Here is a 115343-nt window from a genome sequence, read left to right on the forward strand (position 1 = left end):
CCTGTTCGGGCCTTACATGCCTCCAACTCTTCTCGCCTTTTCTTTGGAGCTCTATCGTCGAGGCAACTCGTCGTTCATTCATGGATGCTTTGCTCGTGGCTGTGGTTTTACCATTAAACTACACCCGTATTTTTATTGTAATTATACTAAATTCTTTCTTCCCCTGTTCGGGCCTTACATGCCTCCAACTCTTCTCGCCTTTTCTTTGGAGCTCTATCGTCGAGGCAACTCGTCGTTCATTCATGGATGCTTTGCTCGTGGCTGTGGTTTTACCATTAAACTACACCCGCATAAAACGACTTAGTAAATTTTATTTCAAAAATAATAACATAGAACAATATATCACTGTTTTTTTTCGACGTCAATAGAGTTTACGGAAGAAATGTCGAAAAATGATGGGTTTCGCGCTTATTTCTGTGATTATTGAAAATATTGTGACAATATTTTAAAATAAGATTTAGTAATATTGACACAGGTCAAACGGAGGATGCGATACATGACTTTGCTAAAAGGATTGCTCATAAATCTTCTTGTGATTCTAGTTTTAGTTTTATTTTATAATATGGTGGTAGTAAATCAACAAAAGAGGATTTCACCGCATTTTCAGAAGTCGGTTCTTGCATTTTTTTCTTCTATATTAATTATTTTAAGCCTGTTATTATCCACTGCTATTGAGGATAACTTTGCTTATGACCTTAGATTTATCCCTTTTCTATTAGGAAGCCTTTACGGCGGTAAAAAAGTAACACTATGGTTAGGAGCACTCCTTATTTCAGCACGAATTCCAATTGGTGGGGATGGAATTTGGTTAACAGTCTTGCTAGTTATTTGCTTTAGTATTATTTTCATCCCCCTCTCTTCTCGGTTCGAAGAAAAATCAATAAAATGGAGATTGTTTTCCACTACTTTTCTGGCATTTCTATATTCCATTTTGGCATTATTAATCCCATCATTCTACTACAGTTTTTATAATGTCGAGACTTTTATTATTTATTCCTTTGTACTCACATCTGCAACTTTTTTTGTAACCTATCTTACTGAACTACTGAGAACAGCATATATATTACAACAAAAGGCTATAAAAAACGAAAAAATGGAAATTGCCAGCCATCTAGCGGCAAGTATAAGTCATGAAGTTCGCAACCCGTTAACATCTATAAAAGGCTTTCTTCAATTAATTTTAGAACAGAGGGATGTTCCAAATAAATGCAGACTCTATGCTTCACTTGCTTTGGACGAAGCATCACGGACGGCGGATATCATTGATGACTACCTTACTTTTGCCAAGCCTCATCCAGAAAAACTTCACGCACTTGAGATTGATAAAGAAATTTTGCAATGCAAAGACTTGATTTCTCCATTAGCAATACAACATTCAGTTGATATAAAAATTGTTTTTTTTCATACTGATAAAATCAAAGGAGATCCTCATAAATTTCGGCAGGTTTTACTGAATATATGTAAAAATTCAATCGAGGCTATGCCCACTGGAGGGACACTTACAATTGTCACTGCTACTAAATACAATGAAACTTTCATTCATATTACCGATACCGGTCTAGGGATGAGCCCCGATCATCTCGCTCGCTTGGGTGAACCCTATTTTTCGTTAAAAGAGCAGAAAGGCACCGGACTCGGGATGATGGTAGTCTTTCGAATTGTTGAAGGAATGGGTGGCAATATTAAAGTAAATAGTGAGGAACAAGTTGGAACCTCTATTACATTAAGCTTTCCATCCTTTGCATAAAATATCGGCAATTGTCTCTACACCGTGCCAAGAGTTTGCGTATTAATTCGATTTTTTTGGAAATTCCTCTTAAAGCCGTTGTGCAAAAAGAGCAGCCTCTGAGATGCTCTTTTTGCACAACGGCAATCTCTCATAGAAGGACCGCATCCGTCTTATTTATTGCCTCGGGGCAAATAATATCACCATCACACCAACGATGCAAATCGCCCCTCCCAGCCAATCGTATAAGTCAGGCGTTTTCCGATCAATTCCCCATCCCCAAAGGATCGAAAGAACAATAAAAACGCCACCATAAGCTGCATATACCCTACCAAAAGTAGGGAAATTCTGAAAAGTAGCTATTACTCCGTATAACGCAAGCGCCAGTCCACCTAAAATACCTAAATAAAAAGATTTGCCTTCACGTAGCCATAACCATATTAAATAGCCTCCTCCAATTTCTGCAAGACCTGCTAAAAGAAATAAAATAAATGCCATTTTCGAACCCTTTCCTTACCATTAAATCGACTTCTCCCTTACTCATTATGACAGATATGTGAAAGATGGAAAACGTATTGATCTTTTCATAAATTGATTATACTCTGTACAATTATCAATAAGAGGAGCGCGAAAGTCATGATCAAAATTGCATTTTCCTTTGCTGGTGGATTTATTCTTGTATTTCTTGAAGCATATATTGTGTTAATATTTAAAGGTTATCATTCTATCGACTTTGGAGGAATGCAACCTTTTTTAAATGTATGGATCATGAATTTTTTCCTTCTCTTCTCCATTTTTACCCATATTGAAATGTGGAGAAATGAACAGGGTAAGACGCACAGAACTACTCGATAAACTTGCTTTAATGAACAAATACTTACCACTAGAAATATTTTCAAAAAAGTATATAGTTAAAGAAAGACGTTTTTTAAAGACCTTAGTTATTTAACTATGTATCTTATTAGAAAAATGTGGTGATAACATGAAACTTGGCAGAGCTGCTAATAAGAAGAAACAAATGGAAGAAAGAATCTATGAAGCGGGAATGACACTTTTTCAAGAAAAAGGCGTGGCAAATACAACACTGCAAGAAATTTGTCAATTAGCAGGTGTATCAAAAGGAACTATTTTCAATTATTTCTCTTCGAAGGAGGACATAGTTGCAAAATTTGGACAAAATCAAATTAAGGTATTACGAGAATTTGCTGAACAACTCCCAGATTCGATGAATACAAAGGAAAAAATTATAGCTGTTCTTATGGAAGATATACGTGGTGTTAAGGAATCTGCTTTTAGTGCCAAAGCTGCCTTAAAGGGGATCTCTGAAGGTGGAGAAAAGGTTTACGAATTAGAATCTAAAAATCGCCGCGACTTAGCAAATATTTATGAAAATATTTTAAAAGAAGGACAAAAAACAAATAGTGACTTAAACACTTCTTTGGTGTCAGACTTAATCGTCAGCATTTACTTTCATGTCCTAAATAAACACTTTTACCACAATGATCAACGTGATAAGCTTGAAACAACGATCATTGCTTCACTTGAAGTTATCTTTGATGGCATTAAATCGCATATAAAAGCATAATGTGATAAACCTCCTCTTTTGTTGACCACTTGCCTTACTCCAAGATTTTGTGCCCTAGAACCACCGAAACGTTCACTTCTATATACGCATTCACTTCAAAATAGAACAACGTCTAGGGCTCTGTATTCGCTTTTTTACGTATCAAATCTTAAATTTGCGTCGCTCCCCTTTTATTTCACTTAAAAGTAGTTGCATGAAATAAATAGCGTTAGGATGATGTTCTCTTGTCCTGTAATATTCTCGCTTACTAACTCTTCATTAGTCCCGTCTATCTCTAACAAAGCTCCGCAATTTATCTGTATAGTTCATCGCCGTTACCATAAAATAACTACATACTGATTAATTAACATTCTATTGGAGGTAAGTGCTTTGGGAACTGCTAAAAGTAAGCAACAGTTAACCACTGCAGAAATATCAGCACTTTGGCTGCAGTATTTAGGCGATAGCATGGCGATTTGTATGTATAAATACTTTTTGAAAATTGTTGAAGATCATGAAATCAAATCGATAATAAAATGGTCATTGCGTTTGGCCGAAAAACATATTGTAAACATTGAGGAATTCCTAAAAAATGCCGACTTCCAAATTCCTGTTGGATTTACTGAAAATGATGTCAATTTAAAAGCTCCACGCCTATTCTCAGATCAATTTCTCTTATTTTATTCTTATATTATGACCATTCACGGATTAACTGCTTACAGTTTAGCTATAACCAATTCGCAAAGAGTGGATATTCAAAATTATTATTTTGACTGTCTAGAATCATCTAAAGAACTATTTCAAAAGATTGTAAAATTAGCTGAACAACAACCAAAATATTCCCCAGTTCCGATTATTCCTTCTCCTAACGGAACTGAATTTACCAGTTCGACCGGTATTTTATCCAATTTAATTGGTGACAAAAGACCGCTCAATATTAACGAAATAAGCAATCTTTTCTTTAATTCAAAAAAGACCGGCTTTGTGAGAACTTTAAGTTTGGCCTTCAGTCAAGTAGCAAAAACAGAAGATGTCCGTGACTTTATGTTAAAAAATGTAAAACTAGCAAATAAGGATGCCGAGACTTTTAATACGATATTAGAGCAGGATCATCTCCCAATTCCTGAAAAATGGGATGCTGAAATTACAAACTCTACTACAAGTCCATTTTCTGATAAATTAATGATGTTCCATGCCGCCTTTCTCGTAAATACTGCCCTCTCCTACTATGGTGCTTCATTAGGAGCTAGCCTTAGAACAGATATTATCTTAAATTATAAAAAAGTTTTTAACCACGCTATGCAGGCTGGAGCTATTTGCTATAACATTATGGTGAAGCACGGCTGGCTTGAAAAACTTCCTGAGGCAATCGATCGTGAATGTTTAGCAAATAACAAAAAATGAAAGATAACCAGTCAATATGAAAAGGCAACCACATTTAATCGAGTGGTTGCCTTTTCATATTATTCATATAATCCATAAGTTTTATTTACATCTTGGATAAAGATAACACCATTTCCAGGCTCATCAATTTTAAGTTTCTTTTGGATGGAAGAAACGATCGCATCTGTACTTTCCTTTTTTGACAAAATTAATACCATTTCTTTTTCTGGTTCAATATTCATTGAAAATAATTTACTCGTTTCATGAATACCAGATCCTCTTGCATTAATAATGGTGCCTCCTTTAGAACCTGCTTCGGTTGCGGCGTCAATAACGTCCCCTGCATTTCCCTTTTCCACTATAACGGTAATAGCATGATACATATTTTCTTCTGCACCTCTACCTTCATTTAATTGAGCACTCTTGCAGCTTCTTGCACCAATAACGCGACCAACAGAGGTTGTAAAGGCAATACCTTGATTCGGCTTTGTGAATTTGAATTTATGCGCCAGTTGTTCAATAACTTGACTCACTGTATCTTTATTAGAAACCATAATTACAATCTCTTTTCTTATATCGTTTATGGCTAACATTTCCAAGAGGCGGTTTTTTATAGTCCCTTTTCCTAGTATAACAGTTCCTCCTGAAATCCCATGCTTCTTTGCTGTTTGCATGATCTTGCTTCCTTTGCCAAAATCAACAATGATACAAACCTGTTCAAAGATGTTCATTTCAGAATTACTGGACATTTTTCACCACTCCTCTCTTCTTTGATTTTAATTTAAAGATAAATCCAACGATTTGTAAAGTAATTAAAGGCGTTAACGCGACCATAGCTATCATTCCAAAACCATCGACAAGAACATTGGCTCCTTCCATCGCTTCCGCTGCACCTTGGACAAACGCTAATATGAAAGTAGCAGTCATTGGTCCTGATGCCACTCCGCCAGAATCAAAAGCAATCCCTACAAATAACTTAGGAACAAAATAGGTCATTCCAATTGCCAAAATATAACCTGGAAGAAGATAATGCCAAAGCTGAAGCTCAGGAATAAGGATTCTTAACATGGATAATGCTACGGCAGCTCCTACGCCAATACAAAGGGAAAATAGTACCACTTTTCTCCTTACATACCCACTCGTTACATCTTCTATTTGATGCGTTAATACATGGACTGCTGGTTCGGCCAAGATTGTCACGAGCCCTAATACAAATGCGACAATAATAAGATATGCTTTATTATCCAAAGAGGCAATAGACTGGCCGATCGCTCTTCCAACGTCCATAAACCCAGCATTCACACCAACTAAAAAGAAAACAAGACCAATAAATGTGAATACTAATCCGGTGACAATTTTCCTTACCTCTTTTTTCGACATTTTAAAGGAAAATTTCTGAAATAAAAGAAAAATAATCAGAATCGGAAGCAAAGCAATAATAATCTCTTGTGCAATGACCGGAAATTCATGTAGAAATGGCCCCAGTATTGAATAAGATTGCTCATCATGTTCTTCCAAGCTGCCTGTAATTTTATCCGACTTTGATATAATATTCATAATCATAACGGAAATGATTGCCCCTGTTGAAGCTATAGCTACAAGGCCAAAGCTATCTTTTTCAGACGCTTTGCTATCCTTTTTCATAGCAGATACCCCTAGGGCAAGGGCTAAAATAAATGGTACGGTTAGCGCGCCAGTTGTTGCACCAGAAGCATCAAAGGAGATCGCTAAAAATTCGGGAGTTGTAAAAAATGACAACATAAGAATGATTATGTATAAAACCGTTAATAGTTTGTATAGGGGGAAGTTGTAAACAATTCTGACTAGTCCTGTAGCGATAAGGGCGCCTATTCCGATCGAAACAATAATGACAATGCTCATTTTTGTAATAAGGCCTGATGTAACAAAATCGACCTGTCCAGCTAAAATATGTAAGTCTGGTTCGGCAATTGAAATAAAGAAACCGAGCAGCAAACCGGCAATCATGATAATCCACACTTTGTTTGTCTTTGCTAATGCTTTCCCCATTAGCTGACCAATTGGAGTTATTCCAATATCAACGCCGAATAAAAAGATGGATAAACCGATAATAATCAACATCGCACCAATTGTAAATCGGATAATTAATGTTGGACTATCAAGAGGAGTTAGTGTAAAGTTCAGGATCAAGACAATTACGGTGATCGGAAGGACGGCATATAAAACTTCCTTAAACTTGGAAATTAGAACATTCAAATAGAGCTCATTCCTTTCATGCATTAATTGAGTGTGCTAAGTGACAAAAATAAGTAATGAAGGTCGATTCACAATATGAAAAGGGTATTCGAACTTACTAAAATAGAAGTCTGCTTAACTGACAGATTTCACAAAAGATTCATTTAACTATGAAGAAAAAAATAATCCATCTTTATTATCGCATAAAGATGGATTATCTTAATAATATTATGTCCCTATTTACATCCATGACACTGAATAAAACGTTCATTTTAATAGGTTTCTGGCAATTGTAAGATCCAGTTAATCCAACCCATAACGGTCGATGCCCTTCTGAAATAAGTACTCTCTTTATGAACATTATACAACTGGGAATTTTTCATTATCTCTACGACTCGGGCCTTTTCTGGTAGGCTTCCCTTTTCAAAATACTCGGCTAATACTTGCTTAAAAGGCTCATGGCTAAGAATAGCTTGGGTCAATCTCAAGAATTTTTCTTTTGTCTTCAGCCCCATACTCTCTCTACCAACCCGAGTCAAGCGAAACATCACCTGCTTATTCTCATCCTTGTACGTTTCGATTAAACCAAGATACATACCAGCTCTTGTATAATAGCTCGTTTGCCTTTCATCAAAAGCATAATTTAAGGTAATTTGCTCCTTACTTAGATCATTCTCCACCAATAACCCTAATAAGTCCACAACTCTCATAAATGAATCTGCCTGAGGAAATGGAATCTCGGGCTCTGGAACGATTTGTGCAGAACGAAATACTCTAATAATATCATCTTGTACAATACCTTCATGAGCGATAATAAAATCCTTCTGCTCGACTAGCTTTAATGAATTATAGCGATTCGGGTCAGTAAATTCATATATAAAAAAACTAAAGATATCATTAGAATAGGTAAAGAACACAGGAGTTACCTTTTTATTCGTCTTCTCTTTCCATAAACGGTAAGGATAATAGAGCTGCCTTACCAAAAAATCATCAACCGTCTCATTTTTCGCTTCCACAATCATGAATTGATGTTCACTCTCATAACCACCATCAATTTCGATTTGCGAGTTTTTTATCTCGATAAAACGGTCCATCCCCTGTTTCGTTTGAATATGAAAGCTAAATTCTTTCGATGACATTCTCCCTGAAATCGTTTGGTAGGATGACTCTCCAAGAATCCTTTCCATCATTCCGGTCACATGGGCGCAATGGAGAGCCGAGCTTTCCGAATAAAGATTTGTAGGGTCAATTGTCGTGATCATACTTGGTAAATCTACCTGAATCGGCTTAAGCCTTGAATTATAGCTCACTTTTTCATAAACATTAAATTCTCCAATAATATAGCTAGAGCGAGAGAGAGGTAAAATCGACAAACCATGTTCTTTAAACAACTTTGGCAAATGGCTAAAGTGGTCAAACTTAGCCATCAGCCTTGGCTCTCGAACCTCTTTGATTTCTTTTGCTTGAATTTCAAAAAAGCCCTCCTGCTGAACTTTTTGGAGAATACGGTGCCGATCAAATAAGATCTCCCAAGCTCTATCTGTTTTCGTTTGGCTCATAATTCATCACCAGCACTTCATCAATTTTTCCCCGTTTCGATGCGACAGAATTAATGCTTCTTGTTGCTGCCACAATTTCAATGTGGAACTCCTGATAGATCTCTTTAATAAAGTCTGTCGCTGAATTACTTAATAAAAACTTGCACCCTTTTTTATTTAAGTGGACACAAAGATCGCGCAATCTTATTTGATCTTCTCTTCTAAAACCATCTAAACTATAGCTAGTAAAAGAAGAAGTATCAGATACTGGATCATACGGCGGATCAAAATAGACAAAATCGCCCTCTTTTGCAGCCTCAACTACCTTCTCAAAATCAGTGTTTAAAATCGTGATTTCACTCGTACTTAAGTAATGATGAACAGCGCGAAGCACCGGTTCATTAACAATTTGCGGGTTTTTATACTTTCCAAAAGGGACGTTAAATTGCCCCTTACTATTTACTCGATATAAACCGTTAAAGCATGTTTTATTTAGATAGATCATTCTCGCTGCTTTTTCCACCGGAGAAAGCTTGCTATAGTCTTCCCCATTCCTATCCAGATTACGTATTTCATAAAAATAGTCGCTATTATTGCCATCGTCATGCTTTTGTAATTCTTCAATTAACTCATCTACATGATTCATCACAACTTGATAGACGTTCACAAGTTCAATATTAATATCATTAAAAACAGCCTTCCTCGGCTGTAAATCTAACAGAACTGCTCCCGCCCCAATAAACGGTTCATAGTAAGTATCGATATCAGTTGGGATATATTTTCTAATCTCAGGAAGTAACTGTCGCTTCCCGCCAGCCCATTTCAAAAAAGGCTGAGGTTGTATCTTTTTCACTGCTTTTTCCATGTTGATTACAACTCCTCAAAATACGAACACAAATTCTACAACTTATCATATCATGAACACTTAAACAAAGAAATTGGAAAAGTAACAAGCCCATAAGAGAATATATCATTTTTATTGTGCGTAACTCCGTTCAATCTATGATTTAATAAAACTATAAACTTTGGGGAGCTGAAAACATGAACACGACTGTAATAAATGAACTGAAAACCGTACAAGATTGGAAACAAGCTTTTCCTGTTATGAAACAGCTTAGAACCCACTTAAATGAAGAAGAATATCTGCAACTCATTGGAGAGGCAGCAGAAAAAGAAAACTATAAAATGTTCGCCCTCCTCGAAAATGAAACGATCGTAGCCGTTGCTGGAATCATGCCGATGATTACTCTTTACAACGGAAAATTCATTTGGGTATGCGATTTGGTAACCGATTGCCATCACCGCTCAAAAGGATATGGCGAGGCTCTTCTTAACCATGTACATCAATGGTCAAAGGACAATGGGTATGATGTCATTTCTCTCTCTTCCGGATTACAAAGACATGATGCCCATCGTTTTTACGAAGAAAAAATGGATTATGCAAAAGTAAGTTATGTTTTTTATAAAAAGCTCCGCAAAAATGAACTATAAGGGAACATTGTGTTTCAAATACTTGTTGTCTGAATTTAAATCTGCTATGCTTTCTATAATTGAATAGGATTTCCTTCGGGGTCGGGTGCAATTCCCAACCGGCGGTGATGAGGGGTACCTCTTAGTCCGTGACCCGGTTTCATTCATTTGAAAACGGTGGATTTGGTGAAATTCCAAAGCCGACAGTAAAAGTCTGGATGGGAGAAGGAATGGATTAATTGTTCAAAAATGCTGTTTTTTGACGTTTATTTGTGATGCCTTTTTCTCCCTTACTAACACTATTTAGTAAGGGAGTTTTTGTTACAATGGAGATTTTTTTATAGAAAGGAGCCATTTTTATTTGTAATGAATGATTGTGAATATATGAACATAGCACTTTCTTTAGCTCACGCTACTTTGGGTCAAACAAGTCCCAATCCGAGTGTCGGCGCTGTGTTGGTGAAGGATGGAAGATTAGTAGGCACCGGTGTCCATCTAAAAGCTGGTACTCCTCATGCAGAAGTTCATGCGATTCAAACAGCTGGCAATGATGCAAAAGGCGCAGTCATGTATGTTACTCTAGAGCCTTGTAGCCACTATGGGAAAACCGCACCTTGTGCTGATCTAATCATTCAATCAGGGATTAAAAAAGTATTTATTGCAGCGCTAGACCCAAATCCACTTGTTTCAGGCAAAGGACTTGAAAAGCTAATTCAGGCTGGAATTGAGGTCGAGGTTGGTTTATGCAAAGAAGAAGCTCTAAAGTTAAACGAAAAGTTTTTTCACTTTATTCAAACGAACACTCCATTTGTAACGATCAAAGCTGGCATTTCATTTGATGGCAAAACAGCAAGTAAAACAGGTGATAGTAAATGGATTACTTCCCCTGAATCACGTCAAGATGTCCATAAACTTCGTCATGAGCATGACGGAATTTTAGTAGGAATCAACACGATCCTACAAGATAACCCTCTTTTAACCACCAGACGACCCCAAGGTGGAAAAAATCCCATTCGAATTGTTTTAGATTCAAAACTAAATATGCCAATATCAGCAAATGTCGTACAAGATCGCTCAACAAAAACGATTATTTTTACAGGCAATCAGCATCATATTGCTCGTAAAAAAGAACTAGAAGACTGCGGCATCACCATTGTCGTTCAAGAAAATCCGCAAATTTCCATTAAGGAGGTTTTGAAAACATTAGGTGAATTAAAGCTCATGTCCGTCTTAATCGAAGGTGGTTCAGAAGTACACGCTTCCTTTATAGCAGAAAAGGCCTTCCAACAAATCATTGCCTATATCGCACCAACAATCATTGCTGGGAAAAATGCGATTCCTTTCATAGGAGGGCTTGGCGCTAATTTTGTAAAAGATGGAACACATCTTCAATTCACTGCGGTCGATCAGCTTGGACCAGATCTGAAAATCACGGCAAAACCTCTTGCTAAGGAGGAAACGTAATTATGTTTACTGGAATCATCGAGGAATTGGGCTCGATCCAAAATATTCATGCGAGCAAAAATACGCTCGTACTGACGTTGCAAGGAAGAAAGGTAATGGAAGATTTAAAAATCGGCGACAGTATCGCAGTCAATGGCGTCTGTCTAACAGTGATCGATTTTACCCATACTTCCTTTTCAGTTGATGTCATGCCAGAAACCTATAAAAGCACGTCTTTATCAACGTTGCATAAAGGCTCGTTAGTAAATCTAGAACGGGCACTCACTGCCAACGGCCGTTTAGGAGGGCATTTTGTAACTGGTCATGTAGATGCCGTTGGACAGATTATAAAGCGTGAACATAAAGAAAACGCCATTTACATTGAGCTTACTTTTCCAATTGAATTTGATCATCTCGTTTTAAACAAGGGCTCGATTGCCCTTGATGGGACATCACTCACCGTCTTCGGGAACAGGCATGGCCACTTAACCGTCGCACTGATTCCCCATACAGCGAAGGAAAGTGTGATTGGTCATAAAAAAATCGGCGATCAAGTCAACATTGAATTCGATATGCTCGGAAAATACTTATTTTCCTTTTGGCAATCAAGAGAGGATAGACAACTTTCAATTAACTTCCTCAAAGAAAATGGTTTTCTGTAGATTCACTATGAAAGGGGCAATTAATAGCATGTTCCATACAATTGAAGAAGCAATAGAGGATTTAAAAGCAGGAAAGATGATAATCGTTTGTGATGATGAAGACCGTGAAAATGAAGGTGACTTACTCGGTTTAGCGGAATATGTATCGCCTGCAATGATCAATTTTATGGCTAAAGAGGGACGAGGGCTTATTTGTATGCCCATTACACAATCGATTGCCAAAAGACTAAAGCTTCCGCCAATGGTTGAGCGAAACACCGACCACCATGAGACAGCCTTCACCATCAGTATTGATTATAACAAAACAACAACGGGAATCAGTGCGTTTGAACGGGCATTAACGATTCAAAAAATACTTGATGAACAAATAGCTGCTTACGATTTTAGAAGACCCGGTCATATTTTCCCTCTCATCGCTAAGGAAGATGGAGTTCTGCGTCGCGCAGGTCACACTGAAGCAGCGATTGATTTTGCTCGATTAGCTGATTCCAAGCCGGCAGGCGTCATTTGTGAAATTATGAAAGATGATGGCACAATGGCAAGGGTCAATGATTTAATCGTGATGGCCTCTAAGTTCAATTTAAAAATCGTAACCATTAAAGATCTGATAGAATATCGACTTAAACACGAATCGTTAATAGAGCGTCATGTTGAAATTCAACTTCCAACCGAGTTTGGCGACTTCAAAGCTATCGGGTTTACGAGTAAAACCGATAACAAAGAACATGTCGCTCTTGTAAAAGGAAATATTGACGGAGACGACCCTATTCTAGTCAGGGTTCATTCAGAATGTTTAACAGGTGATGTATTTCACTCTAAGCGCTGCGATTGCGGTCCCCAACTCCATGCTGCCCTCACACAAATTGAAGCAGAGGGGCGTGGCATTCTCCTTTATATGAGACAAGAAGGGCGTGGCATCGGGTTAATTAATAAATTAAAAGCTTATAAACTTCAAGAGCAAGGCTTTGATACCGTTGAAGCAAATCAAAAATTAGGATTTCAAGCTGATCTACGAGACTATGGAATCGGTGCACAAATATTAAGAAATCTCGGAGTTGAAAAACTGCGCTTACTCACAAACAATCCGCGCAAAATTGCCGGTCTTGCTGGCTATGGTTTAACGATCGTGGAGCGAGTTCCTCTTCAACTACCAAGCAATCAAAACAATATTAATTATTTAAAAACAAAACAGGAGAAGCTTGGACATTTACTCATAATTGACTGAGTTCCAATTAATCATACAAACCTAAGCAAACAACCTGAATAGGAGTGGAAAAAATGGCAAAAATACTTGAAGGCAATTTAGTTGGTACTGGATTAAAAATTGGTATTGTGGTCTCTCGTTTTAATGAATTTATTACAGGTAAATTACTTGCAGGCGCTGAGGATGGGTTGATCCGACATGGGGTTAAAGATGAAGACATGACAGTTATGTGGGTTCCAGGAGCTTTTGAAATCCCTCTTGCGGCAAAGAAGCTGGCTGCTCAAGGTAATTATGATGCCATTATCACCCTCGGAACAGTGATAAGAGGAGCGACACCACATTTTGAGTATGTCAGTAATGAAGTAGCGAAAGGCGTCGCTGCGACCGGGATACAAAGCGGTACACCCATTATTTTTGGCGTTCTGACCACAGATACGATTGAACAAGCGATCGAAAGAGCCGGAACAAAAGCCGGCAATAAAGGTTATGAAGCCGCAGTTAGCGCAATTGAAATGGGGAATCTCTTTAAACATTTTAAGTAAGATGTGTGGGCACTCACTCGTCCACGTTTAATCGATTGCTGTGTTTGCAGTTCCCGCAACGAAAAAACAACAAGTGCAAGTGGGGAACATGAATTAATCATTGCCCACTTGCACTTGTTTTTAGTATATTAGGTCCTTCTTAGTTTTACTTCAGTAGCCATGAAAATGAGTTACTATCATTTAAAAAGTTCAAGCAACCGTGCCCAAAAACCTTTTGGTTCTTCTTTCACTTCTTCATCAGCTTCCGGTTCTTCATATTTTATGCTTTCTGTTTTTAAAACAAATTGTACTGAATTTATTTTCTCATTTTTAGGTGACATGAATGAGATAGGTTCAAAATCTGACTTATCGTATTCAGCCATCATTTGGTCAACCTCTTCCCTCATTTGTTCAGGAATATCATCTGTTGCTTCTTTTAATTCCCCTGTACCATCATGAAGTTCACCAACTCCTGCTTCTAACTCTCCAGTTCCTTTCGATAAATCTGCAATTCCACCGTCAAGCTGATCATAAGAGCTTGATAACTGCCCTACTCCGCTTGCATAACCGACTAATCCAGCATGGAACTTCTTATAATTAGAAGCAAGCTCGCCAACCCCTTTTTGTAATTGGGTCAATGAATTTGCCATGTCTGAACCCTCTAATGAGGAAGAAACTCCTTGCGCCATCGCTTCAAGATGAGCTGCCATCTCTACTAGTCCACTGTTAACCTCAGCAAGTGTTGAATTGACCGCAGTAAAAGCAGCTTTTACTGCTGAATAAGTTCCTTTAGCAGTCTGCGCTGCTGTATACGTATCGATTAATTGCTTCAACAGTGCTGGATCAGCATCGCTTCCGTACAGTTCTTGAATTTGCGCTTCAGATATATCGTGCGTTGGGATCGCAATCATCACACGATCTAATGCGTCATAAGCACCAGCATAATGATCTTTTAATGTAGCCAACCCTTTCGATGTATCCCTCAGACTACCAGCTATTTGCAGAAGTCCTCCTTCCAATTGCTTCAAATCGCCAAGATCGATTTCTTCTGTATTGCCAGTAAGCGAACTGTTTAACATGGCAAGCGCTTGTTCAATTTGTTCGGAAGCACGAACTAACTCGGAGGATGATGCTGCAACAGTCTCCATGCCTTCATGATATGCCGCTGATCCCGTGCGTAAATCTTTCACGCCACTGTTTAATTCCTCAACACCATCATTTAATTCTCCAACCCCATTATGAAGCTCATCAATAGCATCGGTTAAAGACTCCATATCATCGACCATTCCGTCAATATCTGGAGAATCGATTGCCATTGATAATGGCACGGCGGAAATGTCTATCCCCTCTAGTTCAAATTTTACAACATCAGCCTCAACGAGTAGTTCTTCTTCTTTCTCAGGCATTACCGTAAAAGTTATTTGTTTATTTTTTCCTGCATTGGCAAGCATACCGTCAGGAGCTTTAATATTGCTATAAATATCTAAGTCTAAAGATAGAGAGACTTGCAACAAATAATTTTCAAAAAATAGCGGGTCTACTTCATTATTTGCAGAAGTGGCAATCCTAATTTGTACACGCCCAGTTTGCCCTGCCAACTCTTCCGGTGCCATTTCTTTTCCATTCAACAGATACGATACGGAAACATCCCATGGCAAAGAGTGGTCATTGATATTGCCTTGATAATAAAACTTTCCTTCTGGGGCCATGAACTCAACTGCACCATTTGTCTGTTCCAATTTCGTTAAATCCGTTAAATTTTTTAAGTCAGAATAAACACCAAAATCAAAGACTTTACCTGCTTTCTCCACATCTAAAATATTGACAACATATAACTCTTGTCTTTCACCAGTAGCGCTTAACTTTCCATAAACCACTTCATCCTTTGAAGAAACTTTCCCTTCTTCCTGGGAGAGTATTTCATCCGACTTACTTGTATTCGTAGCAGCCGTCACAAGAAAGGAAGGAAGCAACAAAAGAATCGCAACAAAGACAAATAAAAATTTCTTTAATCTCCTCATGATCATTGCTCCTTATAATAATTTGCTTTCCAAGTTGTTTTCGTTATTAATTTGTCAAAAATCAGCAGCATAGCAGGGAGGAAGAACACAACTAAAATAAAGGCAAGCAATGCTCCCCGGCCCAATAATAACCCAATGGAGGCAACAATCGGATTCGTTGAAGTAATCCATAAAATGAATCCCACACTTGATAGAATCGATGCAGAAATTCCAATCGAGAATATCTTTTCATCAACCGTTCTTTTTACCGCTTGGAAAACGGTCATTTCCTTCCTATATTCTTTATAGGCATCCGTCAATAAAATCGCATAATCAACTGTCGCGGCAAGCTGAATAATACTAATAAGTAAATATCCCACATATTGAAGCGGCGAATCAGTAAAGTACGGAACAGATAAATTGATCCATACAGCAGTCTGAATTGTAAGAAGCAATATTACTGGAATTGAAAGCGAGCGGAATGTAACAAAAAGAACAAAAGCAACTGTAGCAATCGTTAAAAGATTAACCAACTTATTGTCTTCTTCCACTGTTTTTTTAATGTCGTACAATGTTACGCTTTCTCCAACAAGATAGACACCGTGCTCATATCGCTCATGTGCAGCCTGTTGAATCTTTTCAATTAATTGAAAGGCCTCATTTCCTTCATTCTTCGTTTCAGTTTGCAAAATAATTCGACTGTAATTCTCTGAGTAAAATTGCTCTGTGATAGATGGCTCTAAATACTCGGGTGGTATCGCTGCACTAACTGTGTTTACATAAGCAAGCACACTGGTTACATGCTTCAATTCTTCCAGTTCATGGACCAATTCTTCCTCTTTCGCAATGTCCCCTTTTGGAACAAGTAAAACAATTGGCGTACTTTCCCCAAACTCTTCTTTAATTTTTACGATGTCAGCTCCCGTTCTTGTTGATTCAGGCTGTTCTCCAATCCCATAAGTGAAGTCCGTTTTACTTTGGGCTAAAAAGGCTGGAACAACTAGTAAAAGAACAACGATAAAACTTAACAGCCTTAGTTTGACAACTGCATTTCCAATCTTTTTAAAACTTGGGAGCAGAGGTTTATGCTGTGTTTTATCAATCCATTTATAAAAAATAAGTGTTAACGCTGGTAAAAATACCATGACACTTATAAAGCTAAGCAAGATTCCTTTGACAAGGTTAATACCTAAATCTGAGCCAATTTCAAATTTCATAAAGGACAACGCAATAAACCCAAAAAAGGTCGTTGAGGCACTTGCCGCAATTGCAGAAAATGATTTTTTCATAGCAAGTTCCATCGCTTCGTGTGGATCCGCTACTTTTTTCCGATAATCTTGAAAGCTATGAAGTAGAAAAATAGCATAATCCAATGACACGGCTAGCTGTAATATCGGCGCGACCGATTGAGTAACAAACGAAACCTCACCGAGAAAAAAGTTTGTTCCCATATTAATTAAGACCGAGACTCCAATCGCCGTTAAAAATAACAGCGGCTCAATCCAAGAAGTTGTTGAAATAACCAAAATAAATATGATAATCGGAACTAATAAAAGAGCCGCGTACAATGACTCCTTCCCCGCCATCGTTTGCTGGGTTGCCGTATTTACTGATTCACCAGCAAGTGCATTATCTTCTCCAATTAACTCGTAGATGGCATTCGTAATTTGCACTTCATCACCTGGACGGATACTGAATAAAAATAATGCCGTACCATCTTTATAATAGGTTTCTACCGTTTCCGCATCCGCCATTTCAAGGGGTGATTTAATATCGATTGCATCATCTAACCATGTAACATCAGATACACCATCAATTGCTGCAAGCTCTTCTTTAAAAGAAAGAGCCTCTTGAAGTGTTACATCCTTTACCATCACGCGATTAGATGGAACGCCACCTGAGAATTCCTGTTCCATAATGTCCAATGCAATCGTTGAGCCAGCTTCTTCCGGCAAATAATCCTTCATATCATAATTAACTGACACCGTAAAAAGTGCAAAGGTACAAATAATAGTCAGGATCATAAATGTAATCGCAACGGATTTTTTCTGTTTGATTATTCGTGCTGCAATATTTATCATCCTTCACCTCTCTTGCCATTTTTTTTTATTCACCATATCATTATAGAAACATGGTGTTGTCTATTCAACAATCAGTTTAATAGCATTTGTAATTTTCCCAACATATTCATCAAATCTGTTGGATAAAATAAAAAATTAGATTCAGACGGTTGACCAACGCTCGCTTTCTTTGTTGCTTCTCCTTCTCCAGTGCTCATTACTTATTTTGGTAACTCCGCTCATTGAAAGCCAAACGTTTTCATTCAGTCTGGAGAGAAACGGCTAACTATCACCTTTGGCTTTACCTACACTCTAGTCATACTTTGTTACTTATCGGTATCGATTTTTCGCTCATTTTCTTTCTCTGGAACTTCAGTAATATTCAAGCTCGTGTGAAGCCAAGGTTTCGCACGAAATGAGTAAAAAAACATTTGAACCATTATCGGGTTTAACTAAACGAAAAATTAAGGGGAATTTCACAATGAATGCAAAATTAGACCGCCGAAAAAAATACACGCGGATGGCTTTAAAAGATGGATTAATCAAATTATTACAAGAAAAGCCGATTTCAGCTATTACCGTTAAGGAGATTTGCGGAATCGCTGATATTAATCGCTCCACTTTTTATTCTCATTACTTAGATCACTATGACCTCCTTAATAAAATAGAAGAGGAAATTATTGAGGATATGGCCGGTTACTTAAATGAATGCACTTATGAAAAGGATGAGGATGATCTTTTACTAATTGAGAGACTGTTAGAATACTTCCATTCAAAACATGAAGTCTGTACAACACTTCTAAATGAAAATATGGACACCACCTTCCAAAAAAAAGTGACCATTTTCGCCCATCAGTCTTTCATGAAAAACTGGAGAGCATCTCACACTCTTGATAAAGAGATTGCTGATTATGTCAGCACTTTTATTATTAGCGGTAGCATTGACGTTATTAGAAAATGGTTGAACAACGGAATGGACAAACCGCCTAAAGAAATGGCCGAAGTGATTAGTACGCTGATTAAAAAAGGATTTTCAGGGTTGTTATAAATAAGCTAACGGAAAATCTTGGTTCATTACGAGTAACACTGAAAAACACGCTCAGATTGGATACTGAGCGTGTCAATTCCAACTCGATAATCACCTTACTAATCTTACTTGCCTAGCTTCCGAAAACGCCAAATTAGCACAGGCGAAATCTTCATCCACTCACAGTCTCCCTTTACTTTATCTGTTTGAATGCTTAGTTTTCAAGGTGCTTTCACACAAAACCTTGCTCAAAAAAGAGTGTCATAAGATAGAGGTCTGTGAAACAGAAAACAAGAAAATTGGTCCATGTAACAAGAAGGTGTCCCAAAGGCTTAATTTTTTGGAAAACGCTTATTTGCTAATCTCTATAAAAATGGTTAATTTTCGCTCCAAAGGATGCTTTCATTAGGCGAATCCTTTTTATCTATCATAAAAAAAGCTGATATCAAAAGTCGGTTTTTCATAACCCTTTTGACACAGCTTCTTTCACAGGCACCATCACCTTAATGCTGCGAATTTGTCCACTTCGAGGTAATGTTTTTGACTTTTAAAGCCGCTTTTGACAAATACTCTTTTCTTTCATTCAACCAAAAAATTAAATCACTTTGTTCCCTTTGTCTCACTTCAATCGTTTTTTCCATCCTTGTTGGGCTTGGTCCACCTTCTAAACTACGTATTTGTACAAAATACTCAGGGCTTAAACATTGTTTTAATTCTTCCTCAGATAAGCTAGAGTGTTTGCCGACTATTTTCATAAATTGATTGTTTAGCAGCTCCATCGTTAAAGAATGCAATGTTCTTTCACCACTTCTCATCAATTCTTTAACAGTGGAACTAACAACATGATGCGCCTGCCTGAAAGACAAACCGTCTTTTCTAACAATCGTGTCAGCTAATTCTGTTACATTTGCAAAGCTCTCTTTCGCCCTCTTTAAAAGGACTTCCTTATTTACTTCCATTGTCAATAATACAGAAGTCAACAAATCATAAATTCCGCCTAATTTCTCAACGGCTTTCCAAATATAGGGCTGCATATCATCTTCCGTATCTACAATATCGCCAAAAGGGGTATTATGAACCATTAATAAGACTGTTTGGCAATCTCCCGCCACGCTTGATAACAATGCTCTCATATGCTCCATCGAAACGGGATTTCTTTTTTGTGGCATAATAGAGCTAATCTGCACATATGGAGCAGAAAGGAGAAATGCACCATACTCTTGCGTTCCCCATAGTAGAAAATCCTGCATTGACCTTCCTAAATTCAATGCAGATAATTGAACAGAAGTTGCAGTTTCAGCAATATAATCGGCTCCAGCTACTGCATCCCATGCATTATCAATCATCTCTTCGAATCCTAACAGCTCTTTCATCCGTTCGCGATTAATGGCAAAGCCTGATGTTGTAAGTGCAGCTGCCCCCATACTGCTGCGATTAACCGTTTTAAAAGCTGCCTGCATTCGATGAATATCTCGTGTCAGAATATCTGTCATAGCATTCAAATAATGACTTAATGTAGTTGGCTGTGCCTGCTGTGTATGGGTATAGCCAATCATCACCGTTTCCTTATGCTCAGCCGTTAATGCAATAAGTGCTTCACGCAGTTTTAGTGCCTTTTCAATTAAAACGAGTAGCTTGGTTCGTAACGTCATTCTATAAATGGCGATTCCCATGTCATTTCGACTTCTAGCAATATGGAGATTTCCTGCAATATCTCCCGCCTCTTCGATTAAAGAATGCTCTACTTCAAAAAATAAATCTTCAAACTCTCCCGTGTAACTGCTCATCTTTATCGTTTCAACATCTAGCTTTTGTACGGCTTTCGCAATCTTTTTCGCTTCTGCTTCTTTAATAAGTCCTTGCTCAACCAACATAATTAAATGCGCATAGTGGATTTCTAACATAGAGTCAATAAATTGTGTCTTCGCCTCATCATAAGCTGGTTCAAGTACCATTGACATATACGTTTTGGAAGGAAAGGCTGTTCCTTCCTTCCTGATGACTTGTTCCCTTAGCACTGATTTCATTTTAGTCAATCCCTTCTTGTCTACTAATAGTAAAGCCAATTTTTAATTAACTCGTTTAAATTAGTGCTAGCTTTATGGACAATTTTTCTTCCCTTGTTTTCACTGATTTGTTGAATTAGACCAGTATAACCATCCCATGAAACTGGAGTTCCCTCAACTAGAATATATGGACGCTCCGAAAGCGGAGCTTGTTCCTTAAACTCCTCATCCCCTTGTTCCACTTCCACTAAATCTGGACGAAAAGCTTTAACTGCTGACATTTCATAAGGCCCCCCATGTCCCCGACCTTTTGTTCCCTCAAATCCAATTTCTTTCGCATCATCAACAGCCACCATCTGCCACCAGTTCACCAATAGTATGCTTGCATCAGTATGTTTCCCAGTCACATATTCTGCTACCGTTCGCGATAAGCCCATATTGCCGTCATGGGCATTTAACAGCATAACCTTTTTGATTCCCTGCTCAATAATTCCTACAACAATATCGATTAAATACTCCTGCATGACACCGGGACGAATCGTAATCGTCCCTTTGTACTTATTCGTTTTTCCAGGACAAGCTGTATAAGGTATTGTTGGATAAATGGCTCCACCTAAGCTAGGATCAATCAAATCTGCAAACCCTTTTGCTAGTATAATATCAGTTCCTAAAGGAGAATGAGGGCCATGGTATTCAAAGCTGCCCAAAGGGACTACAGCAAAGGGAGCTTGCTCAAGCAGATGAAGATCTCTTCCGTGAATATCACTTGCTTTCATCATCTTCCCTCCATTTTATATGGCTGCTCCTGCTTTTCCGTCAGTTAATTTTTGTGAGATAAAAAGAACAAGAATGATTAACACTATTTGTAATACTCCGTATGCACATGCAGTTCCAAATTGAAATGCGTACATTTTTTGGAAAATGGCTACTGATAATGGCATCGTTGAAGTACTATAAATTAAGATAGAAGCAACAAATTCACCAATTCCCTGAACAAGAGCGAGCAATGTTCCCGCTAGAATTCCAGAAAAAGCCATTGGCATGACAACCCTTCTAAAGGTATACCACCAATTTGCTCCTAAGCTACGCGCTGCTTCTTCAACTGATTCATCCATTTGCATTAGTGCAGCAGATGTGGAGCGGAATATTAACGGCAAATGCCGGACAAAGTACGCTAATGGCAAAATCCAAAATGTACCAATTAAAACTTGGTTAAAGCTAAAAACAGTAGGTTCACTAAAAGCAGCGATTAAATTAACAGCAACAACAGTACCCGGAAGGGCCCATGGAACCATAATTAAAATATCAAGAAATACTTTCCCTTTAAATTTCATGCGCACAAGTGCATATGCTGCGGCAACACCGAAAAGAATATTGCCTGCCGTTGCGACAAAGCTCATCTGCAAACTATTCCATATTGGGCGCCAAGTACGCTCATCTGTAAATAGATCAATATAATGCTGTAATGTATAGCTTGTCGGGATAATTTGAACAGTCCATTCTCCATCAACTGAAAAGGAAATCAACACAAGCACTAAAATGGGAAGCATTAAGATTATGACACCGATAAAAGAAAAGGCCATCGATAAATATTTTGCCCACTGTGAACGTAATTCGGTTCGATGAACACCGATGCCTTTACTTTGATTCTGGAAGTTACGTCTACCCTGGTACCATCTCATTAAAATCAAAAAGGAAATTGAAACAATCGAAAGAATGGTAGATTGTGTTGCCGCCATATCAAGATTCCCATTCGTCCTCGACAAATAGATTTGCATCGTCATTGTTCTATCAACACCGAACATTAATGGTGCGGTGTACGAAGCCATGGATATCATAAAGACAAGTAAGGAAGAAGCCACAAGTGATGGTGTCAACATTGGCAATATTACTTTAAGCCAAATACGAATTCTTCCTGAGCCTAGGCTTGTTGCTGCTTCTTCTAAGGAAGGATCCAAGCCTTTAATTGCTGCGGCCGCAGTTAAATAAAAATACGTATACATGGTGAACGTATGGACGACGATAACTCCGACAACACCTTTTAAAGCAAATGGTACACTGTCAAGATTAAACAATGCTTGAAAAAACCTTGGAATAATTCCACTTTCTCCATATAAAAAGGTGAAAGATAAAACGCCCACTAATGGTGGCAATGCCATTGGCACTAATATTAAAACGGATAAAATTTTTCTGCCAGGGAACTCATATCGCTCCATTAAAAAGGCCATCGTTACCCCAACAATGGCACAAGTAATAACACTAATGACCGAAATATATATACTTGTCCAAAGCGCTTCAAGATTGGCAGTACTGGTTAAGCCAAAAAAGCGTTGGTAATTTTCAAAAGTCGCGCCTTCCTCAGTCATAACACTTTGAAGAAAAGTCTGATAAAAAGGATAAATGACATATGCTAAAAGCACCAAAAAAATAGGTGAAATTAACACGTAAACAAAATATTTGGAGCGAGTTAAGCGATTCCACCAATTTTCCTTCATAGCATCCTGATTTCCACTCATTCTTTCACCTCCTATTCACCAATCAAGTAAATTCCGTTTTCCGGAACATGGAGAGTAATCGAATCGCCCCTATTAAGAATTCGATTGCCTTTATTAATAATCATTACTTTCATGATATTGGAGCCGACTTTAACTACATAATTAATACTTACTCCAGTAAATTCAACCAATTGAACTGTACCGCGTAATTCATTCACTCCTGGACCTTCAAACACTGCCTCTGGACGAATTGAACATTTTATCTTCTCTCCAATCTCCAGCTTTTTCCCATTTGCTGTCTGATCGATAGAACCTCGGACAAAAATATGATCTTCAAGCTTTACTTTTACCGAATTTTCAATAATTTCTACCACTTCTCCATCCAGTACATTTGATTCTCCAATGAAAGAAGCAACAAAATGATTGGTTGGTTTATTATAGATCTCTTGCGGAGTTCCTATTTGTTGAACAACTCCTTCTTTCATAACCATAATCCGATCAGACATGGTCATTGCTTCAGTTTGATCATGGGTAACATAGATCGTCGTCACCCCTAACTCAACCTGAAGTCTCTTAATCTCAACTCTCGTTTCCTCGCGCAATTTTGCATCTAAATTGGAAAGTGGTTCATCAAGCAAAAGAATATCTGGCTCGATTACAAGAGCTCGTGCTAACGCAACACGTTGTTGTTGCCCGCCTGAAAGCTCATTTATTTTACGTGCACCATATTTTTCTAAATGAACTAATTTTTGTGCTCGTTCCACTTTCTCCTTAATTACTGCTTTGGACATTTTACGTACTTCAAGACCAAATGCAATATTTTCAAAAACAGTCATATGTGGGAAAAGCGCATAGTTTTGAAAGACCATCCCAATATTTCGTTTATTCGGCTGAAGAGTCGTTACATCACGATTATCAAAGTAAATTTTTCCTTTTGTTGGAAAATAAAAACCAGCAATCATCCGTAATGTAGTTGTTTTTCCACATCCTGATGGACCTAAAAAGGTAAAAAACTCTCCGGGTTTAACATCTATATCTACATTCTCAACGCCAACAGCAGACCCAAACATTTTACTAACAGTTTCTAGTCTTACATTTTTCAATACGAACACCTCGCTGTGATTTAGAAAGAGCAAGCACCTTCAGGAACGATCGAAAGAACACCATTTTTACTAGAACAAGAAAAAGCTTTTATCATAAAAATTTACAACCATCGTTCATAAAAAGGGTAAAGGCCATTGCTTCACCCTTTTTAAAAGAATTGCAGTTCATTTAATTCTTTCCTTTTATATTTTCGTCCCAATATTGCATCCATTCTGCCTCTTTTTCAGCCATAACTTCCCAGTCAAGATCTAAAGATTTCAACTCGAGTTCTTGATACCAATCAGGCATTGCAGATTTATCAATATCAGTACGAGTTGGAATTTGATATAAATCCTCCGCTAACGTTGTCCGTGTTTCTGGCTCAAACAAAAACTCATAAAACAACTTTGCATTTTCAAGATTTTTTGCATCTTTAATTAGACCAACAGCATCAACTAAAATGGGGGCGCCACTTTCAGGATAGATGTAATCAAATGGCTGATTATGCTGGTTCTTTTGAATGAGGATATCTTGAAGATTCCAAAGAGAAATTGAACCTTCTTGACGAGCTAGCTTCAAATATAAATTTGTTGGATCCTGTGCATATTCCTTTGTGTTGGCGTCTAATTTTTTGAGCCATTCATAACCCGCTTCAGGATTATCAGCACCTTGCTCATGAATCATCGCTGAATAAATCGTTCTCATTGTTCCAGACGCTAATACACCGCGAATGATGAGCTCGTCATCCCACTTTGGATCCAATAAATCATCCCAATCTTGTGGAGCTTCCTCTTTGGAAAGCATATCTGAGTTGTACATAATCACTTCCGGGAGAAGCATCTCACCATACCAACGGCCTTCTGCATCCTTATGTTCTGCTAGAATACTAGCATCAAAGCTTGGCTTAAATGGTTCTAATAAGTCTTCATTTGCTGCAGTCATAAAGGCCGATTGAGTACCTCCCCACCAAAAGTCAGCCTGTGGATTTGCCTTTTCACCACGTACACGCTCAAGAATTTCCTGTGCTCCCATCGTTAAGACGTCCACTCTTATATCAGGATATTTCGCATTAAACATCTCAACAACTTGATCAACGATCGTCTGATCCCGCGCCGTATAAATCACAAGATTTCCACTCGCAGATTGTTCTGCATCGCCATCATCATTATTATTCGGTGGAGACTCTTCACCAGAAGAACCACTTGAACATGCAGAAACAAACAACATCATCAACGCCAGTAAAAGAACTAAAAAACTCTTCTTTTTAAACATTTGAATCCCCCTAGCTTCTTTATTTATTCTTGAAGTAGATTAATAATCTACTAAGAACCGTTTTTATAAATGGCTTTGTTATATATCGGTATTGATTTGCGCTCATTTTCCATCTATTTCATGAAATACAACCTTATCATGGGAATCAAAAGAGCTTCTAAAATCGCGTCAAACCAAGATTTCACATAAAATGAGCCGAAAATCGTTTTATTCTATTTAACAAAGCCCCTTCTAAAAAAGAGACATAGCTAGCAAAAGTTAGGAGCATTTAAAATACTGTCATATTCCCTTAAAAACAGGGAGATTGCTCCTAGTACTCCTGCATTTTCACCAAGCTCTGATTGGTGTATTCCCACTGAACTAGGTAAGTATGGCTGAACAATTTTTTGCAATCTTGGAAGAATGAAGTCAGCCGATTTCATTACTCCTCCATCTAAAATCACCACCTCAGGATTTAAAAGAGATGCTGCATTAATAATTCCATAAGCTAAATGTTCTAGCGCATTCTCTACAATTTGTAATGCTATCTTGTCACCTTCTGAAGCTAACAGAAAAGCTTGTTTACCTGTCAATTCAGAGGTAATCGCATCATTATATAAAGGGTGGTTGCGCTCTTCCCTGATTGCCATTGTTAATTTCTCACCGATTGCTTTTCCACCTGCAACACTTTCTAAATAACCATATCGATGAAAAATTGGTTTAAACTCCTTTTTCATATCATTCTTATCTGTTACTAAATAACCTATTTCACCAGCAGCATAAGATGCCCCTCGATACAGTTGATTATGAATAATAATGCCGCTACCTATTCCAGTTCCGACAGCGATGAACAGGACATTATCCTTTTTCTGAGCACTTCCCAACCATTGTTCTCCAAGGACGGCTACGTTAACGTCATTATCAACATAGACTGGGAAGGAAAAATATCTCTCGGACTCTGTCAAAAACGGATAACGAATCCAGTTTAAACTAGGTGCCTCAAGCACTACCCCAGTTTCTGTTTCAACGATCCCTGGTACGCCAACTCCCATTCCTAGCACTGATTCTTCTGCTATTTGGCTTTGCTCCATCATGTCAAAAATTTCCCCATAAAGCATTTTCATTAGTTGCTCTAGATGCTTCTTTGTGTTGAATGCCCTTAAACAGATAATATTCCCGCTTAAATCAGAAATAGCGACTTTTACTTTTGTTCCGCCAATATCTACTCCAATTACATACGCGGCTTTTTCGTTAAAATAAAGCTGTATCGGTCTCCTTCCGCCTTGTGAAGAAGATTCCCCTATCCCTCTTTCATGTATCCAATTCTCTTGAACTAATTCATCCACAAGAATGGAAACTGTTGGCTTGCTAAAATTTAGCTTTCCAGCTATTTCAGCTCTAGAAATAGGTTGATAGGTTCTTATACATTGCAAAACAAGTTTTTTGTTAAAAAGTTTTGATTGTTCATTTGGAGATTTTCTAATCACAATATCACAGCCCTACATTTGTTAGTTAGTTAGCCTAATTAATTTATATAATAAAATGAAAGTGTTTACAATATTTAATTTAAAAAATTTAGATTATTTAGAATTAAAATTTAAAATCACTTATGAATTTAGACCCTTATTCTATCTACCTATTTTTTTATCAAATAGTCATTTAGTAATATTTACAATATTCTGAATAGTTATATAATATGACTTGATAGTAGATTTATTTCTATTAGTTAGTTAATTTTATTAACTAAAATAAAAAAGAAAGGAGTATTAGAAGATTACTTATCCTAATTATGAAAGGGGTTACATGCATTGAGAAGACTTAGCTATTTCATTGTGACCGTTCTATTTTTCGCCTCTCTTTTACCTCCGATTAGTTTGGCACAAACTAAAGATGAGCCCGATGTTGAACTGTGGAATGCTGTCAAACCGCTTGATACGACAGTTTCCTTCTTAAATACGGGAGCACATCCAGATGATGAACGCAGCGATCTACTTGCCTATTTATCACGAGGCTTAGGAGTCAAAACAGCTAGCCTCATTGCCAATCGAGGAGAAGGTGGTCAAAATGCGATCGGCAATGAGCTAGGAAATGCCCTTGGGATCATTCGCTCCAACGAAATGATTGAAGCCGCTAAAGTTAATGGAGTCAAGGCCTACCATCTAAGTGAAACAACATCCGATCCGATCTATGATTTTGGCTTTTCTAAATCACCCGATGAAACACTCGAAAAATGGGGTGAAGAACTAACTTATGAGCGATTAATCAAGTTTATTAGAACTTACCAACCAGATATTGTTATGCCCTCTTTCCAAAATGTCGACAGTCAACACGGGCACCATAGAGCCATAACAGTTTTATCACAAAAAGCATTCGAAGATGCTGCAGATCCAACTGTTTTCCCTGAGCACTTTAGAGAGGGTTTACATCCTTGGCAAATCAAAAAACTTTACTTACCAGTCTCTTCAGCAGACTCTGCCACAACTTCGATCGAAATAGGAGACTATGACCCTATTTATGGAATGAGCTACCCTCAGCTCGGTGAAGCTTCACACTATTTACACAAAAGCCAAGGAATGGGAAATGATATCCCTGTCGCTCCGAGACAAGCGCATTTAGATTTAGTCAAGTCGGCAGTACAATCCTCTTCCAAAGAAATTTTTGCAGGTATTCCATACGATTTCTACGAATGGGCAGAAATAATGCCTGCAAAAAACATTCAAAGTCACCTCCGTACATTACAGAACAAACTGGAAGAAATTATTAGCCTCTACCCTAGCCGCGAAGCAATTTTACCGAAATCTCAAAATGCTTTAAAAGAAGTCAAAAAAATAATGTCTCTTATTAAAGAGAGCAGATTGGATAGCGGTGTTAAAAATGATTTGAGCCATAAACTTGAAGTGAAAGCTGAGCAACTTCAAGAGTTAAGCTATATCTCTTCCAACCTTTCAGTAGAGATTGAAATCGATTCATATGTGTTAACACAAGGAGAAAAAACAAAAGTACAAGTAACCGTTTCAAATAAAGGAAAAACAAAGATTCAACAGATCAAAACAGCTCTGCTTACACCTAAAGGTTGGCGTCAAGAAAGACCTTTAGAACTCAAACATCTAAAGCCTGGTGAGTCAAAAACAGTTACTTTTAATGTGACCGTTCCTAAGAAGGCTGAATATTTTCATCCCTACGACAAGGCCGTGCTACAAGCTAAAATTTCATTTAAAGAGAACGGCGTCGAGTCAAGCAAAATCCTCGACTTAAATAACACAGTCAGTGTACTTCCTGATTTAAGCGTAACAGCCACACCGGCCAATATAACCGTGAACACAGCAGACGTCCAAGATAAAATACCTGTTAATGTAAAAGTCAAAAATTATGCGAAAAAAAGAAAAAGTGCTAAGGTTTCATTAAAACTCCCAGATGGTTGGAAAAGCCAGCCTACAGTAGCAAATGTTTCCCTAACTGAACGGTTTGAGGAAAAAGATGTTGCCTTTACATTAATACCTCCTTCAAACATAGCAGAGGGAAATTTTACAATTGAAACAATTGCTGTCGCAGATAAGAAAATCTACGATACAACTGTTCAGGAGATTAAATATGAGCATATTAAAGATTCCTACTTCCTATATCCAGCAGCAATTAGTGGCGTGGCATTCGAACTGTTAAAACCAGACCATCTAAAAATTGGTTATATTGAAAGCGGATTTGATACGATCGCCGACTCACTACTAAATGCCGGATTTGATATTACTAAACTAACTCCCGATGATTTAGCTACTAGTAATCTTAGTCAATACGATACAATTGTTACTGGAATTCGTGTAACTCTTGCTAGGGAAGATTTTATACAACATAACGAGCGATTGCTGGAATACGTTGAAGATGGTGGTCATTTAGTCGTCCAATACATGACCTCTGGCGATCCTTGGGATTCCGTTTTGACACCTCCATACCCATTAACAATCGGAAGCCCATCAATTCGTTGGCGAGTGACCGATGAAAACGCTGAAGTAACAATGACGCAACCAGAACACCCATCATTTAATTTTCCTAATAAAATTACGAGCAATGACTGGGATAACTGGGTTCAAGAAAGAGGTCTCTACTTTCCAATGGCATGGGATGACCGTTACGAAACCTTTGTTTCGATGGCTGATCCGAATGAAGATCCCTTTATAAGCGGAATTCTCATGGCGAAATACGGTAAAGGAACTTATCTTTATACAAACCTCGTTTTCTACCGACAAATTGATGCCCAAGTTCCTGGAGGGTATCGTATCTTTACCAATTTATTAAGCTATGGTGCTTATAACAACTAAATTTCAGCGCTGATTGGATATGAAAACCGGGCAAAACGCCCGGTCTTTTTTTATTTTGAGAACATCCACGAATACTAAATGAAGCTCTTTTCTGGATATCGGTCTTTAAAAAAATATTTCGGTCCTTATTTCATTTTATCGGTCTAAATCGAAATATTTCGGTCTTTATACAAATATATCGGTCAAAACAGGCCATATATCGGTCTAGGCATGATATTCGTCTACAAGTACAAGTTAGTCACTTTCGCTATTGAAAAGTTTCAGACTCAATAGAGTCTCTTGTTCCTTTACAGAGTTATACTTTGTAGCATTAACTTCCGTATAATTGGAAGAGTTTGTCACAATAATAGGTGTGACTACTTGATAGCCAGCTTTCTTGATTTCTTCGATATCGAACTCAACAAGTAAATCTCCCTTTTTGACTTGATCTCCCTGTTTAACATGAGAAACAAAATGCTTTCCTTCTAACTGAACCGTATCGATGCCAACATGAATTAATATCTCTGCGCCTTTATCTGAAACGAGACCGAGTGCATGCTTCGTTTTAAAAGCAACAGTTACCGTTCCATTCACTGGAGAAACAACTCTTCCTAATGTTGGCTCAATTGCAATCCCTTTGCCCATTGCCTCGGAAGCGAATGCAGAATCCGGAACCTCAGTTAAGTCAACTACCTTCCCCTCAAGAGGACTTGCAATCTCCTCATCACTCTTTGCTTTGTTTACATTTGAATCTTTAGATGCCTCTGTTTCTTCAATTGGGTCTTCAAACCCTAAAATATACGTTAAAGTAGCTGACACTATGAACGCTGCTACGATACCAAGAATGAGCCCTAAAAATCCTTCTCCTCCAGGTCCGTAGAATATTGGTAATGTTAGAAGTCCAGGTGCACCAGATGCGAATGCCTGAGTTCCAGCCTGTCCGATAATTGCTCCTCCGACAGCACCACCAATAATCCCAGCAATAAATGGTTTTTTCAGACGTAACGTTACACCGTAAATAGCTGGTTCTGTGATTCCAAATAAAGCTGTAACAGTTGCAGAACCTGCTAGTGCTTTCAATTTTTTATTCTTAGTTTTTAGAAAAACACCAAACGCTGCTCCTGTCTGGGCAAATACTGAGGCTGCTGTTGATGGTTTAATCCCATCTCTTCCATATACGGCAACATTATTAATGAAGACTGGAACGAGTCCCCAGTGAACACCAAAAATAACCAACAATTGCCAACTTGCACCTAAAATAGCACCAGCTAATAATGGGCTGAATGAAAATACAGCTAATAATCCATCTGCAATTGCATTACCGACATTTACACCAATTGGACCAAATACAATTAACGTTAACGGAACCATTACCACAAGAGAAAGTAATGGAGTAATAAAGTTCTTGACGCTTTCATGGATAAAACGATTACATAATTTTTCAAACTTACTCATCACAAAGACTGCGAGGATAATCGGGATAACTGTGGATGAATAACTCATCATTGTTACCGGAATTCCGAAAAAAGTCGTCGCCACTTCTTCAGTGTTGAGCGCAATTACTGAAGGGTAAAGCAATGCTCCCGCAATTGTAACGGCAGTGAATATATTTCCTTCAAACTTTCTTGCAGTAGTTACTGCGAGTAAAACAGGCAAGAAATAGAACAGACTATCTGCCGTAGCTGCTAGAATGATATACGTCGTTTCCGTTGCTTCTAACCAACCAAAGTTTGAAGCGATTAATAATAATCCCTTAAGAATCCCCGCACCTGCCATTACGCCCAGTAAAGGAGCAAAAATACTTGAAATAATATCGACTGCTCGTCCAAAAATATTTCCTTTGCTCTCACTACTTGAATTTTCTATTTTCTTAGACTCACTAAGAATATTCGATACCTTACCAATGGCATTATATACCTCCGGTACTGTGTTTCCAATAACAACTTGGAACTGCCCACCACTCTGTTTAACGGTAATAACACCCTCTGTATTTTCTAACTTTCCTTTGTTTGCCTTAGAATTATCCTTCAATGTAAATCGCAATCGTGTTGCACAGTGGACAAGTGAGATAATATTCTTTTCTCCTCCGACTAAAGAAATAATCTCCTTTGCTAATTTTTCATAGTTCATACTTCCTACACCCCCAGATGGATTTTTGGCAAACAAAAAACCTAAGCCTATAAAAATGGTAGGTACGTAACAGTCCCATCATTTTTTAGACTTAGGTTTTGCCTGCATAACCAGTAACAATCCTAGTTAATATTCATTTTATCTATGAGTTAAATATAATGAATGATTTCTATTTTGTCAACGTTTTCTTCTTCAAAATTCTTTCTTTTCTTGCAAATTTCTACAAATTTAGACAAATCAACGATTGACCACTCTTGCAATATGAATAGTTAAATACAACATTTCTTCATTCGTCAAATCATGATGATACTCTTTCTTAATATATTCTTGGATTTTCTCGGTACATTTTGAAACTTCTTTATATTTTTGCTTAATCATAATATACAAGTAGTCATCATTGTTTTCATAATGAGCTCCCTTTAAAACACGTTGAGCAAAAAACTTCAAATGGGTTATAAATCGATAATAATTTAATGATTCCTCATCAAACTCAACATTAAAATGATACTTAACAATCGTAATAATCTGCTGAATGAACTTCGTAATATTCATTGTATTCGCCACTTCTTCATTCATTTCAGCGTTAATAATATGAATAGCAATGAAACCTGCTTCGTCCTCTGGAAGGGCAATATCGAACTTTTGCTTGATACTATCCAATGCTTTTAACCCAACAAAAAACTCTTCTTTATATAACTGTTTAATTTCCCATAGAAGGGCATTTTTAATTTCTGCTCCTTTTTGATACCTTTCCAATGCAAAATTGATATGATCAGTTAATGACACATAAATGTTCTCATTTAATTTTTTACCCAATTCAGTCTTTGCATGCTCAATAATGTCCTCGACTACAACCATCAAATCAATGGGAACTTCTCTCAGAAGAGTTTTAAAATTGTCTGTTGTTTGTTTATTTTTAAGTGCAAATACCTTTTGTATTTTATCCTGCTCAACCATTTGACCAGGTTTCTTTCCAAATGCAATTCCTCTTCCCATAATGACAAGTTCAGTTCCGTCCTCTTGAAGTACACTTATTACATTATTATTAATTACTTTATCAATTTTCATGATATACCTCCTCTCTCTTTCATATACTTCAGGAACTAGATAAAGACCAAATATAAAAACCTAAGCCATAACAAAATAAATAAGACTCACATTGAGCTTACATATTTCTCGACTTAGGTTTTGCCTGCATTACCAGTAACAATCCTTTTCAATTTACAATTATTATTTAGTATAGCTTTGCCCTTAGTCCTTGTCAACGCTTTCAAAAATTATGTAAAAATGGGAAACCTCTAAAGATATAGAGGGTACCCACTTTTTCTCGTTATTCTAAATCTTCTCCATTTTTCGCAATTACTTGTTTATACCAACGGAAACTTTTCTTTTTTCTTCTTACCAATGTTCCGTTGCCTTCATTATCTCGATCCACATAAATGTAACCATAACGTTTTTTCATTTCACCTGTTGATGCACTCACAATATCAATTGGACCCCAACTTGTATAACCAATAATCTCTACCCCGTCCTCCAAGGCTTCGCCCAATTCTGTAAGATGTTGCTTTAAATAGTCGATCCGATAATCGTCATAAATCTCTCCCTCAGGAGTTACTTCATCAATTGCGCCAAGTCCATTTTCTACAACGAACAACGGCTTTTGATAACGATCATATAACTGATTCGCGGTAATACGAAAACCTTTTGGATCAATAGTCCAACCCCATTCAGACTTTCCGACATATGGATTGGATATGGAGCCAAATACATTGCCACTTGTCATATTTTTGATAACTTCTGGGTCAGTACTAGTTGTCCGACTAGAGTAATAACTAAATCCAATATAATCAACCGTATGATTTTTCAAAATCTCTTTATCTCCGGGCTCCATCTCTACTGTAATATTATTAGTTTTAAAGAAACGTTTTGAATAAGCAGGATATTCTCCTCGAGATTGCACATCAATAAAGAAAAACGAATCACGATCTTTTTCCATTGCTTGGAATACATCATCCGGATTGCATGTATAAGGGTAAAAAGTACCTGCTGCAAGCATACAGCCAATTTTTGCATCTGGTATCAATTCATGACAGGCTTTAACAGCTAACGCACTTGCGACCAATTGGTGATGCGCCGCTTGATATTGAATTTGCTTTTGATTCTCTCCTTCAGCAAATACAAGGCCTGCTCCTAAAAAAGGTAAATGTAGTAGCATATTTATCTCATTAAATGTCATCCAATACTTCACCTTGTCCTTATATCTTGCAAGAACAGTTTGAGCATATGTTTCAAATAAGGATACAAGTTTGCGACTTCTCCATCCTCCGTATTTCTCTACTAAATTTACAGGGACATCAAAATGGGCAAGTGTAACAACTGGCTGAATATCATATTTTAAAAGTTCATCAAATAGCTGATCGTAAAATTGCAATCCCTCTTCATTAGGGGTTGCCCCTTCTCCAGATGGAAAAATTCGAGCCCATGAGATCGATATACGAAGAGCTTTAAATCCCATTTCCGCAAATAAAGCAATATCCTCTTTATAACGATGATAGAAATCGATCGCTTCATGTGATGGATAAAATTCACCTTCAAGGGGAGTCAATGATGGAACGTATCCTTTCATGATATCTCTTCTTTTTACTCCGGTTGGTAATAGATCGACTGTCGTCAATCCTTTCCCTCCTTCTAAATAGGCTCCTTCGGCTTGATTGGCCGCTAAAGCTCCACCCCATAAAAATCCTTTTGGAAAAATTGAAATTGACATGAGCAAAACTCCCTTCTTAAATTTAAGTCGATTACTACCAAGGCAAAATAAAAACCTGAACCAATTTGAACACACTTGTAGTGTAAGCAAATTAGATCAGGTTATGCCCATACGGTAACATTCCATAACTATTCATTTTAATATTTTTAGTTTAGCAGTGCTTAATTGTGAAGTCAATTTCTCCTCTATAAAAAATTATAGCATTCTCATAAAATCCTCTTCACTAATAATTTTCAAATTTTTACCCTCTTGAATCATTGTTTCTGCTTTTTTTAACTTTGAAGACTTATTTCCCTTTATCATAGCCTCGTTAAAGTCACCAAGTAGAATGTAATTTGTAGTTGAAGTGATATTATTTTGTGGAATTCCTCCACGAGCAGCTAATAACTCTGCGGCCTTCTTTCTCGATAGAAGTTTAAGTTTCCCTGTAAACACCATGTTTTTCCCGAAGAAAGGGTGATTGGGATCAGTGTCTGTTGCTATTTTAATTCTTTTAAAATCCACTCGTTCAGGATATTTATCAACAAAAGAAGAACGATAGTTACTTTGTACGATCTCCCCGGGCCTTATTTTAGTCTTTCCATATAACTCATCTAAATTAGTAATTTGAAAGTCGGTAGTTAATTTCAACATTACATAAGCACATGCTTTAGCATCATCTAGTGCATGATGATGATTGAATAATTCAATTCCTAAATGATTGCATAATGAATTTAACCGATATGACGGTAAACCCGGCATTATCCTTCTCGAAAGCTGATATGTACATAGAAACTGATGATATGCAGACTTTATCTCATATCTAATTAAATTATCACGAAATGCATATCCGTCAAATGAAAGATTATGAGCAACCATTATTTTATTTTCAATCCTATTTTTAATAGAATTGTAAAAATAGTCAAATGTTGGCGCTTCTTGAACCTCTTCTTTATTGATCCCATGGATAGAAATGTTGAAATCGTCAAATTCTTCCTCTGGATTGATGAGCTGATACAGCGAATCTTCTATTTTTCCATTTTTCACGAAAACCATACCTACAGAGCAGATACTATGTCGATTTCTGTTAGCAGTCTCAAAATCAAAAGCCACAAAATCACGAATGATCATGCACCACCTATTTAAGCAAAAGCTTTATTTTCTCAAAACTAGGTTCAAAATAATGCTTAAATCCTGTCTCTTATTTTTGAACGCCTTGTTACTTTTTTAAGTATAAAACAAGTTGAGAATAGAATTCTAATATTTTGTCGTTTGTGAGATATTTTATTGCTTTTTTCTTAGCTGTATGGTGCCCATTTTGTGTGAAATTAAGGTTTAACACGTCTTTTTTGTTATCCTAAAAAGTTCCTGATTCCACGAAGCGATGTGAGAAAATAAGTTTTCTTTATCGTTTGATAGAAACATGGAGGAAAGAGCTCAAAAAATATCACGAACATATAGCAATACCTTCTTAAAAACAATTGGGAAAGTCCTTTGCACATAAATAATTATGGACTTTCCCAATAAATTCTATTTTAAATATTCATTACTTACCAAAACAGATTGTAGTTGCTTGGTTGGAATGATAAATTCCACCGCTCCCATGTACCCCGGTGCCACTTCATATTCATTAAAGGCAATGACAAGCTGATGGTCTTTATTAATGTAAAAATTTTGCTCTTTGTTTATATTGGTGAACGCATCAGGTTCACTTGAGTCTAACCAATATATTTTCGTTGAATCTTTTTTCATCTGTTCGTGCATTTGCTGTCTAATATATTCACTGATTATGTGTATATAGCTATCATCCTTGAATAGACTCGGCAAGGTAATTAGCAGTTGTTTTTCTTTATCAATTGTATCATAGCTTTTTGTTACCATAGAGGAGCCTCTCGTTTCCTCAACATAGCGACCTATTGATAAAAGCTGCTTTGTCTCCGTTATTATCTCAAATCCACTCTCTACTTGAAGATGACCTTCCCTATCAAAAACTTTTTCTGCTACCATTTCAGCCATAAAATTTTCATAAAGCTCGCGACTTTCTGCGATATACTTATCATTTAACCCTTTTTCCAACTGTTTATTGTCCATTTCCACTTCCGGTATATCAATTGTAACTTGATAATTTCCTTCATCTACTTTATATTCCGTTACAGTTAACACCTTGACTATGTTTCCAACGACAGGGATCTCTACTAATGACTTGGCAATAGCCGGATTGATGTTTACGGTTGTTGTAAAAATCATTAACACAACAGCCACTGCCATCGCCAACCGAAAAGAAGTTTTTCTAGCCTTACTTTGCTTCAGCGCTCGTTGAATAGACATATCTAACTCTTCGGGAATAGGAATATGATTATATTGCTCTTTCAAACGTTCCAATTTATGACGACTCATTCTACTCTCTCCTCTTGATTTTCTACTTCCAATTGGATCTTTAAAATTTTTAATGCCTTATATAAGCGAGTTTTGACTGTATTCACATTAAGTCCTAACACATCAGCCACCTCTTCAATCTTTAAATCCTCAAAATAACGAAGGACAATAACACTTCGATAATCTGGTGACAATTTATTCAATGCATGGTGTAGGTCAATATCCTCATAGTGATCTATATGGCTACCGAGGTTCTGTTGCATCGTTAATTCATCAACAACAGTCATTTTTTGGCGGCGCCTGAGAAAATCTAACGATGTATTGACGACAATTTTATAAAACCAACTTTTTATTGCGGTCTCATCTTTTAAAGTTTTAGCTCGAATCGCTTTTTGAATTGAATCCTGTACAATATCTAATGCATCATCCTGATTATGGACATAGCTATAAGCGAGGCGATAAAATTGTTCCTTATGTTTCATGACGTAGTCAGCAATGACTTTTTCCTGCCAAGGCGTCCTCCTTAACACATAACACATCTCCTTGTTTCTTCTCGTTAGCTAACGGAGCTTTCATTTAATAGACGCATTTCCTATAAGAAAAAGTTTTAGCTAATTGAGGCATTTATAAATCTTCTTTCTTACCCATGACAAAAACCAACATTTTTCTCGTAATTCTCATTCTTTTTAATAGTCTAAAAGCACTACCTAAACAATAGTATAATATACCTATTATCCCTCGAAATATTTAAAAACAGGGGCAAAACACTTACAAATATACTCATTTTTGGGCATTAATGCTTATGAAAAATTCACATTTAATATAGAGAGAAAGCATTGGAAATTGTCGAAACATGCTATATCATTTTTAACTAGATTGAATATTGTCAAAAGACCATAGGACCATACACTCATAAAAAGGAAAGTGATCTTAATGAAGATGAACTTTGTTAAAGATTTCTTCACGAAAACGATTAAAAGGAAGTTAATAACCGTCTCCATCCTGTTATTAACGATCCCCTTGATCGTATTAGGCATTATTAGCTATCAAAAAAGTAGCAGTAGCTTAGATGAGATCGGAAAAACAAATTTAAGAAATAGCGTTGAACAAACACTCGAATTGATCGATGCCTTAAACGACCAGGTGAAAAATGGAGGTCTTTCATTAGAGGATGCCCAAGAACGGGTTAAAATAGCGATTTTAGGTGAAAAGCAGGCTGATGGAACGCGACCAATTAATGACAGTATTTATTTAGGTGAAAACGGCTATTTATTTATTGCTGACAGTAAAGGCACAGTCGTTGCCCATCCCTCTGTCGAAGGAAACAATTCTTGGGATAGTGAAGATATACATGGCAATAAATATGCCCAAGAATATATTGAAAAAGGGTTAAATGGTGGAGGATTTACTTATTACTTTTACCCGCTTCCACAAGATGAAGATGCAATTGAAGAAAAAGTAACATACTCAGAGGCATATCCAGAATGGGACTGGATTGTCGTTTCCAGTACATATTTATCTGACTTTAATAAACCTGCAGATGAAATATTAACATTGAATATGATTGTTATTGGAGTTTCTCTCATTGTCGGGATCTTAATCATTTGGCTCTTTACGAATCAATTAACAAACCCGATCAGAAAAGTAACAGACCATATGCTCCATATTGGAGATGGCGATTTAACGCTCGAACAATTGCATATTACTGCAAATGACGAAACAGGAAAGCTTGCCAATGGTATAAATGAGTTACAAAGAAAATTAAAAGAGATTATCCAAAATATCTCTATCGCCTCCCAATCGTTGTCAGGGCACAGCGAAGAGCTAACACAATCCGCCAATGAGGTCCAAGTTGGTACTGACCAAATTGCTAAAGCGATGGAGGAAATTGCCGCTGGAACCGAATCACAAGCACATCATGCAAGCTCGCTTTCCAATACGATGGGAACCTATGTGGATAGTATTGATGAAGCTAACGAAAATGGGTTAAAAATTTACCAATCCTCAAATGAAGTCTTAAAATTGACTGATGATGGCTCGCAATTGATGTCCCAATCTGTTAAACAGATGAGCAATATTGATCAGCTCGTGCAAGACTCCGTATCGAAGGTACAGCAATTAGCAACTCAATCGAATGAAATCTCAAAGCTGGTGACAGTTATCAGCGATGTTGCAGAGCAAACCAATTTATTAGCACTCAATGCAGCAATTGAAGCAGCTCGGGCTGGGGAACAAGGGAAAGGTTTTGCAGTAGTAGCCGATGAGGTGAGAAAATTAGCTGAACAAGCAGCCAATTCTGTTAGTGAAATTACAGAAATCGTTGATAACATTCAAAATGACACATCTGAAGTTGTCCATTCTTTACAAAGTGGGTATATAGAAGTAGAAAAAGGGACGAAACAAATTACGACAACTGGAGAAACATTTGAAAAAATCAATGATGCGGTTAGAACGGTAGTTACAAATGCTCAGACCGTCCGCGATAATTTAACCATGATCAAATCGACAAGTGTTGAGATGAATACTTCGATTGAAGAGATTGCATCTATTTCTCAAGAATCAGCAGCAAGTGTAGAACAAACTTCAGCTTCTGCTCAGCAAACAAGCAGTTCAATGGAAGAAGTTGCATCAAGCTCGGATGAACTTTCAAAACTAGCAGAAGAACTGAATGCATTAATAAGAAGATTTCGAACGTAATTAACTTGAGGGTAGTAAAGATATATAGTTCTTTACTACCCTTTCCGCGGTAATACGGTAATAGAGTATATGAATCTTGAAATTTATACTACAATAAAATGATGATAAAGGGAGTGTAATTATGAACTATTTTCCTTAATCTCCAATAGCTTATTAGGAGTGTGTGGTCATGACCGTAACAATTGTAAAAAAACCTTCTTTAATTACAGATATACTTATTTACATCATTCAGGATCACTTTCCAAACTTTATTTTAAAAATATATGACCCCCATTTTCTAGAGATGCTAATTAAAAATGAAAACATTACCGATATCATTTTAATTGATGTTGATATAGACAAGGATATAACCTTTCTTATCCAGCATTACAAAAACTTGAACCGAAAGGTAATGATATGGACTGGAAGCATCTACAATTATAAATTAATCGATTTTTTTCGGTTAAACCTGGATGCCTATTTATATCACAAAATGGAGGAAGAAGAATTAATTAATGCCATTAAAATGGTATTAAAGGATGAAAAATATGTTCATCCTCAATTAGCATTCATTCTTTTAAATGATTATTATCAATTTGTTAATATTCAATTTAAAAAGCCTGCTAAACTATTAACTACTCGGGAGTGGGAAATCCTTGAACTATTAACTCAAGGGTATAAAAATGATGAAATTGCACAAAAATTATCCTTATCTGTAAAGACTGTTAAAAACCATGTTAATTCTATCTTAAAAAAACTAGGGGTTAAAGATCGAACAAATGCTGTTATTAAGGCTTTTAGACATAGATGGTTTTATTAGGGTAATTTTTTTTCACGGAATTTATCATAAATGATGAGGTGAAAAAAATGAAAAACAGCAATCCGTTATCATTACATAATTTGAAAATCGAGCATTATATCCAACCTATTATCGATCTCTCCAATAATCAAGTTATTGGCTATGAGTTCTTGCTTCGTTCTGAAAACATAAACAATCCAGAATTACTATTTAAAACGGCTTCTCAAACGAATCAACTATTTGAACTGGATATGAAATCGATTTTTCAAGCCATAGAGACAATAAATTCTCATTTTACATACTTTGAAAACATGTTACTATTTATCAATGTTTTTCCAACGACATTAATGGAAAGCAACTTCCTGCAAGGGTTATTAAACATCATCTCCAAAACGGTTCTTAAAGCAAACTCCATCGTTTTGGAAATAAATGAATCAGCAAAAGGGATGAATATCACGAAATTAAAAGAAACCGTATCCATTTATAAAAAGCACGGTTTTACCATCGCTCTTGATGATGTTGGTAAAGGTGATTCAACCGTAATGGCGCTCCTTGAAGTTGAACCGGCAATCGCAAAGATTGATAAATATTTCTCTATTGATTTAGCGACTTCTGTAAAAAAACAAGAGATCATCAAACTTTTGTTACAGTTTCTTAAGCGTGATACCACTGTTATTTTAGAGGGCGTTGAAACGATTGAGGATTTGATGATGGCGAAATCTTTAGGAGTTCCCTATGGCCAAGGGTATTATTTAGGCAAACCGCACCCTTTATCAACACCATCATAAAAAGCCAGGTTCACGATGCAGCTACAAAAATGAAAGCACAAACATTGTAAATACTTATTGTTTCAATACTCTGGAGCAAAGGGAATGATGTTTCCTGCCACTTCCCTATTGCTCCACTTCTTTATAAAAAGAACGCCTTAAAATGTCCTTATAACTATCCCACTCATTCATTAATTCCAATCCGACATTTTCAAAAGTCTCTATTTTCTTTAATTGAACCTCTGCAAAGCCGAGCATCGTCCAATTAAGAATATGTAGTGCTTTTTCAGGATCAATATCGTCCCGAAATTTAGAATAATCTATGTTATCATAAACCCTATCCAATGCATTATCAAGAATATTTCCCAATCTTTGCTCTACATCATTCTTAACCTCTAGAGACTGTTCAAGCCGTGCCGATTTAAGGAAGTCAAACACCAGTGGATATTTTTGCTGTATTTTCAATTTGATTAGGCCTATTTGACTAATGCGCTTAAAAAGATCCCTTTCGTTCACATCGACTTCTGCAAAAATGATATCTATAATTTTTAAAGCATGCTCAAGCAAATATACATATAGTTCCTTCTTATTATAAAAGTAATTGAATAAAGAACCTTTTGATATTTGTGCTTCCTTGACGATTTCATTTGTTGATGCTTTGTCATACCCACTTAATACAAATTGCTTCATCGCAGCATTGATAATTTTTACTTGTTTTTCACTTTTTAAACTGTGGAATATCGAATAACTCATTGCTAACTCCCTTTTCTTCAATAGATACGTTAATATCTTAAACTTAGCATAAATGACCAATGGGGTCTAATGATCAAAAAGGAAGCAACAATAGATAAAAAAGACCTTTGTCCGATGGAAAAAGGCCACAGCTTCTACTATTCTAATTTGTATATTTATCAGGTTGCTGAACAAAAATATATTTCCTTCAATATCCCTATACTATTCCTGCCATGCCCCATGGGAAAGTTACTTCGGTTATGCTCCATTGCCACCGTGCTTTAAAAAATTGTGCATAAGTTCGTCTGCGGTAAAACCTTTTAAGGGCTGATTAAGCTCAGGCAGCGGGCTTTGACGTTTCATTAAAGCTGCTATTTTCTAAGTTCATGAAAGGAAACGTTAGCATCACCTTCATACTTGTTTTTAGGTCCTCGTAAAGTTTTTGTTCCTCGTCTTCTCAAAAACCTGTCAATTGTCTCCTTGCTTATATTAGCACATCTTTTCATGTGTCGAATCAATGTCCCATTTCTACCATTCCATGTATATCTGCGAAGAGTTTAATCATTTTAATTAATGAAATATGGAAAAGTAGTATTTTGTTACCTTTCAATCAGAACTATAATCTATTTCTTCTTTTGCCGATATAAATCAAAAGATTTATATCCCTGTGATAATATCTCGACCATTTGCTCCTGACGTTTTTCCCGCGTCTTTTGTTGTTTGGCAGAGAAAATATAACGAGCCCAATCTCTTTGATAACCAGCTGTTAAACTCCGATAGAAATCAAGTTCAACAGGATAGTCCCTTAATAGCTTCTCAACATCTTCAATTTTGTTCTCATAATCAGCAACAGACTGACTCGAAGCTGGAGATTTTTTAGCTTTCTTTTTCTCACGCTTTAATCCAACAACTGTAAAGACCTCATCCATGCTCACCATTCTAGAAAACTTCAAATCACTTCCATTTACATAGCCATCTTCCCCAACTTTCATTGCTGGAAAGATCTCATCTCTGTGTACAAATGTTTCATACTTCTTATTCCCTTTTTTCGGATAGGCAAAAAATAAATATCCTTTTTCTAGCAACTGCTGCTCATCCATTATTTTCTGCGTATACTCAACCATTTCCTCAAGTAATTCCACAAAAATAAAAATAGCGTCATGCTCTCCAGAAAGCGCCGTCTTATTGTCAGTAAAAATATCATAGTCACTTGGTTGATTTAAAACAGCCAAATTTTTATACTTATGCAAATTCAATTTATCAATAATCATTATTTCTACTCCCTCTTATTCTTATATACTCACCCGCATAATCTTAAAAAGGTGTCCACAAACATTTTATCAAATCCTTATATAAAATCATAAGATTCCATGATTTCAACAGGCAATATAGGCAGAATCGAGCTTAACCACACTAACACTTTAATCCTTCCTATTGTCACTCTTATCTACCTGAATGGAAAGCTTGAACACCTACTTCCAAAAGCACGTAAACCTAAAAATTTGCTATATGAATTGACCATACCTAAACTTTCATTCATTTTAATGATGAAGGTATGGGGCAACAAAATGAGTTCAGAACAAAAGAAACTAGAATGCTCTTACAAAGAAATGGCAGTATTTTTTTTACAATTAGTTGCTAGTGAAACAGTTCAAACGGCGTTCGAGCAATATATAAGCGCAAATTTCACTCACCACAATCCATATTTTCGCGGCAATGCTCAATCACTTATGCGTGTAATGGAAGAGAAATTCGAGGTAAAACGGGTGAGCGCAGAGAGAGAGCGTCGCTGTCCATTCAGATTCAGAGGATATCGTAGGAGCTGTGGTACATATCTTTCGTTTTGACCGCAAGCAAATTGTTGATTTATAGAAGATAGGACAAGCAATTCCAACAGATTCACCTAATGAGAACGGATTGTTCTAGAAGACTGGTGGTGCTGATCGCACCAAAGGGCAATCAGCACCATCGATAATCATCCTTTTTTCTTAGACATTTTCCATAAAGTTAATAAAAAGAAAACAATCCCGATAATCAATAAATATAAAATGCTATGCCACCATTGGACAGTAATGCCACCAATTTCAAATACAGAGCCCATTAATAACCGGAATTCCTCCATTGCCGCTGCTGGAGCACTCTCAAAGACGAGTTGTTCAGCCGGGCCCATCATGATCTCGCGAAGCATCATAGCTGCATGGGAAGGTGGAAATATTTTCACAAGCCATTGTACTGCCTCAGGTAAATTTCCAATCGGAATATAAATTCCTGTTAAAAAACCGATTAACGTTCCAATAATGGTTGCTGCAGCAGAAAAAGCATTGCTGCTTTTGAAAAAAGAGACAAAATAGTAAAGCATGAAGACAGAGAAGAAATCATATAAAATAATAATAGCTAAGACTTTTGCTAAAGCAGACCAAGTGAGGAAATCTCCCCCATTTATGACAATATAAAATTGTGCAAAAATCAAGGTGAGCATTGTTAGAAGCAAGCTAATCACAAAACAGCTTAAAATATAGCTACCAGCTAAACTACTTCTTTTTATAGGCGAAGCGAAGAAATCTTTATCAATCTTCAGCTTCCGATCCTCTACCATATTACTCAATGCACTTATTCCAGTCGTAATCGGTGCAATTGCGATGATACCTGCCATCAGCCAAGAATCAATTAATGTTCCAGCTCCTTCTACACCATCGAAATTACTTTTCATGACATCTCCCAAAAATAATAAATACAATCCTATTACAATCAGAACACTTAAAAGGGAAAAAAATACACCGGCCTTATCGCGAAAAAACACCAACAAATTCCGTTTCACTAAATATCTCATTCTCTTAATCCTTTTCCTGTAATCGTGATAAACACATCATCCATTGTTCCTTTTACTACTTGAAAACCAATGATGTCCTCTTTACATTGTTCTAAAATTGGCAATGCTTCTATCGTTGCATTCAGTCTTACGGTTAGCGTATCTACTTTTCGCTCAAATTCATATCCTTCTTCTTTCAAAAGAGCCATTAATTTCTCAATGTCAGCCCCATGAATTTCCAAGTAGTCTGAGCTATACTTTTCCTTCAGTTCTGATGGTGTTCCCTTTGCCACAACCTCACCATTATCAATCACAACAACATAATCAGCTTTCGCGGCCTCCTCCATATAGTGGGTGGTAAGAAAAACCGTCATCCCTGTTTCTCGTTGAATTTGACGAATCGTTTCCCACACCCGCTGTCTCGTTTGTGGATCAAGTCCTGTCGTCGGTTCATCTAAAATCAGGATTTTCGGTTTGTTAATCAGCGCCCTTGCAATATCTGCCCTTCTTCTTTGTCCACCGGATAATTTTCCATAGGGTTGATTTAAAAAACTTCGGACCTCTGTATAATCAATGGCATACTCCATTCTTTCTTTCAATTCCTGGCCCGACAATCCATATAAACTGCCACGGCATATAAGATTTTCTTTCACTGTCAATAAATCATCTAAAAGACTTGTTTGAAAAACAATTCCCAATTCAGAGCGAATATTGCTATCATCCAAACCAAGTTGATGTTGATTAATGGTGACATGACCACCATCCGGCTTTAATAAAGTGCAAAGAATATCAATCGTCGTAGATTTCCCAGCTCCATTCGGACCTAAAAAGGCAAAAAGCGCCCCTTCTTCTACATAAAAATCAATTCCTTTTACTGCCTCAATGCTTCCATATGATTTCTTTAAGGCAGAAACTTCAATTATTTTCCCCATTCGCAACATACCTCCTCGCTCGTTAAAATAATGGTTAGCTGAGTAAACCCGGATAACTCTTTTTAATATAGCATAGGATTAAGCTTGTAAATATAAATTTTATGTTAATTGGGAATTTTTAGACGTAAAAATAAAGGCGGGTTAGCATATAGCTACCCGCCCTATTCCATCTGCTCTTATTCAACTATTTAAAATAATGTTGACGCTTGGCGCAAATGATCATCTTTTCGTGCTCTATTAACTTACTGTTCGCTTGTTTTTCCCCATTAATAAAGACCGTTTTCCCTTCCTCTAACCCATGAATAATGAACTCCATATCCTCCCATACTGGCTCATATTGGCTATGGCTTGTTTTACATGTTATGTCTAACTTTCCAAGCTCCATTTCAGCAGTGATGATCGCCTTGAAAAACTCCCCGTGCTCATATGCAAATGATTTCCCATCGTCCTCATAATAAGTAAAGCTAGCTTTCCCCTCTTTACTTGGATAAAGATGAATCTTTAAAAGAGTTTCATCTTGTTTAGTTGAACCTTTTACCGTACCATGCGTAATAATGGAGCCTTCCTTTACAAACAGCGGCAAAGTTTCTAAATCAGCTTCAACTAAATAGTGGTTACCACCAGATAACCTTTCGTCAGTCCAATAATTGACCCACGTTCCTTCTGGTAAATAAACAACGCGATGAAACGTATCCGGCGTTAAAATAGGGGCAACGATCAGATTCGAACCGATCATAAATTGATCAGATAAGTTAACGGTATGTTGATCATTTGGATATTCAAGCATTAAAGCTCGCATAACAGGAAGCCCTGTTGTACTTGCTTCCTGAAACAATGTATATAAATATGGCAACCACCGATAACGTTCTTGAATATATCTTTTAATGATTTGTTCATATTTCTCTCCAAAAGACCAAGGCTCCTGATGAATTGACTTTAATTCACAATGATTGCGAAAATATGGAGTAAATGTACCAAATTGTGTCCAGCGGGCTAATAATTGCCCATTCGAGTCATGTGCAAATCCACCGACATCTGGCCCGCAAAAAGGAACACCTGAAATACCTAAATTCATACACATCGGCAAAGCCATCTGCAAATGTTCCCAGAAGCTGCGGTTATCTCCTGTCCAAACAGTCGCATAGCGTTGAATTCCTGCATAACCAGCACGAGTTAATAAAAAAGGGCGTTTGCCATCGATCTGCTTTTTTAACCCATCATATGTTGCCTCTCCCATAAGCAAACCATAAAGATTATGAAGCTCACGATGTGTTTTTGGGTCACCATCATTATCATGGACAACATTTAAATCCATTGTTTTCGACTCATTAAAAACAGAGGGTTCATTCATATCATTCCATACACCTTCGATCCCTAATTTGGTGTAAAATTGATGGCTCTCTCCCCACCATCGACGTACATCTTTTTTGGTGAAATCAGGAAAGGCACTTTTCCCTGGCCATACATCACCGTGGAAGATTTCTCCATCTAAATATTTGCAAAGCATATCACCTCTAATTCCTTCTTGATAAAGATAGTATTCGGGATCAGCTTTAACTCCGGGATCAACGATTGGGACAATATGCACCCCTTCTACCCTTAATTCCTCGATTAATTTTTCCGGATTTGAAAAGCGCTCTTGATCAAATGTAAACACACGATAGCCATCCATATGATGAATATCTAAGTAAACAGCATCTAATGGAATAGATTTTTCTTTAAAAGTTTGCACTAATTCCCTCACTTCTTGCTCTGTTTTATAACTGTATCTTGATTGGTGATAACCTAATGCCCATTTTGGTGGAAGCGGCATTTTCCCAGTAATAGCCGTGTACTGTTCGATTACATGTTTAGGAGTAGGACCTCCGAATATATAATAATCTAACTGGCCTCTCTCCGCTAAAAAAGAATAGGTCTCTGTTGATGATTTCAGATCGAAAATGCTTTTAGATGGATTATCTAAAAAGATTCCATACGCTTTCCCTTGACGGACTGCCATAAAATAAGGAATAGATTGATAAATAGGATCTGTTTCGGGATTGTGAGGGGCATATACATCCGTATTCCACATCGTCAGCTTTTCACCGCGTTTATCTAAGTAGCCCGTTTTTTCTCCAAATCCGTAAAAATGTTGATCCTCCACCATTTGTTTATAACAGATCACCCCTTTAGTCTCGTTAAAAGCCATTCCCTGATCTGCCTCTTCAAGAAGCAATGAGCCATTTTGATCAAAAACAGATATTAAGAGCGGAGTTTTATTTATATGAAGCGAGAGCTTCTTACTTTTTAAATAGAGTTCTTCCTGATTCTCTTGCAACGACAAGTTCAATTGCACAGGTTTCTTTATCACTGCTCTTGTCGTTTGCTTTGAAGGTTTCTTCTTCGGATTCATCATAATACGGACAATATCATCTCGATAAAATATAATCGTAACATAGCCATTTTCAGCTTCCATTTCTAAAATATGCTTGCTCTCAAACGCATGAGATACAAGCGCCCCTACACTTCTATAACGAGTATGTTGCTCGTATTCTTTATCTGGTAGGATTGCAAAACTGGTATCATTCATATTCTTGTCCCCTCCAAAAGTTGTTCATCTATAAAATGCTAACTATTAAATAAGCTTTTATTATCCCTTTGTGGCGCCAGAGGTTAAACCGCTAATTAAATAGCGCTGCAGCATTAAAAAAACGATAGCTATCGGAACTGCAATTAAAATGGAGCCAGCAGCAAACCTGGTAAAGTTGTTAGCAAATTGAGCATTAACAAAATTATAAAGCCCTAATGCCAGCGTATAATTCTCTGGACTTCGTAAAATAATTCTCGGCAGAATAAAGTCCATGAATGGAGCCATAAAATTGAATAAGGCAACAACAGCAAGAATTGGCTTCGCAAGCGGCAGCATGATCGTAAATAACACGCGAAAATGTCCCGCCCCATCCATTCTCGCTGATTCATCTAATTCCCTCGGAATTGTATCGAAGTAACCTTTCACAAGAAATGCGTTCATAGGAATCGAACCACCGATGTAAATAATGATTAAGCCTAAAAGTGAATCCAGCAATCCAACTAAGTTTAATAAGATATAGATCGCTACCATCGCCATTAGCACAGGAAACATTTGCAATAAAAGAAATGTGTATAAGCCGTATTTACGACCAACAAAGCGATATCTTGAAAAGGCATAGGCGACAAGTGAAACGCAAATCGTCGAACCAATTGATGCAGCAAATGCAACGATCAATGTGTTCTTATACCAAAGCAAATAATCGCTGTCTGGATCAGTAAACAACCAAATATAATGTTTAAACGACCAATTTTCGGGGATCATTTTTGCACCAAAAAGGCTGGAGCCTGGATTTAATGAAAGTCCAAACGTCCAAAGAAGAGGGTACAAAATAATGACAAACATGATGAAAATACTTCCATAGATCCCGATTAATTGTAATATGTTTTTCGTTTTACTATTCATTACAGTTCTCCCCCCTCTTTAAATGAGGACGTTCTTCTAAATTGGAAAAAAGCGAAAATGGCAACAATGAATCCTAAAATAAGTGAAATTGCCGCCGCGATACTGAACTGACTTGATTCGAAAGTCAAATCGTATACCCAAGAAATCAAAATATCAGTACCTCCGGCATTTTGATTTTTAACAGCAGGCCCGCCCTGATTAAACAAATAAATGATATTAAAATTATTGAAATTTTGCGCATACTGCATGATTAATAATGGGGCAGTGGCAAACATAAGATGCGGGAACGTAATATATTTAAATTTCTGAAATGAAGATGCACCATCGATATCTGCCGCTTCATACCACTCTTGGGAAATACTTTGTAGCACCCCAGTAAATAAAGCGAAAACAAACGGAAAGCCAAGCCAAATCTGAATGCTTATAAGAGCGATTCTTGCCCAAAACGGATCACTTAGCCAAGGTATTTGTGTATCAAAAAACGGCATTAAAATATCTCGATTGATAGCACCAAAATTATCATTAAATAAAGCCGAGAATATAAGAATCGTGACAAAGCCTGGAACTGCCCATGGCAAAATCAGAACCGTTCTTATCAATTTTTTAAATTTCACCCTTGCATCGTTTACGATAACAGCCAAATACATTGCAAGTCCTATTTGCAGAGTCGTGGCAACAAATGTCCATATTAACGTCCATGAAAGGACAGACAAGAAGGTGTTTCTCCAAATTGGGATCGTTAATAGTGATTTAAAGTTTTCAAAGCCAACCCAATCAAGTAGGTTTTTTGGCGGTGAGTTCATAAGTGTGTAGTTGGTAAATGCAAGGAACGCCATAAATAATAATGGAAAAATAACAACGAACACTAACAAGAATAATCCTGGCCCAGTTAAAATATAAGGAAAAGCATAATCCCAAGAATCTTTCACTGTTTCTTTTAAACTCTTTCTTTCAAAACCATCTTGTATTTTCCGCGCATCCTTTTTCGCATCGACAATATTAATGGCATAAAAGAGCAGAGCGAACACTGTTACTATTAAGGCAATAATTCCTTGACTTAACAATACCCTCGAATCATCTATTGCTGGTATTTCTCCCAGTGTCCACAATCCCCAGTATCCAATATTCAATAAATCATAAAAGACAATGATAAATGAAATTGACAAAATAAGAAAAAAGGAGCCCTTTATATAACGTTTGTTATAAAACTGACCAAGACCCGGTATAACTGACAAAATTGCCGCTAATCGAGGGCTATGTTTTTTATTGTGAATCGATGCCAAAGCGAAATACCCCCTTTACATAATCAAAAACTGATTATCTAATAAACTACGAGATTCGCCGCTTAGATGCATCCATACAAATGGAGAACAGCTAAGCAGCGACAGCGAAAACTTATTTATAGTTTAGTTCTATATCTTGCTGTATCGCTTCAACTGCTTCATCCAAGGACTCTTTCACATCTTCTCCTTGAGTGATAAAGGTTAATGCATCTGCCATTGGATCCCAAACCGCGGAAAGCGCTGGTACAGGCGGGAATGGTCTAGCATGTTCCAATTGTGTGGCAAAGCCTCTAATTAATGGATCATTTTGAAATTGATCGCTGCTTAAAATGGAGGATTTTGCTGGCATCTCTCCAGTTTTTTCATAATATGTTTTTAATGACTCCTCATTCGTTAAATAAATAGAAAGCTCTGTTGCTGCCTCTGGATACTTTGTGTATGCAGATAACATCCATCCTTTCGTTCCTAAAAAGGTAATTGGATACTCACCATTTTCAAGCTTTGGAAGCGGGGCAGTACCTAATTTATCTCCCAACGCTTCTTTAAATTCAGCAAGAGCCCACGGACCGTTCACGACAGCACCAACTTTTCCCTCATTAAACAAGCCACCTGCTACATCCTGTGTAACCCCGGTTGGTAAGTAACTGTTTTCAAACCAACCCTGAATCATCTTCGCTCCAGCAACAGCTTCGTCACTGTTCAAACCCATTTGCTCAACTTGAAATACATCATTTTCTTCAGCAAAAATATATGCTCCTTGTCCTGCCATGAATGGAAATGAGAAATAAAAATCTGCAGCTGGATATAAGAAACCATATCGATCAATTGCTACATCTGTCAGTTCTTTCGCAATTGCTTCCAGTTCAGCAATCGTTTCAGGAGCCTCTGGAATTAGGTCTTTATTGTAATAAAGGGCAAGGGATTCAACGACTGCCGGCAAACCATAAACTTCTCCCTCATAACTTAATGCATCAACCGAACCTTCTGAATATGTTTCAAGTACTTTATCCTCCACATTCATTGGCTGGACAAGACCTTTTATAGACAAACTGCCAATACCCGGTTGAAAAAATAAATCTGGCCCATTTCCAGAAGGACCATCTAATGACATAGCTTCTTCCTGCTCATCCATAGCAAACGGCAGTACTTCTACTTCAATACCTGTCTCATTCGTAAATTCTTGTGAAATTTCTTGTACGGCACTAGCTTGATCGTTAGGTGCCCATACTAGTAATTTTTCTGGCTTTTCTCCTCCCTCTTCAGAATCCGCATCTGAAGATACATCACGATCTGGACCACAAGCAGTTAAGGACAATGTAAATAATAAGGCAATCAAGATAAACAGCTTTTTCTTCATTCAATATCTCCCCCTAAACGAGTATAAATAGAGCAAATCTTTATATTTCTCGTGCATCACCTCCTTTTAGTTAACCGGTTAACTGAAACACAAAAAAATATATGTTTAGTTAATCGGTTAACTAGATTGGTGAAAATAAAGTGCTACTTTGTAAATAGCACATTTATTCTCAAATTCTCCTTGTTGATCCTCTCACTACAAGTTGCACCGGAAGCTCGATCGTATGCTGTTCTGCATCCGGAGCTTCAAAGGAATGAATCAACAATTCAGCCGCTGATTTTCCTTTTTGAAAAATATCTTGCCTGACTGTTGTTAAACTAGGAGTCATATATTTGCTTATACTTAAATCATCAAAACCGACGACCGAGTAATGTTCAGGAACCAACTTTTTATTCTCCTGAAATGCTTTTATCATTCCGATTGCTAAAATATCAGACACCACTACAATCCCTGTAATTGGCTTGGACTCCGTTAATATTTGTTCACCAAGTTGAATTCCCTTTTCAAAAGATATATCTAGAGCCTCATAGATGAATTCTGACTTCAATTTTACACCAGCTTGCTGAAGTGCTTTTTTAAATCCAGTGAAACGTTTTGAATCAACTGGACTCAGCTCTAAACTAGTGGAGACAAAAGCAATATTTTTATGTCCTAGTTCGATCAGATGCTTTCCTGCTAAATAACCGCCATATTCGTCATCTATCTTCACATTTTGAAAAAAACTAGTGTACTCCTCATACGTATCAATAAGAACAATCGGGATATCAAGCTTGGTCATTTCTGCAAATAAATTTTGTGGAAATTTCCCTAAAAAAATAACCCCATCTAAATTTCTTTTTTTCACCCATAGCCTTGCTTCTTCAGGGCTAGAAACTCCAGTGATCATCGTATCAAATTTATGATTACGGGCAACCATCTCTACGCCGCTGACAAACTCATTATAATAGAGATTATTTTTAAACACGGCTGGAGAGTCTTCCGTTATCGGCAACATGATTCCGATAATATTTGATTTCTTTTTTGATAGACTAACGGCTGTAAAATCTGGATAGTAGTTTAATGTCTCTATCGCTTCTAAAACCCTTGTTTTCGTATCTTCTGATACTTTATTTACACCATTTAAAACATATGAGACAGTAGCAGGAGACACCTTTGCATATTTAGCTACATCTCTAATTGTTGGCTTCTTATTCATAGTCCCTCCATGTTAACCGGTTAACCTTAATTGGATAATATTATTTAACTTCTGATTTGTCAACCATATTTCTGAATTTATCCACTTAAATTGCAAGCGTTTTATAATCAAATTCAAAATACCTCTAAAAATGGACAAATGTTACAATTATCTTAAGTGGATAAAGGAGGAAAGCAAATGACAAATAAAGATAATCCCGTTGCAAAAGCATTATTCGTTGTCGGAGTTTTGATCATCCTTTTTAGTGCTGTATCAGGGTTATTATACGGGACAAGTTCCGACGACCATTTCTTTTTAGGAGAGCTGCAAACGACTATAGGCTGGTCAATGTTTATTTCTGGAATAATATGTGGACTCATTTTCCTAGGATTCTCAGAAATTATTAAGCTTTTGCAAGGAATTTATAATCAAAATGAAAAAGCAGCACTGGCACCGCTTGTGGAACAAGAGAACCACTCTAGTCCAGTGACGGAACCAGTAAAATCCATCATTACTGCCAAAGTAACTCAAGAAATTGAGCAATTTTATCAAGCAAAAAACTTAAAAGTGGTTCATATTGAAGAAACCAATGAGGAAGATTTTTTTAAAGTTACATTAGATAATGGTCACATCAACTGGATTGAATTAGGTGGATTTAAACCCATTATTCATTCTGAAAAAGAATGAACATCTCCGAAATAGAAAAAATTATTATAAAAATATCATATAAACTGTGTAAGCCAATCCTTACATAGTTTATATGATAAAAATTAAAAACGATCGCTGATATAAACTATTACAAGAATGACCACATAAATCCACGGTGATTCATTTCCATGCTCCCTATCCGCTTTTCTTTGCTTATGTTCGTTCATTAGTCATAATCCTCATAGTCCTTTTTAAATAACACTTCCTTTGGGATTTCAATTCCTTTAGAACCCCTTATATCGACTTCTTTTTCTTCAGCTGGATAATAAACAATAAAGCTCTGCTGATTGATTTTTGCCAATCGCTTCGGCAGCACTTCAAGTTGAGGGTGCCAAGCAATTGTCCCTTTCCTCGCACTCAGAATGACAATTAAATCATCTGATTTAAAGTGCGAAACATACTCTGTTTGTAAGCTAAGCCAACTATTTAATTTTATTAATTCCGTTGGTGGCTCTGGCTTTGTTTTCTGTAAATATTTCTCATAATTCTCGACAGAATCATTGATCACTAGCACTAACAAGGAAGCACTTAATCGGCTCGTCAAAATTTTTATCCGAGACAAGGCTTCGATAAAACCAGGTTTATGATCGGTTCCGTATGGAATGATTAGAATCATCCGTCGTGTTGTTTGAAGCGGTTGACTCAATTTTGAGACTAGAATCGTTTGATTGGTTTGATCGACAAAACGATCGATAATGCTGCCAAATAATTTATTGGCTTTTCTTTCTGCATCCCAGCCAATTACAATTGTATTAATTCTTTCTTCCGTCATCGCCCTTATAATCCCATTAGCGACATTGTGATCAACTCTCGTAATAGGGCGCACTGGAATTTCTGCACCTGAAGCGTACATGACCGCATGCCCGAGCATTTTTTCTGCGTGCGCAACTTCATTTTGTGCTGATTTTATATCTTTTTGAACGACTGTAAGTGTGTATAAAGGTTGGTCATCTGTTTTAATCTGCTTGATTAAATTCGCCAAATCAATTAACAATTCCATCGTTTGTGGATTTTCTAGAGGAATAAGAATCCGCTCCGGATCTTCATTTCTGTCACTAGGGCGCTGTTCCTCCTTTAACGCCAGCTTTCTTCCGTATTTCTCAACTAAATACGGTCCGACGATACATGTTAATAAGATCATGATAATAACAGCGTTAACGGTAGCCTGATCGAGCAACCCCACCTCATAGCCAACCAGTGTGGATGCAAGAGTAGCAGCCGCTTGCGGTATTGTTAAGCCAACCATTACGTTCCGTTCTGTTATTGAATAATTATAAATTTTTCTAATTATAAACGGGGCTGATGCTTTCCCAATAAATACGGAAACCACTATCGTAACGGTTATCAGCCATGACTTTGGGTTATGAAAGAGCACACTTAAATCCATTAGCATCCCTACAGACAATAAGAAGAAAGGGATAAATAAGGCATTGCCTAAAAAGCGAATTCGGTTCATTAATGTTCCATAATCCAACACTAAGCGATTAAGGGCCAAACCTGCCAAAAATGCTCCGATGATCGGCTGCATCCCAACCATAATCGCCAAAGAACCTGAAACAAAGAGAATCACCATTACATACGTAAAATTGGCTATTCCTTCATTCTCTGCATTTCGAAAAAACCAACTTGATAATTTGGGTGCTCCCCATAAAATTAATGCAACAAATAAAATAAAGGAAATAATCATTTTGAGCCAGAAGATGGGTGAGAGCTGGCCTGCAGTGGCACCTGTGATGATTGCTAAAACGAATAAAGCGAATGTATCTGTTAACAGCGTCCCACCTACTGCTGTTGTAACAGCCTTGTTTTTAGCAATCCCCAATCTGCTAGCAATTGGATAAGTTAGCAATGTATGCGAACCAAGAATGGAGCCTAACAGAAGCGATGCAGTTAAACTATAATTGAAAACAATTCCGACAGCTGTCCCTAAAATCAATGGAATGGTAAAAGAAAGAGAGCCAAAAAGAACACTTCGTCTGCGATACTTTTTAAAGCCATCAAGATCTAATTCTAAGCCTGCAATAAATATAATAAACAATAGCCCTATCGTCCCTAACAAAACAATCGTTTGATCCCTTTCTAACAGATGGAATCCATGTGGACCAATGATGACCCCTGCTAATATTGGACCAATAATCCCTGGTATTTTCATTTTCTTCATCAAAATAGGTGTGAAAAAGAAAATAACCATTGCCAAAGCAAAAATAATGACAGGCTGATCGATTGGAAGATTGATCAAAAAATCCCCCCTAAATTTAAAGTAAAGTCCTGAAGTCTTGTATGTCATTTAGGATAAGATTCAGCATATGACATTGTATGTACCTATTTATTGATTATGCTTGGAAATGGTGGGAAACGAAGTTAAGCGTGCAGTTCCATACTCCTCCTGATTTATCAGGTTTCATCGGTTTATGCTAGACGGAGAACCACTTTCAAACAACGGCAAAGTCCATCATTCTCTAGAGCAAAATAAAGGAAGTGGAAAAAACAAACCGGTTTCTCCACTTCCTTTTCAATTATTCTTTGAGAGTTTGAGGAACTTAATAGTTTTGTTCATATTGCAAGTTCACAGACCGGTTGTGAAAAACGGGTGATTGGAACGAAAAAACCCCCTATGTAATAAGTTAGCCCCTTCTCTTTTTCAAGCTACATTAATTAGCTACAAATTCCGTCAATAGTGACTTATCTTTTAATTGATTTCTTGCTCTTCTCATCCTCGTTTTCACTGTAGCTATTGGCAATTTTTTTGCTGAACTTATTTCTAATAACGAGTTATTCTTAAAATAGTATAAAAGAATGGGTTCCCGGTAAATCGTTGGCAACTCCTTTATTATTTCGAGTATTTCCTCAATTGAGCATTTAGTTAACACATAGTCCTCTGGCTCCGGGATCGAACACTCTATTTCATAATGAAAAACCTTTTCTTCCCAAAATTTTTGTACTGTTTTTTGTTTTCTCCAAAAATCACGACATTTATTGATCGCAATCTTGAATATCCAACTCTTGAAATTAGCGCGCTCCTCAAACTGCCCTAAATGTAAATACGCTGAAATTAATACTTCCTGATATAAATCCTCTGCTAATTCCTTATTTCGTACTTGTTTATAAATAAACAGAGATAATGAAGAACCATTTTCTCTAATCCAGTCTTCAAATTCAAATGGCTTATTTTTTTCACCTACCATTTTGAACCTCCCTCTTCCCATCTTTTAAACTTGGCAACTTTTCCATAGCCTTAAGAAAAATGAGTCACAATTCTTTCTCCGCTTTTTTGAAACTATCATCTTTAAATGAAAAATCTGCAGGTTATATTTAATTCGCTCGTACTTTAGCTAAGCAAGTCGGAAGAAATAGATCATTGCAAGCTGCTTCATTCTTTAAACTCTTACATAAAAGTAAAACATCCGCAGTGCATCAGGATCGTTTTATAATTTATGTTTTGAGCATAAGTTTCATAAACTCCTTATTCGTCATGTCTTTACATCGTTCCATCAGAGGTACATCCTGGCTAAGCCACTTAGACAAAATATCTTTATGTCCCTATTTTTAGAGGGTATCCAAAAAATGTTTATCTTTTTGGACACCCTCTTGTTAACTTTTTCACGAATGATTTTCTCTTTTAAAAAATCACTCTTCTTTAAACAATCATTCTTTTTACTTGTCTTACATAGACATAGCGAACAATCATAAAGTAAACCATTTGAATAAAGGCAAAGCTTGCTAATACGATCGTTGATTCAACAATTAGGTTGTAATCAAACATACGGGATAATGCCGTTAATGCAACAGCCCCGTGGATTAAAGCGACCACAATTGGTGAGAAAAATAGTAAGGCCACTTGCCTACTCACAACTTTATTGAGCTCTGATTGCGTCAAACCAATTTTGGCGATAGAACTGAATTTACGCTTTTCCTCCTCTAAATCGGTAAATAATCGGAAATAAAGAAAGCTTCCCGCAGAAACGAAGAATACAATTCCAATAAACAAACCAATAAATAAGATAGGACCGAATGCTTTATTAATTTGATAGATAGCATAGTCAACTGAAAATGCTTTATATTCTAATTGTTCTTCTAATTTTTCTCCCACTTTAACTAACTGTTCCATGTCTGCCTCACTTGCTTCCCAAGCAACAGTCAAAGTGGTTCTTAATGGTGAACCTAGCTTTTCAAAAACGTTGTCATTCACAACATAATAACCGGTTAACTCTCCGATTACCTCCGTTTCGACAACGCGGCTCGGCACAAGTTCTTCTCCAGTATTTAGTTGAATGTTGCTTTCCATCAATCCTTTGCTTGCTTTCTGCCCCTCAAAGATCATGGCATTGCTTTGTTCCACTACAATAGCCTCATTTTCCTCTGGATGAAGTTCCTTCTCCCCAATTAACGCTGCAAAACGATTATAATCGGAGGCCTTGGCGATTAACACTCCATTACTAGACAATGGCGTTGTAAAATAGTTTAATTCCTGAGACTCCATCCTTGCAGCAATTTTTTCCTCTTCCAATATCGAATTGATTTTTTGAATATCATTTTCAATCGCTTCTTTACTGTCATCTTTATTTGGACTATAGGTAACGGTATATGGATTTACTTCTTTTACCCCTTTAGTGAGGTATGATTGAAATCCATATAATGTCCCGATTGCGCTAAAAGCAACCGTTGAGATGATGGACACCATAAAAAATGTCCTTGCATTATCTTTCATTCGAAAGGATAAGTCAGAAAACAGGAGCATATTTGTTTTTCGCCAAAAAAATGATCTCCTTTTTTTCAACATTCGAATGAAATACACACTCAATTGCGTAAAAAGAAGATAGGTTCCTAATATTACGACAACTACAACTGGGACCAACGCGAAGACCACTTGAATTCCCTTAACGTATAGAGCTGTGCCATAACCAGCAATGAGAAGCAATGCAGCAAGCATCGACAGAATAATGGATGCTTTTGGCTCTCCTTTCGACTGTTTATCTCCTTTTATTAAATCAATTAATTTCTTTGTACGCAGAACAAATGAAACAAAAACAGATATACAGAAAAAGAGAATGACAAAGCTTACAAAAGTCACAACGATAGCAAGAGTTGGAAAATAAAAATCTAATGATTCATTTACGATTAACACATTTTCAGCAATTAAGAGTATTGCTTTCGCAAATACAAGGCCTGAAAGGATTCCTCCGACCGTTGCTAAAAAACCAATCAGGATATTTTCCAAAAATACCATCAAGCGAATTTGCTTATTCGATGCTCCTAACATCATTAACAATCCAAACTCCTTCTTTCTTGACTGTAAGAAAGAACTCATTGAATATAGGATAAAAAAGAAAGAGAATACATAGATGATTCCACCTGCAACGCCCATTCCAAAAAGTGCATTATTATTAACGGAACCTTCAGAAAAAGCAGGGTGAAAAGCAAAGATGGCAAAGGTAAAAAACACCATCACAGTGAACATACTGCTTAGAAAATAAGCAATATACAATCGCTTATTGCGCATTACATTGTTAAACGCGAACTGACGAAAGGTCATGACCTTCTCCTCCCATCAACGAAAGCATGTCAATGATCTTTTGAAAAAATGCTTGTCTGCTTTCCCCACGGTAAATCTCAGAATGAAGTTTACCATCACGGATAAAAATAACTCGGTCCGAATAACTTGCCGCTTGTGGATCATGGGTGACCATTAGCAAACTCGTTTCTTCCCTTTCATTGATGGATACAAGCATTTTCATAACATCCTTTGATGCTTTCGAATCAAGGTTCCCTGTCGGTTCATCCGCTAACAGAAGCTTAGGCTCATGAATCATCGCTCTTGCTATGGCAACCCGTTGAGCCTGACCACCTGAAATTTCGTACGTCCGTTTATTCATAATCGAAGCAATCCCTAGACTTTCAGCGATTTTATGTGCTTTTTCTTTCATGACACTCACACTAGTGCCTTCTAATGTCAATGGGAGCACAATATTTTCTTCAACCGTTAATGTATGGAGTAGGTTGAAATCCTGAAAAATAAAACCTAATTCATTTCTGCGAAAGCGTGCTAAAGCATTTTTCTTCAGCTTATGCGGGTTCGTTCCTTCAATTTCAATTTCTCCCGTTGTAGGTATATCGTTCGTAGAAATAATATTTAATAATGTTGTTTTTCCACTACCAGACGGACCCATTATGGAAACGAATTCGCCTTTTTCAATTTCAAGATCAATATCAGTAAGGGCACGGTAAGCAATTTTCCCTTCGTAAATCTTACTTACTTTTGAAACTTTAAGCATTATTTTTTCTCCTTTCGTGATCTTCTAGGAAAAGTATAGCCTTAGTCTCAAAACATAAACTATCGATTATACTTTCATGAACCTTACATTGATGTAATGTTTTGTGTTTGAGAAAAAATAAGCCTAACCGTTGTCCCCTCCCCAACCTTCGATTCCAATTCAATCCGATGCTCTAACCTTGCGACCACTTCTTTTACTAAGTAAAGTCCCATCCCGGTTGATTCTCGATACTTACGCCCATTTTCCCCCGTATAAAACTTGTTAAAAACTCGCTTCTGATCAGAGACAGGAATTCCAATTCCAAAGTCCTTCACTTCTAATACCGCTTCGCCCGCCTTTATATAAATAGAAATAACCAATTGATTCGTCTTTCCAGTAGAATATTTAACTGCATTATGTACTAATTGTGATAATAAAAAGAATAGCCACTTTTCATCGCTTTCTACTATGACGTCATTCTTTTTCTCAATTAACTTGGGGTACACTTCGTTTCGAATAAAAAAACGCTTGTTCTCCTGATTCACTTCATGTACGAGCTTAGCTAACCTAATCGGCTTTATCTGAAAATCTTCCGCAATCGTACGCAATCTTGCCATGTAAAGAACTGTATTTAAACCGTTTCTCATCCGCTCTGTTTCCTCACGAATGCTAGACGATTCCGGCTCATCGAGCGTTTGCGCAGTTAATTCAATCACAGATAGCGGCGTCTTCATTTGATGGACCCACCGATCCATAAATAACAAATGTTCATCCTGCCTCTCTTCTGCCTTTTGAATTTCTTCTAAATACAAACGATACTGAGAAACTAGCAACTGATCAAGTGCTTCAGAAATGGGGGCCTGCTCCGTAGTCTCCATTGATCCATCTAATGTTTCTATTGAATTTTGTAACCTATGGTAAAAATTTCTTCTGCTAATATATTGATAAATAAGATATGCAGTTAACGTCACAACAGAAAGAAAGACTGCATATATGATCACTCCCAAACCCCGATAACCGTCGAGCCAAAATAGAGCAGGAATAAGAATACATTGAATCAATTGAATTCCAATAAGTAGTACATGCTCGCGGAGAAATAATTTCATCGTTCTTCCCCATTCCATGTAATGCGTAGACGATAGCCTGCTCCTCGAACTGTTTCGACTGCATCCTCAATTCCTAACTCAGAAAACTTTTTACGCACACGTGTAATATTTACATTCAGAGTATTTTCATCAACGTATGCTTGATCATCCCATAGTTTCTCTAATAGATCCTGTCGGCCAGCTACACGAGGATATCGTTCAAGCAGCCTTTCGATAATATCTGATTCCTTTTTGGTTAATTGGGCTACTTTTTTTCCAAATCTAAGTTCTAACCGCTCTGGATATAAACTTAGTCCATTCTGGATAAGCATCCTTTCCTCAAATTTAGCTGCATATTCTCCGTATGCTCTTCGTAAATGACTTCGTATTTTCGCCATCACGATATCGGGATGGAATGGTTTTGTGATAAAGTCATCGCCTCCATTTTCCAATGCCATTACTTGATCCATATCACCTGTACGAGCTGAAATAAAAATGACTGGGCATATGGATTCTTTGCGTACTTGTCTGCACCAATAATAGCCATCATAGCTAGGAAGATTAATATCTAGTAAAAGAAGGTGAGGCCTTACATTGCGAAATAAGTCCATTATGTTTTCAAATTCTTTCACCACGATAACCTCATATCCATATTTTTCGATATACGCGGATAAATGGTTTGCAATTTTTATATCATCTTCAACAATCATAATTCGATCCATTTGTAATTTCTCCCTAATATTATATTTAAACCTAAGTTTAAGCGATCAGAGACAACCTATCAATGAACCTGTTGACAAAAAACATGAATCAATCGGTTACTAATTTACTTCATATTCCCCTAAAAATTCGGATATTTTCATTAAATAGTGACTAACAAAAAAAATTCGGTGACAATAGGAGAAAAGGATGTGCCTTTTGTGAATAGCTTACTATTCTTTTTTCTAGGTTTCGCTTATCTCCTTTTATTAATATGGGGGATGATATTATCCAAAAAATATGGCTTACTCAATCTTTACAACTTATTATTTCTCGTTATTATCGGACTTGTCTATGATAACTTTATCATCGCATTAGGAAGAGAAATTGGGGAAGGAAACACGCTTGAGAATTTAAGCTATCTTCGATTTTGGTTACATGCTCTTTTCACCCCAACTCTCATCCTTTCTGCCTTATACATTTGTCAAGAGTTTGGCTTCATCTGGGCGAAAAAAACTTTTTGGAGAACCGTTTTTTCCTTATTGACGATCGGACTAATCTTTTATGAACTTTTAACTTCTGTAAAAGGACTGGAACTGGAATCAGTTTGGAGGAATGGTGTACTGACTTATGAGCCATCTGGAGATTCAAACAGCCCCATTATGGTAGGAGCCGTAACTTTAGTATTAATATTTATTGGCCTCATTTTTTTGAAAAAATTTCATTTTCCTTGGTTCTTTATCAGCACAATACTGATAATTTTGGGCGGTATTTCACAGATCTGGCTCAAAAATTTCCCGATTATGAATATATTAGAATTTCTTTTGGTCGCCTCATTACTTTTGACAAAGCAATTTCAAGTTCACCACCGACCGTCTAAAACGATGACATAAAGCAAATATTTTATGTACTGGTACTCATCAAAATGTGAAATCAAGGGGAAAGCAGATGAAAATTCGTTTCGGATATGTAGCAAATGCTTTAGATCTATGGGATGCAAGCCCATCAAAATCTTTAACTTTTACACGTTATTCAACTCTTCCCAAACACGAACGGCTAGAAAAACTAAAATCCGTTACTGCCCAAAACTTAAAGCATACAAAAAGAATTTTGTACTACAATGTTGCCCATGAAATTGAATTATATCGTTTTTCAAGTTCTCTTGTCCCTCTTGCTACCCATCCTGAAGTGATGTGGGATTACTTAACACCTTTTAAAGACGAGTGGGATGAGCTCGGAGCACTTATTCAGCAATTTAATCTTCGGGTCAGCTTTCACCCAAGTCAATACACCCTTTTCACAAGTCCAAGAGAAGAGGTAACAAGTAATGCTATTAACGATATGGAATATCATTTTAATATGCTTCGAGCCATGAATGCACTTAATACTGGCATTATTAATATTCATATCGGAGGTGCCTATGGAGATAAAAGTGTAGCTTTGCAGCGTTTTCGTCATAATTTAAAACAATTGCCAGATGAAATTAAGAAGTATATGACACTTGAAAACGATGATAAAACTTATAATGTCCGGGATACACTTAATAAATGTGAAACCGAGAACATTCCTATGATACTCGATTATCATCATTATATGGCAAATTACGGAAACGAGGATCTCTCAGATTTCTTGCCACGCATTTTCAGCACATGGAAAAAAACGATCCCAAAGGTCCATGTTTCTTCCCCCAAGTCTGAGCTGGCCTATCGTTCTCATGCCGATTTTGTCTCATTAGATTTTGTGTTACCCTTTTTAAGAATGGCAAAAGATATAGATCAAGATTTCGATATTATGGTCGAGGCAAAACAGAAAAATCTTGCCATGCACAAATTAATTGATGATATTACTTCTATTCGGGGAGTTAAACGCATAACAGCTTCTTCGATCGAATGGTCGTGATGAAAAACGATATGGATGAGGTGGAATAAATGACCATTGTCCGTCTTGGTTATGTAGCAATGAGTATGGAACTAAAAAACGCATCTCCTTCTAAAACGATGACTTTCGCCCAATTTAAAAAAATTGATGATAGAAAAGCAGCTATTCGCAAATTGGAGCGTATTGCCCTTTTAAATTTACATAATACGTTAAGGCTGTTAAAACATAATGCAGCTTCGGACATTCATTTTTACCGCCTATCCTCGCGACTAATTCCTTTAGCAAACCATGAAGAACTTCGTGATTGGAATTATCTCCAACCTTTAAAAGATTCCTTACGCGAAATAGGAGATTTCGTTAAAAAACATGAGATGAGAGTTGATTTTCATCCTGATCACTTCGTCCTCCTAAATTCTAAACAGAAGGAGATCCTAAAAAACTCTATAAAAACCTTAAAAATGCACTTTTTATTGTTGAAAGAAATGGGGATAAACACGACACATCGCTGTGTCATGCATATTGGCGGCAACTATAAGGAAACAGAAAAATCACTTGAGCAATTTGTGGAAAACTGGATGGTCGTACCTAGACCTATTCAAAATATGATTATGCTTGAGAATGACGATACTTCCTTCACTTTAAACGATACTCTTTACCTATGTGAAAAACTAAATATTCCTCTAGTTTTCGATTATCATCATCATCTTGCTCATCATCAAGATGATGACTGGGAAAAACAGTGGGAAAGAGTCGTTCAAACGTGGAAGCATTCACCACTTCCGATAAAAATGCATATATCCAGTCCAAAGAGTAATAAAGCTTTCCGTCATCACTCCGATTATGTGGACATAGATATGTTTTTTAAATTTCTTAAATTTATAAAGGGGAGCATCCCTCAGATTGACTGTATGATTGAAGCGAAGCGAAAAGATGAGGCTCTTTTTACATTAATGAAAGAAATAAAAAACAGGGAGGATTTTGAAACGATTGATGGCTCAACTTTTCGACTAAAGTAATGATATGCTTGTCTTGCTTTGTCGAAAAATAAAAAGGTGAAAGCAATCTGATTTCACCTTTTTTCAATGCAATTTTATTGTTTTAATTGGTTCATTTCTTGGATACATTCCTGAACAAGGGTCACACCCTGACTCATTGAAGCTCCTCCACCAAATGCTACAGTAACACCAACTGCTTCAAGGATTTCTTGCTCCGAACACCCTTGATCAAGACATCCTTTCGTATGATAGATGATACAATACTCATCTTGTGCATGAATACTAATACCTAATGCAATCAATTGTTTTTGCTTTTGTGATAATGCCCCTTCTTTAAAGCACTCTTCAGTTAAAGCATTGAACTGTCTCGTAAATCCAGGCATTTTTGTGGCAAACTGGCCAATTCCTTCTTTGTACTTTATCAGTGCTTCTTCAGTAGAACTTCTCGCTTCCAAGTATCACCAACTCCATTTCGATATTGATGTCAATCAACGTTATTATGAGCAAAATCCCCCTTTTTTAACAATTGATTTTTGCTCATTTCCTCTTCTGAATACCATGAAGTCAACGTCCCACAAAAAAAAACAGAAGTATTGTTTACCCAAGAAATTTTTCCAAAATAAAATACTCATAATTAACAGCATAAACAGACAAAATTTTAATAATGTTTAAATCTTTGAAAAGGTGATGGAATGGAACAGTCAAATCGGATTCAAGATTATCAAGCTGGAGACATTGTTTATGTTTTTTACCGTAACCCTCATACTCAGGATGTAGCCAATATCCAGGCAGCAGCCGTTGTGAATCATCCAGAGAAAGAGAATGAACTTGCTTTGTTTTTGTATGAAACATATTATCCACTTTCAGATGAAGTGGCGATCTATAAACAGAGGAAGAAGCCAATCAAGCCTATCATTACTACTATGGGGACGCTTCAGAAGGGGTATTGGAATGAATAAACCATTTACACCAAAATTAGTCTATTTTGAGCCAAAGGCTTTAGACTACCCTTTAGGAAAAGAGCTTTTTGACAAATTTGAAAAATCAGATGTGGAAATAAGATATACAACATCACATAACCAAATAAGAAACTTACCTGGAGACAGCGATTTTCAAAAATATAGAGTAGCGAAGTCTACACTTGTAGTAGGAATTAGAAAAACACTAAAATTCGACACCTCCTTGCCTTCGGCAGAGTATGCAATCCCTTTCGCAACAGGCTGCATGGGGCATTGTCATTATTGTTATTTACAAACTACGATGGGAAGCAAGCCCTATATCCGGACATATGTGAATGTTGAGGAGATTTTATCTGCAGCTGATCAATATATAGAGGAAAGGGCTCCTGAGGTAACAAGATTTGAAGCATCATGCACGTCTGATATTGTAGGAATTGATGCTTTAACCCATACACTGAAAAGAGCGATTGAACATTTTGGTCAATCAGAGCTAGGAAAATTAAGATTCGTCACGAAATTCCATCATGTTGATCATCTACTTGATGCAAAACATAATGGAAAAACACGGTTTCGGTTTAGTATTAATGCTGATTATGTCATTAAAAACTTTGAGCCAGGAACATCTCCATTAGAGAAACGAATTGAAGCAGCCGGAAAAGTTGCCAGAGCTGGTTATCCACTTGGCTTTATCGTCGCTCCCATTTATTTGCATGAAGGATGGGAAGAAGGTTATTATCACATGTTTGAGCGCTTGGAAGCAGAGTTGCCACCCGAAGCGAAAAAAGATCTCACTTTTGAATTTATTCAACATCGTTTTACAAAGCCAGCGAAGCGGGTGATTGAAAAAAACTACCCCATGACGAAATTAGAATTGGACGAAGAGAAACGAAGGTATAAATGGGGGAAGTATGGTATTGGAAAGTATATTTATCAAAAGGATGAAGAAGAAGATATTAAATCCCATCTTTATTCCTATATGGAAAAGTTTTTTCCTGATGCGATTTTAGAATATTTCACCTAAAGGGATTGAACATCCGTATTTTTTTCACATTAGTTGATGTTGATTTTTGGCTCATTCTCTCTCTGAATACCACGAACCAATGTTTTCATAGAATATTTAATAGAGTATTTAACAATGCCTTACGAGGTCTTAAAAACAAGGTCTATGCAGGCGATGCTTACTTTTGCTTCCATGAACTTAAAAAAGATGGCGACTTGGACTTGGCAAACTGCTTGAGTCGAGCGAAACTAGTTGATTGGAGTGGAGGGTGCTTGACTCCTGGGGGATTTGCAGGACAGGTGAGATCCCGCAGGAGCGACAGCTCTGAGGAAGCTCACCGCCTGCCCCCCGGAAAGCAAGTGCCCGGAGCGGAAATTAACAGATTTTTACTGCTAACTATCCAAAAATGACAAAAGATTTCTTTTTAGTAATTGGCAAAACGTTCCTCAATTAAGTCTTTAAATTGTTTCATCCGCATATTCATGTTCGTATTTCTTTTGACAATAAAACCTATTTCCCAAATAGCCGTAGGAACGTTAATGGGAATGCTGGTAATGGCACTGTATGATTCGATCTCTGTTAAACTGCCAATAAAAATGAATATTCCTTTATTGAGAGTGACAAATTCATAAGCTAGGTTTAAATCATGACTTAACTTACTAAAAATAGTTGGCCTAATTCCTTCTTTTTCAAAATGCTCCATCACCACTTCCGGCAATCGAAAAGTGTCATCAATTAGAATCAGCTTTTCATTTTTAAGCTCGGTAAACGTAATGCTATCTTTTTTAGAAATCGGATGCTCTTTATTAACAATTGCCACAATCTGATGCTTCATTAAAGGAGAATAAGAAAAGTCAGTATGATTTCTTGGATTTGCAGTCAGAGCCATATCAAGTGTCCCAGCTAATACATTTGCTTCACATACTTTATCATTGTATTCAAAAATATCGATCTCGATGCCCATTTCTTCCTTCCCAAGCTGTAAAATCTCTTTGCCGCTTAATATTCTTAATGTCCCTGGCGAAAAACCTACTTTAAGCCTGTTGTGTTCACATTCAATTTTCCGCTGTACATCATTAGTAAACTGTTCAAATTGCTCAATGAGAGTTCCGGCCTTAGAATGCAGATACGTTCCTAATTCTGTAAGCGTCACACCACGTGAATTCCGGTAAAACAGTTCTGCTCCCATTTCCTTTTCAAGATTGCGGATCGTCCTGCTAAGAGCCTGCTGGGTCATGTAAAGCTCTTTAGCCGCTTTCGTTAAGTTTTTTGTTTCACATACTTTAAGAAAGCACTTTAGTTCAGCAATATCCATTGGGCATCACCTCAAAAAAATAAGAGCTTATACCTATAGTATACAAGCCCTTAAAAAGGAATGCCGTTCGAACTAATGAACATTAAGCAACATTATTATCTAATCGTTTACATATATGGCGTTGAGTATCGTCATAACCTCATCTTTTGACAATTCTTTTGGGACGTAGTGAAAACAAACATCTTCCATTACCATCGGAGCTAATCCCAATAGCTCTTCATTTGCTATTCCAAGCTCCTTGACAGTAGGCATTCCGATCGTCCTATTTAATTCCCGTATCGCCACTGCAACAAATTGACCAATCTCTTCTGCTGTTTCATCGCCAGTATAGGAAATTCCCATTGCTTCTCCTATAAGTTTAACCTTACTAGGGTTTGACTTCACCGCATATTTCATTACTTCCGGCAGAGCAAGGGCACAAATAATACCATGCGCTTTATGAAATGTAGCACCAACAGCATGGGCAATCGCATGTCCAAGATGCACTAAAGCATCATTAAAAGCCATTCCGGCAAAATTACTAGCTAATAGAAGTTTTTCACGTGCCTCGATATTTTTCCCATCTGCTACTGCAATCGGAAGATACTTCGTAACATTTCTAATTGCCTCCAAGGCTAAGAGTTCTGATTTAGGATTAGAATACTTCGTTGTGATCGCTTCAGCAGCATGTGCAAATGTATCCATGCCCGTATAGGCAGTTACATGCTGAGGTACATCCAATGTTGCTTCTGGATCTAAAATTCCTAGTGTAGCAGGGCAAAGAACGGCGCTTTTCACTTGTTTAGCCGTATCTGTAACCACACCCATTATGGTACTTTCACTGCCCGTTCCTGCTGTTGTCGGAATGAGAACAACCGGAACACCTGGGGTGTAAATAGGGTTGCCAAAATACTGATTAATAGGAAGTGGATTGTTGACTAAAACGTTGATCGCTTTTGCTGCATCCAACACGCTTCCACCTCCAAAAGCAACGATGCCATCAACCTGTTCAGCTTTTGCTAATTTGCCTCCTTCATTGACAATATAATCCGGCGGATCAGGAACAATCTTTGTAAATGGGACAACTTTAATCCCTGACTCTACTAAACTATCATAACAATTCCGATATGCCTTTAGTTTAGAAATCGTTTCGTCTGATACAAGCATTACCTTTTTACAGCCTAACTTTTTTACTTCCTCCCCTGTATGGCGAATGGTTCCTGTCCCAAAAATAATCGGACATAACTGTGCATATTTTGCCATGTTATACACTCCTCCTCACCTTTTTTAAAGGGCATATGCGCTTAAGTAGCCTGCTTCCATCGCTTCTCTTATTTTTCCTGGCTTCATAGCATCTCCAAGCACCTTAACATGGTCAAAGGCCGCTTGAATTTCCTCTACTAATTCTGTATTCGCTCTTGTTCCAAGTGCAAGAATGATGTAATCAAACATAAACTCTTTCATTTCACCGTTTTTTAATTCCTCGAAGCACGCTTTGCCCCTATCAATGGCAATTAATTTATGGCTTGGATACATTGGAACTCCAAGTGGTTTAAGATGGTTCATAACATCTATTAAATTTTGGAAATAGAGACCTGGTCCGATCGTATCTTCCATTTCGAAGAGACTGACATCATTTTCTTCTTCCGCTAACAAATGGGCCACTTCAATGCCAGTCATGCCTGAACCGACAACTGCCACTTTTTTATTTTTCAAATTGATTTTACCACTTAGTATATCAATAGGTGTTAATACTTCCTCCCCATCACTTCCAGGAAGAGAAGATGGAATAATAGGAGTAGAACCTTGTGCAATATAAACAGCATATGGATTTAATGCTTGAAGTTCATCCATTGTCGGCGCTGTATTGAGCCTCACTTCGATGCCAAACTTTTCTACTTGGGCTTTGAAATAATCAATAAGCCAATTGATTTTTGCTTTATTTGGCGGCTTGCTCGCATATTCTAATTGCCCTCCAAGGCGATCCCTCTTTTCAAAAACAATCGGTTTGTACTTTCGTTTTGCTAAAACCCTTGCCGCCTCTAATCCCGCTGGCCCTGCACCGATTATCGCTACTACTCTTCCTTCCCCATCTTCTTTAAAATTGCCATACTCAAGCTCTCTTCCAGCTTCTATATTAATTCCACATTGACAAGGGATTGGAGATAGATCGGCACCCATTAGTGTTTCCATGCAGTGAAGACAAGAAATGCATTTTCTTATCTCATTCATTCTCCCCTCCCTCGCTTTATTAGACCATTCTGGATCAGCAAAGTGTTGTCTTGCTGAACCAACAAAATCAAGCTTTCCTTCGGCAATCATTTCGTTCGCATACCCTGGGTCTCTGATTACCGCTACACCAATTACTGGGATGCTCACTTCTTTTTTTATAGCCTCAGATAAATGTATCTTCCACCCTTGCTCATAGGAAGCAGGTTCCCATGCTGTATTCATCGTTTCATATGTTCCTGAGCTTACATCAATCGCATCAACACCTAATTGTTCAAGCCGCTTGGCAATTAACACTCCTTCAGGAAGCCGCAAGCCATCGTCCGGAAATCCAATCGTATTTGTATACTCCTCTACTGACAGACGAACAAGCAGTGGAAAGTCGTTTCCACATTCCGTTCTAATTCCTGTTACGATTTCTTCCAGAAATCGCATCCTATTTTCTAGGCTTCCCCCATATTCATCGGTTCGTTTATTAGCGCGTGGACTTAAAAATTCGTGTATTAAGTAACCATGAGCACCATGAACCTCTACTCCGTCAATTCCAGCTCTTTTTAATCTTACTGCCGCTTTAATAAATTTATCGACCAGCTCTGAAATTTCTTCTTTTGTCATTGCCTTTGTTGGTTGATGAACGGTTGGACATTCAATTTCACTCGGTGCCATCATCGGTAAATTTTGATTAAGAGCGCTTATTCCCTGCCTTCCAGGATGATAAATTTGTACCACAACCTTCCCATCGTATCGGTGGATCTCATCCGCTAATTGCTTTAATCCCGGAATAAAGCCATCATCTGCAACCGATATTTGATGGGAGTTTCCTCGTCCTCTTTCACCATCGACAAAGGCACATTCCGTAATAACAAGTCCAACTCCGCCTTTTGCCCTCGCCCCATAAAAAGCAATATTCTTATCAGACACACTCCCATCAGGATTGGCTAAATAATTGCCCATCGCAGTCATGACAATTCTATTTTTCGTATGCATCGTTCCTATTCTTCCTCGAGAAAATAACTCGTTTAACATAGCTAAACCCTCCTCTATTCCATTTGTGAAATAAATCACAAATAATTTTAAAAAATAAAAGCAATCTTAACATCTATTGCCTAGATACTTCCTCTCTCTTATGCTAGATTCTTTTTCTACAATTTAAAAACAATTTCATGTTGTGGGAGATACAAAGAAAAGTGGTAGCAGAGTCTTTAATGAAGTTTCTTTTAAAAAAGGCAATCTTAGTGCCTTTCCTCAATTTTGGACGGAATTGCCTTGAATATCCGTTGATTTTTACTCCGGGCACTTGCGCTTTTCGAAAACTGACAATGAGTTTCCTCGGCGCAGGCGTAACTGAAGCACCTCGTCCCCTGTCTGTTAAAGTGTCCCTCCTTCGTTACAATCAACTACCCTACCCAATTCTATTAAACCAAAATGGTGTGCCAACCCAAATTTAAATTTTTTACTTAGCGGTAAAGACCCATTTTATTTTTCAAAGGTTGGATCACTTGGCGTTTTTACCTCCTTATAATTACGCAATAGGTCTGTCGTAGTTTACTATTTAAAAAAAGCATTATTTGGAATAGAATACACATATTAAGATAGAGGAAAGGAGTTAGTGGAATAATGCAATTCTATCGTGAAAGCAAGAATAATGTGCTCGAGCATTTGCAAACATCAGAAGAAGGTTTAACACTGGAGGAAGTACATACACGTTTAGATAAAAATGGCTATAACGAGATAAAAGGAAAAGAAAAAGTACCAACTTGGAAGTTATTTTTGGAAACTTTTAAAGACTCGATGGTCATTGTACTTTTAATTGCCGCTGGTGTTCAAATCATACTCGGAGAAATAGTTGAATCTTTCATCATTTTTCTTGTTTTAATTATTAACTCCATCATTAGCGTAGTGCAAACAAAAAAAGCTGAAAGCTCACTTGAAGCATTGCAGAATATGTCTGCACCGAATGCAAAAGTAATCCGGAACGGAGCAAGGCAAACAATTGCCGCAAGAGAGCTTGTCATTGGTGATATTGTCTTACTTGAAGCAGGGGATCAGGTTCCTGCAGACGGGCGTATTTTAGACAGTGAATCATTAAAAGTCAATGAAGGGATGCTCACTGGTGAATCTGAGGCTGTTGAAAAACACGTGGCAGCAATTAGCGAGGAAGTTGCCTTAGGGGATCGCCGCAACATGGTATTTAGCAGTTCTTTAGTCGTCTATGGCCGCTGTACATTCGTTGTAACAGATACAGGTGAACAAACCGAAATCGGTAAAATTGCCAGCCTGATTGCTACAGCCAAAGAGAAGCAAACTCCATTACAGCGCAAGCTCGATGTATTTAGTAAAAAGCTCGGTATCGGCATCCTCATCCTGTGTATTCTCATATTCATCGTAGAGGTTGGGCGAATCTGGCTCGGTGACAATACAGATGATATGACAACAGCGATTTTACATTCATTAATGTTTGCAGTTGCCGTTGCAGTCGCTGCGATTCCAGAAGCTCTGTCTTCCATCGTTACAATCGTTTTATCAGTCGGAACAAATAAAATGGCGAAGCAGCATGCGATCATCCGCAAACTGCCAGCTGTTGAAACACTAGGCTCTACCAGTGTGATCTGTACCGATAAAACAGGGACTTTAACTGAGAATAAAATGACGGTAACAAACTATTTTACTACAGGTAATGGCAAAAAGACTAAGTTTCCAAAGGAGCAGCAAAATTGGAGCAGCGAAGAGGAAATGCTCTTTAAGATTATGGTGCTTTGCAATGATTCCTATATTAACAATGAAGGAAAAGAGATTGGTGATCCGACAGAAGTGGCACTAATCAACTATGTCGAAAACTTTGAAGAAATTCGAAATAAAAATAATCGCGATGCTGAACTTCCGTTTGACTCTGACCGTAAATTAATGTCCACTGTTTATACCATTAATGGTGCGAAGATGATTTTGACGAAGGGTGGACCTGATGTCATGTTCAGCCGCGCGACTCATGTCCTTATGAATGGAAAAAAAGAACCGTTAACAACGGAAACATTACTGCTATTTCAAAAGACAAATGAAGAGTATTCGAACGAAGCGCTTCGTGTACTCGCCTATGGATTTAAACAACTGCCGAAGGAAAAAAGTGCTATTGGTCCTGAAGATGAAAATGATTTAGTGCTAGTCGGTTTAACCGCCATGATCGATCCACCTCGCGAAGCCGTATATGGTGCAATTGAGCAAGCGAAGCAAGCAGGGATTCGCACCATTATGATCACAGGTGATCATAAAACAACCGCCCAAGCAATCGGTCGAAATATTGGCCTTATGGATAAGAACGATCTCGCCCTCACAGGTCAAGAATTAGATGCCCTATCTGATGAAGAATTGGAGCAAAAACTAGAAACTATTTCTGTTTATGCACGCGTATCACCAGAAAATAAAATCCGCATCGTCGAGGCTTGGCAAAAGAAAAATAGAATTACAGCAATGACCGGTGACGGAGTAAATGATGCACCAGCACTAAAGCAAGCAGACATTGGAATTGCCATGGGAAGTGGCACTGATGTTGCCAAAGACGCATCTGCGATGATCTTAACAGACGATAATTTTGTCTCAATTGTTAACGCTGTTAGCGTAGGACGCACCGTCTTTGATAATATAAAGAAAGCGATTGGCTATCTATTTGCTGGAAATTTAGGCGCAATTATTGCGATCTTGTTTGCTGTTGTCATGGGCTGGTCCAATCCATTCACAGCACTTCAATTGTTGTTTATTAACTTAGTAAATGACTCATTACCAGCCATTGCATTAGGAATGGAAAAATCAGAACCTGGTGTAATGAAGAAGAAACCACGTAATATTGATGAAGGGATTTTTGCTGGCGGTACGATGCGAGCCGTTTTAACAAGAGGTATTTTAATTGGGATTGCCGTCATCACCGCACATTACATTGGATTGCAGCATTCAGAAGAATTAGGTGTTGGAATGGCATTCTCTACATTAATTCTAGCTCGTACTCTACAAACGTTTGCTGCCCGTTCCACCACACAAACAGCTATAGGCGCCGGACTTTTTAGTAATAAATACGTAATAGGTGCCGTAGCGCTAGGTTTTGTTCTATATGGCATCACCCTTTTGCCGTTTGCCCGTGAGGTTTTTGCCATTCCCGCTGAATTTGGCTTCAACGAGTGGTTAATTGCCCTTGGACTTTCCTTTGGAGCTCTTATATTGATGGAGATCCTTAAGCTCATTGCCCGACCAAAATAAGATTAATTTATTCTATGTCAGATACTACTTTTAAATTACGATTCCACAGTAATATCTGACATAGATTTAAGCTTAAAGTGCTCCCTCCAATTTTTCTACAAAACGTTTCAACACATGAGCAGCTGTGACACAATCATTTAAGCTTGTCCATTCCTGCGGATTGTGACTAATTCCATCTTTGCTGCGAACAAAGAACATCGCGATAGGAAGTTGTTTTCCCATAATCATGGCGTCGTGTCCTGCACCACTCGGCATATAAAGGGGAGATATATTATGTTCTTTGAGCACCTTTGCCTGCAGTTCCTGCATTCTTGCCTGCACTGGAACAGGAGCAACATCTAGCGTTTTCTCCCATTTTACTTTAACATGATGAGCTTTTGAAATCCTTATCGCTTCCTCAATGACTAATCCTGCAAGCTGTTCTAAAGAATTTTTATCAATATCACGAATGTCAACACTCAACCTCACTTCACCAGGAATCACATTCGTCCCATTTGGAAAAACATGTACTTGACCGACTGTTGACACTGCTGATGAACTAACTTTTTGAGGCAATGTGCTGTTCACAAAAATAAATTCACTCGCCGCAACTAACGCATCCTGACGATCGCCCATTGGTGTATTCCCAGCATGTCCTGCTTGACCACTAAAACAAATTTCCAATCCAAATAGCCCGGAAATTCCGGTTACAATTCCAACTGGTTTATCATGCTTCTCAAGTTGTTTCCCCTGTTCGATATGAACTTCAACAAAGATTGCTATTTCACTAGGATCTCTTTTATCAGCAAAAAAAGTATCGCCAGAAAGTCCATTATTTTCTAAAACCTCTTCAAAAGATTTTCCTTCATAATCTTTTTCTGGCAAAGTATTTAAATATCCCATCATTGCTTGGCTGCCAGTAAGACCTGTATTAAATCTGGAGCCTTCTTCATCGGAAAAGATCACCACCTCAAACGATCTATTCGGTTGAACATTCGTCGCTTTCCACGCTTCGACAACTTCCAATGCCGTTAATACACCTAACACACCATCGAAATGACCTCCATTGGGAACAGTATCCAAATGGGAGCCAGACATTATAACTGGAAGAGAAGGTTGTTTTCCATTTAATCGTCCAAAAACGTTTCCGGCATGGTCTTCTTTTACTTCAAGTCCAGCATCGCTCATCCAGTGCTTCACTAGCTCTTTCGCTTGCCTTTCTTCCGCAGAAAAACCGATCCGGCATGAGCCAAAATTATCCGTTATTCCAATATTCGCTATCTCTTGAATTCTAGATGCAAGTCGTTTTCCCTTAATCCCAGCATAATCAAGCCCTGTACTATATTCCTTTAAAAGGTGCTCTGCGATTTGTCTCATATGCCATCCCCTTTCCAAAATGAAGAAAAGACTGCCGATTTTTCTCCCCCAGCAGTCTGATCATGTCGATCATTTTACCTCTATTTTTTTACTAGTCAATTCTTGTAATTGTTTAAGATCAATCGTGATGCCTAAACCAGGTTGAGCTGATAACGCAATCGATTTTTTCGTGAACGGTAACCGGGCTACATCTTTTGAGAACATTAATGGTCCGACGAGTTCATGACTTTGAATCGCCTTTTTCGCAGTTGCAAGATGTAATCCAGCTGCGGACGCAATCGATGATTCAACCATCGAACCGACCTGACAAGTGATGCCAGCCATTTCAGCGATATGTACAAGTTGACCTCCTCGATAGAGACCGCCGCACTTCATCAATTTAATATTAATTTTATCAGCAGCTCTTTTCCCTATTACTTCTCGCATCTCCTTTAAACTATGAAGTCCTTCATCAATCATCACTGGCGTGGTTGTTTTTTTCCTTACCTCCACCAATGCATCAACATCATGAGCAATGACAGGCTGTTCAATCCAATCTATTCCACATTCTTCAATTTGACGAATAACTGAAATCGCTTGGTCAGATGTCACCCACCCTTGATTGGCATCCACTCGAAGTGGATAATCTGGACCGACTGCTGAACGAACAGCCTGAATTCTTGCAACATCTTTTTTAGCGTCCGAACCGACCTTTATTTTAATCGATGAATACCCTTCATCCCTTGCTATTTTTGCCTGTTTAGCCATTACTTCCGGCTCTAAAATACTAAGAACCTTCGGAACTTCAAGCTTCTCGTAGTAGCGCCCTCCCAATAAATCATATAATGGCACCCCTGCTTTCTTTCCCATTAAATCATAGCAGGCGATATCAATCGCTGCTTTAGCAGAAGTATTTCCATATAATAATTTGTCCATTTTTTCATGAATCGCTTCAATTTGAAACGGACGCTCTCCTATTATTTCTGGCAAAAGAAATTTCGTTAAAGCATTTATTACCCCATCAAATGTTTCACCAGTTACATGTTCATCAGGCGTCGCTTCGCCATATCCTATAATTCCTTCATCCGTATGCAATTCTAAAATTACCGAAGGCATATTTTCATACGTATGATAACTTATTATAAATGGCTCGATGAGAGGCAAATGAATCCCATATACAGTTGCGGACGTTATCCTCATACAAACTCCCCGTTTTTAAAATAATCTAATACTGCCCCGGAAACTAACTTAACTGTAGGAACAAACATATTTTCATCAATATCAAATTTAGGATGATGGTGACCATACGGATTTTCTTTCTTGCCAACACCAATAAACGTATACATTCCTGGAATGCGATCCGTATAATAAGAAAAGTCTTCACTACCTAATTGTGGTTCCATCTCCATGATAGATTTTCCTCCAAATAAAGCAGCCGCTTTTTTCCTCATTAAAGAATATAATTTTTCATCATTGACGACTGGCGGGTCACCATATGAATATTCAAGTTCATATTTAGCACCATAAGAGAGACAGATTCCGGCTAAAATATCCTCCAATCTTTGGTGAACCTGTTTGGAGACTTGCTGATTAAAGTGGCGCACTGTTCCTGATAGCTTAGCCTGATCAGGAATAACATTATAAGTTGAGCCTGATTTTAACTCTCCAATACTAACAACGGCTGGGTCAATTGGGCTTAACGACCTGCTGACAATCGTATGGATTTGCATGATCGCCATCGCTGCTAATAGTGTTGGATCGACCGTTTCATTCGGCATCGAACCGTGCCCACCTTTCCCGAAAATACGTATATTGAACTCATCCGCTCCAGCCATCACCGCACCTTTACGAATGCCAATGGTTCCGAGCGGAAGCGGCTGCCAAAGATGGTAGCCAAAAATGGCATCCACCCCTTTTATTCCGCCAGCCGCTACCACCTCACGAGCTCCACCTGGGATCGATTCCTCTGCATGCTGGAAAATAAAGCGAATAGTTCCATTATATTGGCACTTATTTTCCACGAAATATTGGACAAGTCCGAGTAGGATCGCCATATGGCCATCATGACCACATGCATGCATCTTTCCTTTATTTTTTGAGGCAAACGGAAGACCGGTTTCTTCTTGAACGGGCAGAGCATCCATATCAGCTCGTATTGCAACTGTTTTTCCAGGTGCTTTCCCTCTAATTTCAACAGCAACATCTTTTCCAGAAAAGGAGTATGGTTTCAACCCTAATAATTCAAGTTCTTCACGAATAAACTCCCTTGTCTTCACTTCTTCATGAGAAACTTCAGGATATTGGTGAAAATGGCGACGATACTGCACCATTCTTCCTTGCAAGATAGACCAATCCATTACACAACCTTCTTTCAATACGTTCTAGCAAATCATTGATAGCCAATTAAATGAGCAACTAAAACAAAGAGCGCTCCAAGTGAATAGTGAATTAAAATAAGCGGCCATATCCATTTCACCCATTTAATCCATGAAATTCCCGCCAACGCCAACCCTGCCATGAAATATCCGGATGTCGGCGTGAATATATTAGAAATTCCATCACCAAATTGAAATGCTAAAACAGCAGTTTGTCTCGTCACTCCTACTAAATCTGAGAGCGGGGTCATAATTGGCATTGTTAATGCGGCTTGTCCGCTTCCAGAAGGAACAATAAAATTGATCAGGCATTGTACCACATACATCCCTATTGCCGATAATTGGGATGGCAATGCCCCTACAGCACTTGCCAGTGAATATAGAATTGTATCCATAATATTCCCATCTTGAAGAATTACCAAAATACCATATGCAACTCCAACAACAAGGGCACCTAACACAAGAACTTGGCAGCCCTTCACAAATGATTCAGCTATTTTGCTAAAAGACATTTTTGAAACTAATCCGATAGCAATTCCCATAAGTATGAATAATCCGGCAATTTCGTTTAAATACCAACCAAACTTGATCACCCCTACTGCCAAGGCAACAAGCGTAAGCAATAGAATAGCAAACGCTGCTTTATGTCGAGCGCTAAATTCTACTTCTTTGTGCTCTCCTAACGTGCCAAGCATCTCTTGGCTCTCATTAAAAACTAAACTTAATTCTGGATTTTTCTTCACTTTATTAGCGTAGCGCATCACATACCAAATGCTTACACCTAAGAATACGATCAGAAAAATAATTCGGAGTAGCATGCCTGAGAAAATCGGAATTTCAGCAATTCCCTGTGCAACTCCAACAGTAAATGGATTCATGAAGGCCGCTGTAAATCCGGCTGATGTTCCAAGTAAAACAATAGCCGCTCCAACGATTGAGTCAAAGCCAACCATAATAACAAGAGGGACAATAATTGTAATATAGGGAATCGTTTCTTCTGCTAAACCAAGCATAGCTCCAGAAAGAGCAAAGAATGTCATGAGGACTGGAATGAGGAATTGTTCTTTTCCGTTTAATTTCCCTGTAATGCTATGAACCACTCCTTCAATCGCTCCACTTGCCCGTAATATCCCAAAGGAACCACCTACAATAAAAATGTAGAATATTATGCTTGCCGATGACTCCATTCCTTTATGAATCGATTGAAAGATTTCAAGAAAAGAGACTGGTGAACTATCGACCATATGGTAACTGCCATCAACAACGACTGTTCTTCCCTGTTCATTTTCAGCCCGATCATAGCTTCCTGCTGGAACCAAATATGTGCTTATCGCTGCAATAATGATGACAGCAAATAAAATGACGAATACATGCGGAACTTTCCATTTTTGGCGAGGTACCTCTGGACTGGCTTTTTCTATGTTTGCTGACATTGACTTCGCTCCTTTTTATAAAAAATTTGCTCACATTTCATTAACGTCGTTAATATGTCGCTTTTATAAAATGGAGACTGTTCCTCTGTTTTATTTGAAAGTTAGGAGTACGAATAAGTGTCGTTATTATGTCGCTTTTACAAAGTACAAACTCCTTCCTTTTTAAAATAATAAACGACCACTTTTTCGAATCTTAATAATTTTAAGTTAATTATAATTATACATTTTATTTACTGTCAATACAAAATTACTATAAGCCACTCTGCTATTTTACGAGAAAAGTATAGATTGCCCTAGGTCTTCCGTATTGATATAGTTGTTCTTCTCCAATTTTAAAAACCAATTTTTGCGCGATCAGCTTTTTTAATAATCTCTCTGCAGAACGTCGTGTCACTGCAAAATTATTCGCAAGATCCTCTGTCGTAAATTGATTTTTTGGGAGGCTTTCTACAAAGGATAAAAACTGGTTAAGCTTTGCAACGCTTACTCCTGCCTTTTTAGCTCGCTCTTGAATCGTCTTATCATAACTGTTTAACTGGTAAGCCTTATTCTCCTTTGTCCCCAATGGTCCAATGATCATTTCATCTTCTGTGACAATAAAAGCTATCTTTGTACTATCGTATCTTTCCGTATGTGTTAGTGCGATTTTGCCATTACGCTTCGCTTCATCTATCGTTAATCCAAATCCAATCCCTAATTTGACAGGAACTTCCAGCTGACTAAAGGGGAACTCTTGGAAGTTATTTGTTGCTTGTTCCATTCTCCCTCTCGTACTATGAAACATACAGACACCATTCTTTCTATATGGGGTCGAGCTTTCAAGCTCAGCATCAAGATTAGCGGCGATTTCATTCAAAATACTATCCTCTATCTTCTCCGATTCTAGTAAAATATATCCTACTGCCATTTGCGATTGTCTCGTTAAGTAAATATTAGATTGAACTATTGCTTCTTCAATTGCCTCCATAACATTTTTCTTTGGATCAATTAATTTTCTGCACGGGAGGCCTTTTGCTTGCATGCCATCATAAACTGCATGAATACTTGTTAATGTAATATCTACTTTCCCTTGTTGGTGAAGCTGCTCATGATACGCCATAATTTTACTAGTCGAAAAATTCGAGGAAGTATTTTTATCAAAGATAAAAGGATAATCAATAAGCCACATGAGATCGTGTTGAAGATGTACATCATGTAAACACTGTAAAAGTATCGAGCGATCTGGGATATCGAGCGAAATTCGTTCTAGTGAAAATCCCTCATGGTATAGTAATTGAAAAAGGGAAATGGAAAGCATGTATTCATTAATGGGAATATACAAGCTGGGCTTCTTATAGGACCTCAAAATTTCCTGTGCAAAATAATAAGGCAATAGGCCTGAAAAAAGCATGACATCGCAATAACGCGCCTTCTCGATTTCCTTTACTACTTCCTCTGGTTTATTATAAATGAAGGGAATCAGTATAATATCTGTTCTATCTTTGGTGTATTCTTGAACTTGTTCCACCATTGCTGCTGAGCCAAAAAAAGCAATTTGTGTCGGCACAGTATCTCCACCTTTATAAAATCTAAAGTCTTTTTTTATTAATTTCATTGTATAATTTTTCAATTATCATGCCTATAGTTATTTTATTTATAGGCTAAAATGATTACTAAAACAGACTTCAAAGAATCCTTCACAACCATGAGTTTGGATGATATGAAGGACCTTCCATTGGTCATGTTACCTGTTAACCGGAAAGCTTAGCTTGACATACTATGAAACACCAAATTTTAACACATAAGAAAAAAGCCAATGCTCCTGTTTTAAGCATTGACCTTTTGTATTAAAGAAAAAGAAGGGGATATTCAAAACTTTCTCCCTCCTCCTCCGATTCCACCGCCGCCGATGCCACCTGAAAATGAACTTCCACCACTATTGTTATTTGCCTTCGGTATCTTTTGTTGGGTGACTATCGTATTGAAGTGTTGATCATGTTTTCTCGTCAGTTTGAAGGAATTATCTTGCAAATAAGTTCTGGCGTTAACGGTTGAACGTCCCCTATTTCCCATCACCATCGTACCAATTGTAATTCCACCGACTGCGATCGAGATAAAAAAATAAATTCCGAGTTTCTGAAGCCAAGTGATTTCTCCCGACACGGTTCCATTCCCCGTATCGGCATATCCTGAATCTCCAGAAGTATTTGCACTTGAAGTAGCAGGAGGCCCTGATTCCATCATTCTTTCTAATTCATCAAGGAAAATAGCAGCACTTTCACCATATTTCTCTTCTCCTAAATATGGATACACTTCGTCTAGTAATTCTTCCACTCTATTAGCATCAATATATTTTGTTCCCTTATCTCTTGTAAAAATATAAACTTCACGTTCATCCATATTTAATAGATAAAGGACACCATCCAATGTTCCTTCATAGCCGAATCCATGTTCTTCATAGAAATCACGGGCATATTCGTTTGAAGACTTCCCTTCGCTATCATCAGTTGTAACAATCGCAATGTCCATCTCTGTTTGCTCGCTTAATAACATTGCCCTGTCATTAAGTTCCGTTCTTTCTGCCTCTGTAAACAACTGTGCCTCATCATAAACCTTTTCATAAGCAGCAAGTGCATTTGTTCCACAACTAATGAAAAGAAGCAAGATTGGCAGCAAAAAAAATACTTTTTTCACCATATAAATTGCCCCCCTATCATTAATGCTGCGAAGGAGGCTGCAGAAACCGCTCCAAACCACGCACTTGCCCTTCCTTTACTAATTGGCAGCTTTCCAGCAATTTTTCCGGTCTGCCCATTCATCGCAAAAATATAAGTATTTCCCTTAAATTGGTAAGTAAACATCCATACCGGCAGCAGGACATATGTCGCTCCGACGTTATTTAATTTTATGTCAGTCCTTTTTACACTCACTGAACTGTAGCCATTTATTGTTCCCCGTAACAGCGTACTCATATTCTTTCTTATGATTTCTGATACTCTCGGGTAGACATCATTTTGATCCATATCGTATTTTTCTGCTAAGTAGCCCGATAAATAGGACATGGAGAAATCGGTTAAATCCTTGTAATGATAAGGTTCCAAAACATTCATCAGCTCGTCGTCCATTTTCCTTGAACCATCTGCAGGCACATCACGAAAAATCGCTTTTCCTTCTCGGAGAACACGATAATATTTTGTTTCAGTATAACGAGTATCCCCTCTCGTATAAGAGCGAACCTTTGTAGCATCACCGCTGATTTCTCCAAACGGGCTGCAATGAAAGAGCCAAAACGGTACATAAATGCCCGACAACTTCTCAAGTTCTGAAGTTGTTGTAAATTGTTTCGAAAGTAGCGGTTTTTTCTTACACCAGTTAATAAATAATTCAGTTGCTTTCTCACGATTAATTTGAAATGGAATCACTTTTTCTGGACGATATTCGCCTTCAAGCCTTCTTGGGATGATCGTTGGGTTATGACAGTAATAACAAAATGTAGCAGCCGTTGTATCATCGGTAACAATTTCAGCACCACAACTTTCACAACTGTACCCAACAGCATTTTCCTGAAATTCCTGTTCAAGCTCCTGTGCTTTTTCTGTATTTTTCTCTGCCTCGGCCTGCTCATTATTAATAAAGGACCGCACTTCCTGCTCATGAAATTCACTTAAGCAATAATCGCATGTCCAGTTTTGCGTATCAGCCTTAAAGGCAAGCGGTCCGCCACAATTAATACATTTATAGACGATAACCCCCATCGTAAATCACCTCATTATACCGCTTAAAATTTGCTTCCACATTCTGGGCAAAATTTCATTGCTGCCCCTTCTGGAGCAGTGAATCCACATTGACTGCAAGTGAGCGCTTCAGGCTTTTTATTTCCACAATTGGAGCAAAACTTGCCGCTGTTTTCACTGCCACATTGACATTGCCAGCTATCTACCTGCGGCTTCGGTGAACCACATTCTGAACAAAACTTTCCTTCATTTTTTTGTCCGCACTCGCATTGCCAAGTAGCTGAATTACCGGGAGTAACAGGCTGTTGTGCTTGCTGCTGCATTTGAAACCTATTCGTTTCAGAAGCACTTTGAGAAAAATTTCCGGCTCCCTGCATCCCCATTCCCATTCCGATGAATCCATTCATGGCCCCGCCTTCATTTGAACCAGCCGCCTCAAGTCCACGAGCAATTGAGCCTTGAACATAACCTTCCCGAACAGATGCGTCTTGAAGCATCGCTCCCTGATTTCTCATATTGATCAATTTTTGTGACTGATCATCATAGGAAATGCTATTAATCCCAACGGATTCTACACGCATTCCACGAAGTCGCGTCCATTCCTCGTCGAGTACACTTGACATGTATCTTGCCAATTCCATTCCTCTTGAAGCAACAAATGAGATGCGAATGCCATCACTCGACATTTGGTTAATCGCCGTTTGCAAGGCATTCATAAACTCAGATAAATATTGCGTATTAATTTCGTTAATATCCACTACATGTTTATTTCTTGGGATCGCTTCTTCATAAAATTTTAACGGATCAACAATTTTAATCGAATACGAGCCGTGAGTACGCAAAAATAATTCCGCATTATAAAAATTATCAAAGTAATTAATCGGATTTCGTGTTCCAAATTTAATTCCTTTGATTTCTTGAAGATTAATAAAGTACGCCTTTTGCGAAGAGGAAGGCATGCCGCCAAATTTAAAACGATTAAACGTCTCTCTGACCGTTTCATCAAGTTCACCATTGAATAAAGATGGCATGGATGAATTAACTACTTCGTAATAGCCTTCTTCCGCCGTATAATCAATAATTCTTCCGCCATCAACCAATAGCATGAATTGATTGGCCTGTACATGGATAACCGAGCCGTTGGAAATGGTCGTATCGGTTCCTTTTTTATTCGAATTTCTTTTATCTTTCGTTCTCATTTTTACACCGACAGACATAACCGTTGTATCGCTCATCTCCTGAGGCACAATCACTTCCAACCATTGATCTGCTAAACTGCCTTTTACCGCATCTACTGCTGCTTTAATGATGCCCATCAAATACTCCCCCTAAAATTTATATCTTTCTCATTTTTTTTAGTATAACATGTCATTTTTAGAAAATGAGGGGAATGCCAAAAATTGATGAGATTGTATGTTACCGAGGAAGTCTTTAAAGTGAACCTCCCAATGTTTAAAGTTTTTATTCTCACTTATTAGCAAATATTTCTTCGAACAACCTTGTCATCCAGAATTCTACAACGTCTTAAGTCCAAGTCATTTAAAGACAAAACAAAAATTTTGATAAAAACTTGATAATTATATTTTAGAATAACAGCAATTGGCATTTAGAAGGTTTTTTCAGATGTGGCTTGGTCATTTAATCCACTATGTTCAGGCGGTCTTTAAAGAGAAATAACGAAATAAAGGAGAGATTGACATGGAAACAGTTTTGTTAAAAACAAAAAATCTTACAAAAAATTTGGCAAGGAATTAGCAGTATCAGATGTTTCGTTAACCGTGTATAAAAATAGTATTTATGGTTTGCTTGGTCCAAATGGTGCTGGGAAATCAACTACGCTTAAAATTATTACCGGAATTTTGCGAAATACGTCTGGAGAAATTTTCTTTGATGGGCACAAATGGAGAAGATCAGATTTAAAAAATATTGGTTCACTAATCGAGTCTCCACCTCTTTATGATAATTTGACTGCATTCGAAAATGTAAAAGTACATGCCACTTTACTCGGCCTTTCTGAGGAGCGGATTCACACAGTTTTAAAGATTGTCGATATGCAGCATGTTGGTAAAAAAAAAGCAGGACAGTTCTCAATGGGAATGAAACAACGACTTGGCATCGCAATCGCTTTGCTAAATCATCCAAAATTATTAATTTTGGATGAACCTACAAATGGGCTTGATCCCATTGGTATCCAAGAGCTCAGAGAGCTTATTCGTTCCTTTCCGCAAAAAGGAATTACTGTAATTTTATCGAGTCACATTCTATCGGAAGTCGAGCAAATTGCCGATCATATCGGCATTATTAGTGGAGGATACCTTGGATACGAAGGTAAGATAAATAAGTCGGATAATTTAGAACAATTATTTATGGAAGTCGTTAAGAAAAGCAAGGAAAGAGAAGGAATGAAAAGATGAGAAACTATATTAAAGCAGAAAATCTAAAATTCAAAAGAACATTTTCAAGAAAAATGATCATTATCGTTCCATTATTAAATATTGGGCTCTCTTTTCTATTGAATACTCAATATTTTGTTCCAGGTACTTTTAATTGGTGGTCCATTATTTTTATGCCAGTGATGCTTGCTTTATTATGCTCTTTATCCCATCAAAAGGAAAAAAAAGCATCCAATTATAATAGTACGTATTCATTGCCAATCGATCTAGGAAAGCTTTGGTTTTCCAAAATAATGGTTATTATGACTTATTCTTTGCTATCTCAACTTGCGTTTTTAGTATTCATGTATGGCATGGGCTTCGTTATTCCTAATTTTACCTTTATTAGCCTTTCCACCATTTCTGCAAGTTTACTGCTATGGGTGACAAGTCTTTGGCAAATTCCCCTTTGTTTAATGGTGGCTAAGAAATTTGGGGGTACTGCTGCAGTAATGCTAAATCTTTTTGGAACACTTGTTTTAGGGATTATGCCTGCATCCAGTTCCTTTTGGTGGGTTTCTCCTTGGAGCTGGCCAATACGCATGATGTGTCCGACAATCGGCATTCATCCTAATGGAACTTATTTAGAAATTAATGATCCATTACTCAGCTGGTGGGTTATACCGCCTGCCGTTATCATAGCTATCCTATTATTTATGATATTATCGTTCCTGACAAGTCACTTATTCGCCTCCTCTACAAATGACAAAATGAAAAAACAGGAGGTGCTGTAAATTGATGTTACTTTTTAGGAGCATACAAGCCGATTTTCAGAAGATGAAACGGACTTCATTTATGTGGTTGCACTTGTTTATTCCAGTTATTTGTTCAATCATCTTAATCCTGTATCTTAATGGAAGAGAGCAAAATCAATACCAATTATACAGAACATTTACCGAGGTCATCGCCATCTCATTACCATTTCTTATCGGAATTCTTTGTGGGATGACGGCTTCACTGGAAGAACGTGCAGGGAAATTTCAAGTATTGCTTGGGAGCACGTTTCCGAAAATCACTGCATTTATCAGCAAAGTGCTTATGTTAATAATCTTAAATATTTTTTCCATAAGTCTGGCTATGATCATATATTTAATTGGACTAACATTTGTATTAGAAGTTCCTAATTTATCTTATAGTATTTTTATAACAGGGGGGGCATGGCTTGTTGCAAGCTGTATCGTTCTCTATTTACTTTATTTTTTTATCAGCTGCAAGTTTGGAATGGGAGCATCTGTCTTACTAGGCGGTGCCGGTTTGCTCATGACTGCCCTTATGAATACTGGATTAGGAGATGCTATATGGAAGTATAATCCTTGGGCATGGGGAATCAGATTATCTGGATTAAATGGGATCATTCACTTTAAAGAGTTTAGTGAAAAGCTACGGCCTTTATTAATTCATGAAATGACTAATGGTACATATCTTGCCACCATTGGTATTATAATGATATTTATTGCTTGCCTCATATGGTTTCACAAATGGGAGGGCAACAGAACATTCGAGTAGTGAAAGGAGAATTAAGAAATGGCAAAGATTCTTGCAGTCGATGATGACAAAGCTATTCTTGTGCTTATACAAAATATACTACGCCGTGACCAGCATCATATTGACATATTAAAGACTGTTCAGGGACACCCCCATGATAAATTTCAAGGCTACGATTTAATTTTGCTTGATGTGATGATGCCAGATATAGACGGTTTTGAATTGTGTAAACAGATACGGCCATTTGTCGATTGTCCGATCCTTTTTCTCACGGCGAAAACAGAAGAGGAAGCAATCGTGAAAGGTCTGATTACCGGTGGAGATGATTATATTACAAAACCCTTTGGCGTAAAGGAGCTTAGTGCCAGAGTTAATGCACATTTAAGAAGGGAAGGCAGAGAAAAGCATCAATCGAAAAGAGTCATTTCCGGATTTGTATTTCACTTTGATAGTAAGGAAGTTTTCATCAAAAACCACAGTCTCAATTTAACAAAAAATGAATATACAATTTGTGAATTTTTAGCACTGCATAAAGGGAGAACTTTTTCAAGAGAACAAATTTATGAGGAGGTATATGGTATAAATGGAGACGCCCTTTATTCCACCATTACCGAATTTATCAGGACAATTCGGAAGAAGTGCAAAGAACATGGTGTCGATCCCATTAAAACAGTATGGGGCGTAGGATATAAATGGGAATAATTTTTGCAAGAAAAAAAAACCTCCTCAGGGAATTAATAAAATATATTGTTACATTATCTTTATGTTTGTTTATTATTACAGTTCTCTATTTTATTTTAAATACAATAGCCATAAATGTTGGTTTTTTCCAACCAGCCAATTATCATGAACGGGAAGCAGAAAAGCTAATACCTATGCTTGAAACTGCTCGAAAAATAACACCTGATATGATCCCAGATACGATGTCATATGCCCTCCTTGATAAGGATACGAAACAAAAGATAGCCGGGACTATTAAAGATAAAGACCTGCAGTTGGTAAAAAATAAGATTGAAAAGAAACCATATGTGAATTACAAGCAAAAAGGTTATTTGATTATAGAAAGAAGGGATGAATATTGTGTTTTGCAATATTCATTACGGGCGGAATTTAGCTCACCCTTACTGAGGAAATATCTCCCTAACTATGAATTAACAAGTATTTGTATTTTAATCATTCTGCTCATATTCGCTATTGCCATGATTACCACTTATTTTGCCAATAAATTAAGAAAAAACTTTGAAACACTGAGTTTAATCACCCGAAATATTAAGGAGCAAAATTTACAATTCACACCTACATTTACACATATAAAAGAGTTCGATGATGTCATAAACTCTTTAATTGAAATGAGAGATGCACTTCAATCTTCTCTTGAGGCACAATGGCGTTTAGAAAAAAACAAAAAAGAACAAATTGGCTCCTTAGCACATGACATCAAAATTCCCATTACCATCATTAAAGGAAATGCTGAACTGCTTAGCTTATCTGCACAAGATGAGGAACAGGCTGAATATACAAGATACATTATCAGTGCGGGAATTCAAATTGAACAGTATATTTATCAGTTAATTCATTTATCGAAAATGGAGGATTCTTTAACGGTTCATTTCGAGAAAGAAGCAATAGCTACATTAACTGAAACCTTGCAAGAAGACATCATTGCTTACAAAGGAAATAAAACAATCGATATTATGTTTACAATTGAACATCTCCTAGATGAAGCAATGATAGACTGGCAATTACTGCATCGGGCATTCATGAACATCTTAACAAATGCGGTTGATTATACACCGGAAGGTGGAACTGTCTCCGTGCATGCTGAATGCGACTCTGAATTCTTTTCTTTTGTTGTGAAAGACACGGGAATAGGATTTTCAGAAGCCGCATTAAAAAAAGCAACTGAGCTTTTTTACATGGATGACAAAAGCCGTCATTCTAAAGGTCATTATGGAATGGGACTAACCTTTGCAAAAAGTGCGGTCAATCTTCATAACGGAGAGCTAACTCTCGGAAACACGGAAGAAGGTGGAGGAGAGGTTCGAGTAACAATTCCATTAGTTTAAAATTTCACTCTAACAACCTCCACTTTTATAAGCCCCACTAAGATAAGGATTGTGAGATAAGTTTCAATCAAAAAAGCAAGGGAAGAAAAAGGAGCGCTCTTCTCTTGCTTTTGCTCTATCGTCATTTATAGTTTTAGCTTTTTTTAAAATATGGCTTTCATTACAAAAAAATAAGTAGCTTTCACACATCATTCAAAATCTAAAAAGAAAAGAGCTCACTTTATAGCTAAGTGGATTTATACTTACTGATCTGATATGGAGAAATCTAGTAATTAAGAAAAAGGATAAAAACGAAATGACAGAGTATAAATATTCCTAACCTTAATAATCTAACAGATTTAATTTTAAGGCTACTCTACTTTAGCAGAGAAATGGTCACATCTTCTTCATTTAATTCTAACCAAACAGTTTCTTTTCCATTGCTATAGATTTTCATACTTCCTTCTTGATTAATTTCCTTCCAACCTTTTTTTTCAAGGTCCTCAATATATTCAGCAGAGTTAAAAAAACTTTTTGGACTGGCTGCCCCTGAAATCTTATATTCCACACTTTTAGCCAATTTTTTATTAGTAAAGACATAATCTGATGATTTCACTGCATTACTCGGAATTAAAAAGTCTTTGTGCACTTCAGAAGGAATGGTGTTTACTTTGGAGCCACAACTTGAAAAGTAAATCAAAGAAAAGCCGATCATTAATACTAATAATCCTTTTTTCATTTCATATCACCTCATAAAAAGTATGTCACTCATATAAATAATACCAAGTATCGGATAAAAACACATAATACATGATAAAAAAGCGACCTAAACCTTTTGTGTTGATAGGATTAAGCCGCTTTTTCGAGAATTCATCAAAAAGATTAAAATATTAGATTGGTAATAATTAAACTTAGTTATTAAAATTACTCCGGAGCATAAATTCCAAATTCGGTGCCTTTTAAATAAGAATCTGCAACGTTATCCATTCTGGAAAAGCTAATCCCTTTTTCCATTAAACCATCTATCCAATTTTCCAAACCTAGTAATCGGTGTCCACGACCTGATACCTGTGGATGGAAAGTGACCACTAAAACACCGTTTTGAAAATCGCGGAGCATATAATCGATATCTCCATTCCAGTTTGAAAACATCTCATCCGGTGTTTTCAAACCTGGAAAAACAGCTGTTGATGTTTTTAAATACTCAAAATAAACATAATCATCAAGAGACCATGAAACGGGAATCTCTACAACTTTTGATTGTTCTCCAAACTTTGAAGCTTGATCTTTAAAATGTTCATCTTCACATCTGCTAAAATAGACAGAATAGTCATTGCCCATTTGACTGCTGTCATAAATCACTCCTAAGCTTTCGAGATTTTTTATTGTTCTTGAAGAAACATCCCAAGAAGGAGAGCGAAATCCCTTTGGTCTATGTCCAAGAACCTTTTCTGTTACATCAATAGACTTTTGTAAAATCTCCCACTCTTCCTCAAAAGAAAGAATATTAAAATTTTCATGGGCATACCCATGCAAAGCAATCTCATGCCCCTGCTCTATAATAGCTTTGCAAACTTCAGGGTAGGTTTCTATTGTGTGTCCTGGAACAAACCAGGTGGATTGAATCTCTCTCTTTCCCAGCATATGCAGAATTCTTGGGACTGCAACAGCGCCAAACTCTCCTCTAGATATTGACGTCAGCGTGGTCATGTCTCGTTGGAGCCATAACGAGATCGCATCAAAATCAAAAGTTAAACATACGGTTCCTTTATTCATACATCTCACCTTTCGATTTAGATCTGCCGGCGGATCTTCCCCCATCAATCACAAATTCTGCACCTGTTGTATAACTTGCCTCTTCAGAAGCTAGGAATAGAACTGTTCTTGCAACCTCTTGTGGGTAACCAATTCTTCCTAATGGAACACCTTTTGATTGCTGCTGCTCATTTGATTGGTCTATTTCTCCCCTATATTTCATCATATCCGTGTCAATAAACCCCGGATAAATCGAATTTGCTCGAATATGATAGGATGCATACTCCATGGCAACATGCTTGGTCAGACTGCGAATAGCCCCTTTACTTGCTCCATAAAGAGAAACTCCTACTGAACCTGTTAAACCGGCAGTTGAAGAGTTATTAATAATTGAGCCACCATTTTGTTTCATCATCACTGGTATGACATGCTTCAAGCCGAGAAAAGTACCTGCAACATTAATATTCATAAGGTTTTGCCATTCTTCAAGTGTTGTCTCAATTAATGGTTTTATTAAAAATGTTCCGGCATTATTAAATAAAATATTGATTTCGGCATAGTTATCTAATGTTTTTAAAACAACCTGTTCCCAGCATTTTCGCAACTAATATTATGAGAAATAGAAATGGCTTTACCCCCGCTTTTTTTTATCTCTGCCGAAGTCTGATTTACCGCTTCTTCATTTAAATCGGTGACAACAACATTTGCTCCTTCTTTTGCAAATAATAAGGCGGTTTCTTTTCCAATTCCATTGCCAGCACCGGTTATAATTGCCGTTTTATTTTTTAAGCGCATAAAGGCCCTCCTAGTATTTTACATATCCTCAACATAATAAAATTCATTTAGAAAATAGGGATACCCTTATTCTTCCTCCAATAAAACGGATAAGAAAAATTTTGCACTAATCAAAATGGAGCGTTCATCAACATTAAATTTTGGGTGATGCTGTGGATACTCTGCTTCTATTTCGCTATTTCCACCTCCAACAAATACAAAGGCACCCGGTACTTCCTTTAAATAATAAGCAAAGTCTTCCATTCCCATTGAAGGTAGTGGATATTTAATATTTTCCTTCCCTAAAAGATTAATAGCGACCTTTTCTGCTTTTTGAATATGCTCTGGATGATTCCATAAAGAAGGATACCCTCTTATATAATTCACATTTGCTTTCGCTCCGGAGCTTTCACATGTTGATTTTGCAATTTGATTTATATTTGTTTCAATAGAATTTCGAACCTCATCATCGAACGTTCTAACCGTACCTGTTAAACTTGCCCTGTCAGCAATGACATTGAACGCTTGACCAGCTTGAAATGTCCCGACTGTTACAACTGCAGGCTTATATGGATCAATTTTTCTACTTACAATATTTTGTAAATTATTAACCAATTGCGCTCCGACTACTAAAGAATCAATAGTGATTTGCGGTTTGGCACCATGCCCTCCTTTTCCAATAATTTCAATTTCAAATTTATCTCCTGCTGCCATAGCATCCCCTTCAATAATGCCAATTGTACCAATAGGAAGAGATGACCAAACATGAACACCATAAATAGCATCCACTCCATCAAGGCAACCATCCTCAATCATCGATTTCGCCCCACCTGGTATTTGCTCTTCTGCAAATTGATGGATAAAAATAACGGTTCCTCTAATCTCTTCTTTTACCTCACTTAAAACTTTTGCCACTCCTAATAAACTGGCAGTATGTACATCATGTCCACATGCATGCATAACTCCCGGAACTCGTGATTTATATTCCACTTCTTTTTCATCTTGAATCGGAAGTGCGTCAAAGTCGGCACGGAAAGCAATCGTCCGCCCTGGTTTTCCACCGCGTAACTTCCCTACAACTCCTCTACCTCCGACTTCTGTTCTTACTTCTAAACCAAGATTTTTTAAAAAATCAGCTATTTTTCTAGGTGTATTGACTTCTTGAAATGAAAGTTCAGGATACATATGCAAGTCTCTACGTATCGACACTAATTCTGGATAAATCTCTTCCAATCTAGTAAATAATGACTTAAGCATTGAATGAACACTCCTATTTTTGAAATAACTGCTAAAAAACAGTTTAATCGATTAAATGACATGCAACTGAATGGTTCTTTGCTACCTCTTTAAATACTGGTTCTTCATTTTTGCAGCGCTTAATTGCATATGGACAGCGAGTATGGAATTTACACCCTGCAGGAGGATTGAGAGGTGATGGAATATCTCCCTTCAAGACAATTTTTTCCCGTTTAAATTCAGGATTTGCAACGGGAATGGATGATAAAAGCGCTTTTGTGTAAGGATGAAGAGGATGAGAAAACAGTTCATCCGTTGGCGCTTTTTCAACCAATTCACCGAGATACATGACTCCAATCTGATCAGAAATATGTCTAACTACACTTAAATCGTGGGCAATAAAAATATAGGAAAGATTGAATTGTTCCTGTAGTTCTTCCATTAAATTAATAACTTGTGATTGAATCGAAACATCTAATGCGGAGACAGGCTCATCACATATTAAAATTTCAGGATTTAAGGCCAATGCTCTTGCAATTCCAATTCTCTGTCTCTGTCCTCCCGAAAATTCATGAGGATATCGATAATACTGATCTCCTCTAAGCCCGACCTTATTTAATAACTCCATCGCACGTTCTGAACGTTCTTTTGAATCGTATAATTTATGAATTTTCATCGGTTCCTCAATAGCACGTCCAATCCTTTGCTTCGGATTGATTGAACTATGAGGATCTTGAAAAACCATTTGCAACTTGCTGCGCATTTTCTGAAAGTCTTTTTGCTTTAACTGAAAAAGATCTTTTCCTTTATACAAGGCCTGACCTGATGTCGGTTCAATCAATCTTAGAATGGTACGTCCAGTAGTACTTTTCCCGCATCCAGACTCACCTACTAAACCTAAAGTTTCCCTCTTATTTAGTGTGAATTCTACATTGTTGACAGCTTGAACATATCCTTGAACCTTTCCTAAAGCAGAGGTAATCGGGAAATGCTTTTTAAGACCTTTTACTTCTAAAAGAGGACGTTCGTCATTTGTTTTCTGAAGTAGTGACTGCATGATCTTTTGCCTCCCTCAAAATATGTTCATAATTCCAACATCTAACCTTTTGTCCATTCACTAACTCCAATAGTTCTGGAGGATTCTCACGGCACTGTTCAGTAGCAAAATCGCATCTTGGCGCAAATCGACATCCGCTCGGTACGTCCTGTAAAGAAGGAACAACCCCCTTTATAACATTTAGCTTCTGTGTACGGTCGCCATCCAAATGTGGAATAGATTTTAGCAGACCTTTTGTATATGGATGAAGAGGGCTCTTAAATAATGTCTTTACATCAGCTTCCTCTATAATTTGACCCAGGTACATAACGATAACGCGTGTACATACTTCTGCTACAACACCTAAATCATGAGTAATTAAAATCACTCCCATATCAAGTTCTTCTCTCAATTCCTGTATTAGTTCCAATATTTGTGATTGGATAGTCACATCGAGTGCCGTTGTCGGTTCATCAGCAATTAAAAGCTGTGGTTTACAAGACAGAGCAAGTGCAATCATAACTCTCTGTCTCATCCCACCTGAAAGTTCATGTGGATATTCATGAACCCTTTTCTCCGGAGACGGGATACCTGTTAAACGAAGCATTTCAATTGCTCTCAAGTTTGCCTCTTTTTTTCCCACCTTTTGATGAATCATGATTGCCTCTGCAATCTGATTTCCTATCGTATAAACAGGATTGAGTGAGCTCATCGGATCCTGAAATATCATTGAGATCTCATTGCCACGTATTTCTCTCATTTGTTCTTCAGAAAGCGATAATAAATTCATCCCTTTATATAAGATTTCGCCTTCATAATTTGTTGTCTTTTCATTTAACAATTGCAGAATTGATTCAGATGTAACACTTTTTCCACAACCTGACTCACCGACAAGTCCCACCATTTCTCCAGCATAGACTTCAAAGGATACATCATCAACTGCCGTAACCATTCCTTTTTCAGTAGAAAAGATTGTTTTTAATTGATTTAGCTTTAAAAGAGGCTCCATATCTACCACTCTCCCCCTCTCCTATTTACATCATTTTTTGCTATGAGGATCTAACAGATCTCTTAGTCCATCACCGAATAAGTTCAATGCTAAAACAGCTAAAATAATAAACATTCCTGGGAAAACGGTCATCCACCATGCGTTATATATAACAGCTTTTCCCTCATAGATAATGTTCCCCCAGCTAGGATCTGGAGCAGGGATACCAACACCTAAAAAGCTGAGACTTGCCTCGATAATAATAGATATCGCGAATACATAAGTAAGCTGGATGATTAATTGAGATATTGTATTTGGTGCAATATGCACCCAAATAATCCTTATTCCACTAGCACCTTGAGATTTCAGTGCTTCAATATAGGTTTGTTCTTTCACCACTAACGCTGCTGATCGAATCACTCTAGCAACCGTTGGAATCATAACAAAACTTAATGCTGCAATAACATTAACCGTTTTTGGCCCAAGTGCCGCCATAATGGCAATAGCTAAAAGAATTGCTGGAAAGGCCATTAATCCATCGCATATTCTCATTAACATATGATCCAAGTAACGATTATAGGCAGAGTACAGACCGATCACCATTCCAAAAAAACCTGATATTAGAGCAACCGAAATTCCAACAACCATTGAGGCCTGTGTTCCATAAATCACTCTGCTAAACAAGTCTCTACCAAGATTATCCGTACCGAAATAATGTTCAGATGAAGGAGCCTGCAGTCTGGCGGTAGCATTAATAGCTAGCGGATCTTGAGTTGCGATAATAGGTGCAAGAAACGCAACCATCGTTAACAAAATTAAGATGATACTTCCAAACATCATTAATCTATTTGATAGAATTCTCTTAAAAAGTAGAAAACGCTGCTCTTTATTATATTGATGTTGATTCAATACTATCTTTTCACTACTATAAATCGGTTTAGCATCCATCTTCATCCCCCCTTGAAATCAATTCTTCGCGCTAAGTCGTACTCGTGGATCAAAAAATCCATACAATAAATCGACAATTAAATTTATTATTACGTAGGAAAATGCTATAAGTAGAATGGTTCCTTGAATTACTTCAAAGTCTCTTCTCATAATGGCATTTATAATTAGCTGCCCGATCCCGGGAATGTTGAACACGGTCTCAATAACAACAGCACCAGCAATCAATTGGCCAAAGGTTTGGCCTATTACGGTGAGAATAGGGATGAAAGCATTTTTTAGAGCGTGTTTAAAAATAACAACTTTCTTTTTTACTCCTTTTGAACGAGCTGTTTTAATGTAATTAGCATGTAAGACATCCAACATAGAAGAGCGTGTAACCCTAGCTATTAATGCAGCTTGAATTGCTCCAAGTGCAAATGCGGGTAAAATTAAATATTGTAGATGCGGTAAAATTCCGTTACTTAACGGCTGAAAGCCTGCTACGGGAAGCAAGGCAAAGTTTATCGCAAATACTAACACGAGCAAAAGTGCCAAAAGAAAATTTGGAACGGAAATTCCTAGCAACGATACAATCATAAAAGTCTGATCCGTAAGCGTTCCTCTCTTCGTTGCGGCGATAATGCCTGCCGGAATGGAAATTAAAATAGCAATAATCTGCGCCATAAGGGCTAATGAGAGCGTAGGAGCTAAATTTTCCAAGAACGCTTGTAATACCGGCTTGTCCATATAAATGGACCAACCTAAATCACCTTGTACCACTTTTGTAATCCAATTCCAAAATTGCTCATGAATAGGTAGATTCAAGCCCATTTCTTCTCTTAAATGATTGACTTCCTCGACAGATGCATCCGGCCCAAGTATAACGGCAGCGGGATCTCCAGGAGTCAAATGAATGATAAAAAAAACAACGACTGCTACTACAAACATAACCGGAATCAGGGATAAAAGCCTTTGGATGATATACGCCTTCAAAGGAACTCCTCCTTCAAAATCTAAATTCAGTACCCCTCTTCATCTATAAAAGAGGAGTACTAATTTTACAAAAATTTCGATTTTTTTCATCATTCTATACTTGTGTTCCAAAAGATCGGACCCATAAATTCAGAATATCCCTTCACTTTATTCGAAAAGCTTGAAATAAAATTTGTCATGCCAATATTAATAACCGGTAGTTCAGTCCAAATAGTCGCTTGCAATTGTTCAAATTTTGCAGTGGCTTCTTCTTGAGATGATGCATTTCTAATCTCACCGATTAAGCGATCAATTTCTGGGCTGTTCGTCCAACCAGGATATTCAACTTTAGATTCTAAAAATGGATATGCAAGCGGCGTCGCAACTGTCGTAAACTGAGTGAAAAAGATGTCCCAACTTTCTGGCTCTTGCCTACGCTCTAGTAATGTTGCCCAATCCGTTACATCAAGTTTTACCTTCATCCCAATTGCTTCGAGCGATTGTTGTGCAATAACAGCAGCATCATAATGATACTTATAATCACTGCTTGTTAAAATAGTCACTTCTTCACCTTTATATTCTGCCTCTTCTAATAATTGTTTCGCCTTATCAATATCATGTACGTTATAATTTTCTTCCCCAGCCTTTGTGTACCAATTCTTTTGTTCAGGACGCATATAAGCTGGTTCAAGCCCATAAAATTCCTTATCAGTAAATGCCAATGATAATAATTCTTCATTATTTATCGCGTGATTAACCGCCTGTCTCAGTTTTATATCTTGAAATATTCCCTTTTTATTAAAAACTAATGTTTCAAAACCATATGGCCAAACATCTATCACTACATTTGGTGAGTTTTTCAGTTGTTCATAGCTATCAAAAGGTAATTCGAAGGCGTAGTCATACTCACCACTTATCACTCCGTTTACTCGAGTAGAAATATCTGGCACAAAATTGATCACAATTTCATCTACTAATGCTTCTTTTTTTCCTCCCAGTCCACTTGTTGGAGCTTCTACTGGTTTATAATCGTCAAATTTGGTCAATTTAATATATGAATCATGCTTCCATTCTTCTAATTTAAAAGGGCCAGTTCCGATAAATTCTTTAACACCAGTTGCATCCGCCGCATCTATGACCTCTTTTGGCATGATAGAAGCGGTTTGCGTGACATCAGCAAGTCTGTACAGCACGGATAGAGAAGGATTCTCTACATGTAGCACAACTGTATATTCGTCTACTGCTTCCCATTTTGAATTCCCCAACTCTGCCTTCGCAGTACCATTTTGTTGCCATTTTGTCATAGATGCAACAACATCTTCCGCTTTCATTTCTTTCCCATTATGAAATAAAACGCCTTGTCTTAATTTAAAAGTGATTGTTTTTCTATCTTCACTTTCTTCAAATGATTCAGCCAGCATCGGAATGATTTCATAGTTTTCATCAAATGTCAGTAAGTTTTCATATATTTGTCTGGCAATATCACGTACTACGTTTGTGTTCGTTGTGTGCGTATCAAGGGTTGGCGGCTGTGAATTCCATGCTAATTTTAGCGTTCCACCGTGTGTACCCTTATCACCAGCGCCTTGTCCAGATTGTGTTTCTGTACTTGAACTACAACCAATTAATAAAATTATGGAAATTAACAGGATGAAGCCTAACTTAATAGAAAATTTTCCCTTCATTTTTACGCCCCCTATTAATAAATATTCTTTATTTAGCAAATTAACAAACTAGCGAACAGCATAAGTTGCGATTGCTTCAATTTCAATTAATACATCCTTTGGCAGTCTGCTAACTTCAATAGTAGACCTCGCAGGCCGATGTGACCCAAGGATTGCACCGTATTCCTCATTAACAATTGAAAATTGTTCCATATTGATTATAAAAATAGTCGTTTTCACAATATTCTCCAATCCCAATCCTTCACTTTCTAGAAGTGAACGAATATTATCCATTACTTGTCTAGTTTGCTCTTTTATACCAACTGCTTCCACTTTATTACTTTCAGGATTAATTGGTATTTGCCCAGATAGGAATAAATATTCCCCAACCTTGATTGCTTGAGAATAAGGCCCCAGTGCTTCTGGTGCTTTATTTGTTGTAATCGCTTCCATTTAATTTCTCCACCCTTTTTCTGTTTTAATCGCTATGAATCTTGAAATTGCTGTACACACAAAGTTATTTGTACTAACTCATATGCCTTTTTTAATACATGTGCTACTCAAGAAAATAGTCCTTTTCTTGGTAGATGTTTTGTATTCTCTCAACCCTTTGCATCACTTCCCTTTCATACTTTTTTTCAATTCCAGTTGTAATAATATTTAACAAACTCAATACAGAGCTGATCGGGATAAAGTTCTCTGAGTTGGCATGTATTTGAGTTATGAAGCTTATGTTGGAAATACGAGATATAGGAGAGAGTGGATGATCCGTAATCGTGATAAGCTTTGCCCCTTGTTCCTTCACCGTCTCCGCAATTTCTAAACTTTGTGCCACATATCTTGGAAACGAGATAAAAATAAAAACAATTTTTTTATTTTGTTCAATTAATAAATCTTCAGGGTAACTATTTTTCGAAGAGATCATATAAACATTTTTTCTTAACATATTCAATTTTAAATACAACCAATAGGCTGCAGGATATGATGCTCTATATCCAACGACATGAACTTCATCAGCTGTCATGATTTCATCAATTGCTTGCCAGTATTGATTTATATCCAATTTACTTCTTAATGTTGTAAGAATTTCAATTTCTTGTTCTATCAAAGTATCGATAAAATCCAGATGATCTTTCGGTTCTTCTCCTATGGAATTCCCATGCTGTTCAATCCGTAGCAAATATTCTTTTTGAATTTGTTTTTGCATTTGGGAAAAGCTCTCAAAATCCAATGCATAAGATAATCGAATAACAGTTGTTTCACTGACTTCAGCCTGTTTTGCGATTTGTGAAGCTGTTGACATACTGAAACCAACAACATCTCTTAATAACAAGTCAGCTACTTTTTTTTGCCCCTTTGATAAATTTTGATAATTTTCTCTAAGTAAATCCTCTATCCTCATGCATATTCCCCCTTTAAAAGTAGGATATAATCATTCATTTTAATAATAAAAGAGAATTAAATCATTCTTTTTATAGAATAATCAATATTTTAAAAATTGTAAATATATTTGTTAAATTTTCTTACAGCCTTTTTACAGACCCTTTCCGTTGTTAGAGGAGCAATAAAAAGTCTTTTTCTTTGATTTAGGAAAAATATAGACACTACTCCTCGAACTTACTCATCATTGGTTGTAAAAGTTGAAGGACTGGTTCTTACTGTGACTCTTGCGCTATTATTCTATAACCTCTGCGTAGCTATGAATACCCAAGATCAAAATAACTGTAGACAAACTTTGATTTCATCAAGAGTTTGCCTACAGTTTAAAACAGACTTAGGAGCTCCTCTAATGCAATGAAGAGAAGGTATTTTTACTCCGTTTTAGTCTGAAGAATTGAAGCCTAAAAATAAAATAAGATTTGTTTAAATTGATGGGAATTTATGAAAATTCACTGCAAACGATTGAGGATTGAGCAGAATGAACAAAAACAATAGAGCAAGGTGAATTTTAAGGATACTCAAATTCACCTTGCTCACGATTTGAAACATATAAAATTCCTGCATCATCAACTAAAAAACAGATTTTAAATGCCAGTGGAAGCATATATAGTTAAAGGTTCTTTAAAGCCTCATGAACATCCATATCTCCAGATAAAAGATCAAATGAGCGGCGATATGTGTTCTCCTCATTTAATGTAGCCACTACAGTCTTTGCGACATCCTCTCGTGGAATAGCACCACCAGATAAAGTCTCACCAGCTTGCACCTTCCCATTACCAGGATCGTTCGTTAGAAGGCCAGGCTTCACAATTGTGTAATTCAGAACGCTCGCTAGTAACATGCGATCAGCATAATGCTTCGCCACCATATAAGGCTTAATCGGACTATTTTTCCAGCTTTCCCTATTCTGCGCTTGAAGGGCGCTGACCATAATGTAACGATTCGCTCCTACTTTGTCAGCAGCTTCCATTGATTTCACAGCCCCATCTAAATCAACAAGCAGTGTTTTATCAAACCCTGTTTTGCCGCCAGACCCCGCTGTAAAGATGACTGCATCTGAACCATTCATCGCAGCTGCAAGCTCAGCAACACTTCCTTCCAAACTTGCCACAACCGCATCAACACCTGATTGCTTAAGGTGGATCGCCTGTTCCTCATTTCGAACCATTGCTCTAACATTATGCTCACTGCTCTCTGATAACAACTGAACAATATGTCTGCCAACTTGACCATTCGCTCCAATTAAAAAAACATTCATAAACCTTCACTCCTTCGAATCATCTTAGTGATATTGTGTCAAAGAAGAGTGGTTAAATTCAAGCTATCTGCAATTCCTCAAAGAAAATCTAGTTCTCGAAAGATTTATTTTTTAACAATTGTTATTCTTTACAATGTCCTTGCTTTGTCCCATTTCTTAGAAAATGTGTGACGAAATAGTTATTTTACACTTCTTCTTGAGAAAACAAATCCCCTCCATTTACAGTTAAACGACTGAATGAAAGGGATTGTTTTATAATAAAATTTAAATAGTTTAATCAAACAACTCTATGTTTTTATCCACAGGATGATTCGTAGGCTAGCATCTATGCGATCATGATGCATCACTTTTCTTATATAACCGCTCTAATTGAATATGCCGCAAGCTGTACTTTATAAGGGAAATGGCAGCAAAAATGATCATTAAAATTAATGTGATCGTTGCTCCCGGAGGAGTCCCTATTTCATAGGAAATGGCTAAACCACTCAACATCCCAAGTAATGCAATCACAATACCAATCAAAATGACCCCATTAAAGCTCTTGCTTAATCGCAGGGAGATGGCAGCAGGCAAAATGATAATCGCCGAGACAAGCAAAGCGCCAACTATAGGCATAATTACTGCAATCGTTACCCCTGTTAAAATATTAAATAATATCGACATCATTTTAATCGGTAAGCCTGCCGTAAAAGCTGTTTCTTCATCAAACGTAAGCACATACATCGGTTTTCGAAAAACTAAATAGAGTAAACCGATAATAGCGGTCAATACGAACAACAGCCAAACCTGTTGCTCATTAATGGTTACAATAGAGCCAAATAAAAACTGCGTCATGCTCAACGTTGCTCCACCATCATTTATTCCCATTAATACAAGTGCTAATGACATTCCAGCAGACATTAAAATTGCAATTGAAATCTCTGAATACGTACGATATATTTGCCGTAAATATTCAAGCAATGTCGCAATCACGATTACTACTAAAAGATTGGTCCATGTCGGATTAACACCAATCAGTAAACCTAGTGCTACACCCGCTAAGGAAATATGGGACAATGTATCAGCCATCAAAGATTGTCTGCGCAAAATCAGAAACAAGCCTAGTATTGGTGCTATTAAAGAAATCAGGAATGAGGCTTGGAAAGCTCTTTGCATGAATCCATAGAAAAACATCTCCAAGGGGAATCCTCCTTCCGCACCAGTTCAATATGTTTACTAGCGTAATGGCGTATCTCTTCATGATCATGTGTAACCATTAAAATTCCCTTGCCATGCTCCATACTATTGTGCCTTAATAATTTATAAAATTCCTCTCGAGATTGCACATCCATGCCTGTTGTAGGTTCATCGAGAATGAATAAATCAGGATCTGCTGCACATACACGGGCAATCGCAATGCGTTGCTTTTGTCCACCTGACAATTCCCCGATCTTTTTATTACGCATCTCCCACATTCCCACTGATTCTAGCGAACGACGTACATGCTCTTTATCATCTTTATCTAATCTTTTAAACCATTTGCCTCTTTGATAACGACCAGATTGCACCAGTTCTAGAACAGTACTCGGAAAACCGGTATTAAAAGAAGCAATTTGCTGTGAAACATAGCCAACGACTAGTTTTTCACCAAGACGATTTTTCGGTGAAAGTCGTACACTTCCCTTCGATGGTTTCAGTAGTCCCAAAATATTTCGCAACAACGTCGTCTTCGCTGCACCATTTTCTCCTGTCAGCATGACAAAATCCTCCGGGTCAACTTCAAACGAAATATTCTCTAATACTGGTTCGTCTTGATAATGAAAGGCAAGTTTCTCTACTTCAATATAATGCACAATTATGCGACCTTTCTTCTATTATTAATCAATCCTTACTTTCTAATTAAGTAAATATTGCTTATTTTATTCTTTCAAAGCAACCCTATTATTGAACACTTAACTGTAAAGACTTCAAATTTTCTCGCATGGCTTCCACGTATCCTAAATCTTTTTCTTGCAACTCTTTCGACAACACCTCTAAATCATAGAGAATCGCTGTTTTTGTACCTGTTTCGTTCGCGACAGTTTTCGCAATTGCTGAATTAGCTCCTTGTTGATAATAGATGACTGGTACACCATACTCTTCTACCAACTCTCCAATTTCTGCAATTCTGGATGGACTTGGCTCCACTTCTGTAGATAAGCCGCCAACAGCAATCTGCTCTAAATCATATCGTTTAGCTAGGTAACCAAATGCTTGATGTTGTACGACAAAGACACGCTCTTTAGCATCTTTAAGTGCAGCCTCATATTCTTCATGTAATGCTTGCAGTTCATTAATAAATGCTTCTGCATTTTTTTGATAAACTTCTTTTCCGTCAGGATCAGCTTCAATGAAGGCATCACGAATCACTTTAACTTGCTCTTGTGCCAATACTGGGTCCAACCAAATATGTGGATCGTGATTTTCATGATCATCAATGACAATCGCAATCGGTTCTGATTCAACAAATGTTTGATGATCATCATCAAAAAGAACCGCCTTTACTTCGAAGCTCTCTCCTGTCGTTTTATATTCAAAATGATCGCTTCCCTGACCAGAGACTACTTCCCATTCTTCATCTTCACTTGTACGTGTATACCAATGCCAATGTTCATAGTCTACTTCTTCCTTAAGCTCAGCAACAAGTGTAACAACGTCTCCTGTATGGTAGTGATCAGCGCGACCTACAATTTCGATCGAGCCAGCTTCAGCACCATTGCCATGCTCATGATCTTCTTCCTCAGCACCATGCCCATGATTATGGCTCTGTTCTTCGCCATGTTCGTGGTCATGACTATCGTCGTTTTTGGCTTCATGACCATGTTCGTGATCATCAGCCTCATCGTCATGATCATGACCATGATCATTGATGACAATTTCTACTGGCGCTGACTTTGCATATTCATTGTGGGCATCATCAAATAAAACCGCTTGAACCTCGAAACTTTCACCTGTTGCTTCATATTCAAACTGAGGTCCTCCCTGATTCGGTACCGTTACCCATTCCTCATCAGCGTTAGCGCGTGTATACCAATGCCAATGCTCGTAATCAACATTTCCCTCTAATTCCGCTGTTAATTTAACGATATCACCAGTATGATAATGGTCAGCTACACCATGAATCTCCACATTTTCTCCGCCTTCTAATTGGGCATCATGTTCATGATCGCCATGATCGTGTTCATGCTCTCCATGATCATGACCGGAATCTACTCCGTCTGCTGTACGAGCAACTACAAGTTTATCATTCTCAGTCGTTTTTAATAAACTGTCTACCCAATGCTCCATTTCTTCACTGCTATAAACAAATACATCTGCTTCATTAACACGCGCCACATCTTTAGCACTTGGTTCATAATGATGGGCATCTTCTCCAGCAGAGACCATTAACGTTACGTCCGCCCGCTCTCCTCCTACTTGCTGTGCAAATTCATACATTGGGTAAAACGATGTTACCACGGAAATCTTTTTATCTGAAGAGTTCTCTTCCTTTTGGCAACCAAAAAGAAAAGTACTCACTATTAAAATTAAGGAAATGGCTAGTAACCTATTTTTTTTCATTTCTAGTCCCCTCTTTATCAACACCACTTAAAGCGTAATGTTTACGATTTAACTCACATAATGCACTTATCAAAATATCAGATATTAATGGGCTAACATATCGCGCACAAGACCTTCTGCATCTAAATTGGAAGGGTAATAGGTTGGCCAATTGGTTACTTCCTCTAGCAATCTTTCACGGTCATCGCCCCAATATAAGTGAAAATGATGCGATTTAACTGGGAAAATATTGTGATCACTAAACTGAATATATTGTGGCATTTTCTCAGATCCATCTACTAATTTAAAAATAAAGCGTACTCCTCTGTTTCCTTTTTCATACGTAAGAATTTCATAGCCGTCTTCTGCGTACTCTCCTGAATATTCCTGATTATTTTGGAAAAAGGTTACCATATTATCCTCAATTGTGATCCGATCAACATCTGTTTCATATCCAACTGTATAATATTCCTTATATTCTTCTGCTGTCATATCACCATGTTCTGCTTTATGTTCAAATACTTCATCTAAATCCCCTGATAATAGATATGGGTAAACGGACTGCCAATCACCCTCCCAATCAGACAATTCACGATCTTTTACTTGACTGTCTTCAAAATAGCCTTGATATATTTTTTTACTTTCTTCATCATGTCCATGGTGATCATCAATAACGATTTTAATAGGTGCAGATTGAACAATAGGCTTGTGATCGTCGTCGAATAAAACAACTTTTATTTCTAATCCATCTATCGTTGCTTCACCTGTAAATGTTTCTGTTTCCTGTCCTGAAACAGCTTCCCATTGAGCATCAGCACTTTCTCTACTATACCAATGCCAATGATCAGAATCAGATTCTTCATCTAAAACGGCCGTTAATTCAATCTTATCGCCAGTATGATAGTGATCCGCAACACCTTCAATTTTTATCCCCTCTGGAGCATCATGATCATTCGAATGTTCATCATGATCATGTTCCTCCTCAACATGGTCCTCCGATTCTTTCTCCACTTTTTCCGTTTCTGTCCCTTGACAAGCGGTAAGAAGGAAGCTAAATAGCAACAAAGCAAATAAGCTAAAAAGTAGTTTTTTCATTTTTTTCCCCTTTCTCAACATTTATGTAAATCGTAATTATTACGTTTTATACCGTAGCACTTATTTCTCCCCCCTGTCAAGATTTTTTTATTCCTTGCCAACTCTTAAACTATATTCAAAGGAATTCAACTTTTGACCATCCCCCATTTTAACATTTGTTAAATCAAACGATTCTGCTTCATTTCGTATGAATACAAGGTTTCTCACGAAATGAAGCTATGCTGAATCCAAGGAAAAAAATGAGCCAAAAATCTTATTTAAAATGAGCTCTTCTCATTCAACTAAAGATGATTTAATCTATAATCATAATAAGTAGTATGTTGTAATCATATGAGGTGACAAAATGAACCCTATTTTAGTAGTAGATGACGAAAAAGAGATTGCCGATTTAGTTCAGTTTTATTTAACAAATGAAGGATACGATGTTCAAGTTTTTTATGAGGGCAAGTCTGCTTTAGAATTTATTCAAAAGAATGAATTAGAACTTGCAATATTAGATGTGATGCTGCCAGGAGTAGATGGGTTTTCACTTTGCCAAAAAATCCGCGAAACCTATCATTATCCAGTAATCATGTTAACTGCAAAAATTGAAGATATTGATAAAATTACCGGCCTTACCCTTGGGGCTGATGATTATATTACAAAACCGTTTAATCCGCTAGAAATGGTTGCTAGAGTAAAGGCACAACTGCGCCGTTACACACGCTATAACCCGAGCAACGCTGCAACGAGCCAGCCTAGTGAAAGTACAAATGAATTCGATTTCTCAGGATTAATTATCAATCAAGATACTCATAAATGCACCCTCTATGGAGAATCGCTGTCATTGACTCCTCTTGAATTCTCTATTCTTTGGTATTTATGTGCAAACAGAGGGAAGGTCGTATCCTCTGAAGAACTATTCGAAGCCGTTTGGGGTGAAAAATACATTGATAATAATAATACCGTGATGGCCCATATCGCTCGGCTGAGAGAGAAAATGAAAGAACCATCAAGAAAGCCGAAGTTTATTAAAACTGTTTGGGGGGTTGGCTATACCATTGAATAATCAAGAGGTAAGCACAGGATTAACAGGAAAAATGTTTTTGCGTTTTTTCATTGCGATTACCGTTTTTACAGTAGGATTGATCTCACTCTTTATTGGATCAGCTTATGTATTAAGCTTCTTTACTTGGTATCAAGACGACTTTTTATATCGTATTCTTAACCTTATTAATCAGAACCGAATTGCATTCATCTTAACCGTTTGGGTGATTGGTTTTCTGTTCATTTTCCTTTATTATTGGAGAAAGACATTAGCCTATATCGATACCGTTGTCAACGCGAGCAATATGCTCGTTTCTAATAATGATGAATACATCTATCTTCCTGCTGAGTTAAGACAAGTTGAAGAACGAATGAATTCGATTAAACAGGAGTCTATTCGCAATGCCAGATTGGCGAAAGAAGCAGAACAGCGCAAAAATGATTTACTTGTATACTTAGCACATGATCTAAAGACTCCGTTGACCTCTGTTATTGGCTATATCACATTGCTGAGGGATGAGCAGCAAATCTCTCCAGAGCTTCGAGAAAAATATTTAGCCATTTCTTTAAACAAAGCTGAGCGACTGGAAGATTTAATTAATGAGTTTTTTGAAATTACAAGGTTCAATTTAACTGAGCTTAGCCCAGAAATGAGTCAAGTTAATTTAACAAGAATGCTTGAACAAATAACGTATGAATTTAATCCACTTTTTGCTGAGAAGAACTTAACTTATCAATTAGAAATTGAGGCAAATCTTGAAATTGCATGTGATATCGACAAAATGGAGCGGGTCTTCGATAATTTAATCCGTAATGCGATTAACTACAGCTATGAGCATAGCACTATCTTGATCCGCTCAACGAAGGATGAGAAGTTCGTCCAGCTCCATTTTATCAATCATGGGCGAACAATTCCTCAAGATAAGCTCGCTCGCATCTTCGAACAATTTTATCGCCTCGATACTTCCCGCGCCACAAAAACGGGAGGAGCGGGGCTTGGTCTTGCAATCGCTAAAGAAATTGTTGAATTACACGGAGGCACTATCCTGGCCAACAGTGAAGATGAAAAAGTCGAATTTATGGTAAAACTGCCTATCGAATCGTAAGAAATTCGTAAGATTTTTTTCAGAAAAACGTATTAATTCCTTGATAATAAACGAAAAAATAACACTTTATGTTTTAGTACGATAAATGTGCGAAACATAAAGTGTTTTTATTTTATTAGGAGGAATGAATTCAATGGAAAAAATAAGTGTAGCAGTTATTTTTGGCGGCTGTTCAAATGAATACGAAGTATCCCTTCAATCTGCCTATTCGGTCCTGTCCCATATGGATCTTGATAAGTACGAACTGACTTTAATCGGTATTACGAAAGCTGGAGCTTGGTACAAATATAACGGCAGCTTAGATAATATTCAGCAAGATACATGGTGGAGCGATAAAGATAATTGTATATCCGTTACCTTCTCACCAAACAGATATGACAATAAATTAATCGAATATAAGCAAGGGCAATTGATAGAAACAACGATCGATATCGTTTTTCCAGTTCTGCATGGTAAAAATGGCGAAGATGGTACACTACAAGGATATTTAGAATTAATTGGAATTCCGTTCGTTGGTTGTGATACCTTCTCGTCTGCATTATGTATGGACAAGGATAGCGCTCATAAATTAGTGGAACATGAAGGAATTCGCACACCAGCCTCCATCGTTTTTACAAAAAGGCAAATAAAAGAGCAAATCGCCACAGCAACTAAGAAGCTTCATTATCCACTTTTTGTTAAACCAGTAAAATCTGGTTCCTCCATCGGGATCACCCTTGTGAAGGAAGAGAAAGAATTACCTAAAGCGATCGCGGCCGCATTTTGTCATGATGAACGTGTTATTGTTGAAGAATTGATTGAAGGGTTTGAGGTTGGGTGTGCGATCCTAGGAAATGATGAACTGCTTATTGGTGAAGTCGATGAAATCGAATTAGAAAAAGGCTATTTTGATTTCAATGAAAAATACTCGCTTGCAACTTCCCGTATTCACATGCCCGCCCGCATTGACGCTGATACTGCATTAAAAGTTAAAAGAACAGCGAAAAAAATCTATCGCACTCTTGGATGTAGAGGATTAGCGCGGGTAGATATGTTTATTACAAAAAATCAAGATATTGTCTTTAACGAGGTCAATACATTTCCTGGCTTCACAGACCATAGCCGCTATCCAAATATGATGAAAGGAATTGGATTAACGTTTTCAGCCATCATTGATAAAGTGATCCAATTAGGGTTAGAGCGATGAGAACATTAACATTGCATAAAGCTGATGTCTTCAACGGATATTTAGTGTTAGTCAATCGCGCTCACCCCATTAAACCTTCACGACTAAAAAGCGCAAACACTCTCGCACCTTGTCTCGCAATGAACGATGAGGTTTTGCTTGAAAGAAGAGCCGCCGCCTCCCTCAACCAATTAATCGATGAGGTAGGCTGTCGAAAACAAATCGTTTCCGTCAGCGGATTCAGAAGCAAAGAAGAACAGGAAGCACTATTCTCCAATTCTCTCAGACAAAATGGCAGGACATTTACTGAACAATATGTTGCTTATCCGAATTGCAGTGAACACCAAACAGGGCTTGCGATTGATTTAGGAGAAAATCAAGATGTCATTGATTTTATACGCCCTTCTTTCCCTTATACTGGAGTTTTTGCGCAATTTCGAACACTTGCTGCAGATTACGGATTTATAGAAAGGTATGGACAAGGAAAAGAAGCAATAACAGGAATATCTCACGAACCGTGGCATTTTCGCTATGTCGGCTATCCACACGCAAAAATTATCAAGCAACATGATTTTTGCCTTGAAGAATATATTCAGTTTCTTTATGATTATCCATTCAGCGGGCAGCCTTATACATTTTCAGAAAGAGAAACACAATTTGATATTTCTTATATTAGGGCAATTGAACCATTTACAACCATAGAGATACCGGAACGCAGCTTATACCAACTCTCTGGCAATAATGTTGATGGCTTTATATTAACAACTTGGAGTGCACCGCAATGAGATTGAAAAATGACACAGGTGCATTGGATCCATTCAGATTAATCGCTGCTTTCCTAGTGATCGCAAACCATACCTCCCCCCTTCTTTCATTTGGGGAGAATGCTGATTTTATTTTAACGCGAATCATCGCTAGAACAGCCGTTCCATTTTTCCTTATGGTGAGCGGATATTTTCTCTATAAATATATTAAAAATGGAGACAACTCGTATATTCTTGCCTTTTGTAAAAAAATTGCCCTGTTATATGCTTTCTCCATTATATTATTTTTACCGCTTAATCTATATGCTGGGCATTACAAAGGAGAGAATTGGTGGATCACCTTCATAAAAGATCTTTTCATTGACGGCACTTTCTATCATTTGTGGTATTTCCCAGGCTTGATCCTCGGAATATTGATCGTTCAATTATGTGTAAGGAAGCTTGGGCTCCACTTAACTTTACTCATTTCGATTTTTCTATATCTGTTCGGATTGTTTGGAGATAGTTACTACGGCATAGCAACACAAATCACGTTCATTGACACGTTTTATGATGGCATTTTTTCTATCACAGATTATACAAGAAACGGTTTATTTATGGTACCTATCTTTCTAACAATGGGAATGCTGATCTATCAAGGGCGCAAATCTTCATCATTTAAAAATAATTTATTATGGTTCATTGTATCTTTTGTCCTGTTAGTAGTTGAAGGGCTTTGGCTTCATGCCCATTCCTGGCAACGTCATGATAGTATGTATATCATGTTAGTTCCAACCATGTACTATCTATTTCTCATTCTCCTGCAATTAAATGGAAAAAGCAGTAAACAATTGCGAAACATTGCAACTATCATGTATATTATTCATCCTTGGATGATTGTCGTCGTACGATTCACTGCTGATCTTTTTAAATTAGAGCATTTATTTATTGAAAATAGTTTCGTGCATTATGCGACGGTTAGTGTACTTTCTTTTCTTATGGCTGCCTTTTTAAGTTGGGGCATTAAGTGGAGAAAACAAACCCCATCCCCAACCGGTAGGGCTTGGATTGAAATTGATTTACAGGCATTGCGAGAAAATATTGAGAGTTTGAGAAAGCTCCTGCCGGGAACTACAAAATTGATGGCAGTAGTAAAAGCGAATGCCTATGGTCATGGCGCAGTTAAAGTAGCAAAAGAATTAAACGAGAACGGAATTAACTCATTTGCAGTCGCTACTTTGGCTGAAGGTATTCAGTTAAGAAAAAATAGAGTCAAAGGGGAAATCCTCGTTCTCGGTTATACCAATCCAGAGGATATCCATTTTCTTAAAAGGTACCGATTAACGCAGACAATCATCGGACTTTCTTACGCTAGAGAATTAAACAAATATGGAATCGGGCTAGATGTTCAGGTGAAACTGGACACGGGCATGCATCGACTGGGTGTTGATGCCTCACAGCTTACCGAACTAAAAAGAATTTATCGCTGTCAGCATTTAAAAATTAGAGGGATTTATTCGCATCTATCTGTATCCGATAGCTTAGAACCGGAAGATATTAGCTCAACTAACGAACAAATTGCTAAATATAATCAGACGATTGAATGGCTGCAATCCCAACAGCTGCGCATCGGCAGACGACATATACAGGCAAGCTATGGATTATTGAATTATCCTGATTTGCAGTATGATTATGTTCGTGCCGGCATCGCGCTTTATGGTATCCTAAGCAATAACGATGAGGTCGTTTCCAAAGTGGAACTGAAGCCCGTTTTAGCTATCAAAGCAAGAGTTGCGATGGTAAAGCATGTCCCACCTGGCGAGTTTGTCAGTTATGGCAAAGCATATGCAGCTAAAGAAATGATGATAACAGCAGTCGTCACGATTGGTTATGCAGATGGACTGCCGAGAAACTTAAATCATGGACATGTTCTCATTCACGGTCAAAAGGCGCCTATTATCGGAAGAATCTGTATGGATCAGCTCATCGTCGACGTATCCGATTTAGCTAATGTCCAAACCAATGACGTCGTTACCATTATTGGAAAAGACGGATCAGAACGGATTACTTCCGAAGAGGTTGCTGAAAAAAGTGGTACCATTACGAATGAGCTCTTGAGCAGACTCGGTTCTAGACTGAATTATATATACAAGAATCCCTTCTTCCAATAAATTGCTTTATTTGTCGGGGTACTGAATTCGTCTGCTATTTATATTATGATTCAAAATATAACTTAAATTCTCAATTGCTTGGAAAGATCAGTTAGAAAGAATACTTTAGTACCTCAACTTTAATTGTTTCTTGTCTGCAAGCTCCTAAGAAATATAGTTGTTCTGCTATTTTCAAGCTCATTTTAACTCTGATTTGATGAAATGATAGGAGAAGGCTCGCTTTCTCTTTCATTTCATCTTAGACAAAGCCATCAGCATAGCTGAAAGGAGTGAGAAGCCATGTTTATTTTTTGAGAAATGAGCCAAAAGAAGAGATGACTCCAATTAACAATCACTCTCGTCTTCTATATGCGAAAAGGGAAAATCGATATGATAAAAACAGGATTGCACAACTTATAAAAAAACCACCAATAACAAGAAAAACTTGATGTGACAGTATAGTTTCAACAACCCCTGATAATACAGACGTAAAAGATGGGATAATCAGTAAAGCCAATATTCCTACAAATGGAATCATTGTCCATATTTTCGCTTTTGTATAGCCCATCTTGAAAAACATAGGAACCTGTATTCCTATAATAAGGGAATAGACCAATAATGACATGCTGAATCCCAATAGAATGTCAAGCAATTCCAAAGCTTTGTTTTCTAGTAGTATCATAAAGACATATATAATCGAAATAATCATGAAAGAGATGGCAAAACTAAAAATATAAAAAATATACCTCCCCATGATAATATTGCTCAAACTGATAGACACTGATCCATATAAACGATGAAGTCCATTCTTTTCCTGTATAGCGAATATATTAGACGATAGCAGAGCTGTGAACCAAGAACCGGTAATGCACATAATCATAAAGGACGAACCCATAAATCCAAATATCATGACAATCGCTGCTAATGTCAAATAGATAATTACTTGAGACTTCATCGTATAATAATCAAGTCTTACCATTTTTAGATACCCTGCCATGTATGTCACTTCCTTTTGCCAATGTGTATCATAATATCGTCAATCGATGCTGCATCAAGGACCAAATGTTTATATTTAGTAGCTTCCTTAATATCAATAAGTCCTTCGAAACCCATATTCGTAATACGTAAACCGATAATCCTTTCCTGTAGAGCCGATGTCAACTCTTTATGCCTGCCTTTGATAAGTCGAAATCTTCCTAGAAAATCATCCATTTTCCCGGAGTATACGTTCTGCCCTTGATGAATAAAAGTAATATAATCGGCGATTCTTTCTAAATCTGACGTGATATGTGTAGAAAACAATACACTTCTCTCACCATCCTGGATGTATTCTTGCAGCATTTCCAAAAGTTCATCCCGAGAAACGGGGTCTAGCCCACTAGTCGGCTCATCAAGTATGAGCAGTTTTGGATCATGTGACATCGCGCAAGCAAGCATTAATTTCATCTGCATACCACGTGATAATTCGCCCACTTTTTTTTCTAAAGGCAGATCGAACCGTCTTAACATTTCATTAAAAACATCATGTCTCCAATTATGATAAAAGGAAGAAATAGCTCTTTCCGTATCCTTAACCGTCCAACTATCCACATAGAAAACATGATCAAATACAACGCCAATATGTTGTTTGGCAACATTTTCATATTTCACGTGGTCATGACCAAATATCTGTATTTGTCCACAATCCATTTTAAGCATATTAAGGATAAGCTGTATTGTAGTTGTCTTACCAGCTCCATTAGTTCCAACGAGCCCCATAATATAGCCTTTAGGTAAGGAAAAACTAATGTTGTCCAACTTGAAACCAGAAAAAGTCTTACTCACACCATTTAACTCCAAATAATGATTAGTCATTTTCAACCTCCAGCAAAAGCTGTAATAATTCGTGCATTTCTTCATTCGTCATTGATGCTCGTTGCGCTGCTTGAATAGCATGGTTCAGATTAAGCTCCACTTCCTTAATAAGTTGTTCACGAATCAATTCAGAGCCGCTCGACATTACAAAGAAGCCCTTGCCGTGCTGGCTTGTGATATATCCCTCCTGTTCAAGTTCATTATATGCTCTCGTAGTTGTTAACACGCTTATTTTCAAATCCCGGGCCAAGTTACGAAGGGAAGGAAGCTTTTCATTTTCCTCTAATTCCCCTGATAAGATCTGATCTTTAATTTGATCTTTAATCTGTTCATAAATCGGCAAACCAGAACTGTTAGAAATAACAATATTCAACCTATCACCTCAAACTGTATTTCTATCGACATATACAGAATATACAGTTTGAGGTGTAATTGTCAATAAGTAATCATCCTAGTTTCATGATTTCAAAAAAATCGATCTCCGTTTATTTTTATCTTAGTTTAAATGGAGTCATCAGGTTTTTAAGTTGATATCACATTTAGTAGGAGTTCACCAATCTGATCACCTATACAGATTTCCCCTTGCCCCCGCCGTTACGTCATATGCTACGCTGTAGGTATCATACGTAAAGGAGAAGATGATGATATGCTAAAACAAGAACCCCTTTATACGATTAGTGAGTTTGGGCAGAAAGCACGAATTACGGTTCGGACACTACGATTCTATGAAGAATTGGGGTTGCTCATCCCATCTCAAAAAAATAGTGCTGGACATAGACTATATGGCTTAGAAGAATTAACGAAGCTTCAGTTGATCCAGTCTTTAAAATTTATCGGCTACTCTTTACAAGAAATCAAAAACTTACTTGAAGATGATGTCGAAGGATTACCACAACTTGAAAAATCTTTAGCGTGGCAACACCAATTATTGACTGAAAAAAGGAATGAGCTAAATCGGGCAATTGAAGCGGTAGAACGTATTCAAACGCTGATGTTAGAAGGAAAACCTATTACTTGGACAATTTTGCGTTCGCTTCTTTATCAAATGGAACATGAGAAGGAACAAGAAGAATGGATAAAAGAGAATTTTCCTGAAGACATTGCCAACCGCTTTTTCTCTCTTTCACCTGAGCAACGGCAACAAATCGAATTAGAAATGTTAGACTTGCTATCCACAATCAAAGAATTAATAAAAAGTGGAGCATCTCCTCAGTCCCCTGAAGCGTTTGATGTTCTCACAAAA

Annotated in this window: 95 protein-coding genes, 3 pseudogenes and 1 riboswitch (1 of these 99 running past the window's edge); of the genes and pseudogenes, 33 read left to right on the forward strand and 65 right to left on the reverse strand. The window is 37.4% G+C overall.

What is annotated here, in order from left to right:
* The first annotated feature begins 496 nt into the window (after nucleotides 1-496).
* The gene (locus tag PZE06_RS06955) at nucleotides 497-1747 is read left to right on the forward strand and encodes a sensor histidine kinase (protein ID WP_191963174.1); all 1251 of its coding nucleotides are present in this window, start codon (nucleotides 497-499) and stop codon (nucleotides 1745-1747) included.
* Nucleotides 1748-1903: 156 nt separating this feature from the next.
* On the opposite strand, the gene PZE06_RS06960 is transcribed toward PZE06_RS06955, so the two are convergent.
* The gene (locus tag PZE06_RS06960; RefSeq protein ID WP_150914935.1) at nucleotides 1904-2224 is read right to left on the reverse strand and encodes a YnfA family protein; all 321 of its coding nucleotides are present in this window, start codon (nucleotides 2222-2224) and stop codon (nucleotides 1904-1906) included.
* A gap of 138 nt (nucleotides 2225-2362) precedes the next feature.
* On the opposite strand from PZE06_RS06960, the gene PZE06_RS06965 reads away from it, so the two are divergent.
* From PZE06_RS06965 to PZE06_RS06975, 3 genes are all read left to right on the forward strand, one after another.
* Entirely contained in the window at nucleotides 2363-2581 is a 219-nt protein-coding gene (locus PZE06_RS06965) for a hypothetical protein (RefSeq protein ID WP_150914936.1), read from the forward strand.
* A gap of 127 nt (nucleotides 2582-2708) precedes the next feature.
* Nucleotides 2709-3311 carry a TetR/AcrR family transcriptional regulator gene (locus PZE06_RS06970; protein WP_150914937.1) on the forward strand — a complete coding sequence of 201 codons (603 nt, stop codon included), beginning with the start codon at nucleotides 2709-2711 and terminating at the stop codon, nucleotides 3309-3311.
* A gap of 369 nt (nucleotides 3312-3680) precedes the next feature.
* The gene (locus PZE06_RS06975) at nucleotides 3681-4694 is read left to right on the forward strand and encodes a DUF3231 family protein (RefSeq protein ID WP_225310628.1); all 1014 of its coding nucleotides are present in this window, start codon (nucleotides 3681-3683) and stop codon (nucleotides 4692-4694) included.
* 59 nt (nucleotides 4695-4753) lie between these two features.
* On the opposite strand, the gene PZE06_RS06980 is transcribed toward PZE06_RS06975, so the two are convergent.
* The 4 genes from PZE06_RS06980 to PZE06_RS06995 all read right to left on the reverse strand — a co-directional run bounded on the left by PZE06_RS06980 (nucleotide 4754) and on the right by PZE06_RS06995 (nucleotide 9290).
* On the reverse strand, nucleotides 4754-5347 hold the full coding sequence (locus tag PZE06_RS06980) for a P-II family nitrogen regulator (protein ID WP_225310780.1): 594 nt from the start codon (nucleotides 5345-5347) through the stop codon (nucleotides 4754-4756).
* A 64-nt stretch (nucleotides 5348-5411) separates the two neighbouring features.
* The gene (locus tag PZE06_RS06985) at nucleotides 5412-6908 is read right to left on the reverse strand and encodes a DUF1538 domain-containing protein (protein ID WP_150914939.1); all 1497 of its coding nucleotides are present in this window, start codon (nucleotides 6906-6908) and stop codon (nucleotides 5412-5414) included.
* Nucleotides 6909-7159: 251 nt separating this feature from the next.
* Nucleotides 7160-8446: a type II restriction enzyme gene (locus PZE06_RS06990; protein ID WP_150914940.1), complete on the reverse strand. Its 1287-nt coding sequence runs from the start codon at nucleotides 8444-8446 to the stop codon at nucleotides 7160-7162.
* The gene (locus PZE06_RS06995; RefSeq protein ID WP_150914941.1) at nucleotides 8424-9290 is read right to left on the reverse strand and encodes a DNA adenine methylase; all 867 of its coding nucleotides are present in this window, start codon (nucleotides 9288-9290) and stop codon (nucleotides 8424-8426) included. The genes PZE06_RS06990 and PZE06_RS06995 overlap by 23 nt, the downstream gene beginning before the upstream one ends.
* A 176-nt stretch (nucleotides 9291-9466) precedes the next feature.
* Here PZE06_RS06995 and PZE06_RS07000 point away from each other — a divergent pair, with 176 nt between their 5' ends.
* From PZE06_RS07000 to ribH, 5 genes are all read left to right on the forward strand, one after another.
* Nucleotides 9467-9916 (forward strand): GNAT family N-acetyltransferase, encoded by a 450-nt coding sequence (locus tag PZE06_RS07000; RefSeq protein ID WP_150914942.1) that lies wholly within the window; start codon nucleotides 9467-9469, stop codon nucleotides 9914-9916.
* 67 nt (nucleotides 9917-9983) lie between these two features.
* Nucleotides 9984-10129, forward strand: a riboswitch (FMN riboswitch).
* A gap of 132 nt (nucleotides 10130-10261) precedes the next feature.
* On the forward strand, nucleotides 10262-11359 hold the full coding sequence (ribD, locus tag PZE06_RS07005) for a bifunctional diaminohydroxyphosphoribosylaminopyrimidine deaminase/5-amino-6-(5-phosphoribosylamino)uracil reductase RibD (protein ID WP_150914943.1): 1098 nt from the start codon (nucleotides 10262-10264) through the stop codon (nucleotides 11357-11359).
* 2 nt (nucleotides 11360-11361) lie between these two features.
* Nucleotides 11362-12000: a riboflavin synthase gene (gene ribE, locus PZE06_RS07010; protein ID WP_150914944.1), complete on the forward strand. Its 639-nt coding sequence runs from the start codon at nucleotides 11362-11364 to the stop codon at nucleotides 11998-12000.
* A gap of 28 nt (nucleotides 12001-12028) precedes the next feature.
* A complete protein-coding gene (locus PZE06_RS07015) occupies nucleotides 12029-13225 on the forward strand; it encodes a bifunctional 3,4-dihydroxy-2-butanone-4-phosphate synthase/GTP cyclohydrolase II (RefSeq protein WP_150914945.1) in 1197 nt (398 codons plus the stop codon).
* A 53-nt stretch (nucleotides 13226-13278) separates the two neighbouring features.
* Nucleotides 13279-13746, forward strand: coding sequence for a 6,7-dimethyl-8-ribityllumazine synthase (gene ribH / locus PZE06_RS07020; protein ID WP_150914946.1), 468 nt, complete (start codon nucleotides 13279-13281; stop codon nucleotides 13744-13746).
* Nucleotides 13747-13922: 176 nt separating this feature from the next.
* Here ribH and PZE06_RS07025 read toward each other — a convergent pair whose 3' ends face one another.
* Both PZE06_RS07025 and PZE06_RS07030 read right to left on the reverse strand, forming a co-directional pair.
* The gene (locus PZE06_RS07025) at nucleotides 13923-15746 is read right to left on the reverse strand and encodes a YhgE/Pip domain-containing protein (RefSeq protein ID WP_150914947.1); all 1824 of its coding nucleotides are present in this window, start codon (nucleotides 15744-15746) and stop codon (nucleotides 13923-13925) included.
* Between the two features lie 2 nt (nucleotides 15747-15748).
* Nucleotides 15749-17806 carry an efflux RND transporter permease subunit gene (locus PZE06_RS07030; protein WP_150914948.1) on the reverse strand — a complete coding sequence of 686 codons (2058 nt, stop codon included), beginning with the start codon at nucleotides 17804-17806 and terminating at the stop codon, nucleotides 15749-15751.
* A gap of 460 nt (nucleotides 17807-18266) precedes the next feature.
* Here PZE06_RS07030 and PZE06_RS07035 point away from each other — a divergent pair, with 460 nt between their 5' ends.
* Nucleotides 18267-18833, forward strand: a complete 567-nt coding sequence (locus PZE06_RS07035) for a TetR/AcrR family transcriptional regulator (RefSeq protein ID WP_150914949.1) — start codon at nucleotides 18267-18269, stop codon at nucleotides 18831-18833.
* Nucleotides 18834-19315: 482 nt separating this feature from the next.
* Here PZE06_RS07035 and argH read toward each other — a convergent pair whose 3' ends face one another.
* The 6 genes from argH to PZE06_RS07065 all read right to left on the reverse strand — a co-directional run bounded on the left by argH (nucleotide 19316) and on the right by PZE06_RS07065 (nucleotide 27134).
* The gene (gene argH, locus PZE06_RS07040; RefSeq protein ID WP_150914950.1) at nucleotides 19316-20839 is read right to left on the reverse strand and encodes an argininosuccinate lyase; all 1524 of its coding nucleotides are present in this window, start codon (nucleotides 20837-20839) and stop codon (nucleotides 19316-19318) included.
* Nucleotides 20840-20862: 23 nt separating this feature from the next.
* Nucleotides 20863-21597, reverse strand: a complete 735-nt coding sequence (locus PZE06_RS07045) for a creatininase family protein (protein WP_275791652.1) — start codon at nucleotides 21595-21597, stop codon at nucleotides 20863-20865.
* 12 nt (nucleotides 21598-21609) lie between these two features.
* A complete protein-coding gene (locus PZE06_RS07050) occupies nucleotides 21610-23334 on the reverse strand; it encodes an ABC transporter permease (RefSeq protein ID WP_150914952.1) in 1725 nt (574 codons plus the stop codon).
* Between the two features lie 11 nt (nucleotides 23335-23345).
* Nucleotides 23346-24416, reverse strand: coding sequence for an ABC transporter ATP-binding protein (locus PZE06_RS07055; protein WP_150914953.1), 1071 nt, complete (start codon nucleotides 24414-24416; stop codon nucleotides 23346-23348).
* Nucleotides 24417-24585: 169 nt separating this feature from the next.
* Nucleotides 24586-25668: an extracellular solute-binding protein gene (locus tag PZE06_RS07060; protein WP_150914954.1), complete on the reverse strand. Its 1083-nt coding sequence runs from the start codon at nucleotides 25666-25668 to the stop codon at nucleotides 24586-24588.
* Between the two features lie 248 nt (nucleotides 25669-25916).
* Nucleotides 25917-27134 carry an ROK family transcriptional regulator gene (locus PZE06_RS07065; RefSeq protein WP_225310629.1) on the reverse strand — a complete coding sequence of 406 codons (1218 nt, stop codon included), beginning with the start codon at nucleotides 27132-27134 and terminating at the stop codon, nucleotides 25917-25919.
* Nucleotides 27135-27455: 321 nt separating this feature from the next.
* Between PZE06_RS07065 and PZE06_RS07070 the strand changes: the two genes are divergently transcribed.
* Nucleotides 27456-29960 carry an NEW3 domain-containing protein gene (locus PZE06_RS07070; protein WP_150914955.1) on the forward strand — a complete coding sequence of 835 codons (2505 nt, stop codon included), beginning with the start codon at nucleotides 27456-27458 and terminating at the stop codon, nucleotides 29958-29960.
* A 234-nt stretch (nucleotides 29961-30194) separates the two neighbouring features.
* Here the strand turns inward: PZE06_RS07070 and PZE06_RS07075 are convergent, their stop codons facing one another.
* From PZE06_RS07075 to PZE06_RS07100, 6 genes are all read right to left on the reverse strand, one after another.
* Entirely contained in the window at nucleotides 30195-32069 is a 1875-nt protein-coding gene (locus tag PZE06_RS07075) for a beta-glucoside-specific PTS transporter subunit IIABC (RefSeq protein WP_150914956.1), read from the reverse strand.
* Nucleotides 32070-32306: 237 nt separating this feature from the next.
* Nucleotides 32307-33137 carry a BglG family transcription antiterminator LicT gene (gene licT, locus PZE06_RS07080; RefSeq protein WP_150914957.1) on the reverse strand — a complete coding sequence of 277 codons (831 nt, stop codon included), beginning with the start codon at nucleotides 33135-33137 and terminating at the stop codon, nucleotides 32307-32309.
* A 262-nt stretch (nucleotides 33138-33399) separates the two neighbouring features.
* A complete protein-coding gene (gene ascB / locus PZE06_RS07085) occupies nucleotides 33400-34836 on the reverse strand; it encodes a 6-phospho-beta-glucosidase (protein WP_150914958.1) in 1437 nt (478 codons plus the stop codon).
* A 195-nt stretch (nucleotides 34837-35031) separates the two neighbouring features.
* Nucleotides 35032-35946: an exonuclease domain-containing protein gene (locus PZE06_RS07090; protein WP_225310630.1), complete on the reverse strand. Its 915-nt coding sequence runs from the start codon at nucleotides 35944-35946 to the stop codon at nucleotides 35032-35034.
* Between the two features lie 399 nt (nucleotides 35947-36345).
* Nucleotides 36346-37212 (reverse strand): anti-sigma-V factor RsiV, encoded by an 867-nt coding sequence (gene rsiV, locus PZE06_RS07095; protein WP_150914959.1) that lies wholly within the window; start codon nucleotides 37210-37212, stop codon nucleotides 36346-36348.
* Complete coding sequence (locus PZE06_RS07100; protein ID WP_225310636.1) at nucleotides 37209-37673, reverse strand: RNA polymerase sigma factor SigV; 465 nt, start codon at nucleotides 37671-37673, stop codon at nucleotides 37209-37211. The genes rsiV and PZE06_RS07100 overlap by 4 nt, the downstream gene beginning before the upstream one ends.
* A gap of 451 nt (nucleotides 37674-38124) precedes the next feature.
* Between PZE06_RS07100 and PZE06_RS07105 the strand changes: the two genes are divergently transcribed.
* The 3 genes from PZE06_RS07105 (at nucleotide 38125) to PZE06_RS07115 (ending at nucleotide 41454) form a co-directional block, all read left to right on the forward strand.
* Nucleotides 38125-39888 carry a methyl-accepting chemotaxis protein gene (locus PZE06_RS07105; RefSeq protein WP_306421134.1) on the forward strand — a complete coding sequence of 588 codons (1764 nt, stop codon included), beginning with the start codon at nucleotides 38125-38127 and terminating at the stop codon, nucleotides 39886-39888.
* 169 nt (nucleotides 39889-40057) lie between these two features.
* Nucleotides 40058-40687, forward strand: coding sequence for a response regulator transcription factor (locus PZE06_RS07110; RefSeq protein ID WP_095309404.1), 630 nt, complete (start codon nucleotides 40058-40060; stop codon nucleotides 40685-40687).
* 47 nt (nucleotides 40688-40734) lie between these two features.
* Entirely contained in the window at nucleotides 40735-41454 is a 720-nt protein-coding gene (locus PZE06_RS07115; RefSeq protein WP_150914961.1) for an EAL domain-containing protein, read from the forward strand.
* A gap of 105 nt (nucleotides 41455-41559) precedes the next feature.
* Here PZE06_RS07115 and PZE06_RS07120 read toward each other — a convergent pair whose 3' ends face one another.
* Together PZE06_RS07120 and PZE06_RS07125 are read right to left on the reverse strand one after the other, a co-directional pair.
* The gene (locus tag PZE06_RS07120) at nucleotides 41560-42186 is read right to left on the reverse strand and encodes a TetR/AcrR family transcriptional regulator (RefSeq protein ID WP_095309402.1); all 627 of its coding nucleotides are present in this window, start codon (nucleotides 42184-42186) and stop codon (nucleotides 41560-41562) included.
* A 602-nt stretch (nucleotides 42187-42788) separates the two neighbouring features.
* Complete coding sequence (locus PZE06_RS07125) at nucleotides 42789-43439, reverse strand: YdeI/OmpD-associated family protein (protein WP_150914962.1); 651 nt, start codon at nucleotides 43437-43439, stop codon at nucleotides 42789-42791.
* Between the two features lie 294 nt (nucleotides 43440-43733).
* Between PZE06_RS07125 and PZE06_RS07130 the strand changes: the two genes are divergently transcribed.
* Nucleotides 43734-44012 carry a hypothetical protein gene (locus PZE06_RS07130; RefSeq protein ID WP_306421136.1) on the forward strand — a complete coding sequence of 93 codons (279 nt, stop codon included), beginning with the start codon at nucleotides 43734-43736 and terminating at the stop codon, nucleotides 44010-44012.
* Nucleotides 44013-44140: 128 nt separating this feature from the next.
* On the opposite strand, the gene PZE06_RS07135 is transcribed toward PZE06_RS07130, so the two are convergent.
* The 7 genes from PZE06_RS07135 to PZE06_RS07165 all read right to left on the reverse strand — a co-directional run bounded on the left by PZE06_RS07135 (nucleotide 44141) and on the right by PZE06_RS07165 (nucleotide 53213).
* On the reverse strand, nucleotides 44141-44995 hold the full coding sequence (locus tag PZE06_RS07135) for an ABC transporter permease (RefSeq protein ID WP_150914963.1): 855 nt from the start codon (nucleotides 44993-44995) through the stop codon (nucleotides 44141-44143).
* Nucleotides 44992-45906: an ABC transporter ATP-binding protein gene (locus tag PZE06_RS07140; protein WP_095309396.1), complete on the reverse strand. Its 915-nt coding sequence runs from the start codon at nucleotides 45904-45906 to the stop codon at nucleotides 44992-44994. Before PZE06_RS07140 ends, PZE06_RS07135 begins: the two co-directional genes overlap by 4 nt.
* A 184-nt stretch (nucleotides 45907-46090) precedes the next feature.
* The gene (locus tag PZE06_RS07145) at nucleotides 46091-48475 is read right to left on the reverse strand and encodes a glycoside hydrolase family 31 protein (protein ID WP_150914964.1); all 2385 of its coding nucleotides are present in this window, start codon (nucleotides 48473-48475) and stop codon (nucleotides 46091-46093) included.
* Nucleotides 48476-48535: 60 nt separating this feature from the next.
* Nucleotides 48536-49378, reverse strand: coding sequence for a sugar ABC transporter permease (locus tag PZE06_RS07150; protein WP_095309393.1), 843 nt, complete (start codon nucleotides 49376-49378; stop codon nucleotides 48536-48538).
* Nucleotides 49378-50661, reverse strand: a complete 1284-nt coding sequence (locus PZE06_RS07155; protein ID WP_095309390.1) for a sugar ABC transporter permease — start codon at nucleotides 50659-50661, stop codon at nucleotides 49378-49380. Before PZE06_RS07155 ends, PZE06_RS07150 begins: the two co-directional genes overlap by 1 nt.
* Before the next feature lie 112 nt (nucleotides 50662-50773).
* Nucleotides 50774-52018: a sugar ABC transporter substrate-binding protein gene (locus tag PZE06_RS07160; protein ID WP_150914965.1), complete on the reverse strand. Its 1245-nt coding sequence runs from the start codon at nucleotides 52016-52018 to the stop codon at nucleotides 50774-50776.
* A 169-nt stretch (nucleotides 52019-52187) separates the two neighbouring features.
* On the reverse strand, nucleotides 52188-53213 hold the full coding sequence (locus PZE06_RS07165; protein WP_095309386.1) for a LacI family DNA-binding transcriptional regulator: 1026 nt from the start codon (nucleotides 53211-53213) through the stop codon (nucleotides 52188-52190).
* A gap of 177 nt (nucleotides 53214-53390) precedes the next feature.
* Here PZE06_RS07165 and PZE06_RS07170 point away from each other — a divergent pair, with 177 nt between their 5' ends.
* On the forward strand, nucleotides 53391-53879 hold the full coding sequence (locus PZE06_RS07170) for a hypothetical protein (RefSeq protein ID WP_150914966.1): 489 nt from the start codon (nucleotides 53391-53393) through the stop codon (nucleotides 53877-53879).
* Nucleotides 53880-54066: 187 nt separating this feature from the next.
* Here PZE06_RS07170 and PZE06_RS07175 read toward each other — a convergent pair whose 3' ends face one another.
* From PZE06_RS07175 to PZE06_RS07200, 6 genes are all read right to left on the reverse strand, one after another.
* Nucleotides 54067-56139, reverse strand: a complete 2073-nt coding sequence (locus tag PZE06_RS07175) for a cation:proton antiporter (RefSeq protein WP_150914967.1) — start codon at nucleotides 56137-56139, stop codon at nucleotides 54067-54069.
* Between the two features lie 412 nt (nucleotides 56140-56551).
* Nucleotides 56552-57085: an RNA polymerase sigma factor gene (locus PZE06_RS07180; RefSeq protein WP_150914968.1), complete on the reverse strand. Its 534-nt coding sequence runs from the start codon at nucleotides 57083-57085 to the stop codon at nucleotides 56552-56554.
* Between the two features lie 452 nt (nucleotides 57086-57537).
* A complete protein-coding gene (locus PZE06_RS07185) occupies nucleotides 57538-59433 on the reverse strand; it encodes an ABC transporter permease (RefSeq protein WP_150914969.1) in 1896 nt (631 codons plus the stop codon).
* Nucleotides 59408-60172 (reverse strand): ABC transporter ATP-binding protein, encoded by a 765-nt coding sequence (locus PZE06_RS07190; protein ID WP_095309376.1) that lies wholly within the window; start codon nucleotides 60170-60172, stop codon nucleotides 59408-59410. Before PZE06_RS07190 ends, PZE06_RS07185 begins: the two co-directional genes overlap by 26 nt.
* Before the next feature lie 83 nt (nucleotides 60173-60255).
* Nucleotides 60256-61257 (reverse strand): sensor histidine kinase, encoded by a 1002-nt coding sequence (locus PZE06_RS07195; protein WP_150914970.1) that lies wholly within the window; start codon nucleotides 61255-61257, stop codon nucleotides 60256-60258.
* Entirely contained in the window at nucleotides 61254-61958 is a 705-nt protein-coding gene (locus PZE06_RS07200) for a response regulator transcription factor (protein ID WP_095309372.1), read from the reverse strand. Before PZE06_RS07200 ends, PZE06_RS07195 begins: the two co-directional genes overlap by 4 nt.
* A gap of 189 nt (nucleotides 61959-62147) precedes the next feature.
* Between PZE06_RS07200 and PZE06_RS07205 the strand changes: the two genes are divergently transcribed.
* The 3 genes from PZE06_RS07205 to uvsE (PZE06_RS07215) are packed head-to-tail and all read left to right on the forward strand — an operon-like array spanning nucleotide 62148 to nucleotide 64829.
* On the forward strand, nucleotides 62148-62828 hold the full coding sequence (locus tag PZE06_RS07205) for a hypothetical protein (RefSeq protein WP_150914971.1): 681 nt from the start codon (nucleotides 62148-62150) through the stop codon (nucleotides 62826-62828).
* Between the two features lie 55 nt (nucleotides 62829-62883).
* Nucleotides 62884-63834, forward strand: coding sequence for a UV DNA damage repair endonuclease UvsE (gene uvsE / locus PZE06_RS07210; protein ID WP_150914972.1), 951 nt, complete (start codon nucleotides 62884-62886; stop codon nucleotides 63832-63834).
* Nucleotides 63835-63863: 29 nt separating this feature from the next.
* Nucleotides 63864-64829: a UV DNA damage repair endonuclease UvsE gene (gene uvsE, locus PZE06_RS07215; protein WP_150914973.1), complete on the forward strand. Its 966-nt coding sequence runs from the start codon at nucleotides 63864-63866 to the stop codon at nucleotides 64827-64829.
* Nucleotides 64830-64903: 74 nt separating this feature from the next.
* Here uvsE (PZE06_RS07215) and PZE06_RS07220 read toward each other — a convergent pair whose 3' ends face one another.
* On the reverse strand, nucleotides 64904-65263 hold the full coding sequence (locus PZE06_RS07220) for a carboxymuconolactone decarboxylase family protein (protein ID WP_225310631.1): 360 nt from the start codon (nucleotides 65261-65263) through the stop codon (nucleotides 64904-64906).
* Between the two features lie 237 nt (nucleotides 65264-65500).
* Here PZE06_RS07220 and PZE06_RS07225 point away from each other — a divergent pair.
* A pseudogene (locus PZE06_RS07225) lies at nucleotides 65501-65763 on the forward strand (transcriptional regulator SplA domain-containing protein).
* Nucleotides 65760-66788, forward strand: coding sequence for a spore photoproduct lyase (splB, locus tag PZE06_RS07230; protein WP_150914974.1), 1029 nt, complete (start codon nucleotides 65760-65762; stop codon nucleotides 66786-66788). The pseudogene PZE06_RS07225 and the gene splB overlap by 4 nt, the downstream one beginning before the upstream one ends.
* A gap of 403 nt (nucleotides 66789-67191) precedes the next feature.
* Here splB and PZE06_RS07235 read toward each other — a convergent pair whose 3' ends face one another.
* The 3 genes from PZE06_RS07235 to PZE06_RS07245 form a co-directional block, all read right to left on the reverse strand.
* The gene (locus tag PZE06_RS07235; RefSeq protein ID WP_150914976.1) at nucleotides 67192-68082 is read right to left on the reverse strand and encodes a LysR family transcriptional regulator; all 891 of its coding nucleotides are present in this window, start codon (nucleotides 68080-68082) and stop codon (nucleotides 67192-67194) included.
* A gap of 99 nt (nucleotides 68083-68181) precedes the next feature.
* Complete coding sequence (locus PZE06_RS07240) at nucleotides 68182-69324, reverse strand: iron-containing alcohol dehydrogenase (protein ID WP_150914977.1); 1143 nt, start codon at nucleotides 69322-69324, stop codon at nucleotides 68182-68184.
* 24 nt (nucleotides 69325-69348) lie between these two features.
* Nucleotides 69349-71316 (reverse strand): oxidoreductase, encoded by a 1968-nt coding sequence (locus tag PZE06_RS07245; RefSeq protein ID WP_150914978.1) that lies wholly within the window; start codon nucleotides 71314-71316, stop codon nucleotides 69349-69351.
* Nucleotides 71317-71907: 591 nt separating this feature from the next.
* On the opposite strand from PZE06_RS07245, the gene PZE06_RS07250 reads away from it, so the two are divergent.
* The gene (locus tag PZE06_RS07250) at nucleotides 71908-74535 is read left to right on the forward strand and encodes a cation-translocating P-type ATPase (protein WP_150914979.1); all 2628 of its coding nucleotides are present in this window, start codon (nucleotides 71908-71910) and stop codon (nucleotides 74533-74535) included.
* 72 nt (nucleotides 74536-74607) lie between these two features.
* Here the strand turns inward: PZE06_RS07250 and PZE06_RS07255 are convergent, their stop codons facing one another.
* The 8 genes from PZE06_RS07255 to PZE06_RS07290 all read right to left on the reverse strand — a co-directional run bounded on the left by PZE06_RS07255 (nucleotide 74608) and on the right by PZE06_RS07290 (nucleotide 84707).
* Entirely contained in the window at nucleotides 74608-75891 is a 1284-nt protein-coding gene (locus PZE06_RS07255; RefSeq protein WP_150914980.1) for a M20 family metallo-hydrolase, read from the reverse strand.
* Nucleotides 75892-75960: 69 nt separating this feature from the next.
* Nucleotides 75961-77070 carry a mandelate racemase/muconate lactonizing enzyme family protein gene (locus PZE06_RS07260; protein ID WP_150914981.1) on the reverse strand — a complete coding sequence of 370 codons (1110 nt, stop codon included), beginning with the start codon at nucleotides 77068-77070 and terminating at the stop codon, nucleotides 75961-75963.
* On the reverse strand, nucleotides 77067-78227 hold the full coding sequence (locus PZE06_RS07265; RefSeq protein ID WP_150914982.1) for a M20 metallopeptidase family protein: 1161 nt from the start codon (nucleotides 78225-78227) through the stop codon (nucleotides 77067-77069). Before PZE06_RS07265 ends, PZE06_RS07260 begins: the two co-directional genes overlap by 4 nt.
* A 32-nt stretch (nucleotides 78228-78259) precedes the next feature.
* A complete protein-coding gene (locus PZE06_RS07270; RefSeq protein ID WP_150914983.1) occupies nucleotides 78260-79678 on the reverse strand; it encodes a YfcC family protein in 1419 nt (472 codons plus the stop codon).
* Nucleotides 79679-79943: 265 nt separating this feature from the next.
* The gene (locus PZE06_RS07275; protein ID WP_150914984.1) at nucleotides 79944-81224 is read right to left on the reverse strand and encodes a hypothetical protein; all 1281 of its coding nucleotides are present in this window, start codon (nucleotides 81222-81224) and stop codon (nucleotides 79944-79946) included.
* A gap of 302 nt (nucleotides 81225-81526) precedes the next feature.
* Nucleotides 81527-82354: a TPM domain-containing protein gene (locus PZE06_RS07280; protein ID WP_150914985.1), complete on the reverse strand. Its 828-nt coding sequence runs from the start codon at nucleotides 82352-82354 to the stop codon at nucleotides 81527-81529.
* Nucleotides 82348-83412 carry a TFIIB-type zinc ribbon-containing protein gene (locus PZE06_RS07285; protein ID WP_150914986.1) on the reverse strand — a complete coding sequence of 355 codons (1065 nt, stop codon included), beginning with the start codon at nucleotides 83410-83412 and terminating at the stop codon, nucleotides 82348-82350. Before PZE06_RS07285 ends, PZE06_RS07280 begins: the two co-directional genes overlap by 7 nt.
* 23 nt (nucleotides 83413-83435) lie before the next feature.
* The gene (locus tag PZE06_RS07290; protein ID WP_150914987.1) at nucleotides 83436-84707 is read right to left on the reverse strand and encodes an SPFH domain-containing protein; all 1272 of its coding nucleotides are present in this window, start codon (nucleotides 84705-84707) and stop codon (nucleotides 83436-83438) included.
* Between the two features lie 382 nt (nucleotides 84708-85089).
* On the opposite strand from PZE06_RS07290, the pseudogene PZE06_RS07295 reads away from it, so the two are divergent.
* The 5 genes and pseudogenes from PZE06_RS07295 to PZE06_RS07315 all read left to right on the forward strand — a co-directional run bounded on the left by PZE06_RS07295 (nucleotide 85090) and on the right by PZE06_RS07315 (nucleotide 89374).
* Nucleotides 85090-85805: pseudogene (locus PZE06_RS07295) on the forward strand (lantibiotic protection ABC transporter ATP-binding protein).
* On the forward strand, nucleotides 85802-86557 hold the full coding sequence (locus PZE06_RS07300) for a lantibiotic immunity ABC transporter MutE/EpiE family permease subunit (RefSeq protein WP_150914988.1): 756 nt from the start codon (nucleotides 85802-85804) through the stop codon (nucleotides 86555-86557). Before PZE06_RS07295 ends, PZE06_RS07300 begins: the two are co-directional and overlap by 4 nt.
* A 4-nt stretch (nucleotides 86558-86561) precedes the next feature.
* On the forward strand, nucleotides 86562-87329 hold the full coding sequence (locus PZE06_RS07305) for a lantibiotic immunity ABC transporter MutG family permease subunit (RefSeq protein WP_225310638.1): 768 nt from the start codon (nucleotides 86562-86564) through the stop codon (nucleotides 87327-87329).
* Between the two features lie 18 nt (nucleotides 87330-87347).
* Nucleotides 87348-88010, forward strand: a complete 663-nt coding sequence (locus PZE06_RS07310) for a response regulator transcription factor (protein ID WP_150914990.1) — start codon at nucleotides 87348-87350, stop codon at nucleotides 88008-88010.
* Nucleotides 88001-89374, forward strand: a complete 1374-nt coding sequence (locus tag PZE06_RS07315; protein WP_150914991.1) for a HAMP domain-containing histidine kinase — start codon at nucleotides 88001-88003, stop codon at nucleotides 89372-89374. The genes PZE06_RS07310 and PZE06_RS07315 overlap by 10 nt, the downstream gene beginning before the upstream one ends.
* A gap of 355 nt (nucleotides 89375-89729) precedes the next feature.
* Here the strand turns inward: PZE06_RS07315 and PZE06_RS07320 are convergent, their stop codons facing one another.
* The 16 genes and pseudogenes from PZE06_RS07320 to PZE06_RS07395 form a co-directional block, all read right to left on the reverse strand.
* Nucleotides 89730-90092, reverse strand: coding sequence for a hypothetical protein (locus PZE06_RS07320; RefSeq protein WP_095309345.1), 363 nt, complete (start codon nucleotides 90090-90092; stop codon nucleotides 89730-89732).
* A 185-nt stretch (nucleotides 90093-90277) separates the two neighbouring features.
* Nucleotides 90278-91129 carry a polysaccharide deacetylase family protein gene (locus PZE06_RS07325; RefSeq protein WP_191963175.1) on the reverse strand — a complete coding sequence of 284 codons (852 nt, stop codon included), beginning with the start codon at nucleotides 91127-91129 and terminating at the stop codon, nucleotides 90278-90280.
* Nucleotides 91122-91903: pseudogene (locus PZE06_RS07330) on the reverse strand (SDR family NAD(P)-dependent oxidoreductase). The gene PZE06_RS07325 and the pseudogene PZE06_RS07330 overlap by 8 nt, the downstream one beginning before the upstream one ends.
* 66 nt (nucleotides 91904-91969) lie before the next feature.
* A complete protein-coding gene (locus PZE06_RS07335) occupies nucleotides 91970-93139 on the reverse strand; it encodes a M20 metallopeptidase family protein (RefSeq protein ID WP_150914993.1) in 1170 nt (389 codons plus the stop codon).
* A 43-nt stretch (nucleotides 93140-93182) separates the two neighbouring features.
* Nucleotides 93183-94175: an ABC transporter ATP-binding protein gene (locus PZE06_RS07340; protein WP_150914994.1), complete on the reverse strand. Its 993-nt coding sequence runs from the start codon at nucleotides 94173-94175 to the stop codon at nucleotides 93183-93185.
* Entirely contained in the window at nucleotides 94147-95163 is a 1017-nt protein-coding gene (locus PZE06_RS07345) for an ABC transporter ATP-binding protein (protein ID WP_150915016.1), read from the reverse strand. Before PZE06_RS07345 ends, PZE06_RS07340 begins: the two co-directional genes overlap by 29 nt.
* A gap of 30 nt (nucleotides 95164-95193) precedes the next feature.
* Nucleotides 95194-96090 carry an ABC transporter permease gene (locus PZE06_RS07350; protein ID WP_225310632.1) on the reverse strand — a complete coding sequence of 299 codons (897 nt, stop codon included), beginning with the start codon at nucleotides 96088-96090 and terminating at the stop codon, nucleotides 95194-95196.
* An 18-nt stretch (nucleotides 96091-96108) separates the two neighbouring features.
* Nucleotides 96109-97062 (reverse strand): ABC transporter permease, encoded by a 954-nt coding sequence (locus PZE06_RS07355; RefSeq protein ID WP_150914996.1) that lies wholly within the window; start codon nucleotides 97060-97062, stop codon nucleotides 96109-96111.
* 89 nt (nucleotides 97063-97151) lie between these two features.
* Nucleotides 97152-98726 (reverse strand): ABC transporter substrate-binding protein, encoded by a 1575-nt coding sequence (locus PZE06_RS07360; RefSeq protein WP_150914997.1) that lies wholly within the window; start codon nucleotides 98724-98726, stop codon nucleotides 97152-97154.
* Between the two features lie 48 nt (nucleotides 98727-98774).
* The gene (locus PZE06_RS07365; protein ID WP_150914998.1) at nucleotides 98775-99158 is read right to left on the reverse strand and encodes a Rid family detoxifying hydrolase; all 384 of its coding nucleotides are present in this window, start codon (nucleotides 99156-99158) and stop codon (nucleotides 98775-98777) included.
* 103 nt (nucleotides 99159-99261) lie between these two features.
* Nucleotides 99262-100107, reverse strand: a complete 846-nt coding sequence (locus PZE06_RS07370; RefSeq protein ID WP_150914999.1) for a MurR/RpiR family transcriptional regulator — start codon at nucleotides 100105-100107, stop codon at nucleotides 99262-99264.
* Nucleotides 100108-100755: 648 nt separating this feature from the next.
* Nucleotides 100756-101403 carry an SDR family oxidoreductase gene (locus PZE06_RS07375; protein WP_150915000.1) on the reverse strand — a complete coding sequence of 216 codons (648 nt, stop codon included), beginning with the start codon at nucleotides 101401-101403 and terminating at the stop codon, nucleotides 100756-100758.
* A gap of 333 nt (nucleotides 101404-101736) precedes the next feature.
* The gene (locus PZE06_RS07380; RefSeq protein ID WP_150915001.1) at nucleotides 101737-102582 is read right to left on the reverse strand and encodes a metal ABC transporter permease; all 846 of its coding nucleotides are present in this window, start codon (nucleotides 102580-102582) and stop codon (nucleotides 101737-101739) included.
* Entirely contained in the window at nucleotides 102528-103235 is a 708-nt protein-coding gene (locus tag PZE06_RS07385) for a metal ABC transporter ATP-binding protein (protein ID WP_150915002.1), read from the reverse strand. The genes PZE06_RS07380 and PZE06_RS07385 overlap by 55 nt, the downstream gene beginning before the upstream one ends.
* A gap of 88 nt (nucleotides 103236-103323) precedes the next feature.
* Nucleotides 103324-104982 carry a metal ABC transporter solute-binding protein, Zn/Mn family gene (locus tag PZE06_RS07390; RefSeq protein ID WP_095309319.1) on the reverse strand — a complete coding sequence of 553 codons (1659 nt, stop codon included), beginning with the start codon at nucleotides 104980-104982 and terminating at the stop codon, nucleotides 103324-103326.
* Nucleotides 104983-105066: 84 nt separating this feature from the next.
* Nucleotides 105067-106056 (reverse strand): metal-binding protein ZinT, encoded by a 990-nt coding sequence (locus tag PZE06_RS07395; RefSeq protein ID WP_137744133.1) that lies wholly within the window; start codon nucleotides 106054-106056, stop codon nucleotides 105067-105069.
* A gap of 343 nt (nucleotides 106057-106399) precedes the next feature.
* On the opposite strand from PZE06_RS07395, the gene vanR reads away from it, so the two are divergent.
* From vanR to vanT, 5 genes are all read left to right on the forward strand, one after another.
* Nucleotides 106400-107104: a VanR-ABDEGLN family response regulator transcription factor gene (gene vanR / locus PZE06_RS07400; protein WP_095309315.1), complete on the forward strand. Its 705-nt coding sequence runs from the start codon at nucleotides 106400-106402 to the stop codon at nucleotides 107102-107104.
* Nucleotides 107097-108188: a vancomycin resistance histidine kinase VanS gene (gene vanS / locus PZE06_RS07405; RefSeq protein ID WP_408014803.1), complete on the forward strand. Its 1092-nt coding sequence runs from the start codon at nucleotides 107097-107099 to the stop codon at nucleotides 108186-108188. The genes vanR and vanS overlap by 8 nt, the downstream gene beginning before the upstream one ends.
* A 133-nt stretch (nucleotides 108189-108321) precedes the next feature.
* Nucleotides 108322-109374: a D-alanine--D-serine ligase VanG gene (gene vanG / locus PZE06_RS07410; protein ID WP_150915003.1), complete on the forward strand. Its 1053-nt coding sequence runs from the start codon at nucleotides 108322-108324 to the stop codon at nucleotides 109372-109374.
* Nucleotides 109371-110138 (forward strand): D-alanyl-D-alanine carboxypeptidase family protein, encoded by a 768-nt coding sequence (locus PZE06_RS07415; RefSeq protein WP_150915004.1) that lies wholly within the window; start codon nucleotides 109371-109373, stop codon nucleotides 110136-110138. The genes vanG and PZE06_RS07415 overlap by 4 nt, the downstream gene beginning before the upstream one ends.
* The gene (vanT, locus tag PZE06_RS07420) at nucleotides 110135-112267 is read left to right on the forward strand and encodes a serine racemase VanT catalytic subunit (RefSeq protein ID WP_150915005.1); all 2133 of its coding nucleotides are present in this window, start codon (nucleotides 110135-110137) and stop codon (nucleotides 112265-112267) included. The genes PZE06_RS07415 and vanT overlap by 4 nt, the downstream gene beginning before the upstream one ends.
* A 331-nt stretch (nucleotides 112268-112598) precedes the next feature.
* Here vanT and PZE06_RS07425 read toward each other — a convergent pair whose 3' ends face one another.
* From PZE06_RS07425 to PZE06_RS07435, 3 genes are read right to left on the reverse strand one after another with little or no spacing between them, the layout of a single operon-like run.
* Nucleotides 112599-113243, reverse strand: coding sequence for an ABC-2 transporter permease (locus PZE06_RS07425; protein ID WP_150915006.1), 645 nt, complete (start codon nucleotides 113241-113243; stop codon nucleotides 112599-112601).
* A 5-nt stretch (nucleotides 113244-113248) separates the two neighbouring features.
* Nucleotides 113249-114100 carry an ABC transporter ATP-binding protein gene (locus PZE06_RS07430; protein ID WP_095309307.1) on the reverse strand — a complete coding sequence of 284 codons (852 nt, stop codon included), beginning with the start codon at nucleotides 114098-114100 and terminating at the stop codon, nucleotides 113249-113251.
* On the reverse strand, nucleotides 114093-114473 hold the full coding sequence (locus PZE06_RS07435; protein WP_095309306.1) for a GntR family transcriptional regulator: 381 nt from the start codon (nucleotides 114471-114473) through the stop codon (nucleotides 114093-114095). Before PZE06_RS07435 ends, PZE06_RS07430 begins: the two co-directional genes overlap by 8 nt.
* A 273-nt stretch (nucleotides 114474-114746) precedes the next feature.
* Between PZE06_RS07435 and PZE06_RS07440 the strand changes: the two genes are divergently transcribed.
* Nucleotides 114747-115343: the 5' portion of a MerR family transcriptional regulator gene (locus PZE06_RS07440; protein ID WP_150915007.1), read on the forward strand. Its footprint extends 195 nt past the window's final position; only the first 597 of its 792 coding nucleotides appear in the window; it begins with the start codon at nucleotides 114747-114749; its stop codon lies beyond the right edge, outside the window.

The sequence above is a fragment of the Robertmurraya sp. DFI.2.37 genome (assembly GCF_029211245.1).
GTDB classification, from domain to species: Bacteria; Bacillota; Bacilli; order Bacillales; family Cytobacillaceae; genus Robertmurraya; species Robertmurraya methanolica_A.

Excerpts from the sequence above, each read along its gene's own strand:
- PZE06_RS07015 (WP_150914945.1), top strand. The coding sequence starts at position 12,029 with ATGTTCCATACAATTGAAGAAGCAATAGAGGATTTAAAAGCAGGAAAG.
- PZE06_RS06970 (WP_150914937.1), top strand. The coding sequence starts at position 2,709 with ATGAAACTTGGCAGAGCTGCTAATAAGAAGAAACAAATGGAAGAAAGA.
- PZE06_RS07030 (WP_150914948.1), bottom strand. The coding sequence starts at position 17,806 with ATGATAAATATTGCAGCACGAATAATCAAACAGAAAAAATCCGTTGCG.
- PZE06_RS07060 (WP_150914954.1), bottom strand. The coding sequence starts at position 25,668 with ATGTTTAAAAAGAAGAGTTTTTTAGTTCTTTTACTGGCGTTGATGATG.
- PZE06_RS07075 (WP_150914956.1), bottom strand. The coding sequence starts at position 32,069 with ATGAACTATGAAAAATTAGCAAAGGAGATTATTTCTTTAGTCGGAGGA.
- ribE (WP_150914944.1), top strand. The coding sequence starts at position 11,362 with ATGTTTACTGGAATCATCGAGGAATTGGGCTCGATCCAAAATATTCAT.
- PZE06_RS07165 (WP_095309386.1), bottom strand. The coding sequence starts at position 53,213 with ATGAATAAGAAGCCAACAATTAGAGATGTAGCTAAATATGCAAAGGTG.
- PZE06_RS07200 (WP_095309372.1), bottom strand. The coding sequence starts at position 61,958 with ATGGATCGAATTATGATTGTTGAAGATGATATAAAAATTGCAAACCAT.
- PZE06_RS07430 (WP_095309307.1), bottom strand. The coding sequence starts at position 114,100 with ATGACTAATCATTATTTGGAGTTAAATGGTGTGAGTAAGACTTTTTCT.
- PZE06_RS07105 (WP_306421134.1), top strand. The coding sequence starts at position 38,125 with ATGAAGATGAACTTTGTTAAAGATTTCTTCACGAAAACGATTAAAAGG.
- PZE06_RS07195 (WP_150914970.1), bottom strand. The coding sequence starts at position 61,257 with ATGAAATTATTTCTCCGCGAGCATGTACTACTTATTGGAATTCAATTG.
- PZE06_RS07035 (WP_150914949.1), top strand. The coding sequence starts at position 18,267 with ATGAATGCAAAATTAGACCGCCGAAAAAAATACACGCGGATGGCTTTA.
- ribH (WP_150914946.1), top strand. The coding sequence starts at position 13,279 with ATGGCAAAAATACTTGAAGGCAATTTAGTTGGTACTGGATTAAAAATT.
- uvsE (WP_150914973.1), top strand. The coding sequence starts at position 63,864 with ATGACCATTGTCCGTCTTGGTTATGTAGCAATGAGTATGGAACTAAAA.
- PZE06_RS07115 (WP_150914961.1), top strand. The coding sequence starts at position 40,735 with ATGAAAAACAGCAATCCGTTATCATTACATAATTTGAAAATCGAGCAT.
- PZE06_RS07240 (WP_150914977.1), bottom strand. The coding sequence starts at position 69,324 with ATGGCAAAATATGCACAGTTATGTCCGATTATTTTTGGGACAGGAACC.
- PZE06_RS07135 (WP_150914963.1), bottom strand. The coding sequence starts at position 44,995 with ATGAGATATTTAGTGAAACGGAATTTGTTGGTGTTTTTTCGCGATAAG.
- PZE06_RS07050 (WP_150914952.1), bottom strand. The coding sequence starts at position 23,334 with ATGAGTGGAAATCAGGATGCTATGAAGGAAAATTGGTGGAATCGCTTA.
- PZE06_RS07315 (WP_150914991.1), top strand. The coding sequence starts at position 88,001 with ATGGGAATAATTTTTGCAAGAAAAAAAAACCTCCTCAGGGAATTAATA.
- PZE06_RS07160 (WP_150914965.1), bottom strand. The coding sequence starts at position 52,018 with ATGAAGAAAAAGCTGTTTATCTTGATTGCCTTATTATTTACATTGTCC.
- PZE06_RS07335 (WP_150914993.1), bottom strand. The coding sequence starts at position 93,139 with ATGCTTAAGTCATTATTTACTAGATTGGAAGAGATTTATCCAGAATTA.
- PZE06_RS07425 (WP_150915006.1), bottom strand. The coding sequence starts at position 113,243 with ATGGCAGGGTATCTAAAAATGGTAAGACTTGATTATTATACGATGAAG.
- PZE06_RS07255 (WP_150914980.1), bottom strand. The coding sequence starts at position 75,891 with ATGAGACAAATCGCAGAGCACCTTTTAAAGGAATATAGTACAGGGCTT.
- PZE06_RS07245 (WP_150914978.1), bottom strand. The coding sequence starts at position 71,316 with ATGTTAAACGAGTTATTTTCTCGAGGAAGAATAGGAACGATGCATACG.
- splB (WP_150914974.1), top strand. The coding sequence starts at position 65,760 with ATGAATAAACCATTTACACCAAAATTAGTCTATTTTGAGCCAAAGGCT.
- PZE06_RS07170 (WP_150914966.1), top strand. The coding sequence starts at position 53,391 with ATGACAAATAAAGATAATCCCGTTGCAAAAGCATTATTCGTTGTCGGA.
- rsiV (WP_150914959.1), bottom strand. The coding sequence starts at position 37,212 with ATGAGTCGTCATAAATTGGAACGTTTGAAAGAGCAATATAATCATATT.
- argH (WP_150914950.1), bottom strand. The coding sequence starts at position 20,839 with ATGAAATCAGTGCTAAGGGAACAAGTCATCAGGAAGGAAGGAACAGCC.
- PZE06_RS07345 (WP_150915016.1), bottom strand. The coding sequence starts at position 95,163 with ATGGAGCCTCTTTTAAAGCTAAATCAATTAAAAACAATCTTTTCTACT.
- PZE06_RS07360 (WP_150914997.1), bottom strand. The coding sequence starts at position 98,726 with ATGAAGGGAAAATTTTCTATTAAGTTAGGCTTCATCCTGTTAATTTCC.
- vanR (WP_095309315.1), top strand. The coding sequence starts at position 106,400 with ATGAACCCTATTTTAGTAGTAGATGACGAAAAAGAGATTGCCGATTTA.
- ribD (WP_150914943.1), top strand. The coding sequence starts at position 10,262 with ATGAATGATTGTGAATATATGAACATAGCACTTTCTTTAGCTCACGCT.
- PZE06_RS07305 (WP_225310638.1), top strand. The coding sequence starts at position 86,562 with ATGTTACTTTTTAGGAGCATACAAGCCGATTTTCAGAAGATGAAACGG.
- PZE06_RS07350 (WP_225310632.1), bottom strand. The coding sequence starts at position 96,090 with ATGGATGCTAAACCGATTTATAGTAGTGAAAAGATAGTATTGAATCAA.
- PZE06_RS07365 (WP_150914998.1), bottom strand. The coding sequence starts at position 99,158 with ATGGAAGCGATTACAACAAATAAAGCACCAGAAGCACTGGGGCCTTAT.
- PZE06_RS07325 (WP_191963175.1), bottom strand. The coding sequence starts at position 91,129 with ATGAATAAAGGAACCGTATGTTTAACTTTTGATTTTGATGCGATCTCG.
- PZE06_RS07270 (WP_150914983.1), bottom strand. The coding sequence starts at position 79,678 with ATGTCAGCAAACATAGAAAAAGCCAGTCCAGAGGTACCTCGCCAAAAA.
- PZE06_RS07145 (WP_150914964.1), bottom strand. The coding sequence starts at position 48,475 with ATGAATGATACCAGTTTTGCAATCCTACCAGATAAAGAATACGAGCAA.
- PZE06_RS07110 (WP_095309404.1), top strand. The coding sequence starts at position 40,058 with ATGACCGTAACAATTGTAAAAAAACCTTCTTTAATTACAGATATACTT.
- PZE06_RS07370 (WP_150914999.1), bottom strand. The coding sequence starts at position 100,107 with ATGAGGATAGAGGATTTACTTAGAGAAAATTATCAAAATTTATCAAAG.
- PZE06_RS07395 (WP_137744133.1), bottom strand. The coding sequence starts at position 106,056 with ATGAAAAAACTACTTTTTAGCTTATTTGCTTTGTTGCTATTTAGCTTC.
- ascB (WP_150914958.1), bottom strand. The coding sequence starts at position 34,836 with ATGTCAATTTCAATTTTTCCAAAAGGATTTTTATGGGGTGGAGCTTTA.
- PZE06_RS06965 (WP_150914936.1), top strand. The coding sequence starts at position 2,363 with ATGATCAAAATTGCATTTTCCTTTGCTGGTGGATTTATTCTTGTATTT.
- vanT (WP_150915005.1), top strand. The coding sequence starts at position 110,135 with ATGAGATTGAAAAATGACACAGGTGCATTGGATCCATTCAGATTAATC.
- PZE06_RS07130 (WP_306421136.1), top strand. The coding sequence starts at position 43,734 with ATGAGTTCAGAACAAAAGAAACTAGAATGCTCTTACAAAGAAATGGCA.
- PZE06_RS07090 (WP_225310630.1), bottom strand. The coding sequence starts at position 35,946 with ATGATCATTCGTGATTTTGTGGCTTTTGATTTTGAGACTGCTAACAGA.
- PZE06_RS06995 (WP_150914941.1), bottom strand. The coding sequence starts at position 9,290 with ATGGAAAAAGCAGTGAAAAAGATACAACCTCAGCCTTTTTTGAAATGG.
- PZE06_RS07100 (WP_225310636.1), bottom strand. The coding sequence starts at position 37,673 with ATGAAACATAAGGAACAATTTTATCGCCTCGCTTATAGCTATGTCCAT.
- PZE06_RS07310 (WP_150914990.1), top strand. The coding sequence starts at position 87,348 with ATGGCAAAGATTCTTGCAGTCGATGATGACAAAGCTATTCTTGTGCTT.
- PZE06_RS07025 (WP_150914947.1), bottom strand. The coding sequence starts at position 15,746 with ATGAGGAGATTAAAGAAATTTTTATTTGTCTTTGTTGCGATTCTTTTG.
- PZE06_RS07280 (WP_150914985.1), bottom strand. The coding sequence starts at position 82,354 with ATGGTGAAAAAAGTATTTTTTTTGCTGCCAATCTTGCTTCTTTTCATT.
- PZE06_RS07140 (WP_095309396.1), bottom strand. The coding sequence starts at position 45,906 with ATGGGGAAAATAATTGAAGTTTCTGCCTTAAAGAAATCATATGGAAGC.
- PZE06_RS07390 (WP_095309319.1), bottom strand. The coding sequence starts at position 104,982 with ATGAAAAAAAATAGGTTACTAGCCATTTCCTTAATTTTAATAGTGAGT.
- PZE06_RS07290 (WP_150914987.1), bottom strand. The coding sequence starts at position 84,707 with ATGGGCATCATTAAAGCAGCAGTAGATGCGGTAAAAGGCAGTTTAGCA.
- PZE06_RS07300 (WP_150914988.1), top strand. The coding sequence starts at position 85,802 with ATGAGAAACTATATTAAAGCAGAAAATCTAAAATTCAAAAGAACATTT.
- vanG (WP_150915003.1), top strand. The coding sequence starts at position 108,322 with ATGGAAAAAATAAGTGTAGCAGTTATTTTTGGCGGCTGTTCAAATGAA.
- PZE06_RS07285 (WP_150914986.1), bottom strand. The coding sequence starts at position 83,412 with ATGGGGGTTATCGTCTATAAATGTATTAATTGTGGCGGACCGCTTGCC.
- PZE06_RS07260 (WP_150914981.1), bottom strand. The coding sequence starts at position 77,070 with ATGAGGATAACGTCCGCAACTGTATATGGGATTCATTTGCCTCTCATC.
- PZE06_RS07250 (WP_150914979.1), top strand. The coding sequence starts at position 71,908 with ATGCAATTCTATCGTGAAAGCAAGAATAATGTGCTCGAGCATTTGCAA.
- PZE06_RS07185 (WP_150914969.1), bottom strand. The coding sequence starts at position 59,433 with ATGACCTTTCGTCAGTTCGCGTTTAACAATGTAATGCGCAATAAGCGA.
- PZE06_RS07000 (WP_150914942.1), top strand. The coding sequence starts at position 9,467 with ATGAACACGACTGTAATAAATGAACTGAAAACCGTACAAGATTGGAAA.
- uvsE (WP_150914972.1), top strand. The coding sequence starts at position 62,884 with ATGAAAATTCGTTTCGGATATGTAGCAAATGCTTTAGATCTATGGGAT.
- PZE06_RS06955 (WP_191963174.1), top strand. The coding sequence starts at position 497 with ATGACTTTGCTAAAAGGATTGCTCATAAATCTTCTTGTGATTCTAGTT.
- PZE06_RS07265 (WP_150914982.1), bottom strand. The coding sequence starts at position 78,227 with ATGGATTGGTCTATCTTGCAAGGAAGAATGGTGCAGTATCGTCGCCAT.
- PZE06_RS07045 (WP_275791652.1), bottom strand. The coding sequence starts at position 21,597 with ATGATGAAAGCAAGTGATATTCACGGAAGAGATCTTCATCTGCTTGAG.
- PZE06_RS07150 (WP_095309393.1), bottom strand. The coding sequence starts at position 49,378 with ATGAATAGTAAAACGAAAAACATATTACAATTAATCGGGATCTATGGA.
- PZE06_RS07415 (WP_150915004.1), top strand. The coding sequence starts at position 109,371 with ATGAGAACATTAACATTGCATAAAGCTGATGTCTTCAACGGATATTTA.
- PZE06_RS07190 (WP_095309376.1), bottom strand. The coding sequence starts at position 60,172 with ATGCTTAAAGTTTCAAAAGTAAGTAAGATTTACGAAGGGAAAATTGCT.
- PZE06_RS07340 (WP_150914994.1), bottom strand. The coding sequence starts at position 94,175 with ATGCAGTCACTACTTCAGAAAACAAATGACGAACGTCCTCTTTTAGAA.
- PZE06_RS06990 (WP_150914940.1), bottom strand. The coding sequence starts at position 8,446 with ATGAGCCAAACGAAAACAGATAGAGCTTGGGAGATCTTATTTGATCGG.
- PZE06_RS07235 (WP_150914976.1), bottom strand. The coding sequence starts at position 68,082 with ATGGATATTGCTGAACTAAAGTGCTTTCTTAAAGTATGTGAAACAAAA.
- PZE06_RS07180 (WP_150914968.1), bottom strand. The coding sequence starts at position 57,085 with ATGGTAGGTGAAAAAAATAAGCCATTTGAATTTGAAGACTGGATTAGA.
- PZE06_RS07120 (WP_095309402.1), bottom strand. The coding sequence starts at position 42,186 with ATGAGTTATTCGATATTCCACAGTTTAAAAAGTGAAAAACAAGTAAAA.
- PZE06_RS06960 (WP_150914935.1), bottom strand. The coding sequence starts at position 2,224 with ATGGCATTTATTTTATTTCTTTTAGCAGGTCTTGCAGAAATTGGAGGA.
- PZE06_RS06980 (WP_225310780.1), bottom strand. The coding sequence starts at position 5,347 with ATGCAAACAGCAAAGAAGCATGGGATTTCAGGAGGAACTGTTATACTA.
- PZE06_RS07320 (WP_095309345.1), bottom strand. The coding sequence starts at position 90,092 with ATGAAAAAAGGATTATTAGTATTAATGATCGGCTTTTCTTTGATTTAC.
- PZE06_RS07375 (WP_150915000.1), bottom strand. The coding sequence starts at position 101,403 with ATGAATGTTTTTTTAATTGGAGCGAATGGTCAAGTTGGCAGACATATT.
- licT (WP_150914957.1), bottom strand. The coding sequence starts at position 33,137 with ATGAAAATTGATAAAGTAATTAATAATAATGTAATAAGTGTACTTCAA.